This is a genomic window from Vibrio sp. CJQ_6 (assembly GCF_043106745.1).
GTDB classification, from domain to species: domain Bacteria; phylum Pseudomonadota; class Gammaproteobacteria; order Enterobacterales; family Vibrionaceae; genus Vibrio; species Vibrio furnissii.
The window spans coordinates 173015-288357 of record NZ_JBICMV010000021.1 but is presented as its reverse complement, the minus strand read 5'-3'; the positions used below and the strand labels follow the sequence as shown (position 1 = coordinate 288357).

103 protein-coding genes and 1 pseudogene (1 of these 104 cut by a window edge) are annotated in these 115343 nt (G+C 51.8%); 38 read left to right on the top strand and 66 right to left on the bottom strand.

The features are described 5' to 3' along the window. Positions 1-143: 143 nt before the first annotated feature. Entirely contained in the window at positions 144-596 is a 453-nt protein-coding gene (locus ACF8PK_RS12120; RefSeq protein WP_004727619.1) for an Lrp/AsnC family transcriptional regulator, read from the bottom strand. A 108-nt stretch (positions 597-704) separates the two neighbouring features. Between ACF8PK_RS12120 and rarD the strand changes: the two genes are divergently transcribed. Then, a complete protein-coding gene (gene rarD / locus ACF8PK_RS12115; RefSeq protein WP_392441533.1) occupies positions 705-1730 on the top strand; it encodes an EamA family transporter RarD in 1026 nt (341 codons plus the stop codon). Here rarD and ACF8PK_RS12110 read toward each other — a convergent pair. Further along, entirely contained in the window at positions 1719-2237 is a 519-nt protein-coding gene (locus ACF8PK_RS12110; protein WP_143680086.1) for a TetR/AcrR family transcriptional regulator, read from the bottom strand. The genes rarD and ACF8PK_RS12110 overlap by 12 nt on opposite strands. Positions 2238-2358: 121 nt before the next feature. Between ACF8PK_RS12110 and ACF8PK_RS12105 the strand changes: the two genes are divergently transcribed. Together ACF8PK_RS12105 and leuA are read left to right on the top strand one after the other, a co-directional pair. Then, positions 2359-2565 carry a hypothetical protein gene (locus ACF8PK_RS12105; RefSeq protein WP_014257689.1) on the top strand — a complete coding sequence of 69 codons (207 nt, stop codon included), beginning with the start codon at positions 2359-2361 and terminating at the stop codon, positions 2563-2565. A 193-nt stretch (positions 2566-2758) separates the two neighbouring features. Then, entirely contained in the window at positions 2759-4453 is a 1695-nt protein-coding gene (leuA, locus tag ACF8PK_RS12100) for a 2-isopropylmalate synthase (protein WP_392441531.1), read from the top strand. A gap of 58 nt (positions 4454-4511) precedes the next feature. Here the strand turns inward: leuA and ACF8PK_RS12095 are convergent, their stop codons facing one another. Then, positions 4512-5276, bottom strand: a complete 765-nt coding sequence (locus ACF8PK_RS12095; RefSeq protein WP_143679579.1) for a helix-turn-helix transcriptional regulator — start codon at positions 5274-5276, stop codon at positions 4512-4514. Positions 5277-5523: 247 nt separating this feature from the next. Between ACF8PK_RS12095 and ACF8PK_RS12090 the strand changes: the two genes are divergently transcribed. Next, positions 5524-6444, top strand: a complete 921-nt coding sequence (locus ACF8PK_RS12090) for a zinc dependent phospholipase C family protein (RefSeq protein WP_392441530.1) — start codon at positions 5524-5526, stop codon at positions 6442-6444. After that, on the top strand, positions 6441-6869 hold the full coding sequence (locus tag ACF8PK_RS12085) for a hypothetical protein (protein ID WP_275724840.1): 429 nt from the start codon (positions 6441-6443) through the stop codon (positions 6867-6869). The genes ACF8PK_RS12090 and ACF8PK_RS12085 overlap by 4 nt, the downstream gene beginning before the upstream one ends. A 125-nt stretch (positions 6870-6994) precedes the next feature. Here ACF8PK_RS12085 and ACF8PK_RS12080 read toward each other — a convergent pair whose 3' ends face one another. Further along, positions 6995-7711: a type 1 glutamine amidotransferase gene (locus ACF8PK_RS12080; protein WP_392441528.1), complete on the bottom strand. Its 717-nt coding sequence runs from the start codon at positions 7709-7711 to the stop codon at positions 6995-6997. A gap of 98 nt (positions 7712-7809) precedes the next feature. Here ACF8PK_RS12080 and ACF8PK_RS12075 point away from each other — a divergent pair, with 98 nt between their 5' ends. Then, positions 7810-8667 (top strand): AraC family transcriptional regulator, encoded by an 858-nt coding sequence (locus ACF8PK_RS12075; protein WP_392441526.1) that lies wholly within the window; start codon positions 7810-7812, stop codon positions 8665-8667. Positions 8668-8817: 150 nt separating this feature from the next. On the opposite strand, the gene ACF8PK_RS12070 is transcribed toward ACF8PK_RS12075, so the two are convergent. After that, positions 8818-10083 carry a RidA family protein gene (locus ACF8PK_RS12070; RefSeq protein WP_392441525.1) on the bottom strand — a complete coding sequence of 422 codons (1266 nt, stop codon included), beginning with the start codon at positions 10081-10083 and terminating at the stop codon, positions 8818-8820. Between the two features lie 1109 nt (positions 10084-11192). On the opposite strand from ACF8PK_RS12070, the gene avs2 reads away from it, so the two are divergent. Next, positions 11193-15668, top strand: coding sequence for an AVAST type 2 anti-phage system protein Avs2 (gene avs2 / locus ACF8PK_RS12065; RefSeq protein ID WP_392441523.1), 4476 nt, complete (start codon positions 11193-11195; stop codon positions 15666-15668). 628 nt (positions 15669-16296) lie between these two features. On the opposite strand, the gene ACF8PK_RS12060 is transcribed toward avs2, so the two are convergent. Further along, complete coding sequence (locus tag ACF8PK_RS12060; protein ID WP_158108910.1) at positions 16297-16776, bottom strand: DUF1456 family protein; 480 nt, start codon at positions 16774-16776, stop codon at positions 16297-16299. A 573-nt stretch (positions 16777-17349) separates the two neighbouring features. On the opposite strand from ACF8PK_RS12060, the gene ACF8PK_RS12055 reads away from it, so the two are divergent. Further along, positions 17350-18141: a hypothetical protein gene (locus ACF8PK_RS12055; RefSeq protein WP_392441520.1), complete on the top strand. Its 792-nt coding sequence runs from the start codon at positions 17350-17352 to the stop codon at positions 18139-18141. Between the two features lie 189 nt (positions 18142-18330). Here the strand turns inward: ACF8PK_RS12055 and ACF8PK_RS12050 are convergent, their stop codons facing one another. Continuing rightward, a complete protein-coding gene (locus ACF8PK_RS12050; RefSeq protein ID WP_283513544.1) occupies positions 18331-19014 on the bottom strand; it encodes a cold-shock protein in 684 nt (227 codons plus the stop codon). 452 nt (positions 19015-19466) lie between these two features. Between ACF8PK_RS12050 and ACF8PK_RS12045 the strand changes: the two genes are divergently transcribed. Further along, complete coding sequence (locus ACF8PK_RS12045) at positions 19467-19721, top strand: hypothetical protein (RefSeq protein WP_004727602.1); 255 nt, start codon at positions 19467-19469, stop codon at positions 19719-19721. 187 nt (positions 19722-19908) lie between these two features. Here ACF8PK_RS12045 and ppiC read toward each other — a convergent pair whose 3' ends face one another. After that, positions 19909-20187 (bottom strand): peptidylprolyl isomerase PpiC, encoded by a 279-nt coding sequence (gene ppiC, locus ACF8PK_RS12040; RefSeq protein WP_004727601.1) that lies wholly within the window; start codon positions 20185-20187, stop codon positions 19909-19911. A 260-nt stretch (positions 20188-20447) separates the two neighbouring features. On the opposite strand from ppiC, the gene ACF8PK_RS12035 reads away from it, so the two are divergent. Beyond that, positions 20448-21374, top strand: coding sequence for a chemotaxis protein (locus tag ACF8PK_RS12035; RefSeq protein WP_392441518.1), 927 nt, complete (start codon positions 20448-20450; stop codon positions 21372-21374). On the opposite strand, the gene ACF8PK_RS12030 is transcribed toward ACF8PK_RS12035, so the two are convergent. Together ACF8PK_RS12030 and ACF8PK_RS12025 are read right to left on the bottom strand one after the other, a co-directional pair. Continuing rightward, positions 21371-21751 (bottom strand): MmcQ/YjbR family DNA-binding protein, encoded by a 381-nt coding sequence (locus ACF8PK_RS12030; protein WP_014257708.1) that lies wholly within the window; start codon positions 21749-21751, stop codon positions 21371-21373. The genes ACF8PK_RS12035 and ACF8PK_RS12030 overlap by 4 nt on opposite strands. Positions 21752-21789: 38 nt before the next feature. After that, entirely contained in the window at positions 21790-22272 is a 483-nt protein-coding gene (locus ACF8PK_RS12025; RefSeq protein WP_014257709.1) for a MarR family winged helix-turn-helix transcriptional regulator, read from the bottom strand. A gap of 115 nt (positions 22273-22387) precedes the next feature. Between ACF8PK_RS12025 and ACF8PK_RS12020 the strand changes: the two genes are divergently transcribed. Then, a complete protein-coding gene (locus ACF8PK_RS12020) occupies positions 22388-23284 on the top strand; it encodes a DMT family transporter (protein ID WP_238795454.1) in 897 nt (298 codons plus the stop codon). A 201-nt stretch (positions 23285-23485) separates the two neighbouring features. Beyond that, complete coding sequence (locus ACF8PK_RS12015; RefSeq protein WP_038151845.1) at positions 23486-24502, top strand: GGDEF domain-containing protein; 1017 nt, start codon at positions 23486-23488, stop codon at positions 24500-24502. A 129-nt stretch (positions 24503-24631) separates the two neighbouring features. Here the strand turns inward: ACF8PK_RS12015 and ACF8PK_RS12010 are convergent, their stop codons facing one another. After that, a complete protein-coding gene (locus ACF8PK_RS12010; RefSeq protein ID WP_004727595.1) occupies positions 24632-25210 on the bottom strand; it encodes a malate synthase in 579 nt (192 codons plus the stop codon). 158 nt (positions 25211-25368) lie between these two features. Between ACF8PK_RS12010 and ACF8PK_RS12005 the strand changes: the two genes are divergently transcribed. Next, entirely contained in the window at positions 25369-26883 is a 1515-nt protein-coding gene (locus tag ACF8PK_RS12005; protein WP_143679606.1) for a DUF3612 domain-containing protein, read from the top strand. 271 nt (positions 26884-27154) lie between these two features. On the opposite strand, the gene ACF8PK_RS12000 is transcribed toward ACF8PK_RS12005, so the two are convergent. Both ACF8PK_RS12000 and ACF8PK_RS11995 read right to left on the bottom strand, forming a co-directional pair. After that, positions 27155-27589, bottom strand: a complete 435-nt coding sequence (locus ACF8PK_RS12000; RefSeq protein ID WP_014257711.1) for a DUF962 domain-containing protein — start codon at positions 27587-27589, stop codon at positions 27155-27157. Between the two features lie 33 nt (positions 27590-27622). Continuing rightward, positions 27623-28984: a diguanylate cyclase gene (locus ACF8PK_RS11995; protein WP_004727592.1), complete on the bottom strand. Its 1362-nt coding sequence runs from the start codon at positions 28982-28984 to the stop codon at positions 27623-27625. Positions 28985-29116: 132 nt separating this feature from the next. Here ACF8PK_RS11995 and ACF8PK_RS11990 point away from each other — a divergent pair, with 132 nt between their 5' ends. After that, the gene (locus ACF8PK_RS11990) at positions 29117-29731 is read left to right on the top strand and encodes an alpha-ketoglutarate-dependent dioxygenase AlkB (RefSeq protein WP_275724826.1); all 615 of its coding nucleotides are present in this window, start codon (positions 29117-29119) and stop codon (positions 29729-29731) included. Positions 29732-29837: 106 nt separating this feature from the next. Continuing rightward, positions 29838-30947: a DUF3541 domain-containing protein gene (locus ACF8PK_RS11985; protein WP_392441514.1), complete on the top strand. Its 1110-nt coding sequence runs from the start codon at positions 29838-29840 to the stop codon at positions 30945-30947. A 134-nt stretch (positions 30948-31081) separates the two neighbouring features. On the opposite strand, the gene ACF8PK_RS11980 is transcribed toward ACF8PK_RS11985, so the two are convergent. Further along, complete coding sequence (locus ACF8PK_RS11980; protein ID WP_158164662.1) at positions 31082-31999, bottom strand: DMT family transporter; 918 nt, start codon at positions 31997-31999, stop codon at positions 31082-31084. Between the two features lie 92 nt (positions 32000-32091). Between ACF8PK_RS11980 and ACF8PK_RS11975 the strand changes: the two genes are divergently transcribed. Continuing rightward, the gene (locus tag ACF8PK_RS11975) at positions 32092-32988 is read left to right on the top strand and encodes a LysR substrate-binding domain-containing protein (protein ID WP_392441512.1); all 897 of its coding nucleotides are present in this window, start codon (positions 32092-32094) and stop codon (positions 32986-32988) included. 116 nt (positions 32989-33104) lie between these two features. Then, positions 33105-34343 (top strand): diguanylate cyclase, encoded by a 1239-nt coding sequence (locus tag ACF8PK_RS11970; protein WP_392441511.1) that lies wholly within the window; start codon positions 33105-33107, stop codon positions 34341-34343. 28 nt (positions 34344-34371) lie between these two features. On the opposite strand, the gene ACF8PK_RS11965 is transcribed toward ACF8PK_RS11970, so the two are convergent. Next, positions 34372-34665 (bottom strand): hypothetical protein, encoded by a 294-nt coding sequence (locus tag ACF8PK_RS11965; protein ID WP_004727586.1) that lies wholly within the window; start codon positions 34663-34665, stop codon positions 34372-34374. A 221-nt stretch (positions 34666-34886) separates the two neighbouring features. Between ACF8PK_RS11965 and ACF8PK_RS11960 the strand changes: the two genes are divergently transcribed. After that, entirely contained in the window at positions 34887-35735 is an 849-nt protein-coding gene (locus ACF8PK_RS11960) for a pirin family protein (protein ID WP_392441508.1), read from the top strand. A gap of 158 nt (positions 35736-35893) precedes the next feature. Here ACF8PK_RS11960 and ACF8PK_RS11955 read toward each other — a convergent pair whose 3' ends face one another. The 26 genes from ACF8PK_RS11955 to ACF8PK_RS11830 all read right to left on the bottom strand — a co-directional run bounded on the left by ACF8PK_RS11955 (position 35894) and on the right by ACF8PK_RS11830 (position 67263). Next, positions 35894-36580, bottom strand: coding sequence for a response regulator (locus ACF8PK_RS11955; protein WP_004727584.1), 687 nt, complete (start codon positions 36578-36580; stop codon positions 35894-35896). 280 nt (positions 36581-36860) lie between these two features. Then, complete coding sequence (locus ACF8PK_RS11950; protein WP_392441506.1) at positions 36861-38261, bottom strand: ATP-binding protein; 1401 nt, start codon at positions 38259-38261, stop codon at positions 36861-36863. Continuing rightward, the gene (locus tag ACF8PK_RS11945) at positions 38255-39058 is read right to left on the bottom strand and encodes a protein kinase family protein (protein WP_392441504.1); all 804 of its coding nucleotides are present in this window, start codon (positions 39056-39058) and stop codon (positions 38255-38257) included. The genes ACF8PK_RS11950 and ACF8PK_RS11945 overlap by 7 nt, the downstream gene beginning before the upstream one ends. Beyond that, the gene (tssM, locus tag ACF8PK_RS11940; RefSeq protein ID WP_392441502.1) at positions 39055-42465 is read right to left on the bottom strand and encodes a type VI secretion system membrane subunit TssM; all 3411 of its coding nucleotides are present in this window, start codon (positions 42463-42465) and stop codon (positions 39055-39057) included. Before tssM ends, ACF8PK_RS11945 begins: the two co-directional genes overlap by 4 nt. Before the next feature lie 12 nt (positions 42466-42477). Further along, a complete protein-coding gene (gene icmH, locus ACF8PK_RS11935) occupies positions 42478-43695 on the bottom strand; it encodes a type IVB secretion system protein IcmH/DotU (protein ID WP_392441500.1) in 1218 nt (405 codons plus the stop codon). Positions 43696-43699: 4 nt separating this feature from the next. Further along, complete coding sequence (gene tssK, locus ACF8PK_RS11930; RefSeq protein WP_041943237.1) at positions 43700-45025, bottom strand: type VI secretion system baseplate subunit TssK; 1326 nt, start codon at positions 45023-45025, stop codon at positions 43700-43702. A gap of 10 nt (positions 45026-45035) precedes the next feature. Further along, positions 45036-45551: a type VI secretion system lipoprotein TssJ gene (gene tssJ / locus ACF8PK_RS11925; protein ID WP_392441497.1), complete on the bottom strand. Its 516-nt coding sequence runs from the start codon at positions 45549-45551 to the stop codon at positions 45036-45038. Then, entirely contained in the window at positions 45548-46537 is a 990-nt protein-coding gene (locus ACF8PK_RS11920) for a type VI secretion system-associated FHA domain protein (RefSeq protein ID WP_392441494.1), read from the bottom strand. Before ACF8PK_RS11920 ends, tssJ begins: the two co-directional genes overlap by 4 nt. A gap of 8 nt (positions 46538-46545) precedes the next feature. Continuing rightward, the gene (locus ACF8PK_RS11915; RefSeq protein WP_392441492.1) at positions 46546-47280 is read right to left on the bottom strand and encodes a hypothetical protein; all 735 of its coding nucleotides are present in this window, start codon (positions 47278-47280) and stop codon (positions 46546-46548) included. Continuing rightward, positions 47277-49895 carry a type VI secretion system ATPase TssH gene (gene tssH, locus ACF8PK_RS11910; RefSeq protein ID WP_392441490.1) on the bottom strand — a complete coding sequence of 873 codons (2619 nt, stop codon included), beginning with the start codon at positions 49893-49895 and terminating at the stop codon, positions 47277-47279. Before tssH ends, ACF8PK_RS11915 begins: the two co-directional genes overlap by 4 nt. Next, the gene (locus tag ACF8PK_RS11905; protein ID WP_392441487.1) at positions 49861-50886 is read right to left on the bottom strand and encodes a type VI secretion system baseplate subunit TssG; all 1026 of its coding nucleotides are present in this window, start codon (positions 50884-50886) and stop codon (positions 49861-49863) included. Before ACF8PK_RS11905 ends, tssH begins: the two co-directional genes overlap by 35 nt. Next, entirely contained in the window at positions 50877-52652 is a 1776-nt protein-coding gene (gene tssF, locus ACF8PK_RS11900; RefSeq protein ID WP_392441484.1) for a type VI secretion system baseplate subunit TssF, read from the bottom strand. The genes ACF8PK_RS11905 and tssF overlap by 10 nt, the downstream gene beginning before the upstream one ends. After that, positions 52645-53067, bottom strand: a complete 423-nt coding sequence (gene tssE, locus ACF8PK_RS11895; protein ID WP_392441481.1) for a type VI secretion system baseplate subunit TssE — start codon at positions 53065-53067, stop codon at positions 52645-52647. The genes tssF and tssE overlap by 8 nt, the downstream gene beginning before the upstream one ends. Beyond that, positions 53064-54488 (bottom strand): type VI secretion system contractile sheath domain-containing protein, encoded by a 1425-nt coding sequence (locus ACF8PK_RS11890; RefSeq protein WP_392441479.1) that lies wholly within the window; start codon positions 54486-54488, stop codon positions 53064-53066. Before ACF8PK_RS11890 ends, tssE begins: the two co-directional genes overlap by 4 nt. A 28-nt stretch (positions 54489-54516) precedes the next feature. Beyond that, positions 54517-55995 (bottom strand): type VI secretion system contractile sheath large subunit, encoded by a 1479-nt coding sequence (gene tssC / locus ACF8PK_RS11885; RefSeq protein ID WP_055465525.1) that lies wholly within the window; start codon positions 55993-55995, stop codon positions 54517-54519. Beyond that, positions 55992-56498, bottom strand: coding sequence for a type VI secretion system contractile sheath small subunit (gene tssB, locus ACF8PK_RS11880; RefSeq protein ID WP_004727570.1), 507 nt, complete (start codon positions 56496-56498; stop codon positions 55992-55994). Before tssB ends, tssC begins: the two co-directional genes overlap by 4 nt. Before the next feature lie 23 nt (positions 56499-56521). Beyond that, entirely contained in the window at positions 56522-57046 is a 525-nt protein-coding gene (locus ACF8PK_RS11875; protein WP_004727569.1) for a type VI secretion system tube protein Hcp, read from the bottom strand. Between the two features lie 150 nt (positions 57047-57196). Next, positions 57197-58537 carry an ImpA family type VI secretion system protein gene (locus ACF8PK_RS11870; protein ID WP_392441474.1) on the bottom strand — a complete coding sequence of 447 codons (1341 nt, stop codon included), beginning with the start codon at positions 58535-58537 and terminating at the stop codon, positions 57197-57199. 32 nt (positions 58538-58569) lie between these two features. After that, a complete protein-coding gene (locus ACF8PK_RS11865; RefSeq protein WP_392441472.1) occupies positions 58570-59649 on the bottom strand; it encodes a hypothetical protein in 1080 nt (359 codons plus the stop codon). Positions 59650-59701: 52 nt separating this feature from the next. Then, complete coding sequence (locus ACF8PK_RS11860; RefSeq protein WP_014257732.1) at positions 59702-59992, bottom strand: PAAR domain-containing protein; 291 nt, start codon at positions 59990-59992, stop codon at positions 59702-59704. Then, positions 59992-60573, bottom strand: coding sequence for a DUF6931 family protein (locus ACF8PK_RS11855; protein WP_392441470.1), 582 nt, complete (start codon positions 60571-60573; stop codon positions 59992-59994). The genes ACF8PK_RS11860 and ACF8PK_RS11855 overlap by 1 nt, the downstream gene beginning before the upstream one ends. A gap of 2 nt (positions 60574-60575) precedes the next feature. Continuing rightward, positions 60576-62639 carry a type VI secretion system Vgr family protein gene (locus tag ACF8PK_RS11850; RefSeq protein WP_392441468.1) on the bottom strand — a complete coding sequence of 688 codons (2064 nt, stop codon included), beginning with the start codon at positions 62637-62639 and terminating at the stop codon, positions 60576-60578. 39 nt (positions 62640-62678) lie between these two features. Further along, positions 62679-63686 (bottom strand): ABC transporter substrate-binding protein, encoded by a 1008-nt coding sequence (locus tag ACF8PK_RS11845; RefSeq protein WP_286212494.1) that lies wholly within the window; start codon positions 63684-63686, stop codon positions 62679-62681. Then, positions 63683-65794: an MFS transporter gene (locus tag ACF8PK_RS11840; protein WP_055465519.1), complete on the bottom strand. Its 2112-nt coding sequence runs from the start codon at positions 65792-65794 to the stop codon at positions 63683-63685. The genes ACF8PK_RS11845 and ACF8PK_RS11840 overlap by 4 nt, the downstream gene beginning before the upstream one ends. After that, positions 65791-66597, bottom strand: a complete 807-nt coding sequence (locus tag ACF8PK_RS11835) for a hypothetical protein (protein ID WP_154179533.1) — start codon at positions 66595-66597, stop codon at positions 65791-65793. Before ACF8PK_RS11835 ends, ACF8PK_RS11840 begins: the two co-directional genes overlap by 4 nt. A gap of 384 nt (positions 66598-66981) precedes the next feature. Further along, entirely contained in the window at positions 66982-67263 is a 282-nt protein-coding gene (locus ACF8PK_RS11830; RefSeq protein WP_004727560.1) for a pyrimidine/purine nucleoside phosphorylase, read from the bottom strand. Between the two features lie 438 nt (positions 67264-67701). On the opposite strand from ACF8PK_RS11830, the gene ACF8PK_RS11825 reads away from it, so the two are divergent. Beyond that, positions 67702-68196: a DUF2850 domain-containing protein gene (locus ACF8PK_RS11825; protein WP_014257738.1), complete on the top strand. Its 495-nt coding sequence runs from the start codon at positions 67702-67704 to the stop codon at positions 68194-68196. Between the two features lie 17 nt (positions 68197-68213). On the opposite strand, the gene ACF8PK_RS11820 is transcribed toward ACF8PK_RS11825, so the two are convergent. Then, complete coding sequence (locus tag ACF8PK_RS11820; protein WP_275724789.1) at positions 68214-69581, bottom strand: TrkH family potassium uptake protein; 1368 nt, start codon at positions 69579-69581, stop codon at positions 68214-68216. Then, positions 69578-70240 (bottom strand): TrkA family potassium uptake protein, encoded by a 663-nt coding sequence (locus ACF8PK_RS11815; protein WP_004727557.1) that lies wholly within the window; start codon positions 70238-70240, stop codon positions 69578-69580. Before ACF8PK_RS11815 ends, ACF8PK_RS11820 begins: the two co-directional genes overlap by 4 nt. A gap of 205 nt (positions 70241-70445) precedes the next feature. On the opposite strand from ACF8PK_RS11815, the gene ACF8PK_RS11810 reads away from it, so the two are divergent. After that, positions 70446-71546 carry a mechanosensitive ion channel family protein gene (locus ACF8PK_RS11810; protein ID WP_392441462.1) on the top strand — a complete coding sequence of 367 codons (1101 nt, stop codon included), beginning with the start codon at positions 70446-70448 and terminating at the stop codon, positions 71544-71546. Between the two features lie 62 nt (positions 71547-71608). Here ACF8PK_RS11810 and ACF8PK_RS11805 read toward each other — a convergent pair whose 3' ends face one another. From ACF8PK_RS11805 to ACF8PK_RS11795, 3 genes are all read right to left on the bottom strand, one after another. Further along, positions 71609-72853: an MDR family MFS transporter gene (locus ACF8PK_RS11805; protein ID WP_392441460.1), complete on the bottom strand. Its 1245-nt coding sequence runs from the start codon at positions 72851-72853 to the stop codon at positions 71609-71611. Positions 72854-73103: 250 nt separating this feature from the next. After that, positions 73104-74732, bottom strand: a complete 1629-nt coding sequence (locus ACF8PK_RS11800) for a methyl-accepting chemotaxis protein (protein WP_041943240.1) — start codon at positions 74730-74732, stop codon at positions 73104-73106. Positions 74733-74990: 258 nt separating this feature from the next. Then, positions 74991-77351 (bottom strand): Lon protease family protein, encoded by a 2361-nt coding sequence (locus tag ACF8PK_RS11795; protein ID WP_004727553.1) that lies wholly within the window; start codon positions 77349-77351, stop codon positions 74991-74993. 234 nt (positions 77352-77585) lie between these two features. Between ACF8PK_RS11795 and ACF8PK_RS11790 the strand changes: the two genes are divergently transcribed. Together ACF8PK_RS11790 and ACF8PK_RS11785 are read left to right on the top strand one after the other, a co-directional pair. Beyond that, positions 77586-78080, top strand: coding sequence for a hypothetical protein (locus ACF8PK_RS11790; RefSeq protein WP_238773505.1), 495 nt, complete (start codon positions 77586-77588; stop codon positions 78078-78080). Positions 78081-78092: 12 nt separating this feature from the next. Continuing rightward, complete coding sequence (locus ACF8PK_RS11785) at positions 78093-79712, top strand: ABC transporter ATP-binding protein (protein ID WP_158108933.1); 1620 nt, start codon at positions 78093-78095, stop codon at positions 79710-79712. Positions 79713-79875: 163 nt separating this feature from the next. On the opposite strand, the gene ACF8PK_RS11780 is transcribed toward ACF8PK_RS11785, so the two are convergent. Together ACF8PK_RS11780 and ACF8PK_RS11775 are read right to left on the bottom strand one after the other, a co-directional pair. Further along, on the bottom strand, positions 79876-80775 hold the full coding sequence (locus ACF8PK_RS11780; RefSeq protein WP_392441456.1) for a LysR family transcriptional regulator: 900 nt from the start codon (positions 80773-80775) through the stop codon (positions 79876-79878). 167 nt (positions 80776-80942) lie between these two features. Next, positions 80943-81020 (bottom strand): annotated as a pseudogene (locus ACF8PK_RS11775) (deoxyribodipyrimidine photolyase); the annotation flags it as partial. Position 81021: 1 nt separating this feature from the next. On the opposite strand from ACF8PK_RS11775, the gene ACF8PK_RS11770 reads away from it, so the two are divergent. From ACF8PK_RS11770 to ACF8PK_RS11760, 3 genes are all read left to right on the top strand, one after another. Continuing rightward, complete coding sequence (locus tag ACF8PK_RS11770) at positions 81022-82674, top strand: L-lactate permease (RefSeq protein WP_392441454.1); 1653 nt, start codon at positions 81022-81024, stop codon at positions 82672-82674. A gap of 114 nt (positions 82675-82788) precedes the next feature. Further along, a complete protein-coding gene (gene lldD, locus ACF8PK_RS11765; RefSeq protein ID WP_004727548.1) occupies positions 82789-83925 on the top strand; it encodes an FMN-dependent L-lactate dehydrogenase LldD in 1137 nt (378 codons plus the stop codon). 74 nt (positions 83926-83999) lie between these two features. Then, the gene (locus ACF8PK_RS11760) at positions 84000-86840 is read left to right on the top strand and encodes an FAD-binding and (Fe-S)-binding domain-containing protein (protein ID WP_392441452.1); all 2841 of its coding nucleotides are present in this window, start codon (positions 84000-84002) and stop codon (positions 86838-86840) included. A gap of 102 nt (positions 86841-86942) precedes the next feature. Here ACF8PK_RS11760 and ACF8PK_RS11755 read toward each other — a convergent pair whose 3' ends face one another. After that, on the bottom strand, positions 86943-87776 hold the full coding sequence (locus ACF8PK_RS11755) for a pyruvate, water dikinase regulatory protein (RefSeq protein ID WP_014257746.1): 834 nt from the start codon (positions 87774-87776) through the stop codon (positions 86943-86945). A gap of 155 nt (positions 87777-87931) precedes the next feature. On the opposite strand from ACF8PK_RS11755, the gene ppsA reads away from it, so the two are divergent. Beyond that, the gene (ppsA, locus tag ACF8PK_RS11750; RefSeq protein ID WP_032080910.1) at positions 87932-90322 is read left to right on the top strand and encodes a phosphoenolpyruvate synthase; all 2391 of its coding nucleotides are present in this window, start codon (positions 87932-87934) and stop codon (positions 90320-90322) included. 67 nt (positions 90323-90389) lie between these two features. Here ppsA and ACF8PK_RS11745 read toward each other — a convergent pair whose 3' ends face one another. After that, the gene (locus tag ACF8PK_RS11745) at positions 90390-91121 is read right to left on the bottom strand and encodes a helix-turn-helix domain-containing protein (protein ID WP_172562645.1); all 732 of its coding nucleotides are present in this window, start codon (positions 91119-91121) and stop codon (positions 90390-90392) included. A 21-nt stretch (positions 91122-91142) separates the two neighbouring features. Continuing rightward, complete coding sequence (locus tag ACF8PK_RS11740; RefSeq protein WP_172562646.1) at positions 91143-91604, bottom strand: carboxymuconolactone decarboxylase family protein; 462 nt, start codon at positions 91602-91604, stop codon at positions 91143-91145. A gap of 174 nt (positions 91605-91778) precedes the next feature. Here ACF8PK_RS11740 and dsdA point away from each other — a divergent pair, with 174 nt between their 5' ends. After that, positions 91779-93089, top strand: coding sequence for a D-serine ammonia-lyase (gene dsdA / locus ACF8PK_RS11735; RefSeq protein ID WP_392441448.1), 1311 nt, complete (start codon positions 91779-91781; stop codon positions 93087-93089). Here dsdA and ACF8PK_RS11730 read toward each other — a convergent pair. The 3 genes from ACF8PK_RS11730 to ACF8PK_RS11720 form a co-directional block, all read right to left on the bottom strand. Then, entirely contained in the window at positions 93086-93502 is a 417-nt protein-coding gene (locus tag ACF8PK_RS11730) for a PaaI family thioesterase (RefSeq protein WP_044366815.1), read from the bottom strand. The genes dsdA and ACF8PK_RS11730 overlap by 4 nt on opposite strands. Before the next feature lie 152 nt (positions 93503-93654). Then, the gene (locus ACF8PK_RS11725; RefSeq protein ID WP_392441446.1) at positions 93655-94236 is read right to left on the bottom strand and encodes a hypothetical protein; all 582 of its coding nucleotides are present in this window, start codon (positions 94234-94236) and stop codon (positions 93655-93657) included. A 13-nt stretch (positions 94237-94249) separates the two neighbouring features. Then, positions 94250-94591, bottom strand: a complete 342-nt coding sequence (locus ACF8PK_RS11720) for a DUF805 domain-containing protein (protein ID WP_392441444.1) — start codon at positions 94589-94591, stop codon at positions 94250-94252. Between the two features lie 235 nt (positions 94592-94826). Between ACF8PK_RS11720 and ACF8PK_RS11715 the strand changes: the two genes are divergently transcribed. From ACF8PK_RS11715 to ACF8PK_RS11695, 5 genes are all read left to right on the top strand, one after another. Continuing rightward, entirely contained in the window at positions 94827-95855 is a 1029-nt protein-coding gene (locus ACF8PK_RS11715) for a helix-turn-helix domain-containing protein (protein WP_392441441.1), read from the top strand. 210 nt (positions 95856-96065) lie between these two features. Next, positions 96066-96551, top strand: coding sequence for a VOC family protein (locus tag ACF8PK_RS11710; protein WP_014257755.1), 486 nt, complete (start codon positions 96066-96068; stop codon positions 96549-96551). Between the two features lie 230 nt (positions 96552-96781). Then, on the top strand, positions 96782-97126 hold the full coding sequence (locus ACF8PK_RS11705) for a YajD family HNH nuclease (protein ID WP_014257756.1): 345 nt from the start codon (positions 96782-96784) through the stop codon (positions 97124-97126). Positions 97127-97158: 32 nt separating this feature from the next. Continuing rightward, on the top strand, positions 97159-97653 hold the full coding sequence (locus ACF8PK_RS11700; protein WP_392441438.1) for a GNAT family N-acetyltransferase: 495 nt from the start codon (positions 97159-97161) through the stop codon (positions 97651-97653). A gap of 173 nt (positions 97654-97826) precedes the next feature. Next, entirely contained in the window at positions 97827-98258 is a 432-nt protein-coding gene (locus ACF8PK_RS11695) for a GNAT family N-acetyltransferase (RefSeq protein WP_158164689.1), read from the top strand. A 49-nt stretch (positions 98259-98307) separates the two neighbouring features. Here the strand turns inward: ACF8PK_RS11695 and map are convergent, their stop codons facing one another. From map to ACF8PK_RS11680, 3 genes are all read right to left on the bottom strand, one after another. Further along, a complete protein-coding gene (gene map / locus ACF8PK_RS11690; protein ID WP_055465504.1) occupies positions 98308-99093 on the bottom strand; it encodes a type I methionyl aminopeptidase in 786 nt (261 codons plus the stop codon). Continuing rightward, on the bottom strand, positions 99083-99325 hold the full coding sequence (locus ACF8PK_RS11685; protein ID WP_004727529.1) for a ParD-like family protein: 243 nt from the start codon (positions 99323-99325) through the stop codon (positions 99083-99085). The genes map and ACF8PK_RS11685 overlap by 11 nt, the downstream gene beginning before the upstream one ends. 141 nt (positions 99326-99466) lie before the next feature. Continuing rightward, positions 99467-100225, bottom strand: a complete 759-nt coding sequence (locus ACF8PK_RS11680) for an SDR family NAD(P)-dependent oxidoreductase (protein WP_004727528.1) — start codon at positions 100223-100225, stop codon at positions 99467-99469. A 118-nt stretch (positions 100226-100343) separates the two neighbouring features. Here ACF8PK_RS11680 and ACF8PK_RS11675 point away from each other — a divergent pair, with 118 nt between their 5' ends. Then, a complete protein-coding gene (locus ACF8PK_RS11675; protein ID WP_392441433.1) occupies positions 100344-101270 on the top strand; it encodes a LysR substrate-binding domain-containing protein in 927 nt (308 codons plus the stop codon). Positions 101271-101336: 66 nt separating this feature from the next. Here the strand turns inward: ACF8PK_RS11675 and ACF8PK_RS11670 are convergent, their stop codons facing one another. From ACF8PK_RS11670 to ACF8PK_RS11645, 6 genes are all read right to left on the bottom strand, one after another. Further along, a complete protein-coding gene (locus ACF8PK_RS11670; RefSeq protein WP_392441431.1) occupies positions 101337-102422 on the bottom strand; it encodes a phosphotransferase in 1086 nt (361 codons plus the stop codon). A gap of 193 nt (positions 102423-102615) precedes the next feature. Further along, entirely contained in the window at positions 102616-103383 is a 768-nt protein-coding gene (gene fecE, locus ACF8PK_RS11665) for a Fe(3+) dicitrate ABC transporter ATP-binding protein FecE (protein ID WP_392441428.1), read from the bottom strand. A 3-nt stretch (positions 103384-103386) separates the two neighbouring features. Next, positions 103387-104349 (bottom strand): Fe(3+) dicitrate ABC transporter permease subunit FecD, encoded by a 963-nt coding sequence (fecD, locus tag ACF8PK_RS11660; RefSeq protein ID WP_392441426.1) that lies wholly within the window; start codon positions 104347-104349, stop codon positions 103387-103389. Further along, positions 104346-105347 carry an iron chelate uptake ABC transporter family permease subunit gene (locus ACF8PK_RS11655; protein WP_283513505.1) on the bottom strand — a complete coding sequence of 334 codons (1002 nt, stop codon included), beginning with the start codon at positions 105345-105347 and terminating at the stop codon, positions 104346-104348. The genes fecD and ACF8PK_RS11655 overlap by 4 nt, the downstream gene beginning before the upstream one ends. Then, on the bottom strand, positions 105347-106246 hold the full coding sequence (locus tag ACF8PK_RS11650; RefSeq protein ID WP_392441424.1) for a Fe(3+) dicitrate ABC transporter substrate-binding protein: 900 nt from the start codon (positions 106244-106246) through the stop codon (positions 105347-105349). Before ACF8PK_RS11650 ends, ACF8PK_RS11655 begins: the two co-directional genes overlap by 1 nt. A gap of 184 nt (positions 106247-106430) precedes the next feature. Continuing rightward, a complete protein-coding gene (locus tag ACF8PK_RS11645) occupies positions 106431-108584 on the bottom strand; it encodes a TonB-dependent siderophore receptor (protein ID WP_238820676.1) in 2154 nt (717 codons plus the stop codon). Positions 108585-108847: 263 nt separating this feature from the next. Here ACF8PK_RS11645 and ACF8PK_RS11640 point away from each other — a divergent pair, with 263 nt between their 5' ends. Further along, positions 108848-109159, top strand: a complete 312-nt coding sequence (locus ACF8PK_RS11640) for a hypothetical protein (protein WP_004727520.1) — start codon at positions 108848-108850, stop codon at positions 109157-109159. Positions 109160-109337: 178 nt separating this feature from the next. Next, positions 109338-109961, top strand: a complete 624-nt coding sequence (locus tag ACF8PK_RS11635; RefSeq protein WP_014257769.1) for a triacylglycerol lipase — start codon at positions 109338-109340, stop codon at positions 109959-109961. A gap of 346 nt (positions 109962-110307) precedes the next feature. Here the strand turns inward: ACF8PK_RS11635 and ACF8PK_RS11630 are convergent, their stop codons facing one another. After that, positions 110308-111117 (bottom strand): DODA-type extradiol aromatic ring-opening family dioxygenase, encoded by an 810-nt coding sequence (locus ACF8PK_RS11630; RefSeq protein ID WP_392441420.1) that lies wholly within the window; start codon positions 111115-111117, stop codon positions 110308-110310. Positions 111118-111251: 134 nt separating this feature from the next. On the opposite strand from ACF8PK_RS11630, the gene ACF8PK_RS11625 reads away from it, so the two are divergent. Both ACF8PK_RS11625 and ACF8PK_RS11620 read left to right on the top strand, forming a co-directional pair. Next, positions 111252-112148 carry a LysR family transcriptional regulator gene (locus ACF8PK_RS11625; RefSeq protein WP_055465493.1) on the top strand — a complete coding sequence of 299 codons (897 nt, stop codon included), beginning with the start codon at positions 111252-111254 and terminating at the stop codon, positions 112146-112148. Positions 112149-112263: 115 nt separating this feature from the next. Next, complete coding sequence (locus ACF8PK_RS11620; RefSeq protein WP_014257772.1) at positions 112264-112875, top strand: outer membrane beta-barrel protein; 612 nt, start codon at positions 112264-112266, stop codon at positions 112873-112875. Here the strand turns inward: ACF8PK_RS11620 and ACF8PK_RS11615 are convergent. Together ACF8PK_RS11615 and ACF8PK_RS11610 are read right to left on the bottom strand one after the other, a co-directional pair. After that, positions 112872-113207 carry a DUF134 domain-containing protein gene (locus ACF8PK_RS11615; RefSeq protein WP_014257773.1) on the bottom strand — a complete coding sequence of 112 codons (336 nt, stop codon included), beginning with the start codon at positions 113205-113207 and terminating at the stop codon, positions 112872-112874. The genes ACF8PK_RS11620 and ACF8PK_RS11615 overlap by 4 nt on opposite strands. Positions 113208-113321: 114 nt before the next feature. Beyond that, the gene (locus tag ACF8PK_RS11610; RefSeq protein ID WP_392441416.1) at positions 113322-114209 is read right to left on the bottom strand and encodes a LysR substrate-binding domain-containing protein; all 888 of its coding nucleotides are present in this window, start codon (positions 114207-114209) and stop codon (positions 113322-113324) included. Positions 114210-114391: 182 nt separating this feature from the next. On the opposite strand from ACF8PK_RS11610, the gene hisC reads away from it, so the two are divergent. Further along, positions 114392-115343 carry the 5' portion of a histidinol-phosphate transaminase gene (hisC, locus tag ACF8PK_RS11605; protein ID WP_392441413.1) on the top strand. 122 nt of this gene lie beyond the right edge of the window, so only the first 952 of its 1074 coding nucleotides appear in the window; the start codon lies at positions 114392-114394; the stop codon falls past the right edge of the window.

Below are 115343 nucleotides of genomic sequence, written 5' to 3'. Positions count from 1 at the left end.
ACAGTTTTAATTATAATTGTCTATTAGCGAAGCTTAAATAACGACACAATTCACAAATATTGATGATCATATTAATCAATGAATAATTAACAGTTGTATTCGACCGGTGGATTCACGCCCCAACATCAGGGGGTCAGGGCGAACTAAAGTACATCGAGCGTTGCTTTGACCCGGTCTAATGCGACCATGGTTCGAAACCATTTCACATTAGGATTACTGTGGAACAATTTATCGCAAATCGCCTGAAAGCGTTGCATGTTGGGCACCACCAGCACCAAAACGAAATCCACATCGCCGGTCACGTAATAGCACTGTTGCACTTCTGGCCCCGAGAAGCTTTGCTTGAGCACGTCGAGGTCTAGCGCGTAGGTTTTGTCGGCCTGAACCTCCACCACAATCGTGATCACCTGATTGAGTTTGTCGGGGTCGAGCACGGCCACGTTGGCTTGAATGTAGCCTTGCTCTTTGAGCTTTTGAATGCGCCGCTGCACCGATGCGGTCGATAAGTAAACGGCGTCCGCCAACTCCCGCAGCGGAGTTTGGCAATTGCGCTGCAAGCATTCCAACAGCGCATAATCGTATTTATCCAATGACATCAGACTCGTCCAGTGAGAAATTTTCTCACTCACGTTATGAATTTCGAGCGCCTTTATCAAGGCCGACGCAATAAAATATCGCCATTCCCTCTGACTCGGTCGATAACAATGCCAAAAACCATGCACACGCCACTGGGTGTCACGCTCAATGTGATTGCCTCTGCCCTCTTCGCGCTGATGTTTGCCTACACCGCTTTATTGCGCGATCTGCAAGGCGAAGAAATTTACGGCTGGCGAATCCTGCTCACCTTTCCACTGCTCACCCTGTTCATTCTGCTCAGAGGTTACTGGCCCCAAGTCGCGACGCTGTTTCAGCGCCTGCGCACGGAACGTTATTTCTGGCTGACGCGCGTGGCATCATCGTTTTTGATTGGCATTCAGCTGTGGCTGTTTATGTGGGCACCGGTGAACGGATACGGGCTGTCGGTGTCTTTGGGGTACTTCATCATGCCCATCACCATGGTGGTGGTCGGGCGCGTGGTGTTTCACGATCGCATGTCGCGCTTTCAGCAATGGGCATGTTTGTTTGCGTTGCTTGGCGTGATCAATCAATTGGCCATTTCTCAAACCTTATCGTGGCCAACGCTAGTAGTATGTTTGGGGTATCCCATCTATTTTGGGCTGCGCTACAAAACCGACACCAATCACATCGGCGGGCTCTGGTTTGACATGCTGCTCAGCCTGCCTGTCAGCCTCTACTTTGTGGGTCACGGCGGCCATGTGTTGCAAGCTGTGAGCGCGAATCTGGATCTGCTGTGGTTGATTCTCGGTTTGGGCGCGATCAGCGCGTTGGCATTGGCGTTTCAATCGCTTTCGGCACCGCATCTGAACATCACGCTGTTTGGCTTGCTGGTTTACGTTGAGCCAGTGTTACTGCTGCTGGTTGCGCTGCTGCTTGGGGAAAACATTCACGCCAGCGAATGGCCCACTTACCTTGCCATTTGGCTGGCGGTGGTGGTGCTGATGCTCGAAGGAGGATTGAGTTTGTGGCGGGCGAAAGCCGCAAAGCGCGCACGGCGTCATCACCAGCAAGGTCTCAAGCAAAGCCACGAGCAAAGTGTCGAGCAGAGCGAAGAGTTCAGTCATGAGTCGAGTCTCGAACAAACAAATGACCCGATTCAATCAACGAAATAAGTGACGGTATTTGCTTTCCAACGCGTGAAGCGCGTGTTCAAGATTGGGTTCCGGCTTACTCAAATGGGTAATCAAGGTCATGAAATAGCAATCAAGCAACACGGGCATATTTTCACCCCACGCCGCCGGAAGATTGGCCGTCTCAAACAGGGTTTGATTGAACGATTGGTAGTAATCCATGTCCCACACCACTTCTTTGAGCAGCGCACGGCTCAAGTTTACATTGGCAAAATAGTAACCGTAGTAGGTACGGGCAAACTGCATCGCCAATTCAAACGCATCTTGCGAAGGGGCGTTGAATCCTTGTTGCGACAGTCGCTCAAGTTGATTCATCACGCCTTCGCGTAGGATGGCCAGTTTGGTCTCGAAATGGCTAAACACCGTGCCATCGGCCACGCCAGCCTGGCGCGCAATTTGGCGCGTTGAAGTTTCTTGATATCCCTGCGTTTCAAAGAGTTGCCATGCCGCAGCCAGTATTCGTTCTCTCGTTTGCTCTCGTTTACCCATCATCGACTCATCATTATGTCATGCCGTTGCATCATACCTTTCCCCTCTCGCATTGACAAACTGAGCGCGCTCATTTATAAAATTGAGCACGCTCAATTAAAATCATAACGAGGAGAAAGGAATGATACATCTGCTTAAAACCGGCATGCTGACACTTTGCCAATGGTTCATTTTCTTACCCGGCTTACTGTGCTTTTCATACCTGCTCAGGCCACTGTTGATTGTGGTCTTGGTGCCCGGCGGTCTGTTACTTTTGGCCGTGATTGGCGGGCAAGAAGTCCGCTCTGAAATGAAGAGCCTATTCAAAGGCTGGGTGACATCACGTTGATAGATGGCGCACAACATGCCCGCGTGCGGTCATCAAGCCCCGCAACGGACATAGCGATAAAACACGGCAATAGCGGCAAGCATCATCAGGCGTTGTCCAAATCACGACGATGCTTGTCCACTTCTGCGCAGATCGTTCAGCAAAGCCCATTTAGGATGAATGTTCGACTCACAGCTCCACGGACGAATTCATCATGTTAGAGAACCCAGCAAACAAATACCGACCGGCGCCGGTTATTCACTTCCCGCAACGCACTTGGCCTTCAAAAGTGCTGACACAAGCGCCGCGTTGGTGTTCCACAGATCTACGCGACGGCAATCAAGCGCTCGCGAATCCTATGAATCAAGCACGCAAGCTGAAATTCTTTCACCACTTGGTCGAATGCGGATTCAAAGAGATCGAAGTCGCGTTTCCTGCTGCCTCACAAACCGATTTCGATTTTGTGCGCTGCCTGATTGAAGAGCGCCGAATCCCCGACGACGTCACCATTCAGGTCATCACCCAATCGCGACCGGATTTGATTGAGCGCACCATCGCCGCACTCCACGGGGCGCCAAAGGCCATCATCCATTTATACAATGCGACCGCGCCGCTCTTTCGCGATGTGGTGTTCGAGCAAGATAAGCCAGCCACCATGGCTCTCGCCGTTAAGGGCGTAAAACAGATCAAAGCCTTGTGCGACCAGCACCCACACACGCAGTGGACGCTGGAATACTCGCCCGAAACGTTCAACTTTACCGAACCGGAATTTGCGTTGGAGATTTGCGAAGCCGTGGCCGCCGCTTGGCAGCCCAGCCAGCAGCGCCCGCTGATCTTAAACTTACCCACCACGGTGGAATGCAACACGCCGAATGTGTTCGCCGACCAAATCGAGCACTTTATTCGCTCGTTCTCGTGCTTGCAGTGTGTCACCCTTAGCGTGCATCCGCACAACGACCGCGGCACCGGCGTTGCAAGTGCGGAACTTGCCATGTTGGCGGGCGCCACACGCATTGAAGGCTGCTTGTTTGGCAATGGCGAGCGAACGGGCAATGCGGATGTGGTGACGATTGCACTCAATCTCTATTCGCAAGGTATCGACCCCAAACTGCGCTTTTCAGACATTCGACGCACGGTCGAAGTGGTTGAAGAGTGCAATGAACTGCCGGTGCATCCACGCCATCCCTATGGCGGCCGATTGGTGTTTACCGCGTTCTCCGGTTCGCATCAAGACGCGATTAAAAAAGGCTTTGCTCGTCATCATCACATGCCGCAACCGCTATGGTCGATCCCTTATTTGCCGCTCGATCCGATGGATCTGGGGTGCAATTATGAAGAGGTGATTCGGGTCAACAGCCAGTCGGGGAAAAGTGGCGCGGCATGGTTACTCCAAGAAAACCACGGCTTATCACTGCCCAAAACGCTGCAAGTGGATTTAAGTCAACGTGTGAAACGTCATACCGACCAAACTGGGCGCGAAATCTCAATCGCCGAATTGTGGCAGTTGTTCAGGCAAGCCTATGGATTGATGCCCTCGCCCGAGATGCGCCTGCTGAGTTATCAAAGCCAGCCAGCGGCAACAGGCCAACAGATTGAGAGCCGTGTGGGGTTCAACCAAGAAGAAATGGTGTGTTCGGGCATAGGAAACGGGTTACTCTCGGCAATGTTAAACGCACTGACCGAGCAGTTTGGGATCACGTGCAACATCGTTGATTATCACGAACACACGCTCGGCTCGAACACTCGCAGCAAAGCGGTGAGCTACGTTCAATTGCAATCGGCGACGTCAAATGTGACCCAGTTTGGTGTGGCGATTGATGAGGATGCCACCAAGGCTTCGCTGCAAGCTGTCATGAATGCCTACGCCAACATGCTCAAGACGCAGCCCCATTCGCGCTCCGTAGACTGACAGACCGTTAATCAGATTGCCGTGGAATCAGGTCACCGTTGACTAAAATGACATTGAATTAAAACAAGATGGACGCCGTGTATTCGCTCGGCGTCAATCCGATGCGGCTTTTGAACATGGCGCTGAACGCACTCGGGCTGTCATATCCAATCGCCAGCGCGCTGTCGAGCACACTGTGGCCGCTGGCTAATAATTCAAGCGCGTGAACCAAGCGTTTCTGACGCAGCCATTCGGTGAACGTCAGCCCCAGCTCTTGCTGAAATTTGCGCGACACGGTGCGTTCACTCTGCCCCAAATACTTCGCCGCATCAGTCGCCGTCCAAGGGTGAGCAATGCGATCCGAGACGTAATCACACAGCATGATTAACCCATCGGAGCTTGGGTTCGGCAGATAAAAATCGACCGGTTTGAGTCGGCGCAATTCATCCAAAATCAACTCGAAAATACGCTCTTCCCGCGTTCCAGCAATCCGTTCCTCGGGCAGCGATACGGCTTCAACAATGAGATGTTTCAGTAAAGATGGCACTTCCGACAGCACGCACGTGTTGGGCAGATCGGCTCGTGCCATCGCATCGACAAACAGCGTGCGCACTTTGACATGGCCCGTAATTCGCAGGCTATGCGAAACGCCGGCTGGAATCCACATGCCTTTATTTGCCGTCACCACCCATGTTCCGGCGGCGGTATCGACCCGAATCACCCCGTTTAACGCGTGCAAAAACTGCGCACACTGATGTTCGTGTGCGGCTTCAGTGTCCCCATGCATGTAATCGTGAGCATAGGCCAGCACGGGCGGCCCCAACGTTTCGTCGCAAAATTTCATGGTGTGTTCGCGAAAGCGAGCCTCATTGAACGTGGCAGTAGCATCATCAAAAAATCATACTAACGACACCACCGTGAGATGCAAGCGCGTCTCGTTTAGATAAAACTAGAATCTAACCACGTAAACATTAACAGTAAGCATTGTAGATTGCGTCCAGTAAGTATTCTTCTTAGTAAGACGCAAATCTCAAACAATAGACATTATACATAGTAAACTCCATATTCTAATTCAGTACATGGAGGTCATTATGCCTGGCGCTTTTGCTCATATTACAGCGGTCAACGAGGCTTCTTCTAACAATATTTTGAGTGGATTAAATATACCTAAGACTGCAAAAAAGGCTTTATCACAAAATAAGAAGTTCTTAGAACTAGGTTGCGTTAGCCCAGACTATCCCTACTTGGTAATTATGGATTCTGCGCAAAACAAATGGGCAGATAAAATGCACTACAACAACGTAGGAAACCTAATCTGCGCTCTTATTGAACAGGTAAAAAATTTAGATGAAGACGACTTAGGAAAAGGTTTTGCTTGGTTGTGTGGTTTTGTGGCTCATGTAGCAGCAGATATTACTATTCATCCGGTAGTTGAAAAAAAAGTCGGTCCCTACGAACAAAACGCGAAAGAACATAGAATCTGTGAAATGCACCAGGATTCTTATATCTGGTCTAAGAGAATGAATCTTGGAAATATTGGTCTAGCTGATCGAGTAAAGGAAAACATCGGGTCTTGTATCAATGATGATACCCAACTAGACTCTATTATTTTTAGTATCTGGTGTGCTGCACTTTCAAATGTCTATCCCCAATACACCGAAGAGTGTCAACCCGATATCAACGCTTGGCATAAAGGTTTTCAATCCGTTGTAGACCATGCTGAAGAATCCTACCGATTATTCGCATGGGCAAGACATGTTGCCACAAATCAAGGGCTAAGCTATCCGCTTCAAGAAGAAGTGAAGTTAGAATACATAGAGGCTTTAGATACACCTAATGGTCTGATGCACTACGATGACATCTTTGATAAAGCGATTCAAACTATTCAAATTTTTTGGGAAAAAGTCGCAGCATCTGTTTATAAAGACCAAAGCACTGATTTTTTCAAGAATTGGAATTTAGATACAGGTCGTTGCGAAGACGGACAGCTTACCGCTTGGGAGGTCCTATGAAATTATTCACCGTGATTGCTTTTATTATAACTTTGACTTCCTGCGCGACTCAGGCTAAGTACTCTGACGAAGTCATGTACGATATGGCATCTATCTTAAAAGATGTGACTCAGGCTATTGATGGCGAGCTTAAATTCGGAGACACCAGCGGACTAACAAATGAAAAGATTATAGAAAATGCGATGTCTACAAATCCCAATTTACTGACAAGGCTTTCAGATTTAGCAATTAAAGGTAAAGTCTCGGATTATCGTATCGTTTATGAGTACCAAGGAGATAATGCTGTATTGTTGATATGTGATGGAGATATTGCACTAATGGAAGATGTTGGTTGTAACGCAGCATTCGACAAAGTTTATTGGAATGATCCACAACCAAATACCTGTAAAATTACATTGAATGCATCTGCTATTTGTGTCAAATAAATTCGTATTTTCGAATATTAAAGTACAGCTACCACCAAAAAATAAAAGAATAAGATTATATCTCTGATCGTCACACATGCTATGAAGTTCGGCTTTCCCAAGCCGAACTTTGATCGCCCCAACGTTCAGCACCGCGCTTGGTAACAAGCAACCAACTGATCGAGAAACTGATACAGTGTTTGGTTCATGTCCTCGTAGTCATGCTGCATGAGGCGCTGTGGCGAATCCACGAACGGATGATGGCCAGACACCTCAACAGCATCATGTTCAATCAATAGCGCCACCACCTCTTTCGTCAGTTCCATATGGCATTGGAAGCCAAAAACGACATCACTGTAAGCGACAATCTGCCGTGGGCACCCGGCGCTAAAGGCAAGAACGTGCGCGTCGGGAGTCAACCCGGGCATATCATTGTGCCAATGCCCGACCGGTAACGTGGCACCAAAATGTGCCATCAGCGGATGGTGCAACCCCGCTGGCGTGAGTGTGATCGGAAACTTACCGATCTCGCGTTCCGGGCTCGGTGCGTAGCGCGCTCCCAGCGCTTCCCCAATAAGTTGCGCGCCCAAACAGACTCCAATCACCGCTTTTCCGGCACGAATCGCCGACAGAATGCAGGCCTGCTCCGCTTTCGCGTTAAAGTGAGCGCACTGCGCTTGCGTGGTCGCGGGATTTTGCGGCCCACCCATCACAATCAACAGATCGATCGCGTCAACATTCAATGGCAAAGGCTCGCCTTCGTACACGCGAGAGTAACCGATGTGAAAACCACGGCGAGTCGCCCAGATTTCATAAGCGCCTGGCGCTTCAAAATGTTCATGAATAATAAAGTGAATTCGCATAGTGCAGCCTTTCTCGTTGAGTAGGCCGTTGATGCTATATCAAGCGAAAGTGACGCGTTATATACTATCTGCCATTAAACATCGATAAATCGCCAATTATGCAAGCTAACCACCTCATTCAATCATCCCCTCATCAGGCGTTCATCACCAAAACCATCCACATGCGTGCGGGCTACATCGATGATTTTCACACGCACCCATGGCACCAAATCATCTTTCCGCTCAGTGGGTTATTGCAATCCTCGATTGAAAACAGATCGGTCATCGTCCCTCACAACGCCATGTTGTATATCCCCGCCGACACAGTGCACAAATCGGTATCGGTCACCGACACGCAATTTTTGGCGATGTACCTCAACCCCAAAAGCGGGGTGAATTACGGCGTTGAGGCGAAATCGTGTTTGGTGACGCCGTTTCTCAAGGCCTTGATCTTGCTGTTGTTTAATCGCTCGACTCAAGCACTGCCGCCCGAGAATCTCATCCATCTTTTAACGGTGTTACGCGATCAAATCGACACCGCCGGGCAGTATGCGATCCCATTACTGATCCCCCGCGACAAACGCCTCAAAGCCATTTTCGATCAATTGACGGCGCAACCCGATATGAAGTTCGGCTTAAACGAATGGGCGAAGCACGTTGGGGCGTCAGAACGCACGCTCTCTCGATTATGTGCCAAAGAGTTTAATCAATCGTTCTCGCTGTGGCGGCAAAATGTGCGACTCGTTTTGTCTCTGCAATTATTGAGCACCCCGAGAACCATTCAAGATATTGCGCTGGAGTTGGGCTACGCCTCCGATTCCGCATACATCTATGCCTTTAAGAAACTGTTTCATCACACCCCAAGTAAATACCGCCACAGCCTGTTAAACCACGGGCAGGATTTAACGCAGCTTGTTGCTGAGGGAAGGATTGATGAAGAGATGATTGATAAAGAAGTGCTTGATGAGGGCATTTAACAAAAGGATGTGACGAAGCGGTTTGATGCCTATGTAGCTCCCGTTCGTTCTCACGGGTTTATTGAAAGCTATTTTTTATTGAAAGGCTATTTTGAGGAAGGCCAAACTTACCTGATATGCTGAGGTTCAACATATCAGGCAGCAATACGATTATTCTGTTGGCGGCGTGCCTTCAGCATTTGAAACAACCGCATCGATTTGAACCAATGCGCCTGATAGGATCTTTTCAACGCCAATCACGGTTCTGGCTGGAAGTTTGCCATTGAAAAACGTCGTGTATACCTCATCAACCAGATGCAAGTCATCGATGTTGGTCAGTTGAATATTGACCTTCACCAAGTCATCCATGTCATGACCAATGCTTTCAACGATGGACTGAATGTGTGTGAGACACTGCTTCGCTTGCTCGCCCACATTGCCTGCGACCAGTTTCCCTGTCTGTGCATCCACAGGAAGCTGCGCCGAGATATGGTTGTAGTGAGAAAAAGCAACAGTTTGCGTTGAAAGCGCGCTCATCGGTGCCAACTCGGTATTGTTCGCCCAAATCACAAGCCCGTGTCTGTCTTCCACTGCTTGTGGGGGCGTGCCGTCGCCATGAGAGATAACCGCATCCATTTGAACCAATGCATTCATGGGCAGACCTGCCGCTTGGGTCACGGTACGTGCTGGAACATAAGCCACGCTGCGCGCAATGGCCGAATCAGGGAAGAACGTCATATACACTTCATTCACTTGCTCGATGTCGGCAAGATCGCTCACCTGAATGCCCACTTTGACAATGTCATCAAACGGCACATCAATACTTTCTAAGACGGTCTTGAGGTTACGTAAACACTGAGCCGCTTGCGCCTTGATTCCCCCTTCCACCAACACGCCGGTATTCGGATCAATGGGCAGTTGCGCGGAAAGGTTGTTGTAGTGTGAAAAAGCCACTGAATGAGTTGATGTCGCGCTCTGAGCCACGCGGTCACTGTTTCTCGCCAGCTTAATCAAAGCGCAAGGGGCTTGGGGCTGAGTCCCTTCACCGTTTGAGATCAAAGCGTCCACTTGAATCAGCGCATCACGATGAGGGAGTTCGGCCACGGCAGACACGGTTTTCGTTGGGAAGTATGTTGTAAAGAACGTCGCCATCACGTCGTTGACGGCGTCTGCATCGTCAATATTTTTCAGGAATACATTCACTTTCACCACGCCATCCATCACGTGTTCAATGCTCTCTACGATAGATTTGATGTTTTCAAAACATTGCTTCGCTTGCGCTTTGATGTCCCCGATCACCAACTCACCACTTTGAGGATCAATCGGCAGTTGCGCCGAAATATTGTTGTAATGAGAGAAAGCAACGCTTTGTGTAGAGAATGCATTGATTGGCGCTTGGCCTGTATTTCGAGATAGCTTGATGATCTTACCGCTCATGATGATAGGTATCCTTATCGGTTTGTAGGGGATTTTAATCGTGATGATTTAGGGCTTATCTTTCTAAGAGCGCTGATGGTAATTCAAGGCTATATTCATGAGTGTGATGGAATTCAAAATTAAATTTCGCTAGCAACCCGACACGCGGTGGATAATTAGTCAGCGCAAGATTAAATATCCACATCATTTAGAATAAATCGCATTCTATTTCTTCAACAAGCGTATTCATTCTCTGAAAATGAATATATAGCATTTAAAATATGTCGTTTATTTTATGTTAGATGTTCAAATATGATGACGGCTTCACAACATACTCTGTAAACGACCCGTCCGTGACTAAATTGAGTGATTTGATACCCGAATTTCATGAATAGATTTTTATTTGAAATATCAAAGATACAAAAAAGCAACCGTGCGGCGCACTTTTAAACAATTTATCTACATTTACTTTAGCGAATGAGCACCACTCTCCAAGATTCCACGGTTGGTGCAAGATCGTGTTTTAGGATTTGACCAGATACCCTTCGGGGAAGACCTTTATGGAGGAGGTTTCGATGAGTTGCTTTAACTCGGAATTGGACAGAACTTTGTTACAAGCTAGAAGCGATCTTTATCCTTCGAATAACATTTAGTAGCCTAACATACAGAACGGTACCGTTTGATCTGGTGCTATACGTATTAGAAAACGAACAGAAACGCTCAACCTCGAACTTTGGTGTCAGGTTTATTTTATGCAGCAACTTTTGCTAAACATACAAATCGCGATTTATCCTTGAAGTTCATCTATGCCATTGTGTTTCCCAGTAGTATTTTATCATGTCATACCGATATCGCTCAAAATATGACCTGCACTTTCTCATACATGTACTGTATAATAGATAAAAATCAATGTGTTGATGAATAGGGTTTCTTAGTCATGATGTCAGCGATAACTTGGTCGTTATTGACTTTTTCAGGTTTGATACCGTAAAAAAGTGAAGCGCAACATCTGGGTTCCCCCTGCTCCTATGTTAAGGATATCTGAGAGGCTCTATTAGCACGTTTTATAGTGAAACGTGGTGTTTTTTAAGGACATCAGTTTTTAATTAAAGATTGAGGATAGATTAGGCATGGAACCCGTATTAATGAGCGTGGCAACCTATGTAGCGACAAAGCTCGTTGACCAGTTTATCTCTGAAGAAGGTTATGGCTGGTTTAAGAAGACATTATTTCCGACAAAAACATATGTTGATCAGCTATATCAACTAATAGAAGAGACAGCAATTGAGTTTGAAAAAAGATACCCCGTAGAAACTAACAAGGTTCCATTTTATCAATCTCAACCATTGTTTGAAACATTGAATGAATACATTTTATTTAAAGAATTACCAAATAAAGAAGAGTTATTGCAAAAGTTTAATGAATACCCCAATATCGTCCCTCCAACTCAAGATCAACTTGAAACATTTTATGGAATTTTGTCGCTAAAAATAAATAGCTGCAAAACGTTAAAAAAGCTCCACATCGACGAATCTTATAAAGAAAAGATATTCGATATTAGTGATGAAATTATTCAGATCAAGCTGTTGTTGCAATCAATAGATATGAAAATAACCTTTCACTTGAGTGATGATTGGTTAAATAGGAAAAATAGAGAAGCTATAGCTGATTTGGGGGGGCGTTACACACCTGAATTAAATGTAAATCTTGAAATTTCAAAGGTATTTGAAGGGCTTGGAAGGACTAAAATATTTTCTGATATGTTTTACAAGCATATCGATGATTTTCTAATCAAAGGAAACAAACTTCGAAATTGTGATGAAATTTATGAAGAACTAACTTTGATCACTAAGTCTTTAACTGATATTAAAAAATTATACTTAGAAATTGATTTATCTACCTTGGGCCAGATTCAAGTTAGCAAATTTTGTGAATATATTTCTGATTGTCAAAATGCTATTTCTAAGTCTGAGTCGGTGCTATGGAAACTCAAGGAAGAGTCAAAAAATGATGGTAAGGAAGCAAGCTTTAGTGATAGGAACGCTCTTACTTTGAGAGAGTTAAGGGAGTTTGATTATGAGTGCGAAACTTTATGTGCATTCCTCAAGTCTATAACAGTGAAATTATCTAACAATCCTTTTCTGCTTCTTGAAGGTGAAGCAGGAATTGGTAAGTCTCACTTATTGGCAGATGTCATTGAATCAAGAATTGCAGCAGGATATCCATCCCTATTTTTATTGGGGCAGCAACTTACCACTGATGAATCCCCTTGGATACAGATTCTTAAAAGGCTACAACTAAATACCACATCAACAGAGTTTCTTGAAAAGCTAAACTTATATGGGCAAAAAAGGGGCAAAAGGTTTCTGATATGTATTGATGCCATCAATGAGGGAAATGGTAACAAGTTTTGGTCAGACAATATTAATAGTTTTGTTGATGAAATAAAAGCTTTTGAGTGGCTTGGCTTAATAATGTCAGTCAGAACAACGTATAAAGGTATTACAATATCAGATGAGCAAGTATCTCGTAATAATTTTGAGACTCATAAACATGTGGGTTTTAATAATGTGGAGATGGTAGCCGTTAACTTATTTTATGACTATTACAATATAGAAAGACCGTCATCGCCTAATTTAAATCCAGAGTTTAAAAATCCTCTATTTCTTAAGTTGTTGTGTGAAGGGCTTAAAAAAAGTGGTCTAACTAAAGTTCCTGTAGGGTTTAATGGAATCTCTAAAATCTTAAGTTTTTTTGTTGAAGGCGTAAACACATCATTAGCTTCTCCAAAAAAATACAAATACGACCCTAGCTTTCCATTAGTTAATGATGCTCTTAATGAGCTAATCAAGGTTAAACTCGCTAATGATGGCAATAATATTTCTCTTAAAGATGCTCACTCAGTTGTCCAATCTGTCGTTCAAGACTATGTCAGCGATAAAACTTTTCTTAGTGCATTGATAGATGAAGGATTGCTGACTAAAGGCATTGTTCGCAATGAAGACAACTCAATTGAAGAAGTTGTTTATATATCTTTTGAAAGATTTGACGATCATTTAACAGTTAAGTTCTTACTAGATGGTGTTGAACAAATTGAAAATGAGTTTAAAAATGGAGGCCGTCTTAAAAGTTACTTCAACGATGAATATGACTTTTATCGCAACCAAGGAATTGTTGAAGCTCTTTCTATTCAATTACCAGAAAAGTATGGAAAAGAGCTTTACGAACTACTTCCCGAGTTCAGCGAAAATCATAATTTAGTGGATGCTTTTATTGACAGCTTGGTTTGGAGAGATGTCACCGCAATAGACTTCGAAAAACTAAGAGATTTTATAAACGAGAAAGTTCTCCGTTATCGAAATACTTTTGACCATTTTTTGGAAAAGCTGATTTCTATTTCTGGTGTTGAGGGGCATCCCATGAATGCTACTTTTTTACATGAATGGCTATCAAAGCATCCTTTACCTGATCGGGATGCTTTCTGGACGACAGAGTTGAAGTACAAGCATGATGAAGATTCTACATTCAGGCAACTTATTGACTGGGCTTGGAGTGACACTGATAAAAGCTATATATCTGACGATTCAATAGAACTAGTCGCAACTACTCTATGCTGGTTCTTGACTTCAAGTAATAGGGAACTGAGAGATTGTTCTACTAAAGCTTTAGTCAATTTATTAGAAGATAGAGTTCCTATACTTATTAGGATAATAAACAAATTCGAGGGGATAGACGACCCGTATGTTTGGGAAAGAGTATTTGCAGTAGCACTAGGCTGTACATTACGAACAAAGAATCACGAAGAGCTAGCCAATTTGGCTGAAACGGTTTTTGATAAAGTGTTTCATACTAAATATGTATATCCCAATATTCTATTACGAGACTACGGCAGGGAGATTATCGAATTCGTATCATATCTTGGATTGTTACCAAAAGGTATCAACCTATCAAAAACTAAGCCTCCATACAAAAGTAAATGGCCAGAAAATATACCAACTGAAGCAGAGTTAAAATTGCTTTATGATAAGAGTAAATACTGGTCTCTTTGGTGTTCGATAATGGGTGGTGGCGATTTTTCTAGGTATATAATTGGAACGAATAGTAACCAATCAGATTGGTCGGGATGTAAATTTGGTGAAACCCCAACTGAACGTAAGCAGGTTTTTGAAAATTTCCAAACTAAATTAACTGATGAACAGAAAAAACTGTATGACTCCACAAACCCTCTTCTTTACAATGATAACGATGAAGAAATGTCGCTCGGGGAAATTACTATTAAATTGGGGATCGTAGTAGGTCGAAAGAGTGAGGAAGAAATATTTGCTAGCAAGGTTTCGTTCAAGAAATCATTGTCGGAAGACTTATTGACCGAGTTTGAAAGAGATATAGAACCGTATTTAGATCACAATAATAATATTCTCGAAACTGACAAGCACTTTGACCTGAGAATTGCCGAGCGCCTTATTTTCAAGCGTGTTATAGAGCTTGGATGGACTCCAGAAAAGCATGGAAACTTTGATAAGCAAATAGGTACAGGTCGAGGACGTAGAGATTCATTTCAAGAGCGGATCGGAAAAAAATATCAATGGATATCCTACTATGAATTCATGGCACTGCTTTCTGATAACTTTATTCGTTTTAAAGGATATGGAAAAGGACGTAAAGAAAGTCCTTATCAAGGGCCTTGGGATCCATATATAAGAGATATAGACCCTACTATTTTACTCAAGAATACAGGAACAAAAAGGCTAAGCCATAAAGAAATGTGGTGGGCTAATAAAGAAGTATTTGATTGGGATTGCACTTATGAAGAGTGGGTTAGCAATCCTTCTACGATAAATAATCCGTATGGCTTAATTGAAGTAAAAGATAACAATGGCACTGAGTGGTTGGTATTAGAAAGTTACCCGTCATGGAAAGAACCCAAAATTATAGGTAATGAAAAGTGGGGACATCCTCGAAAAGAAGTTTGGTGCCAGATCAGAGGGTATTTAATCAAATTAGAAGAATTTGACACTTTTAAAGCTTGGGCAGAAAATCAGCATTATATGGGCAGATGGATGCCAGAAAGAAGCGATAGGTACGAATTATTTAATAGAGAGTTCTATTGGTCTGAAGCATTTCAGTCTTTCAAATCAGACTACTATAGCGGTTCAGATTGGACAGAGGTAAGAGATCATGATTCTGGAACTAAGATAGCTGATGTTAGTGTCACTTCGATCAATTACTTATGGGAAGAAGAATTCGATAAATCCAAAGCTGACACTTTGAGCTTTCTTAAGCCTAGTTCATTAATCTTTGAGAAAATGGGGTTGAGCAGTAGTGAAACCGAGGGCAGTTACGAGGATAAAGATGGGAATATTGTTTGTTTCGCAGCTGAGGCTTTGACTGACTCTGAAACATATTTACTTATCAAGAAAGATCCATTTTTAAGAATGTTGAATGAGAATAACTTAGATATAGTGTGGACACTTCTAGGTGAAAAAGGTGTTATCGGTGGCTCCATAGGCTCAAACCACCGCTATGATCGTATAGAATTTAGTGGGGCATTTTATTTGGACAATGGTGAACTGAACGGAACGAGCAAGATATATTCAACTCGATAGTTTCTTTACATGAAACGGTAGCGTGAATAGAAATCTGTCTGCGCTACCAACTCTGTTCTTTAAGCCCATTTGCGTGATTTTACATCCAGTAGATGTGCATTATAGTGCAAGTACAAAGTATATGGAATAAACACCATTTATGGACTAACAAGATAACGAAGGTCAGGTCTTGCCTTTTGATAATCATTACTTTTCGTAGGGTGAACATATACTAACAAGGCGTTCATTAACGATATCGCTAACTTGAAATGGGGCAAATTCGTGTTACCAATGGCGTCCGTCGTGACTCTGCACGCATGACCAAAAGCATGGGAAAATGCTATATACGTGGACAGTTTTAGTTCATCACGACAAGATGTCTGGAACATCTTGACCAGAATAGTGGCTCCTAACTGGCTTCAGGTTTTAGCTTGGGTTTATCTTGGTAGGCTCATAGCGGGCGGTGTGTATCTTAATTCTAAAAGCCGACCAGATTTCAGCGTGGTTTGATAGGTATCGACTGAAGAAAAACAAGAGTAGACGTGATTGTGAAGCTCTCATATCGGTCTTTAGCATGAGAAAAGCGAGTAGCCAAATAAAATGGTTCTCGCTTTTTTAATCAATGACCACGTTCGATTCGAGATAAAAATTATCCAGTAAACTCTTCAGAATCGGGACGATTGGTAAACTGCACACCGTTTAAGAAGTCGCACAGCAGTTGGTCTTCACACTGTTTGTAGTTTTTGTTGTTTGGCTTGCGAAAATACGCACCAATTTCGTATTTACTTAAACTAATACCAACCACTTCTAATACGTCCAACACATCTTCTGCTTTCATGTCTAGCGCAATGCGCAGCTTCATAAGAATCATGTTGTTGGTCAACGAGACTTCTGGCTTAGGTTGCTCGCCGTCTTTTTTTCCTCGCTTGAGGTTAATAAAGCCATTTAAGAATACCGCTAACTCTTGATCCTTCATCTTCACGGAAGATTTGTCGCTTTCATCTTTTAACCAGTTTGCCACTTTATCGTGAGCCACAGTGACTTCGGCCTGCCCGAAAGCTTTCATGATCTGCGCGTTTTTCAGGTTTAACGCGTGTTGGATACGACGTAAAATTTCGTTGTTAGTCACTAGGGATTCCTAAAATGAGTTCTAAGGGTGAATAAAAATCCATCAATGACATGCGTTCTGTGAGTGTCTTTATTCAATAGCGTAGTTGACGGTGACTCTAACAGAGAACACGTTTCTTCGGTAGGTTAAAAAATAGAAATAAGACGGCCTATTCGAACTCGTTGGCTAAGTTGGTAAGCCCCCATTTTCATAGACTCGATGCTGATTAGAAGAAATCGGTCAAACCACCTCACTGTGATTTGTGAGGTAGAAGGTTACTGGCAAGAATGGGCACAACTAACTCAACACAGCTCCCCATCGACTCGAAGTAGATAAAACTCAGTGAGCATGTTCAACCCCATCTGCTCAATCAATACATTGAACCAATGCGCCGGGAAGGGAGAATGAATAACCGCCCAACGAAATAAAACAACACCACCCATTGACTCAGCAAATGAATCAAGTAAGGTCATGCTTTTGTCTATTTACTATAACATCATGAATAAATTAGGAATTCCTTTTATAGCGGCCGTGAGTTTTACTCTGTTCGGTTGTGCAGTAAAGCCGGTTGAATTACCCCAAGAACCTTATTCTTTGGATCCCACCCACTCTTATGCATTCCATTTATCACACGCCATGGGATTAAGTCGCGCGGTGGATTTGCCCAAAGGCGAAGCCGAAAAACTACTGAAAGCGCGAAAAGAATCCATGATGGAAGCCGGATTGAGTTCGTCGCTGTCGGGTTATCTGGTGTCGTTCACGCTGGCCAAATCTCTTGGCCTGCCACTGACAACGGCTCATGACCTTGCTTCAGATTCAGTCGAAAGCAGCTTTATCATGGGGGCTGGGACTGCAGAGAAAAAAACCATCACAGACTACGAAAACTTTGCCATCTATCTGCCCTATGAGTTCGCTCAAAATCAAGAAGATGCGCGCGCCTATGTGTTTAATTACTTTGTTCATGTGATGAAAAACAATGAGATGGCGCTAAAAGAGACGGATTCTGAATTTGAATACGGCACAGGCCATGAGTTCTCACACCCGCTCTGCAAAAAGCTAGACACGCAATGTCGTTACCAAATCAGAATTGAAGAACCGGTCATCGCATACGCACCAGAGGGACTCGGTGGATACAAATCGTGGGTTTGGAGCCCTAAATCTCGCAATGCGCCGATTGTACGCACCTATACGGTCGCGACTTGGGGTCAATTAGGGACATTCGATATGATCACCGTGAAGAACAACCAAATGGCCATTCAAGATACTTTCGAGAAGCCGCTGATGAAACACTACCCTGAGTGGCTTGTTAAGTTTGTTCCGGCGACTTATGACAAACCACCATTCGTGATATGGCATGGTCGTGAATATCAATTTGAACGCCCGTAGAAAGCCTTCCAACAACGCTCGAAAGAATAAACATCGGTTCAAATGAACGTTGATATCATCCCCGCAGCCAGTGAATTGATTGTGGGGATGGAACACTTTCTATAAACACTTTTTGTGAATAGAACGCTCGTTCATGGTAAACGAACAACCACGGCTTCACGCTTCGTAATCACGACGGGGTCTCGTACCTTAAATGAAGCGCTCTCCTATCCACTGATAAACCGAAATCAAGCATGCTGGTATCGCAATAATGGATATCATAAATAACGCGCATCCTTTATTAAGTTGGCGTGCACGCGCTTCACTTTCGATTCGGACGATTTCCTCAAACTTGTGGTTAAATAAAGTTTTTCGGCTTTTAATCCGCGCCAATGCGTCCCGAGCCTCACCTTCAAAAGTACACGGAATCTTTTCGGTCACTAATGCTAAATCAGCGGTAAAAGCGTGAACGGTGTACTTATAATTGCCATCGTTAAATGTGTCTTTCTCATGTTTTAGATTCAAGACAGCGTTTGCACCAACGCTCCCCGCTAAATCCTTGAGGTGGGCTTTGGCTTCGTCTAAATCTTTAAAGAATCGTGTGGCGATCGTCGCTTGATGCACAACATCCCCATACTTAGGCTTACTTGATTTCGTAATAAAAAAGTCCACCAGTTTGAGCTCAAATATTACCTCAGGAATGGATACTTTTTTTGTTGAAAGTCCTTTGGGAGTAGGAATCGGATCGAACTCAACCGTGACGCCTTTAATTAACTTTGATTCGTCGGATTTATCAACAAGACTCGATACATGTAAGAAATAGCTCTCGCCATCTTCTCCTTTGACGAAACCATATTTTTTAGTTTGGACATATGAAACCAACGTTCCTTTCAAAATGTGCCTCTATATATTCAAATAAATCAACAAACCAAATCACTATATAGAATAATTCTTCTGCATCAATCATTATTGGAATTGATAGTCAAATGAACGCTATTTACCACACGTAGTGGAGTGGCATCGTGACTAGAATAACCCCCATCTCCACAAATAATTTATCTGATCATTCAAATGAAGATGCGGCTCATATATCGTCTCGGTTCGAAAACAATGGATAATATTTAAACAAAATCTGATTCACGATAAAGCGACGAAACACAAACCCATCAACATATTTTAGAATTCAACCTGCCATCAATCGCCTCAAATATGGCCAAGAGGGTTGTCGGCCACGCATACGACCATTAGACTGCACGAATTAGAACATGTGATTTTGGGTGCGCACTCACCATGAATCATTGATGATGCGATGCCAAAATCAATATGAAATAGGATGGAGATAGAGAATGAACGGCAGTTGGGCGAACTTCTTTCCGTATTTTGCTGGAGCTTTTAAGCTGATTGTCTTAGGCATTGGCGCCTACTTAGCGATCAAATGGCATTTTGATGAAGACAGACGCGTCAAAGAAGCCGCGGGTGTGGTATTTGATGAACCCAGCGCAATGAGAAAGTGGGCGAGCATGCTTGCCATTCCAACCCTGCTTACACTGCTGGTGATTGTTGTCGTGTATGCGACGAACTGGTATCTCGACCTTCCCTAACGCGCTGGGTTGACCCATTCCATGTGGTGCTGTTGGATGCATGGGCGTGCGGTAAGAATACAACCTGAGAACATCGAGCCATCCACCCGCCACAAAAATGGGCCCACATAGGAGCCCATTTAAAATTCAGTACAAATGATTGACTCTGCCAATCGTCACGCAGTGTGATCAAAGCTGCCACCTGCCCTCACGTACGATACAGCACCTTAATCACGTGCCAACCGAATTTCGTTTTCACGAGTTGAGGCGTGAGGATTTCCCCTTTAAAGCAGGCTTTATCGAATTGTGGCACCATTTGTCCTTGGCGGAATTCACCCAAATCACCACCTTTTTTACCCGATGGGCACAGTGAATATTTCTTGGCTAGCGTTTGAAACTTGGCGCCTTTTTTGAGCTGCTGCATGATGTCATCAGCTTGTTCTTTATGCTTCACCAGAATATGAAGTGCGGCTGCGGTTCTTGCCATTTTCGACCCTCAAACAACGTCGTTCGGTTAAAAAAGTGGCCTAGTCTAGCGGAACTGAGCCTCGGTTGCACTGGGCATTGTGCGTTACTTTTTTGTATCGGCGTATCTTTTTCTGCTAGCGAGCGCAAAACGATTTGAAACAAAGGGGCGATGCTGATGACGTAAAGCCTCACTCATCGGCAAAATTCGGTTGATACCGTTGCTGATACGATATTTTCAGTTAGTATAGTGACCTAGGCGTTTAGATTAAGAATTTCGTTATGGCTAAAACCATCAGTAAGGCAAATCAGTCACAAGGCATGTTGATGTTCACGCTGAACATGCAAAAGCAGTTGTTTGCGATTGGTACTCTCAAAGTTCGAGAAATTGTTCCTTACCTCCCAATGACTCAAATTCCGTATTCACACCACCATGTGGTGGGTACCGTGACGATCCGTGATATGACGGTGCCGGTGATTGATATGGCCGCCGCAATTGGTTTTCGTCCGATTGCCCCGCAGGAATACAAACAGTGCTACCTGATTGTCACCGACTGCCTGCGAACCGTCGTGGCCTTTATGGTACGCGGGATTGAGAAAATCATTGAGTGTGATTGGCGAGCGATTGAATCGGCCCCGCCAACAACGGGCCACAACGTGTTTGTCACAGGCATCACCCGCTATCAAGAGCAGATTGTTCAGTTGCTGGATGTGGAGTTGCTGCTGTCGAAAATCTATCCGCAATACGAATCCACCAAAGTGCCGATGCTGACCGACATCGAACGCGAACGTTTGAAAGCGCTGAATATTCTGCTGGTCGACGACTCATCCATTGCGCGGAAGCAGCTCGCGGATGCGCTCGATCGGATCAACATTCCGTATCAAATCTGTAAAAACGGCTTAGAAGCCGCCGAACTAATGAAGCAGCGCGCCAATGAGAATCAAGCGATTGATATTTTGGTGAGTGATATTGAAATGCCAGGCTTGGATGGATACGAACTGGCCTTTGAAGTGCAAAACGATCCGAAACTCAGCCACGCGTACTGTATTTTGCACACCTCACTGTCGAGCGAAATCTGTGTCGATCGCGCGCATCAAGTGGGCGCACATGAGGCACTAGAGAAATTCAACGCCACCGAACTCATCGAAGCGATGCTGCGCGGTGCGAAAAAGCTCGAAGCTCAAAACACATCACAACACACCGCTTAACGAACGGCGCCTTGCAAGGTCAGGCTTTGCAAGGCTTCCCGGTCGGACTTTTTCAATTGGCTCACCACTAACTGATACGACCGCTGGCACAAATCTTCAATCATGCCCGCTTCCACATCACCATCTAGATCGACGGAAATCCAATGGCGTTTGTTCATGTGATAACCCGGTCGAATGGATGAAAACTGGCTGGTCAACACCTCTCCATCCTGCGGCGTGCATTTCAACGTCACAAACGTCGGCGCGCGATCTTGCGCAATGTACGCAAACATCTTGCCGCGAATTTTATACACCAAAAACTCTGGCCCGAACGGATAACAAGCCTCGGATTGAAGCAGCGTATCCAAATAATCAGTCAGTTGCGTTACGGTCATCATGATCGCGTCCTTATGCCACACGGCATTTACGGGGTGAGTTATTCGAAATTAGACAGCCACAGTTTCAGCAATTGAGTCAGTTGCTCCTGCTCAGCGCCGGATAAACCTTCAACCAATGCCTCTTGAATTTTGACGTGCTCGATCACCAGTTCATTGACCAAATCCAACCCGTCATCGCTAAGCTGCACTTCGATGCTGCGCCGGTCGGCGATGCTGTGCAAGCGATGCACTAGACCTTTTTGTTCCAGTTTGTCCAAACGGTTGGTCATCGCCCCCGATGTCAGCATCATGGAGCCAAGCAGCTCCGACGGCGTCAATCGATACGGCTCTCCTGAGCGCAGCAAGGTTGCCAACACATCAAACTCACCCATTTTGAGCCCGTAACGTTTATGCACCTCCGCCACGGCGACTTCTAAATGCTTGGAAAGGCGCATCATGCGTCCCATAATACCCATCGGTAACGTATTGAGTTGCGGTCGTTCGGTTTGCCACTGCGCTAACACGCGGTCAATCGCATCCATCAGTGTTGAATCTCCATTAATTCGCTGAAAAAATACTTTAACATAAAGATACTTTACAAAAAGCATTTATTGCTTTAGCTTTGCAATTAGATATCTCAACATAAAGATACTTTACATGAACATTTTACTTGCTATGATTCCTGCCTTCTTTTGGGGGACCACTTACGCGGTCACCAAATACACACTCGCCGACTGGCCGCCGCTGCTACTCGGCACCCTTCGCGCGCTGCCTGCCGGATTATTGCTGCTGGCGCTGCGCCCTCGCCTGCCAGAAAAATCAAGCTGGCGTCCACTGCTCACCATTGGTTTGGTCAATATCGCTGCCTTTTTCAGTCTCATTTTCGTGATGGCGTTGACCTTGCCTTCGGCCATTTCTGGGGTGGGAATGGTGTCGGTTCCCGTGTTTGCGATGTTTTACCACTGGCTGGTCAGTCGTCAACGCCCGTCATCGATGCAACTGCTCAGTGGCGCAGCCTTAATTGCGCTGGCATGGTTTCTGTTTGACCCGAAATCCTTAAACCTCAATCCGATTGGTTTGATGGCCTTATTTGCCGCTATTTTGTGCATTATTTTCGGCTCTACATTAACCAAATCACTGGGCGGTAAAACCCATTGGTGGAGCGTGTTGAGCTGGCAATTGATCATCGGCGGTGTGGCACTGGCGATCGCAACCTTGGTCCACGCGTATTTCGCCCCCCAAGCCTACCTCAATGCTCTCACGCACTTCAGCCTGCGCAATGGATTTGGCATTGCGTGGATTGTGTTGCTCAACACGGCGCTGGGTTACGGCCTGTACGTGTGGTTATTGCAACGCATGTCGGTGGTCGATTTTACCTTCGCAGGCGTTGCCAACCCGGTGGCGGGCATTGTGTGTGGTAGCGTGCTGCTCAATGAAGTGTTCCGCGCCGACCAATACGCACTGATGGCGGGTATGATCGTGATGTCCCTGCTGCCACAAGTGGTTTCACTGCTCCGCCAACGTCGCAAAGTCACGCTGGCATCGCCATCATAATGAGGATGGGCAAGTGTCATAAAGCGCTTGCCCGCCCCCTTTGCAGCACACAAGAATGCGTGCGATTGGTCACAGAGAGCAACGATAAACCTACAATCGTTCGAATTCCCCTCACTTTCCCTCGGTTTTTTTGCGGCGTTTAGAGGCGAGATCCGCTAATCTTAGCGTATTGAGTTTAGGTGCCTAACATTACGCCCCATAATGACTGACGACGACTTTAAGAAATCCACATCGAATCTAAAAAAGGCTGTTCCGCTGATGATGAAACATCATGTCGCGGCAACACCGGCTAACTACGCCCTTTGGTACACCTATGTCGATAACACCATTCCTCGCCTCAACCAGGAAATGGATGTTGTATTAGACAACTTCGGGCTGTGCCCGCCAGCATCTGGCGACTACCTTTACAAACAATTTATTGCCAGCAAAGCCGAAACCAGCGTGGGCGATCTGCGCGCCAATATTGAGCTGCTGGTGAGCGAAGTCGCCAGTTCCATGTCGGACACCATGACCGACACCACGGCGTTTGAAGCCATTATTGATAAAAGCTTTCGCGATCTGGAACGGGTTGAAAACGAGAACTTGTCGATTGAAGAAGTGATGACGCTGATCCGCCAACTGGTGAGTGAATCACGCGATATTCGCCACTCGACACGCTTTCTCAACAGTCAGTTAAAAAACGCCAGCGAAGAGATCACGCGCCTGAAAACCCAATTGGCCGAAGTGCAAAAAGATGCCCTGTTTGATGGCTTATCCGGATTGTACAACCGTCGCTCATTTGACGACGACTTGAGCGCCATGCTGCATGCGCAGCAATCCATCAGCATTGTGCTGCTTGATATTGACCACTTCAAAACCTACAACGACGATTTTGGCCACCTGTTTGGCGATACCGTCATTCGCGCACTGGCCAAACGCATTCAATCGAGCTGCCGTGAAGGCATTACGGCGTATCGTTTTGGCGGCGAAGAGTTTGCCTTGCTGGTGCCAAATCGTTCACTGCGCAGCGCGCGTCAGTTTGCGGATGCCCTGCGTCGTTCCATTGAAAAGTTGAGCGTGCGCGATCGCCGCACTGGGATGCAAGTCGGGAACATTACGGCGTCGTTTGGCGTAGCAGAAAGCGAACCCAATGACACGTTGGATATGCTCATCGATCGCGCCGACAAGATGCTCTACGAAGCAAAAAATCTTGGCCGTAACCGTGTGATGCCACTGTAGCTGCTCACAGTCAGCGCCACCGGTGCGACATCAGAAGCAGTAGAAATAGATAGATAGATAGATAGATATAGAAAATCCTCCCAGTTGGGAGGATTTTTTTATGGAGAGCATTTCATCAGGAAGAATGAATTACAGGTTGAAACAGTAGTTTAAGTAGTAATCTTCGCCGCTTTTCGCGGTGTATTCTTTGTCTTCACTGCAAGCCTGCGGTTTACCGCGTTCATCCCCTTTGATCAGACTGATCCAGTGACGCATCGCGGCGGTAGGCGTGGTGTCCTCGCTCATTTGTGTGAACGTGGTGCAGGTTTCCAATTGAATGTCGTCAATCTCCACCAACTCAACACACCCCGTGCCTTTCTGACACCCCAGCATCACTTCCACGTGGCAGCCGCTGCCGTCACGGAACAGAATCGAACATGGGTTATCTTTGCCACCGGTAAACGCAATGAAGTGTTTCGGATGCTTCAAGCCACTGTGGCGACCGTCTTTGAAATACGCCAAAACATGGTGGTAATCAATCACGTAGCTGGTAACGTCCTGGTGTGACCCTGTTTCCAACGGGAACAAACGGTCAAGCAATTGCTTCGCTTTCAGCTGTTTTTCACGTTGCTGGTTTGCGCTGATTGTCTCGACGGCGAAGACTGCTTCAGCGATAAAGGGTTTCTGTTGTTTTTGGATTTCTGTTTTATCGAAAGTCAGCATATTCATCGTCTTTCCCTCATGGATAACATTAGATTTCGTCCTAGAGCAAATATTCCAAACTTGCGTTTAATTTTCGGTCAAGTTTGTGACTTGCTTAATTTGTAGACTAGCGGATTTTTAACTACAATTTCACAACAAAAATTTTACAATGTGAATTTTACAAAATGGCCGTGTCAAAAAGCTTAGTTAGACAATCTCATTTTTTGGGAACAAAAGTGAGAAACTTAAGGAAACGCAACCACTTAACGATGGAAGACCTGTCGGCGCGTTGCATTCGCATCAATCCGGAGTACGCCCCTTCGGTTTCGTACCTGTCGATGATCGAACGCGGAAAACGCGTGCCCAGCGTCGAAATGTTGGAAGTGATCGCCGAAGTGTTCCAAAAAGATCCCGCATGGTTTCTGGACGATGAACCCGAGCAAGCCGACATCACCCCCGACAAAGGCAACCGCGGTGGCATCAGCGGTATGGCGTTGGAACCGAGCTTTCTGTTCTCCAACGACATTCTGCAAATTGCGATTCCCGAAATGCTGTCTCAAACCGGCATCACCGGGCGCCAGTTCGCTCACTTGCTGATTCGCGCGCACCAAGAAAGCTTGCAAAACCACTTTCCAGATCTGGAACGGGCGGCAGAAGACGTCGGTTTAAAGCGACTGAATTTAGCGGTGGAAGATCTGTTTGATATTGCGAAAAGCCTTGGCCTGACCATTCGCTGGGTACAACGCACGCCGCACGATGTGGTGGATGAATTGGGCGTGAGCGCGAAACAGTTGGTGACATCGTTCTTTGAACCACCGGGCACCATCTATCTCAATGAGATTTTGCGTCACTACCCCACGCGCCTCAAATACGATTTGGCGGTATACATCGGCCACAACGTACTGCACAGCAAAGATGGCCTCAAGAGCGTCCTTTCTGTCGGCCATACGCAAGGGTGGGAAGAGCAAGACGTACAACCGACCTCAGAACTCAACTCGCAAGATATTTTGCAAGCATGGCGCGACTTCGAATCGAGTTTCTTTGCTGGCGCTTTGCTGTGCCCTAAAGTGCCATTTCGTCAATTGCTTGACCGCAATGGCTATGAAATTGACGTTCACAAAAAGGCCGGCGTTTCACCGTCGGTGGCGATGCGCCGCATGACGGTGGTCTCGCCGTATCCGCATTGGCACTATTTCGACGCCTACGGCGAAGGCAAACTCAAAGCCGTGTATCGCGGTAATGGCATTCCTCTGCCTTGGGGTAACATGCGTAAAGTCAACGACCCCTGCCAGCACTGGGCAGTGTTCCGCCGTCTTTCTGAACCGCAAGATGTCAGCTCCGCGCAGATCTCCATTTTGAATGTTGGTGATGAGCCGCGAATTTACTGCTGTGAATCGGTCAACATGATTGATCCTGCGGGCAACAACCGCGTGCTGTGCGCGGGCATCGACCTGAACCCAGCCATTGCGGCGCAAGGCGGTGATGCGCGTTCAATCGCTGAAGAACTCAAAGCTTCTTGCGTGAGTCAAGGCGGCAGTACGGTGATCCCACGTCATATCAAAAAAGATCTGCTGACCATCGCCAAGATCTTGAACATCAACTGGATCGAACGCGGGATTGAAAATGATGCGCGATTGATTTGCTCGCGCGGCGCGGTGTGTCCGAGGAAGCCGAGTTGTTATGAGAAATGCGGTGGATGACAGGCATAAAAAAAGCCAATCGCAATAAGCGCGATTGGCCATATATATGTGTGAACAAGAAGGTTCACTAACAACGTCAGTTGGCTAGGTGACCCTCGGCTTAGAAGGGTCGATTTATATAAAGCACATAGCGTGCCAACTTTTAAACCCACGTAAATCGCGGGTTTTGGTTACTTTTTCACCGGTTTCATTACAACAGATATCATAATTGAATTGCAAATTGCGAATATATGCAGTTTGCAAATAGCATATGGGACTTTTTGCTTGCACTTTAATGCTTATAGAACACCCACAACGGGCCGATAAGCAGAAACTGTAGGTCGGCAAAAAAGGACGGTTTCTTGCCTTCAATCCGATGGCCAACAAATTGCGCGCCCCACAGCAGTACAAACAGCGCGAACGACAACGCCGCCAAGGGGAGCGCCATCGCCTCAACGCTCCACGCCAATCCGATGCACGCCAGCGTAAACCCCAGCATCATCAAACACACCGCCATCGAGAGTCGGGCGTAAAACCACAAGACCGGCACACTCACCAGCCAAATCCAGTGAATGTCCATCCCCAGCAGTGAGAGGGACGGTAACGACCAGATCAACCCCACGATGGATAAATAAATCCCCGGCACCGCGATATGGTGAATGGCTTGATTGGTGGGATGTTGGTGGCTGACGGCATACGCATCCAGCCACTGTTCGAGAGTTCGCATGATTCATCCTTGAATAACGAGAGTTCGACGGGGCTAATGGCGGCTTTGTCGCCGTTTGGCATGGTACATTCGCTCATCAGCCAGTTTGAGCAGCGCATCGGTACTGTCGATGTCATCTGTATACACAGCGTGGCCAATGCTGATATGTAAATCAATCAGATGCCCTTCATAAATTACCGGCGTGTGACAAAGCGCAGTGTCGACCATGCCCATCAAGGTTTTCACATCGTGTTCGACAATGCGTGGCAACAGCACCAAAAATTCGTCGCCGCCGATACGTGCAATCACATCCGACGCACGCAACACCGATTTGAGCCGTTCTGCACACGCAACCAACACTTTGTCCCCCGCGGCGTGGCCGTAGGTGTCATTGATGAGTTTAAATTTATCGAGGTCGATGTTGAGCAGCGCAAAGCTGTCGCCCCCCGCAGATTGACGCGCACGTTCAAAGAAGCTTTCCAGCGTAAACATAAAGTAGCGACGGTTCGGCAACCGTGTCAGTTCATCGTGCATCGCCCGTGTATTGGCCGTGCGATACAAACGATAAATGACCACAAACGCCATCGCCAGCAGCAGCGTCACGGGGTAGCCGATCAAACGCATCAAGTTCAACTGATACCAAGGAATGGTCAGCAACTGATCGTGCTTGTCTGCGGCGGCGATAACCCAACTGCCATAAGGGAAATGCACGGTTTCCGTGGCAAAGGCGTTGTCAAACGTACTTTGCAGGCCATAGAACACCTTCCCATCCATCCCCGAACTATCAATGCCGCGGATGGCGAAATCGTAGGAATAATTGAACGATTCAATCCCCGATGCCAAAAACAGTGATTCCCAATCCAGCACAATGCTGCACACGCCCCAATAGTTCTGGTTGGCGGGTGGATCGGTAAAAATCGGAATACGCACGATCAGCGCGCGGCCGCCTTGAACCAAATTCACAGGCCCGGCAATGAAGATCTGTTTCACGTCGCGCGCCTTCACGATCGACGCCCATTGGCTCGGCACCGTGCGATAATCAAGCCCCATGGCGGCCTTGTTGTCTTCGTAGGGAAAGATGTAGCGAATCACGTCATTGGGAGCAAGGCCAATCACCTTCAAATGTTTGCTTTCATGCAGGATGCGCGTGGCGAGTTTGTCCCAGTCCGGCATGCGGACATCGGGCCTGAGCGTGACTAAGGTCGAAAGGCTATTGGCCACGTAAATATCGGACAAAATCGACGCTTCCAGCCGAAATCGAATCAATGAGAGCTCTTCACGTGCATGCGACCGTAAACTGTCGCGAATGTACATGATCTGATGATTGTTGAGCAGCTCTATCAATCCAATACAGGAGAGAATAAACAGCAGAAACAGTGCTCGAAAAGACTTCCTTTTGCCTGAGATGTGACTCATGCAGCTCCTCGCTTTGCCCAGCTTTCATTGCGCCAGGTTCGATATCTATTATTAGCATAGCGGTTACTCGGCTAGAATAACCAAATCACGCCGCAAATCTATCACTAAACGACAATTTTATTGATATAAACTATGGAATCTAAAACCTTTAGTCTGTTTGCAGACGAACCTCAATGGCTCACGTTGCCCAATAGTCGCCTGTTGTGGGTCGAACATTTTCTCACGGAGCAAGAGGCTGATCATGCATATTCCGTACTCACTTCAGAATTGGATTGGCAGCAACAGGCGATCACCTTGTTTGGCAAGTCAGTGCTACAACCGCGCTTACAAGCTTGGTATGGCGAAAAAGCTTATACCTACTCAGGTTTGACCATGCAGCCGACGCCGTGGACTCCGTTGCTAGCAGCGTTGAAAGCGCGCTGTGAAGCCATGGCGGGGTGCGCGTTCAATTCCGTACTTGCCAATTTGTATCGAGATGGGCGCGATTCCATGGGCTGGCACCAAGACAACGAGCCTGAGCTCGGGCGCCAACCGGTTATCGCATCGCTCTCATTGGGGGAGTCGCGCCGTTTCGTGTTACGTCATCTGCACACCAAAGAGAAATTTGAGCTGACGTTAGGTCACGGCTCGCTGTTGGTGATGGCAGGCGACACCCAGCATGATTGGCAACATAGCCTGCCCAAAACCGCTCGCGCAAAAGCCCCACGCATTAATCTCACATTTCGTCATATTCGAGATGAGTGTTAACCCCACACTTCGGTGGTTTTTTACACAACGCTGACTCATTCCTCACGCGAATGTATTTTCACCGGCGTAACGTGTGACGTTATGTTCGGTTCACTCTCGGTTCACTATGTCGTTGCGTAAAACCAGTTTGGCGCTCCTGTTGAGCAGCGCTTTGTTGATTCCCTCGATTGGCGTACTAGCCCAAACGGTTCCTGCCACCGCAGGCACGCCGTACGCGCGCACCGCCGATCAAATCCGTCATACTTACGAAAGCCAATTGTTCACCTTGCCGGCCTTTAAAGAGGGGCATTATGGCCTGCGGATGTATCGTCAAACGCTTGATCACAAATACTCAGCCGCGGTGTGGAGCGACATGGCGCGGGTCGCGAGTCGTTTGAACTATTTTGCCGCTGAGGTGCACACACCTGAGCAAATTGCCCGTTATGCACAACAAGAATTGGCAGACTACCAAGACGAGACGGATGAGCGCTCCATGCTACGTTATCAGGTGTCTCAGAGTATGCCCGAATACCTGTACTTGGGCATCGACTTACTCGGTTCGATGGCCAGAGCCAACGAGTACGGTCTCAAGCACATCGACGATCAAAAGCTGCGAGACGTGATTCGCCGTTATGATTTTCGCAAGTACGCCACCAACGCCCCCATGATTGAAGCGTGGGCTGCGCAGCTCGCTAACCAAGTGTACTGGCTGCGTCAATTGGGTGAACAAGACGTGGTGGACGACTTCATTGAGGCGTTCCGCAACACCTATCCAGACCACAAAGACAGCGCGCTTTCAAGCCAGCAATACGGCAACAAACTCTATGGCATGACCCACATTATTTTTGCCGATTCGCAATACTATCAGCACACCGTGAGCGAAAAGCAGTATCAATGGATTTACGACTATTATCGCGCCAACATTGACACCATTTTGCAGCGCGCGAAAGAGGACATCATTGCAGAAGTCGGCATTTCCTTTCTGCTGGCAGGGTTAGATGACGATCCCGTGGTTGAGAAAACACGCCAAGCCATTCAACAGGCCGTCAACCAAGACGCAGGCATGGTGCCATCAACCGCCGGCAGCACCAATATCTCTGAAGGAGAACATCGCAATGTGTTGGCCATCATGCTGCTCGATTGGAAAGGGGTGCACGACGCACCAACCATTCAACATCAACCCGAGGTGTTCAGTAGCCTGCCTTACGGCTTAGTCGCCGATGACCGCGTGCACTGAGCCAGCCGAAACACCGTCACCCGCAATAAGCGGCCGATCAAAAAAAGGGGCGATTCGCCCCTTTTCTCTTGCTTCATCAATGACTTTTCTGTGCTTTTATTCGCTTGATTCTTTTCATGGCAAGCCCCACTGACTTAAGCAGAATGCAACTTGTGCGTCACCGCCGCTTTCCATAACTTGGGTAACACGCTGGTGCTCACCGTCGCCACGATAATCAGCGCCAATCCCAGCTTTTGTGCGGGCGTGTAAGTGACATTGAAAAACAGCAGTTGCAGCGCCGCCGTAAACAGCAAATTGGTAAAGATCAAGGGCGCAAGTTGCGAACCCGACGCTGCCAAGCGGTAGGCTTTGGCACGGAATACCTGCGTGTTGATCACCAGCAGCGACACCGCCACCATCGTGACAGCGATCAGTGCGAGGTGACGGTCGAACACCACCTGATGCGCATCGTGCCACGGCACCACGCTCAGCATCGGCAGCAGCAACACGGCCGCCATGGTAAAACTCCACACATTAATTTCCGCCGAACGCATACTGCTTTTCGAAGCGCGATACAAACTCAATTGAGACCCCGCATTAAACAGGCCTGCGAACAACCCCGCCATCAGCTCTGGTCGCCACTCAATTTGCGCGACATTGCCCGACAGCAGCAGCACACCGCAAAACGTTGCGACCAAACCCAACACTGTCGCCCAAGGCATGCGCACACCAAAGATGAGTTTTTCTAACAACGGAATGAACAAAGGCCCAGTGCTGAACAACACCACACTTTCCACCAGCGACAGATGCTGCAACGAATAAATAAAGCACAACTGACAGGTGGCAAGGCAAATCGCCCGCACCGCCAACGGCTTCCACATGGCGCGATTGGGGACATTCAAACGAGTCATTGAGAGCACTGCCCATAGAATCAAAGCGGGCACTGCAAAACGAAGAAAACTAAGCAGGCTCACGGGAATGGCCGTGGTGAGATATTTGGTCAGTAACCCCGTGACTGACAAGCTCGCGGTTGACGACAACATAAACACAACGGGCAAAAATTTGTTTGGCATATAAGACTCCTTAACCTGAGCGTCATGGTACGCCGATGACATCGCAAAGAATAACGAGTAATATTGACCAAACCTGTTAGGAAAACTTACATATGCGTAAACTGATCCCACTCAAATCGCTCTACACATTTGTGGCCGTCGCCGAAACCGGCAGCATGACGGAAGCCGCACAAGTGCTGAGTGTCAGCCACTCGGCGGTCAGTCAGGCCATCAAATCACTGGAAAGTCAGCTCAATCAGCCTCTATTTAATCGCGTCGGTCGCACCGTCACCTTGAACAATGCTGGGCAAAAGTACTATCGCAAAGTCGCCCCCGCGCTCGAACAAATCGTCGATGCGACCGAGTCCATGCTGGTCACGCACAACACCAATCGCTTGACGCTCAACATGATTAACTCACTGGCGCTGCACTGGTGGATTCCGAGGGTGCCCACCTTTCAAGCGTTCGCCCCGAACGTCGATATTCGGATTTCCACCTTAACCGGCGCGTTTTCGCTCGAAGTCGAGGGGGTGGATGTAGCGCTGATCCATGGTGTCGAACAAGAGTGGCAGAGCTATTATTGTGAAAAGCTGGCCGATGATGAATTGGTGTTGGTCTGCCACCCCGAATTGGTGGCGGCACAGCCGACGTCCGCCACAGCGCTGTTGCAACATTATCCGGCGATTGTGGCAGCGAACCCGCGACGCCAAAGTGATTGGGCCATTTGGTGCCAAGCCAACCAGTTGCCGCTCCCGCCACAACAGAAGAACCTGACCTTTTCCACATCGGCGCAGGCCGTGCAAGCGACCATGCGCAAACTGGGCGTGTTCGTCACCCACCGCCAATTTGTGCGCGAGGAGATTGAGCTTGGCTTACTGATTGAGATCGGCCACAGCACGCTGCATCCCGAACAAGGATTCTACTTTGCCTGTCCCAAAGACAAGCTCAAACTGGAGAGCGTGTTGTTGCTGCGCAAATGGTTAAAGCAGGAGTTTGCTCACGCCGAATAAAGAATCTTTTGAAAACATTGAATTAGGTCACACGCTTTTTTTCATACCTTGCTTCAGACATTCAATTCTTAACTAGACTGTACTTGACCGATTTTATATCAAGGATGAGACACGGAATGAAAAGTCTGGTAGGACGACAACTTAAAGAGATGGCCGAACTCGGTCGTCTGCGGAAACAGAAAGTCGTGCTGATCAGTTCCATCCTTGCTGCCACCGTCTTAAGCTTGAACGGCATTCTGCTCTACCTTGACGAGAAATTTCTCTACTGCCTGTTTAATGTGAGTTGCGCCGTGGTCGCCTTCGGCAACGTGATCTACTTGCGCCGCAAACGCTCCCGCCATGCTGACCTGATCCTAACCAGCTTGCTCTTGGCACAAGCGATGGTACTGCTGGTGCTCGGCGATATTGAAGGCAATAAGCTGTTTTGGATTTGTCCGATTGTCGCTGCCATCATCTTCATTAACCGCTTTCAAACCGGGCTGTTTTTGAGTGTCGGCTTTTGCTTGCTCTCTGCACTGTCGGTGCTCACCCACCATGCTGAGCAGCCACCCAACACGATTCTGGCATCCGACTACTTTATTCTCAGCCTGATCTCCCTCACCGCGATCTGCAACACCTCGGCGTATTTCTACTCCAAAGCCATGCGCTACATTCATTCACTGTATCGCGAAGGCATTGAGGAGCTGGCGTATACCGACCAGCTAACCGGGCTGGCAAACCGCTGGAGCTTTGAAAACTGGGCGACCAGCAAACTTGCCGAGCGCAAAGAGCCCCACAGCATCACCGCATTGGTGTTTCTCGATATCGATAATTTTAAAGCGATCAACGATAACTATGGTCACGATGTGGGCGACCGCGTGCTGAAACACTTTGCCCAACGATTGAGAAACAATGTGCGCCATCGCGACCGCCGCACCGAGCGCCACGATTATTCCATCGCGCGCTTTGCTGGCGATGAGTTTGTGTTGCTGCTGTATGATGTCAACACGCTGACCGATCTCGACAACATTCTGCATCGCATCAGTCATCTGTTCGAAGACCGTTATCAGGAAAGAGAGACGAAGTTGCTGAACCATTTAACGGTCAGCGCAGGCGCGGCATTGTTCCCGCAAGATGCCGATAATTTGGAAGAGTTGACCCGCTGCGCCGACAAAGCCATGTACGCGGCCAAGCATGGGGGCAAGAATCAGTACCGTTACTACCAAAGCGTGAGCGCGCAACACGATGGGCAAGCGGTGGAAGTGCCACGCGCCAATGCACCTCTCACTGATGCACCTCGCACCGATATGTCTCGCTCCGATGCACCGCGTCATGTCACGCCGCTGGCTCACGTCAAGTCGTCACGACACTCATAACGTTGACCCCCTCACCGATGCCGTATCACTAACCACTCATGTACATGATCCACAGGCAGGTGATGGCAAACACCACCAGCCAAATGGCATAGCGAGCTGCATTGGGTTTATTTTCTTTCGCTTTGATCACCGGCCGCATCGCCGCACGGCGCGCGCGTCGAGCAACTTCCACGATCGACGGCGCGTCATGCTCACGCTGCTCTTGACGTTTTTGCTGCGCGCTATTGGCCGCGCGAGTAAAACGCTGCAGTTGGTCCAGCGTCATGTCGTCATCAGGGTTGTAACGCGGATTCTGGTCGGTATGTTTGGGAAGCACAGCCATCGTGACCTCCTCGTAATCAATTCATCTGTTTAAATTATAGACTAACTCAATACATCGTGTCGCCGCTGGCTGGCCGCAGCCAATATCGCCCTCTTTACTCCTTTCGGCATGCAGATTGTGGATTGTTCGAATTTATCGAATGACTGCCTCGAATGCGCCCCCTCCTTCTTTGTCCCACACTGCACTACAATTCAAACAAGTTCCACCAACGGAGAAGAACCATGAGCAAAGTAAGAGATATTCGTCAGCTGATCCCCGCGCAGGCCACGTCTGACGGTGACGGCGTAAAAATCCGTCGTATCGCCGGATTCAATAACGCGAGCTTCTCACCGTTTCTGATGGTGGATGAACTGAAATCGGACGAACGTAAAGATTACGTCGGCGGCTTTCCTCCTCATCCACATCGAGGCATCGAAACTTTAACCTATATGCTGCAAGGGCACTTTCAGCACCGCGATCATATGGGCAATATCGGCGAACTGCGCAGCGGTGGCGCTCAGTGGATGGCTGCAGGGCGAGGTGTGATTCACAGCGAAATGCCGATCATGGAAAACGGCGATTTGCACGGTTTCCAAATTTGGATCAACCAACCGGCGCGCGACAAAATGATTCCGGCCAAGTACCACGATTTTCAGCCAGAAACCATCACTGAATATCGTACGCAGCAGCTGGGATTACTCCGCGTGATCGCAGGTGACATTCAGGCCAATGGCGAGGCGTTACAAGGCCCACTGACACAAACCGGTGTACCGGCAACCGTGGCAGATTGGCAAACTGGCCCTGGCGGTGAGTTAAACGTGGCAACCATCGAGTCACACACCATGATGGTGTATGTCTACAAAGGCAGCATCAAGGTCGGCAGTCGCGTGGTGATGCAAGGCGAGATGGCATTATTGTCACGCGGTGAACAGGCGACGTTATTTGCCAGTGATACCAGCGGCGCGCTGATTTTTATCGGCGAACCCATCAACGAACCGGTCGTGCATTACGGGCCATTTGTAATGAATAGCGTGCAAGAAATTGAAGAGGCGATTCACGATTACAACGCCGGTGTATTTGAAACGTATTGATGATTAATGGATGTTGGCGTCTGCATTGGGCGCCATGTCCACACACAAAGCAACCCATCCATTGCCGGCTTTTGTGTTGTTCTGCCACACTCGATGAGTGTGGCAGTTTTTTGTCTATCGACTAGCACGTTGAATGCAAGATAGGGAAGTGAAAAGGATCATTCAACCTTGTAGCCAACACCGTAAATGGTGTGGATGACCTCACCCGAACAATTGAGCTTTTTGCGTAAATTTCGCATGTGGCTGTCAATGGTTCGGTCATTGATGATGCGATCATCGGTGTAACACGTTTGCATCAGCACCTCGCGTGAAAAGATGCGGCTTGGCCGAATCATCATCGAATGCAGCAAACGAAACTCCACGGGCGTCAGGTCAACCCCTTTGCCATCCGCAATGCATACAAAGCGGTCCATATCGAGCGTAATCGTCCCATAACTGACTCTACGCTCATTGCTGTGTTCATCTCCACTGTTTTTCTGATTTTGCACTCGACGTAAGATGGCGCTGACCCTCGCAACCACTTCGTTGGGCAAAAACGGTTTACAGACATAATCGTCTGCCCCGATATTCAGACCGTTTAACCGATCCGCTTCATCCACTCGCGCGGTGAGGAGAATAATCGGTACTTCATTTCCCATGGCTCTCAGTTGACTACAAATCGTAAATCCACTGACTTCCGGTAGCATCACGTCAAGAATGACGACGTCTGGGTTCCCATTGGTGATTTCGGCCACCGCATTTTTTCCTGAACTGAGGATGCGGCATTCGTAATCATGTTTTGTCAGGTAATCTGACAGTATTTCTGCAATTTTTATTTCGTCTTCTACAACATAGACAAGCGCCATTCTTATTATTCCTGTTTAAGCAGTGAATGTTTTGTGGCGTCTTCAGAATCAATTTTTATGGTTTTTACCGATTCCGATCCGCAATGCAACTGGCGAGCTTAACACTGTTAACATTGTTAACAAAGCGTTGTGATGCAAGGGCTCGACGTACTTAAAAGCCTAATCCAAGTTGCATAGGAATCTATTTTCTTAATAAAAAATGGTGTCTGATCCGCAAAAAAGATCGCGATGTTTCTCGTTTCCATGCGCACTTTCCGACCCCTGCCACACAAACACCCCCTTAATGGCGGGGCAGTTCCACGACCACCTCTAAACCGCCGCAATCCGACGGGATGGCTTTGATGGTGCCTTGATGCGCATCGGCGATGTTTTTGCAGATCGCCAACCCAAGCCCTGCCCCGGTGTGGGCACGATTGCGCGAGCTGTCTTCACGATAGAGCGGATCAAACAAGTATTGGCAATTTGCCAATGAAACACTCGGCGCAGAGTCACTCACTTTAATCACCACATGCTGTTTGGTTTGATACAGCATCACTTGAATCACACCCGGCGCATCGGTGTAGTTCAGCGAGTTATTGAGCAGGTTCTTCATCAGTTGCAGTATGCGTGAGCGGTCGGCCGATGTGACGGCAGACTGACCAGCAAACGTCATCGTCAGCCCTTTCTCTTCCGCCTTCCATTGCATCGCATCCACGGCTTCACTGAGCACATCAAACAGGTCGACCCGCGCAAATTCATAGCGCAACCCGCCAATGTCCGACAGAGAAAGTTCGTAGATATCATCAGTAAACTTACGCAATTGGTCGACTTCTTGCTCGATTGACCGCAAACGATCCATATCGAACTGACGCACGCCATCTTTAATGGCCTGAATTTCCCCCGTGAGCACGGTCAGCGGTGTGCGCATGTCATGAGAAATGTTGGCCAACCACGTTTTACGCGACAACATCGAACTGTGTAGGATGTGCGCCAATTGGTTCACATCACGCATCAGTGTGCCCATTTCATCCTTGGAATCGTCCACCAAATGAATGTCGTAATCCCCGCTCGACATGCGATGAATCGCGCTGATCACCTCACGCGTGCGGCGCAGCAGAAAAATAGACAAGCCATAAGAGACCATAAAACTGATGATCAAGCTGATGCCCCCCAACCACAAGCTGCGTTCAAACTGCGTGCGGGAGACCTGCGTTTCCATCGTGTCTTTGAAATGACGCACCGGCAGGCTTTTCAGCCACGCCACCGTTTTTCCCTCAAATCGCAGGGGCACGCGCACCGCATTGGGCTGCTCGTTGCTTAAAATGGCTGCGCCGGCGATAAAGTGACCGTTGAGATCAAACAGCGCCGCACTTGGTGCTTTCACGCCAGGCAGCGGCTTGTTCGGAAAGCGGTTCAGATTTGGCCCTTCGGGATGCTTGGGAAAGCTGGCCAAAATGGCGCTGATCTCATTTTTCGGCATCGCACGAATGTTCTGCCCCGACAGCACATAGAGATCGACCAGCTGAGGAGACAACATCTCCAGTCGCGTTTGTTCCAGTGCATTGGTGTAATCAAAAAATCCCTGTTCATAGCTCCAGCGTGCCATCAGTAGCATCGCTGCGGTCAAGGTCAGCATCATGGTCATCAACACCAGCTTAAGCTTCTGCATGAGGTTGAGTCGCTGCCAGATTTTCTTCAACATGACGTCTCCGTGTCGCCAAACGATGTCAGTCCACAAGACCATTGCGGTGCTGTGTCTAATTTGGCGCCTAAATCCAATCGAATCGCTGAAATCCACTGTGCCAGTGTCTTTGCGACTTCATCCGATACGCCCCAATCCGAGGATTTCAACGCCACCAGCGTCAATACTGCACCGACCGTCGAACATGCTGCGAGCTGAGAGGGCGCAGCGAGCAAAGCCATGCAAATCAGCAGGGCGTAGAAGTCGTGTTCCACGCTCGCCACAGGGCTAGACGACGGGTAGTGAAAGCTGGGCGTAAACTGCACCATACCACGTTCTTTCCACGGGTCACCGATTCTTCGTGCATTGGCAAAGTCAACAAAGCAGGCCGCCATCGTCGGCAAACAGAGAATGTTGCTGGGCTTGATGTCCCCATGCACCACGCCCGATGCGTGCAACAATGCCAAACGGCCGAGCAACGTCGGAAGGCTGTGCGCAAACCATTGATGGACATGAGGAGCATCGTACCCCGGCCACACCAACGCGGCCGATTGGCCTTCCAAATACGTGGTCACCAGAACGGTCTTATCGGCCGTTTTGTGGAGTGATAACGTCCGGTGCAACGGCATGTCCAGATGACGCAAACGCATTAACCACAGCGCTTCCCGTTGTAGCACATAGGCATCTTCCACCGTTTCACCAAATTTCACCCGCCATGCCTGTTGTTCATCACGCACCAGCAGGCAGCGGCGCCCCAGTCGGATTCGCTCCCCGTCGGGGAGCAAACCTTCCAGCCATGTTGGTATCAGGCAACTCATAGTTCGATTGGAATGGTCAGGCCATCAAAGAAACGCGGGGCAAACGGCTGGGCCGCACTTTTCGACTTAATTTGCAGGCTGACTTCGTTGTTGGCTGACTGATAGCGCCAAGCCACATCATCACTGCCCACCACAGCGGCGCTCTGCATCTTGTCCGCAACGCGGAACCAGCTCCATTCACCGCTCAGTTTTTCGCGGGTTTCTGCCCCTTTGTCATCTTTGGTGATGATGGCGATGTCCTGCGTTTGGTTCGCCGGAATCGGCCAACTGAGCGCTTGCCACAATAACGGTCCATTGCGGTATTCAAACAGTTTGCTGCCTGATTCGAGCGTAAATCCTGTCAAGTCCGGCGACATCTTTTCCGCCCGCAGTAAAAACTCGACGCCGACACGGCCATCAATAAACAGGCCACTTTGCATGCGTTTGACCGCATCACTGAATGGTTGATATGCATCGGACAGTGGCAATGTCTGATTGGCGATAAAGCCTTTCAACTGAGTTTGACGCCCATGCGTCAGGTCAAAGTAGGCGGCGTATTTCTGCGCGAACTCATCAAACTGACCTCCGGATTGAAAGAAATCAGCAAAATCGGCCAACGAGGCATCAAACTCCGCCTGCTTATCGAAAGGATAACGGCCGGCAAAGTGACGCACATACCCGCCGTACAACACACTCCAGTCGTGGTTGATCACCGCTTTCATCGCACTTTGTGCCAATCGGTTGGTCGTTCGTGCCACGCCGCGCATCAACATCGGCAGAACGGGATCATTGTAATCTGCCGCCAGGGCATTGAGCTGCGCCAACGGGTTATTCGAATCGGTGTTTTGCAACTGCGCCAAGAAGTAGCTGCCGCGATCCTGTGTTTCTTTGGATTTCGCAATCCAATCACCGGTCTGTTGCAGTTGCGAAAGCGCAATGCTCAGTCGGCTTTGTCCCGCGTCGTTCACCGCCACCAGTTGATGCATCGCCTTAAACGGCGCAGCAATCGAGGCTCGCACCCGTTCGCTGGTATTGCTGATCGCAGTCACATTCGGCTCACCCGCCTCCGTCTGTTGCTCTTTGGCTTCACGGCTCTCTTTGGGCGCAGGTTCACCTTCTTTCTTCTGGCTCAGATTGGTATGCACCGCGACCAGATGGTAGAACTGACTGAGTGGCGAGTAGACCGGGTCGACCGTCATCTCAATCTGCTTGCTGACCTCGCCCCATCCCGACACGTCCACCCAACTGACGTTGGCCATTAACGCTTGCCAATATCGGACATAATCACCGATATAGCGTTCACGCAACTGACGGTTAATGCGGTTCATTTCAGCGTCACCGCTGATATTGCCCATCACGCCCTCGTAAGATTTGATCGCCTCTGACGCCAGCTGAAAGCCGGTTTCGTTGTACAGATCCTCAAAGCCTTCACGGGTAAACAGGTACGGAATCAAATAGCCGGTAAAACCCGGTTTGAACACGAACACGTTCTGATAAGACGGATTCAGCTTGGTGCGCATATCGACACGGCGTGAAAAATCCGGGTGTTGCAAAATGTGCTGATAAAGCAATTCACTGATGTCGTTGGCCGACAACGATTTGCGCACCAGCGCCAGTAACTCCGGTTCGGCGTCTGGTGGCGTGGCCCCGCTGCGCAGCAAATCTTCGGCCAATGCTGTGAAGCGTTCAAGCAGTGCGACATCGCCTTCCCCTTCCTCTTTGAGCGAGGTCAGGTAGTAATTGACCAGTGAATCGACATCATCGCGATGCTTGCTGTAGAGGATCTGATGATAGTTCAGCAGCTCCAGCATTTTCACTTTGTCATCCAGTGAGTTGTAGACAAACAGATCTTTGAGGATGTAGTCGCGCATCAGGGTCAGCAGTACGCTGCTCAGTTCTTCATAATAGGTTTGATGCACAAAACGTCTGATACTGGAATCTGGCAGCCAGTCACTGACATACCAAGGACGATGCTGTTTGTCGTACAGAGTATTGATGTCTCGCAGCTCCGACAAGCTGAATACCGGCGATGAGAGATCATCGGCAACCATTGTGTCCTGCTTCAGGTTCTCTTTGTATTGATTGAGTTTGATCAGCGCTTGATTGTCCAAGGCCTGCTGATAGTCGAAACTCGCCTTTAACATCCACAAAAATCCCCCAAACAGCAGCAATAAGCCACCGAAAACCGCAACTCGCGAAGCGCGGTAACGCCATTCACGTTGGCGGTATACCCCCACCAACGGCGCTTCTTTGACAATACAACTGCGAAACAGATTCTTGCCAAATAGGCTCGGGCTGGAGGCATGTTGCTGCGTTCCGGCCAGCGATTCAAAGCCAAGATCGGAGGCATGCATGTAGGTCAAAATGTCAGTGGATGCCCCTTCTCCGCCGACGTTGACGAAGAAGAAGCCACGAAAATGCAACGTAACTTCATCAAACGCATGCTGGCTGAAGGTGAGTGACAAGAAATCTTCAATGTCGTAGCGCAGCGCCGACAGTTGGAAAATGCCCGCCACCGATGCGGCGCGATAATCGGCATGTAATTGCTGCTTGAGCGATTCGCTGGCCGTGACCGCCAAGCGTCGCGTCAGGTCGTCAAACGATTCATCAAACCACGCTTTGTCATACCCTTTGCCTTCGTCAACCGGACGCAACACGCCAAAAGGTTGCTCGCGTGCGGCTTCATCCAAGGTCGAGAACAACTCACAAAAATCACGCACTGCGGCCATATTGGTCAACACGCAGTAGGTGGGTAGCGACAATCCGGTGCGTTGGTTTAAATCACTCAGCAGCGTTCGATACTGTTGGCTGAACTCACTGACCGCCATTTCGTTTTTCTGCAACAGGTGGTCGAGGTCCACCGTGCACAGCACGCCATTAAACGCCTGACGGTCGCGTTTTTTCATCACCAGTTCACACACCACATCCAAACTGGCTTGGCGTGTGGCGAGCGGAAAACTCATATCAACGGAGATCAGCACCGCACTGTCGGACACCCAAAAGCGCACCGCAATCAAATCATCTGGTACGGGTTCGATGGATTCGACACTTTCAAACCCCATTTGCTGCAACCAACGAACGTCAGAATTGACGTCTGCCGACACATGCACATACCAAGGCACATGATACGGGTTAGAAGTCACCTTGCTGTGCTTTTTCCAAATCAATGCAAAGCGGTTTTTGAGCACGCGCTTGCGCCACTCGTCGTGCAGCTTGAGGGTTTCATCCACTTTCGGACGACGCAAATAGGCGTACACTCCCCACCCCACCAGCGCCAGAATCAGCACCATCATCATCACTTGCAGCGCCACCGCCCACCACGGCGTCAGCCAGTAAGTCTCGGTCAGCCACAACACCACACTCGTCACGAGGCCAACCAGGCATGCCGCCAGCGTTGAAAAGAGAATGGCTTTTTTCTTATCCATCATGTTGTTTACAACCTAATTGGTATCAATGAGTAAAAAGGCATCGGAAATCCCGGCACTTTTGGCGGTAGAGAGCGTTTCAATCGCAGCCGATTTGGTCGTATAGCTTTCGCTCACCACGCGGTAACGTCCGTTCACCGTTTTGACCTGAGCACTCGGTACGCGAGGTTTGTAGCGAGCAATGAACTTGGCCGCATCACTCGGATTGTTAAAACTCGCCAGTTGCACCAACCACTGACGGTTGCCTGTGGGTTGTTTTGCCACTGCAGGGGTCGCCGGCTCGCGATCGGCGATGGTTTGCGGCGTGGGGTGCCACCCTTCCGATGCCATGTCCGACGAGGTACTTTCATACACGTACTCTTGGTCCTGCACGCTGCCCTTACTGTAATACGTTTGGGTAAACTGCGTCAGTTGGGTGAAAGGCAGTGCTTTTTGCGGCGAAGTCACGTCATACCAATAGCGTAATCCGCCCCACACCAAAGCCGACATCACCACAAACAGCGCCACCGAACGCCACACGCCGACCGGTTTTTTCGGCCGTTTGGCATGACGAGCGGCCACATCGTCGGCGGCCACGGGCGCCAGACGTTCAGCAGCCGAATACGCCACCGGTTTGGCAAACACCGCCTCTTCCAAACGTTTCATCAGCGCGGTCAGTTGATCCTTGCCTTTGGTGCGATAGCGACCACGAAAGCCCATCTTGAGCATGATGTAGATCAGCTCCAGCAGGTCGACCAACAACACCGGTTGCAGCAGCGCACGCTCGGCAATGATGTAAAACTGCTCACCGCCGTTCTTGATATTGAACAGTTCGCTGACCAGCGTTTGATTTTCCCACCCCGCTTCATCGCCCCACGATGAGTGCAGGATCTGTTCGTCGATCATCACGGCAAACAGAAAACAGGTTTTGTCCGCCACCGAAGGCGGATAGTCCAACGCGGCAATGCGATATTTAAGCTCGGTGATCGCGTGCTTGATGCCAGCGCGGAACGTGTAAAGATCGGTCGGGCATTGCATGCGTTTGACCGAGATAATCAGCGACAGCAAGTCCGAACTGACGCGCAGAATGCTGTTGTCAAACAGTTGCCCCTGCTGCTGAGCCATGCTGTAACGCGCATGGTTTTTGAGCATATTGGCGTGGCTCAGACGAACGGATTTTTCCGGCTGACTGGATGCAGGCGTCGGCTCATTGGCGGCGATCGTGACGGTATCTTCATCGAACAATTGATTCATTGCTTCAACCCAGGGCGTAGAGCTTAATGGAGAGATCCGGCACACGGCTGTCGACGTGCAGCGCGATCGGCTCTCGTTTGGTTTTCAGTTGTTGCCAGTACTCATGGGCGGTATCGATTTCGAAATACGCCACATCCGCCTGCGCTTTCAGTTCATTCGGGGCAACCGGCAGCACCTGAATCGGCACACCGGACTGACTGTTGCGCACCAAGTCGGCAATCTGGCTCAAACCACTCAGCGTGCACGCGCTCGGGAACACTTGCAGCAGCGCAGCGGTCCCAATCGACGCATGCACCGCCATCACAAAACGGCGGCCTTCAATCTGATTGAGGTTCGGAATCGACAAACGCAACAAGCGGCGACGCTCGAACAGGTTGGTATCCCAGCTGAATTCCGTCACGTTGTCGCTCTGGACCATCGACAGTTTCTCGCGCAGTTGGGCGAACACGCCCGCAAAACCCTGCTTGAGGTCATCACGTACCAGCGGCTCCGGCATGGCCGTCATCGCTGGTTTAAAGCTGTCGAGTTCAGCGGAAAAGCTCACTAGCCCTTCGTACAACGCGTCCACGCTGGTCTGTGGCTGTTCAAGCGTCAGATGCAGCCATGGCAGCCAGCGGTTTAACGTCTGTAACCACAGAAATTCGCGCATCAGGCTCAGGTCACTTTTGGTTTGCTGCCCCGCACCAATGCGTTGCACGACGCTGTTGGCGCGGGCTTGCGTCAGGATGAAAATCTCTTTCAAACGCTCTTTGAGCAGTTGCGAAGCGCCGTAGTGGAGACACGCCGGAATAAAGCTGCGATCAAGAATGACCTCCCCATTTTCCTGCCGTTCCAACACTTTCGCCACTGGCAGCAAGGCCAGCCCCGTCACGTCTTCCCCTTCGAGTACCAGACGGATATTCGGCTCGGCGAGCTCGGCTTCAATCGCGCTCTGCACCACATCACTGGCATCAAACAGATTGACCTGCGACACCACGTAACGACGCTTGTCTGCACGGCTGCCGTACTCATTTTCGCCTTCCACCGACAACGGCAACGCCAGATAGACACGTTGGTTGAGGGTACCTTCCGGAATATCCAGCAGCAGCTCTTTGACACAATCAAACAGCGTCCCTTCCGGGAAAATCCCTTGGCAATGTACCACGCCAAACTTACCGATTTTGAGGTAATGATGATCAAGCTCCAGCGCCGAAACACCAAAACCACTGCCCTGTGAAGACAGGGCAACATATTTCTGAATGTACTGATGCGTATGACGGTCCTGCTGCTGAAAATGCTGCGGGGCAATAAACATGCCCTCTCTCCATACGACTTTACTCTGGTGTTTCAAATGACACTCCTTAAAACACGTTCCACCACGACTTGCTGACCGGTTGAGTCAGCTCAACCTTCTGCTTGGTGATGTGGATATAAACTGGGTACTCTTCGGGTTCGCTCACCAGCGCCAGGTACGCTTTGGCGGTCGCGGTTTCGTAATGGGCAAATTCGACCAATACGGCGATAAATCGGCTTTGTTGCTGAACATCCAAGGTCAAGTTGCGCAGCTCTCCCGGCAGGACAGGCGCGAGTGTCTGCAAATCCACCAGCGAATCGGCCAGCACGCTCTGATCCGCGTTGTACAGGCTGATGAAATCGGCTTTCTGGAAATTGCCGGCATCCTGCAGCTGATACACGCGCACGACCACCGGTCGCGCTTGTTCATCATCAAACACATTGATGTCTTTACTCGCTTCAACCACCAGCGGCACTTTGAGTGTGGGGGCAAACGTGGTGGTTGAACTGCTTGAACTACAAGCACTCAGCACCAACGCGCAGCAGCCGATTACGGCCAGGTGAATCCTATTCAACCAGCTCATCGTTTCTCTCTCAGGGCTTCAAATAACAGGGAGGAGAACTGACGGGAAAACTCCCGACGCTCGGTTTTGCGCTGGAACTGTTTCTTATACAGCGCCCAATATTTTTTATCTTTGTTCCCCCAGCCAGAAAGATAGTCGTTGAACTCCTCTTCCAGATGGCTCGGGTTGAAATTGTCGAGGAATTTTTCCAGTGTCGACTCGATGCAGGTCATCAGACGTTCACGGTCAATGCCACCCGCCACGCTCAGTTGTTGCTGTTTAAGCATCGAATTCAGCTGTTCAATGCTGTTTTCCAGTGACTCTATCTGACGATGATCGCTGACCGTCACACTATGCTGGGGGGCATGATTGTTGTCATTGAACTGAGTCGCTTCGGGCATCAACACAATCTGTTCGGTGGTGTCTTCACTTTGGCTCTGTTCCAGCACCCAACGCTCATCGTCTTCAAACGGGTCGTAACCATACAGGTCATCACCCAGCACGTTCTCCGTCGAAAACGGCGTCTCGTCTTGCACCGCATCCTGAATCTCGTCCAGATGCGCAAAACCAAATGCGGTGTCCTGACTGTCATCCAAGACCGTGCTGGCCGCAAACGGTGAATCGGCAGCGCCCTTCAGGCTGGCCGTTTCGGTGTCGTCGCTCTGTTGTGGCGCGCGCGTCAACAACGCATCCATATCGCTGACCAATAAGGTGTAAGCCCCAATCACAATCCGGTCGCCATCGCTGAGGCGCTGCGATTCGCCTTTGCCCACCAGCACATCGTTGACAAATACGCCGTTGGTACTGCGGTCGATAATTTGGTAGCCGCCTTTTGGATGCGGTTGAATGTCAGCGTGGACCCGTGACAGGGTGCGCTGAAAATCCGGCAACTGAATGGTGCACTCAAACGAACGTCCTAACGTGCCGCCACTGACCGGCAGCGATACCTGACGGCTGCCGATTTGTTCATCTTCAGGAAGGTCGATTATCTGAAAACTGATCGTCATAATCCTGCCTATTTCGTCTCTATACATGCGTGCAGCGAGGTGTTAAATCGCGTCAAAAACCCGGGGTGATCGCTCAAAAACTGTTTGGAGAAATGCACCATCAAATCCTGTTTTTTCTCGCGAACCGTGTGGAAATAGTCGAGCGGTACGCCCGCTTTTTTCATCGCGTCCTGAAACACCAGTTCGTACTCATAAGCCACATCGAGATCGCCTTCGAGCAGCATCTGCAACAGTGCATCCGCATCGCGCGGTTTTTTAATCACGTTGTAGCCTTTGCGTTTCAAGCTCAGCCATTTGTTGGTGTTGAACTTGGCGCCAAAACGCAGGGTGTATTTGTTGCTGCCATCATCCAAGTCTGCGGTGATATTCGGCGCGCTAAACCAGGCAAGATATTCCGACACGACCGGAATCGACGCTTCGGCGTACGTCGCACGCTGTGAGTTCACCGAGCCAGAGAAGAAACCGTTCATCTGGTTCGATTCCACCAAGAGCTGCGCCTTATCCCAGCGCATCACACGAATCTCATAGGGCTGATCCATATCACCCAGCGCACACTTCACCCGGTCCACCGCCAACCCACCGATGCGCCCCTGTTCGTCCACCGTCTGGTACGGCGTCCAGATTTGCGTGGCCAGCAACAGTCGATCGGCGGCACTGGCTGAAACGCAGAAACCACCCATCAGCAGCGCGTACAACGCGCTGCGCAAATGGGAGCGTAATGCGAGTTTGCCCGGCCCGGTCATACGATATCCAGCAGCAAGGCACCGCCTTGATTGAGATCCGCACTGACCGAAACTTTCTGAATAGGCAGCCCTTCACTCAGGCGCTGAATGCACTCTTCCGCCAAACGTGGCATCAGAGAACGATTGATGATTTGCTCCACCGCACGACCACCCGTGGTTGGGTCCGTGTTGCGTCCAACGACAAAATCAACGAAGGCCTGATCCCAGATAAACTCGGCCTTGTACTGCTCGTGCAGCTTTTTCGCAATGCGGTTAAGGCTGATCGCGGTGATCTGGCTCAGCTCGTCCTGATTGAGCGGGTAATAAGGGACAATCGTGGTACGGCCGAGGAACGCAGGCTTAAAGTGACGCAGCAGCGCTGGACGGATTTGCTCCAGCAGATCGTCATTTTCCGGACGTTGTTCGTTGTCATCACACACATCGCAAATCGCCTGATCGGCCGCGTTAGAGGTCATGATAATGATGGTATTTTTGAAATCGACCGTACGGCCTTCGCTGTCTTTAATATGGCCTTTATCAAAGATTTGGTAGAACAGGTCATGCACACCCGGATGCGCTTTTTCCATCTCGTCCAGCAGCAGCACGGTGTACGGGTTGCGGCGAATCGCTTCAGTCAGCACGCCGCCTTCACCAAAACCGACATAACCGGCCGGTGAACCCAGTAGCATGGAAATTTTGTGCTCTTCTTTAAACTCCGTCATGTTAATCACGGTCATGTTGTTTTCACCGCCGAAGACTTCATCTGCCAGCGCCATCGCCGTTTCGGTTTTACCGACACCACTCGGGCCACACATCAGAAACACGCCGACAGGTTTACGGCTGTCGGTTAAGCCAGCTCGTGAAATACGGATACTTTTCGCCAGCTCGTTGATCGCGGTTTTTTGGCCAATCACGCGGCGGTGGAGCGAGTCTTCCAGCGACAGCAGTGACGCCACTTCTTCTTTGACCATGTTGCCGCTTGGAATGCCCGTCCAGCCGGAGATCACTTCCGCAATCACCTGTGCATCGACCATGGGGAACACCATGGGCTCTTCATCTTGCAGTTGAACCAACTCGTCCAGCTTGCCTTGCAATACTTGTTGGGTTTGTGGGTCCGCTGCTTCGCCAGCATGGAAGCGGGTCTCAATCTCGCCGGTCAGCTGTTTGATGTCTGCTACCAGCGCTTTTTCCTGCTCCCAACGTTCCGTCAGCGTGAGTAGTTCTGCTTGCTTGCGCGCCACGGTGTCTTTGATCGACTGACGATCAACCGCGCTGCCCACCAGCACGGTATCTTCATTCTCCAGCGCTTCAAGTTCGCTGTTGAGGTAGCGCAGTTGCTGCTCAAGCGATTCGATCTGCTCCGGTTTTGCGCCCTGCGTCAGCGCAATGCGCGCACAGGCCGTATCGAGCAGACTGATGGCTTTGTCGGGTAACTGACGAGAAGGCAGATAACGAATCGAGAGTTGTACCGCCGCATCCAGCGCGTCCTCACGAATGAACACACCGTGGTGACGACGCAGCGACTGTGCCACGCCGCGCAGCATTTGCAGCGCATCGTCGGCACTTGGCTCTTCCACTTTCACCACCTGAAAACGACGGGTCAATGCGGGATCTTTTTCAAAGTACTTCTTGTATTCCGCCCAAGTTGTCGCGGCCATGGAACGGAACTCGCCGCGAGCCAGCGCAGGTTTCAGCAGGTTCGCCGCATCGTTCTGACCCGCAGCTCCACCCGCCCCAATCAGCGTGTGTGCTTCATCGATAAAGACAATGATGGGCGTCGGTGAGTTTTTCACTTCGTTGATGACATCTTTCAGGCGGTTTTCAAACTCGCCTTTAATGCTCGCACCCGCCTGCAACAGACCCAGATCCAGCGTATGAATTTCCACGCCCTGAATCGCTGGCGGGACTTCACCACTGACGACGCGCAGCGCCAGACCTTCAACCACCGCAGTTTTACCCACACCCGGTTCACCGACCAAAATCGGGTTGTTCTGACGTTTACGACACAAGATGTCAATCGCCAGACGCACTTCGCTGTTACGACCCGAAATCGGATCAATTTTGCCCTCACGCGCCTGTTGCGTCAGGTTGACGGTGTATTTATCCAGCGCGCCACCGGCAACCGGACCACTGTAGCCACTGGCAGCAGGCGCAGAAGAAGAACCCGCCTGAACGGTTTGCAACTGCGCAATCTGAGCAGACAACGCTTCCTGAGACACATTGTTCAAACTCTCCAGCGCCAGTTTCTTCACGCCAAAACTGTCGGTTTGAGTCAGGACTAACAGCAGATGCAGGCTGCTGACCTGCCCCTGAGAGAAATTGACCGACGCCTGCAACCAAGCCTCTTCCAGCAGCGAGCTCAATGCACTGCTGATCGCAGGTTGGCTGGCAGAGCCTTTCGTCAGGCGTTCAATACGCGCAGTCAGCTCGGCCATCAGGCGGTTCGCATCGATGTGCTGTTGATTGATGAACGCCATCAGATGCGTTTCTTTGGACAACAGCAGTTGCACCAACCAGTGTTCAATTTCAATGGCGGCCACCGTTTGTGTCATCGCAGCACCGGCTGCTTCTTCCAGTGATGCTTTCAGCTCCGGGGCCAGTTTACTGACCAGGTTGCCCAGTTTTACCTGTGACATAGACGTTCTCCGATTGTAATAATATTTTCCGATAATCCGCAGCGCGACGCTGCGGGGAAAGACAGCTGGCTTCGCCTAGGCGAACGCCTCCAGCCACGGCCGATATCACCGGGGCGTTGATGTATTCACGTTTCACATACAGGTACAGGCGCGTTTCCAGACTTTCACGCAGGTAAGACTGCACCAGAGATTTCAGTGAACGGGCAAAATGACGATTGCGTTCTAAGCCAATAAATTCATTGCGGTTGCGCGGCGTGATCCAGATTTCCAGCGTCTGGTAGGCCTGATTGCCCTGACGGCCCATGACCATGCCACGGCCAAGACGGTGGTTCTGACCACGGTGACCGCCGATACGGGTTTGGTCCTGATTGCGAATGCGATAAACCGCCGAAGGCACCACTTTGGGGGTGATATCGAGGTCGAAATAGTCACACAGAAGACGCTTGAGTTGCGCCAGGTTGCGGTTGCGGGACGCGAGAGCCAGACCATAACGCAGCACACTCTGATCGACTTTCTGCCCGCGCTGCATGGGCAGCGAGAACATACAGGCCAACGCCTGCTTCTGAGTCAGGCGTGACAGCGCATAACGAGACGCCGCTTCGCGCTCCTCGCGCAGCATCAGGTTCGCAGCGCTTTCCACATAGGCTTTGAGTTCGTAATAACGCTGGTTAAACACATCCAGAAAGCGCTGTAGCGCGCGATCATCCTGATGCAGACTATGCAGCATTTCTGCATACAGATAATCGGGAATGACCCCTTTGCAACCGGACAATGCTTCCAAGCCAAGCTGAACACGTACTTCGTCATGCTCTTTTTCGATACGCGTGACTTCAGTCGGCGCGCCATGCGGCATCGGATCCGATTGCAAACGCACCGACAGCAGTTCTTGTTGGCTGATCGCCTGCAACAGACGAATCACCTGCACAAAATCAAATTCATGCGGGTGAGTCAGCAAATGCTGTTTGACCGTCTGGCGCGCGCTCAGAGACATAGCTGGCTCCCGTGCGTTTTGTCAAAATGAATCCCGGCCTCATCGCTCCCAAACCGCTCCACACTGACCTGAACGAAACGGTCAAAACTGCAATATTGGCGGAAATAGGCATTCAGCACTTCGCTGACCACGGCAAAGTTGCTGTCGAGCAGTTCATCATCGATCAGAATCATCACCTCAGTGCCGGACGCAAAAATGCTGCGGCCATTGATCGTCAGCGGCGCAACCACGTGGTTGTAGGCCACTTTTTTAATCGCATCCGCGACGGCGCACTGCGCACTGTTACTGCACAAACGCAGCACGTCCTGCAGCATTCGGGTCGGATCTTCGTTCTGAATCAGCCCGGAAAAGTTCGCGTTGAGCATGGCCACAAAACGCCAGCTCAGTTGATTGTCCAGTGGCGGGTACTGCGGCGCGGTCGGCGTTTTCAGCAGTTTGAGATCGCCCGGTAGATCAATCGCAGCCAGCGATTCCATCACCGCATTCGCCGGGATGAGGCACGGTAAACGGCCGTTACACACGTGCAGACGCAACGACAGCACCACCGACTCCTGAGCCGGTTGCAGCTCGGTATAGCTGACGGAAATGTCCATCTGACGACGGCCACGCTCGTCCCAGAACTGATGAATCTGCCAGCGCGGTGACTCATCATCGAGCCAGTATCCGCCTTCGTAGTTCGGACTCAGCGGCACTTCGCCCGTCGGCAGCACTTCGTTGACTTCGTCCACACTGACCACAGTCAGTTCGTTGTTGGCACGCGTGTCCGCGACAACCGGCATCGACAGGCGCGTGAAATCATAACGAATCGGATCGCCATACTGAGCGTAGAGATTGATCGCCGGCGCGGTGTTGAGCGCCAACACGTCACGACTGAACAGGCGCAGATATTCCGCCGGCAGTTGACGCACAAAGAAGTTGAGCGTGACGCGATTGGCGTCAAAACTCATCAGTTCTTTGCCAAGGTCAGCAATCCGCAAGTAGGCCGCTTTGTCCGGGTAAGCAAAGTAGTCGCGCAGCAGGTCAAAGCCACCCAAGTGGTTGCCATATTGCGGCAGCCAGAGAAAATCGGGATCGGCCACGCGCGATTTCAACCGCGTCGCATCGACGACACGCTGCTGACCCGACGCATCAAATACCGACAACACTTCGGTATTGAGCAGCAGCATGTCAACCAGACCACGGGCGCTGTTTTCAAACCCGCGCACATAGAAATCAAAATGTTGTAGCGATAACTGCGAAAACAACACGGAAGGATCGCTGCACGCCAGTTCAACCTGAATCACCGCTTCTGCGCGGCGCAGTCCGGCTGGCGTCGGAAAATTAAACGGCGCCGACTCGGCACGCAACGCCGCAATCACATACGGCTCAATCGCCAAGGCCTGCGCCAGCGTAAAGCGGCACTCGGCCTCGTTCACTTCCACCGCCACTTCCGAGCCTTGCGGCAACACCACCGCTTCGGTCACTGCGTTGTCTTCTAGGTTGAGCGACAGTGGCGCATAACTCGGCACAATTTGCAGATAGCCGGGATACAGGACGTGAAACAGATCCTGCAGGATCTCGGGGAACTGCTCATCCATGCGTTTTTCAGTTTTCGCGGTCAGCAGCGCCACCGCATCAATCAAGCGACTGATATTCGGGTCTTCCTGACTGCTCTGATTCAAACGCATTGACGAAGCGTGCTCGGGAAAGTCTTTGCCAAACCCATCCAGCGCACGACGAATGTAGGTGAGCTCGCGCTCGAAATAACTCAATAATTGATCAGACAACTTCTTGTCCCTCCATACGGGCGGTCTGGCTGGACAGACTGATATTGGAATCAAACAGGAACACGTGCTCGCCGTTGGCGGTTTTCACCTTGGCCATCAGCGAAAAACGCATCACGTTTTTGCCCGGCTGGCTCTCTTCGACAAAGACGCTCACTTCTGACAGGCGCGGCTCAAAGGTTCTGACCCACTTTTCCATCGAACGGGCAAACTGATCTTTGTTGATCTGGCTGCTGATGCTGTGTGCGCAGTCCAGACCGAAGCAAAAGTTGGAGGCTTCGACGGCCGAAAAGCCTTTTGGCAGCGCCATCATCGGCGCTTCAGAATTGAGCAGTGCCATCAGCTGGTAGCGTACCGAATCAAGCAGCTCATGATTGCTGCTGCCACTTTTATCGAGGAATGTGCGCCAGAAACTCATACCAGACCTCCGGCAAATCTTGGCTCGCTTTCCGGCCCGAGATCCGTCGACAGCAGCACTTCGCCGCACACGTTGTCGAACTGGTACTGAGGCTGAACGAACACGTCACAGGTATAGCGACCATGTTGACCATCGATTTCACGCACCTCAACCCGGCCTTTACTGAGTGGATACTTGGCCAGCGTCGCTTCATCGGCGTTAAACAGGTTGCTGGAATACTTATCCAACCAACGGTTGAGGTAGGTTTCACACTCTTCTGCGGTTTGGAAATTCCCGATCATGCTGCGGATCTGCACTTTGAGATAATGCGCAATGCGACAGATCATGAGCGTGGTTTGGATCTGACCCATCACCGATTCGGTATCGTCTTTCGCTTCACTCCAGATGGAGTTGTTGCCGCGAAAGAAATATTTGTCCGTGGTCAGGCTGTGACAGAGCGGAATGAAGCCTTCGTCGGCGTAAAACGTGCCCATCTCGGTGATCAAACGGATATCGGGTGTGGGTCTGAGTGTGGCACTGACGCCTGCGCCGCCCGGTGGCACATTGCCGAGCGAGCCGTAATATTTGTCCTGCCAGCGTGACTTCATAAAGCCAAACCAGTTGATGCGATTGAATTCACGAATCGCAACCGAGGCAAACAGATACGCCGCGCTGCCCCACAAACCGGCCGGATTCGCGCTGTATTCCCGAAATTGAATGGCGCTGCTGGCGCTGCGGCCATACGCTTCGCGCAGGCGAATCTTCGGCACCACCAAACCAATAAAACGGGCGGAAGACAAACGTCTCACCCGCTGCCAGGCCACAAATTCCGGACCGTGTAATATTTTCTTTACCCGTTCAATGTCTGAAAACCAATCGGCGCCTGATTCGCCAAAAAAGTCATCCGACGGAGAGAGAATAAACGGACAAAGACAAAGATCACCCAGTTGAGACAACAGCTCTAATGTGTAGAGGTCATCGTAGTCACCATCAAGACTCATCGACAACGCATGATCCACCACCACCAGACCAAACGGCTGACCACCGGAGGTATTGAGCTCGCGGTTACCAATCAGGTTATAGAGGGACGTGCGTCGCAATGAGACAGCGGTGTTAAGTTCCTGGGAGAGATCCTCCCAGGACATATTTCTGATTTTAATCTGCACTTTCTGGTAATTCACCGGCAGAGACACTAAGGCCTCGACCCCTTTCCAGGATGCTTCGAGACGAGAAAAATCAGGATGATGAATGATGGTTGACAGCTGACGCGACATGCGGTCGTCAATCTCTGCAATCAAACGCAGCAGTGATGCCAACAGCACCTCACGATTACTCAACATCTGTGGGTCGAGTTTCAACAGTTGCGCCAACGCCTGAGGCAGAAAATCTTCCGCCTCAGGGTTGAGCTGGCAAAACGCGTGTTGAAAATCAGCATCAAACATAGCATTCATCTCAGCAGTCAATCTGGCCTTAGCCTGGAATCTTAGTAACCATACGTACAGACGTGGTTAGCTCTTCCAGTTGTAGCCATGGACGCAGATGCGCCACTGCTGAATAAGCGCCCGGACGACCCGGTTGCTCCACCACTTGAATGCGAGATTCACACAGCGGCGTTTTAGAACGTTCTGCATTGCCCACCGCACCTGAGTTGGTGTACTGATCGATCCAGGTTTGCAGGTCTTTCTGCACGTCCGCCGCTTCCAGGTTTGAACCCAGCATGTCGCGGCCCATCACTTTCAGGTAATGTGCGATACGGCTACTGGCCATGATGTAAGGCAGACGTGCAGAAATTGCCGCGTTACCCGTTGCATCAGGGTCGGTATACGTTTTTGGTTTCTGCGCAGTTTGGCTGCCAATAAACACGCCGTAGTTGGTGTTCTTGTAGTGCACCAGAGGCAGGAAGCCCAGATCGCTTAGCTCTTTTTCACGCTCGTCGGTCAGGTTGACTTCAATCGGACACTGCTGCATCAAATCGCCCGCTTCTGACTTGTAAGTCAGGTTTGGCAGGTTCTCGACTTTACCACCGTTGTCCAGACCGCGAATTGCGGTACACCAGCCGAACTGAGTGTGCGCCTGAGTCATTTTCAGACCCAGTTCGTAAGCTGCGTTTGACCACACCAGTTGCGCATTGTTTTTTGGCTTTGGATTGCCATCCGCGTCGGTTGCCAATTCTTCGTATGCGAACGATTTGGTGCCCAGACCTTTGTCGCCGTATGGCAGACGTGCCAGCGTCTGAGGCAGCGTCAGCACCACGTAGCGTGAATCATCGCTTTCACGGAAGGCATTCCATGATGCGTAGGCTGGTGAGTCAAAACCAGACGCAACGGGTTTCCCCTCGTTGAAGGTTTCAAACGAGTCAAACTCAAACATTTCTGGGTTCGCCGCCGCGATAAATGGTGCGTGGCTTGCCGCTGCGGTTTCGCCCATGTAACGCATCAGCGCCACATCTTCATCTTTGTGCGAGAAGGTGTAGTCGCCAATCAGCGCGCCGTATGGTTCACCACCCGCCGTGCCGAATTCTTTCTGATACAGCGCATCAAACAGCGGGCTGCGATCAACCGCAGGTGCGTCTTCAAATTGCTCAATCAGTTCATCTTTGGTGAAGTCCACCAGCTTGATCTTGAGCGACTGACCCGTTTCACTTTCAGTGACGAGCTTGTTCAGACCACGCCATGAACCTTCCAGACGACGGAACTCATCCTGCTGCATGATCGCAGACAGCTGACGAGACATCTGCTTGTCGATTTCCGCGATCGCATTTTCGATGGTTTTGGTTAGGTTTTTATCCCAAGTCACGGTGCCGCTCAGCGCTTGTTCAGCCAGAACGGAAAACAGTTCCTTGGTTTGATCAGCCGGCGTCTGGTTGGTCGCGGCAATCGCGCGATCCAGCAGGCTGAGTGACTCGGTACCCGCTTCAGGGCTTACCTGATTCTCTAACTCAGTACTCATGACTCTTCTCCTTTCGTCTCAAGGCCCAGTTCGCTGGACAGCGCGTTGATCTGGTCTGCGCTTTGCAAGACTTCTTTGAGCAGTTTTTCCAGATCACGTGAACGGTCAGCCTTGGACAGCAAGGTTTTCAGTTGCTGGCGTGTTTCAGCCAGTTTCTTCAGTGGGTCAACTTGCTCGATCAGCGCATCAGGCTGAAAATCCTTCATTGAGGAGAAAGACAACGCAGCCTCAAATTGGCTGCCGTCTTCAACCAGCGTATTGTCCACTTTTAGCTTGAGTTCTGGACCGATGCGGTTCAGAACGGCGTCAAAGTTGTCTTTATCGATTTGGTAGAACGTGCGATCTTCCAACTCTTCCCTGTCTTCTTTGTGCGCCGAAAAATCCCCGATCACACCGACGACAAACGGAAGTTCTTTGGTTTCAACGGCACCATTCGTTTCAACGTCGTAAGTAATACTGACCCGGTTTTTGCTGACACGTTTATGCTGAGAATTTAAAGCCACGTTGTGTCTCCTTCCTTGCTAAATTAAGCTGCTTTTGACTCTAATTTGCCTGTCGTACAGTCAAACTTCACCGTATCGCCTTTCTCGATCTTGCCGCCTGCGCTTTCTTGGTAGTAAACCTTAGTCAGCGTGGTGTACGTCATGGCAAAGTCTTCCACTGGCAGGTTGCCGTCTGAACCGTGGATGTTGTAGCTCGCGATACGTGCCTTCTCCAGAGTCAGCACCATGTATGGCTCAGAACCTGCGCCGTCACGAGATGGTTTGGTCAGCAGAATCTCAACCGTTTTACCTTCTGCACCGGGTGCAAACAGGAACGTCGTCAGGTGTGGTGAAGCGCCGTCAGAGTTACGCGTAACCGACACTGCATCCAGAGAGACCATGCCTTTGTCTGCGTTGTTTGCGTTACCCACATCCACGCTCACACCACGGTTTGCACCCCAGTTCATGGTGTCAATCGCAAAGAAACCTTTCTTGCCGCCAATGTCGCCGATCGTCGCTGCACCTTTGATATTGTCCAGTCCGTCAATTCGCATGTAGATAGATGCCATAGTTATTCCTCTTTCGTTTTCCGTTTGTCATAGGTGTTATGACGGTTGAGTACCGTTACGAGTAAGTAACAAATACCGTTTAAGTAACGACGACTTCGTCGGATTACTCATTGTTATTCGGTTCCCCACCCCATTGAGAGTGAGTGAACACTACCATTCAATCGCTGACAGACCGCTGTCGCTGCCGTTTGTCGTCGATGAAGTCGGAGATACCGAAGGCGCAATCTCCGGCATCGTAATTTGTGGTGTAGTGGCAACGGGCGCCGCCGCTCGGCTTGCCTGATGCTGCGCGCTTTCCAGACCGGCCAATTGTTCAATGCGTTGCTGCACCGCGTTGTTGTCGCCCACCAGCTCTTCCAACAGTTCAGGCAGAGACATCCCCCCCCAACGAATCGCGCGTTTCAGCAACAGATAGATCGGGCTGTGGGGTTCGGTGGCGAGAAAGTAGTCCGCAATGCGTTGCAGTTCGGCAAATGCCTGTTCACGTGACGCCAGCGCCTCCTGAGACGCCACAGGCACTGCCATCGGCGCCGCAGTTTGCGCCATGACGGGCACTGTTTGTGACTGACCCTGCGTTGGCTGATGAGCAAATTCAGTTGGCGAAAATTCAGTGGATTGAGAGTCAACAGCGGCTATGGTTTGCTCCGGCGCGGCTTGTGGCGTTTCAGCGTCAGCCATCGCCGCGTCCAGAGGCCAACGGGCAAATTGATCGCCCACCAGAAAATGAATCGCATTGATCAGGCGTTCGACCGCCTCTTTCACAAAGCGAAAATTAATCGACTGGGTACCGGCCGCCGCACATTTCTGCTGCAGGGTGGTTTCCAGCGAATGCAACGCATCTTTACTTGCACCGAGTGCCAGAATGCGCGCTTCCACGTCCGCTTTCTCACGCGCAAAATCCGCCAGCGCGGCCGCTTTCAACTGCGGCAACGAACCCGATTTTTCTGCCGCAAAGAAACGGCCATAATCAATGTCGCCGACCAGAGGCAGCATTTGCAGCGGCATGTATAGCAAGCCACTTTCAGCGGAATCGCCAACCAGTTGCAGCAGCGGCTTCACGCGGTGTTCCGCCACTTCTTTGCGCTGTTCGGCGTCGCCGTCTGCTTTGCGTTTGTTCTCCGGCAGTGTGGGCTGGAGTGAGTCCCAGAAATGCTCAATCATCTGCTCCAGCGTATGGAGCGCCTGCGCCAAGGATTCGAGAGGCGAGGCAGAAAAGAGCTGCGCCATGGTGAACCAAGAGTAGATTTCGACATCTTTGGACTGCTCAGTCAGACAGCTTTCACACAATTTGGCCAAGGCATCCCAGTTCTCCGCGTTGGTGTGGACCACCACCGCGTCCTGCATTGCATCCGGTGTTTCTACCAGTTGGCGAAACGAGGATTGTGCAACGTTGAATGCATTCCGATAGGTACGATACAAGGTGCGATTATCTTTGAGATATTCGCCACTCGGGTGGTCGTCAGATATCGGGTTGAGCAGATGTTCAAACATATCGGTTCCTAATCTTTTCTATCGTCTGCGGATCAACGCTTGGCGTGAATATTGGACGCCAACCCCGTCACCCCGGGCAGGTTTTGGAACTTGGTGAACTTGCTCCAGATGAAGCTCGACAGATACGCGATAGCCCAGGCTTGCGCGCCCTGCAAACTGATGTCGGGCCGGCCATTTTTTAGCGACAGCGCGAAGGCCTGACCACCACGGATCACCAGAGGTTGCGTACCATTGGCAAACACATTGTGCTCGGTGACGGTTTTCATGCGATTGGTCTTTGAATCGAGCTTTTGCGTTTCGCGCGTACTGAGAAGACGCAGCTTGAGGGTCAAAAATTTGGACAGAATTTCGCAAGCCAGCAGCACATTTTGATCGCCTTCGGCCATGCTGCGACAGTGGGTAATCGACGTGCGTAATTTGTCACCGATTTTGCCTTTGATGTCGCCGCCAACTCGAATGATGCAGTCGTCGTCGTCCCAAACAAAACGTTGCTCGCCTTCGATATAAGCCAAACGCGTCAGGTTATAAAATGCATGACCGTAGGCTTTGCCGCGTGACATTTGTGACACGTTCAATTGCAGCTCAACGATGTGTGGAATGGTTCGGCCTTTGAAATCGATATCCATCGCCAGAAAGAACTTCACATCTTTGTACACATCTTCAATGTTCTTGGCCCACAGATCCTTAACCGCCGGAGAGCGATCAAACTGAGGCTTTTTCAGCGCGGTAAATTCATCCGTGGTGTAGATGAAATCGCGAAACGCCAACATCTGCGCAATGGTGCTGAACACAATCGTGGCGCGTGCGATGTCTTTGACTTCCAGCGGGGTTTTCACCCCGGCACCGGTGATGTCTGTCGTCGTGTCATCCCAGTTTGTGATGCCACATTTCTCGGCGATACGTTGACGGGTTTTCAGCGGGCCTCGCGAGTACGTAATGCGTTTGCCAGACTCGTTATTGACCTTTTGGGTCAAGCCTTGCATGAACAAATGCAGCTTGTTGTTGGCCAGTTTGGCTTGCTCGACCAGTTCTTCAATCTGACCACGCTTGTCATACGTGCTGGTGAATGTCGTCTGAGAGATACGATCTCCCCAGGTATAAGTACTTGGCATAACGATTCCTATTTTTCTTGTCGCCTTTTCAGGCCGTCCGAGTTCCGATGGATTAACCGATCAATACGGTTGCCGCTCCGGCCACAATGGCACCGCCGTGGCTGGTGCTGTCGCCCAGCCGTGCCGCAGGGGTACTGTTGATCAGCACCGTGGTACTGCCCGCCGCAATGGTGTCGGGTGTACCGACACAGGTAATTGAATCACCCACCACCGCAGCAGGCAGGCTGCATATCAGTACGGTTGCCGCGCCCGGTCCGAGAATCGGCCCGCCGACGTGGGGCACACTCCCTGTCGCCATCGGACAGGTATGCATATCGGTTAATCTGGCTGCGCACATGCCCATTACAATGGTTCTCCGTTTGCTGAACCGTTCCCGCCCTCGGCTAAGTCACGGGCCATCCGAAAGACATTGTGGTAAAAGGTTTTATTGCCTTTCCACTCGGGCACCACGGCAGCGGTGTTGATTGCCCCGGCGACCGCTTTGGCATACAAAAACTCCGCCGGCATCACCATCGGGTTACCCAATGGTGCGATACTGCCCGTTCCGCTCCAGAACACCGCTTGCCCCAACCAGCGCGGCGCGCGATCATTGGCCAGCGACTTGATGTCACTTTCAATCCGGCGACGCAGCGCTTCATTGGGTTCCATCACCCAGCGCATGCAGTCATCAATCAGTGTTTGCTCTTTCGGCTGCCACGCTTCTTGGCGCGCTTTTAACGCCAACGCCGTCCACCAGATCGCTTCTCGCATCGGTAGGGCATGAGCCAGAAAATGCGTCAGGTCAACGTTAAGCCCCGCCTCTTCCAACGCGGTCATGGCTGCTTGTGGCGTATCCTGCAGTTCAATTAAATCCATCGCATCGCCAGATAACTTGGTGCGTTTCACGACACTGGACGCTGCCGGATAAGGAATCTTTTTCATCATGTTTAGTTCACCATCACCAATGTGCCGCTGATAGACGCCTGACCATCAGAACTCAGTTCCGCCGTCGCACTGCCCGACACGGTCGCGGTGACATCTGCGCTCAGTGTCGCGTTGAGGCCAGACACGGTGGCCGAACTGCTGGCGGACGCGGTAAAGCTGCTGCCCGCACTCAGAGACATCGAACTGCCCGACGACGCGCTCAAAGACCCATCGGAATCGAGACTGATCGAATCACCCGATTGGCTGATGTCGCCACCCGACAGAGAAATGGCAGAATCTGCGGTTAACGCGATGGTGCTGCTGGAAATCTCAATCTTGTCGCTGCTCATCACAATGCTGCTGTCACCCACTTTTAAGGTCAGTGAATCACTGCCCGTGAGGGTGATGTCTTTGCCGTCTTGCGTGATCGACTCAGTCACCGTCAGCGCATACGATTTTTCCGTCGTCAGCGTGATGCCCTCTTTGGCAGACAAGCTGTGTGATTGCTCAATGGTTTCCGTCAGGTTCTTGGTGACCGCCAAGGTCATTTCTCCACCGACGGTTTCGCTATGATCGTTCACGACTTCACTGGTGAAATCCTTGGCGGCGTGCAGATACAGCAGCTCGTTGTCTTTCTTGTCGTCGAAACGCAGCTCGTTTGACTCGCCCGCCAGCTTAGTTTTCACACCACTTTCAGTGGTGTTTTCCGTTGGGTATGGCGGTGTGTTGGTCGAGTTATAGACGCTCGCCACCACCACGGGCTGATCCGGGTCGCCGTTGATAAAACTCACCAGCACTTCCTGACCCGCGCGTGGCAGAAATTGCATGCCGTAGCCGCTACCGGCCATGCCTTGGGCAACGCGAACCCAGCAACTGGTTTTGTCGCCGGTTTCGTCATCCCAATGGAATTTGATCCGCACGCGACCCGACGTATCACTGGCAGGTTCACTCTCGGTACTGCCCGCCACAACCGCAGATTGCAGGCCGTGTAATACGGGCCGAGCTTTCGCGGGCGGATAGAACACCTGATCTTCTGGCACGCACACCAACTCAGCCTGAGCGCTGAACGCGTTGCCTTTTTGGTTTTCAAACTGGTAATGCAGCTCGGTCACCAGATAGTTGCCTTCTTCAGCACTGTCTGAATGCGCCGCCAGTTTCAAATACTGACCGACACACAAATCTGCCGATGGTGTCTTGGCGTGAACGCGGTCATAGCCAGAATCGAGCTGACCACGCTGCAGCGTGCCAAGGGTTGAGGTCAGGCTACTGAAATCATTGGTGATCGATGCCGTCGGATAACGGTACTCTTTGAGTTTGGTGTTGCCAGAAACAGCATAGCTCGACGCCTTGGCGCCACTCGTCACCACTTTCGATTGTGAGTAGTCGTAACCAGCAATTTCCAGTGAGGCGCTGTGAAACGCATACTCACGCTGCCACGTCTCCAACACGTCGTAATCACCCGATGGCGCAGCGGCGTAATCCAGCGTCGCCATGTCGCTTTGTTCAAACGACATCTGCGCTTCCTGCAGATAGAGTTTTGCCGCATTGGCATCTTTGCCGAAGTAAAAATGCACGCCATCTTCAGCAAGTAAGCGCGTGACAAACTCAAAATCCGACTCACCGAACTGCACGCAATATTCACGACTGGTCGATGGCATGCTGTTGACGGTGTACTGACCGCTAAAGCCCAGCTCATCGAAAATGGACGTCACGATGTCTTGCGCGGTTTGCTCCTGAAATACGCGGCACTGGCGTGAATGCTTGAGCAGGAACAGCCATGGCTGAACGGTCAATTTGATGCCGTAGTAACTGGAATCAATCCGTTGCGACTGAGCCTGCGCTTTCACCACATAGCCTTGGTACTGACGCAGGCTGGTACGCGAATCGCCAATCACGTTGTAGACCGAGCAGCTGACTTCAGTGCCAATCCAATCCGCGGGCGAAGAATCCGACACGATGATGTCGGCTTGCCACTCATAGTGCTGGTTGATCTGCTCAGTCACACTCAGGGTTGAAGCCACAAACTCATTGCCGTTGGCGTCCTGAACCACCAGATAGCTGCCTTGCGCATCAATCAATTCATTCATCGGCGACGCCTCTTAATGCCGTGTCTTTGCGGTCAGTCATCATTGCGCCTGCTCCTGCTGCACATTGACCAGATCGGCAAATCGCAGTAGCTGAATGGGCGGAAACAGTGACATCTTGCGGGCAACATCCATATTGATGGTGATGGCGTAGTTGCTCAGTTCAGCAATCGGTAAATCACCGGGCTTGGCATCATCAAACAAAATCTTGCTCGCTTGGTTGGCGGCCAACTGCCCCACACGGTAATACTTGTTGGACACCGAAATCAGCGCCGACGAATTGGTCACCATCGAGTCATAAGCGCTCGCGACGGGCAAACCGTATTTCATCGCGGCTTGTGTAAAACGGTCGCTGTTCGCCAAGTTGTACGAGCTGGATCCGACGTACACAACGTCGACACCCTGCTCGGCAAGGTGCTGCATTTTCTCGTCAAACTGATTCGGTAGTGGCTTGCCCGCTTTATCGAGCGCATAAGTCTCGGTATACACCGCAAAGCCCATCGATTCTGACAGTTGCTTGAGCTCCTGCGTGTTCAGTACAGAGTTCAGCTCCGCCGTCGAATAGACCACGCCGACTTTGGTCACCGGGAAATATTCACGCATGGCGCGAATCTGAGTGTCTTCGCTGATGCGGTTGCGAATGCCCGCTACCGTTGGGCGACCCGTTTTATCGGCGGCGGCACTGATGTCTGCGCCGACCGGGTCAGCGACGACCATGAACATCACTGGAATATCGCCCAGCTTGGTTTGTTCGCCGAGTTCAGCACGCGTGCCGATCATGGCTTTGCTCACGCTAGTGCCCCAAGTCACCACTAAATCCGGCGACATGGCTTTGGCTTCATCCAGAAAGCCCGCCAGTTTGCTGGTGTCGCGCTGCGCATCGCGCACAATGACATCCACCGGCAAGCCATTATTTTTTAGGTAATCCTGAAAGCCCTGACACGACTCTTCGCATCCGCGCCACACCGTCATCAGTACCGTTTTGTGTTCTTCAGCCGCCAGCGTTTGTGCAGAAACCAACAGCAACAGACCCGAAAGAATGGATTTCATAGTTCGGCCTCCATGCCACGGCGGCGAGCAGGCATATTGAGGAAAAGAATCATCATCACACCGCAGAAAATAATGCCGCACCCCACAATCGCCATCGCAGCGCCGAAGTCATACACCGCCAGCAGCGAAGCGACGATCACCGGGCCAAGCACGCTGCCGATACGTTCCGCGGTGCGCAGCACGCCCAGCACTTCCGTGCGGCCAACTTCCGGTGTGTCTTCCGACGCTTCCAGCGCACACGCGATGAGGGGGGCTTTCAAAATGGAGTGTGCAATCCCCATCAGTGTCACCGCCATCAGCATTTTGATGATGGACGCTTCGCCATAGAGCGACACCAGAATGCCACCCGACAAAATGGTGCCGAGCACGATCAGTTCACGCATCTTCTTGGTACGGTCAGCAATGCCAGACGCAATCGGGCTGAGCGGAATGATCACCAAAGAGTAAATCATCATGATGCGGCCAATCTCAGACTGGCTGGCATCGAGTGACACCAGATACAGCGGCACGGTGAAGTAAAGGAAACCGGTCAGGACAATTTTGGCGGGAATCGCGCAGCACACGGTCACTGCCACAAAGCGGGCGTTTTTGGCCAACAGTTTGATGCTGCCTTTCTTTGCGCCCTGCTTTTTGCCATCGTTGACGCTGCCCGAGAACATACGCCACGCCAGCAGACCAGCAAACGCGGCCAGCGCAGCAGAAATCAGGAACACCGGTTGATAACCAATGCGGTCCGCAATGATGCCGCCCAGCGCCGTGCCACACATGGTGGCCGTCATCAGCACGCCGACAAAGATAGACATGCCTTTGGCGCGGTTTTCTGAGGTGACCACCGCAGCGATGTAGCTCTGACAACTGATGGTGATCACCGCGTAACCGAACGCGGTCACGCCGCGCGCCATCACGATGTCCATACTGTTGGTCGCAAAGGCGCAGCCAAAGTAGCCGCCAATCGCCGGGATCAACCCCAACAGGAACAGGCGTTTCTGGCCCCAACGATCCACCCACTTCGCGGCGAAAGGCGTACACGCAGCGATCACCAGCATGAAGACCGAAATCGGCAGGCCCAGCATCACATCTTTGGAGATCCAAGAAGAAGGCTCATAGAATTCTTCCACGAACAGCGGCATGAATGATTTTTGCAGCTCTTCGGCAAACGAGAACACAAACAGCGGAATCCGCGCATCGACAATGTCGCCTTTGCGCATGCCCAGTCGGCTTTGCAGGCGAAAACGTTCCGCAATCGATTTAAGACGGTTTTGCAGCTCTAGCGCACTTTCGCTGTTGAGCAACCCAAACAGGCGGCTGAAGCGGCTTTGCAGTTCACGTGAATCCTGATTGAGGCGGTCAGCAAATGTGCCGATGGTGCCGTGAGTCGCCACATTCTCATTGACGGAGAAGTCGCCTTTCACTTGGCGCTTGAGGATCGATTCGGACTCTTCCAGCGGGCCGGAGATGTAGAACATCACCACCACCATGACGACTTCGAAACAGACCAGCAGCACGGCCACCAGCACAATGGCAATATCAAAGAAAATATCCGTCAGTTGCGACTGCACGTAAGTCGCACTCAGGCCGACATACACGCGGCCAGCGGTTTGACCCGACGTATCGATATCGAGGCGAAACACATCACTTTGCGGTGAGTTGCCCAGAAACGACGATTCAAACAGCAGTGGCAGCTCTTTCACCACCACGCTCAAACGATCGAGTAGTGACGCGCCGAGATACTGAGTCGATGATTTTTCAAACGTCTTGTCATCGGCCAGATCCAAATTGGACACTTCGCCCGCTTTGTACAGCACGGTGTCGCCCTGAGTCACGGCGACAAACGTCAGCTCCGGGTACTTATCCAATGAATCTTTCAGGTAGGCATCCATCCCGCGAATCTGATCAAACGGCACGCCCGCATCCACCGCCGTGGTCAGATCATCATGCACGCTCTGCGCAATGGCATTGGCTTTTTTCAGCAGCTCAGGTTTCACCGAAAAGTTGAATTCCACCAGCGTGTAAACCGCGCTCAGTCCCGAGGCAATAAAGGCGCTCAGAATCGTAATCAGAATCAGACGGCGGTTAATAAAACTGGCCATACTTTTGGCTTTGTTCATGAACGCACCTCAGTGTTTTGCGTCGATGGCTGACTACCCGTCAGGTCCTGAAGTTTTTCCAGCTCTTCCGACACCAGTGACTTCATCTTTTCGCTTTGCTTAATTTGTTCGGCCAGACTTTGGGTCATCTGACCTTGCGGGATGTGGTCGAGGCGTTGTTGATCGCCGGTTGAATAGCCGTGAATCAACTTGATGACGTTGGTGACATCCCCAAAGCCAAGACGAATGATGAAAAACACCAGCAACGACGCGAGCAGGAAAATCACCACGGTGGCTTCTAGCAGATGCAAACGCACCAACGCATACACGCCAAACAGCGCAGATTTGTCGTACACGATGACGATACTGCCAGCGAACGTGCCAAAGCTGTCGTAAATTTGCAGGCCACTGTAGAGCTCGGAATCATCGCTCAGCGTCCACCTTGGTTCACTGGATTTGAGGGCGCGACGAACCACATCTTCTGGTAGGGTCTGCACCGGGCTATTGTCAGCGTAAGATTGCACCAAGGGTTGACCGTGCTGATCAATCAAGGCCACCGCGACCACATTCGGTTCGCGAATTCGGGCCTGGTCGATTTGTTGTTTGAGGTTTTTGGCGGATTGATAAGGAATGCCGAGGCGTTCGACCCGTTCCACCGAATTGGCGAGTGAGGAGGAGATCACTTCCAGTTTTGAAGACACCACGTGCGACATCAGGCTGTCGAACTTCATGTAGTTCATCAAGTACAGCAAACTGAGTACGGACAGCAAGATCACCCAAACGGTAATCACCAACCGCAGATGCACTTCAAAGAAAGCTCTCATAAATACAGTTACCCAACCAATACTTTATGTTCGAATGATTCACATGCGAGATACTAGATTGGGAATTTGCATAAATTGTGCAGCTTGTGATTTTTCTCACCTAGAGTGAACTCAGATCACAAAAATATATTTATTTTGCTGATTTATTAATCGTTAATTAGCATATTCTTATTCAGATAAATCTAAATCGATTAAATTTAACTAGCTCATATATAAGGGAATTTTAATATAGAAAGGTCATTTGACTGTTCAAGGGAAATAACGCCATCACGAGACAAAAAATGAATGATTTATTGGGCCTGTTCGCCACCCCCGCGCAATAAAAAAGGCCACACCTGCGTGTGACCTTTTCATTCATCCGTCGACGAAGCGCCAACGCAATACTTAAAGATATTCGCACAAGTACGCGGTCGAGACCGCCACTTGGAGATCAAACGACGAGTTGCCTTCCACTTCAAATGCTTCGCCTGAGTTGAACGTCACCCAATCGGCGTCTGTTGTACGTTTGATGGTGAGCGCGCCTTTCACGACCGTCATGCGCTCTGCTGCGCCCGTACCGAAGGTGTATTCACCCGGCGCCATCACGCCAACCGTGATGTCATTATTATTCTGCTGAAAACCCAAAGACTTCACGTTGCCTTCGAAATAGCTGTTCTCTTTAATCATTGTTCTTCCTTGTTGAATTGAATGCATGCCGTGCGCAGCCAGCGCACGGATGCTCTGTTTTTAACTCAAGAACGTCGTCGACACAAGGTTTAGCTGCCGCTTTCTTTGACTCTTTTCATTGAGGGCGTCACGCGCCATCTTGACCTATATTTTGTGGCACGGACATCACCCGAGGCATCCATTGATAGAAAGCTCAATTCTTGAAGCAAGATCATACTTTGCTGACCACGAATTGCGTTCTGTTTGCGCCGACGCCAAGCTATTTCACGCTTATTTTGCGATAATTTTTCGGCAGAGCAGCGCATGTGGCTTAACGTGATTCCCCGGCTGAACATTGATTCGGGGCACCCCGCCCAAACGATGTACGTGCACGGGACGATGCTTTCAATTCAACCTCCCCATCGACAGGAGGAGAGCCGGGAACAGGAGTAAACCAAGGTGGCGACAGGGAAGAAACGAACGCGAACGGATGCCGACAGCACCCGACCGCCCATCGTCTCGAAAGAGACCGTATTCAAGACCGTGTTTTGGAGCGGTTTAACGCTACTCGCCTGTGGCTTTGGCGCGCTGCTCCTGTTCAGCTACAAGGATTACGTCGACCCCAAACATGTGCATGGTTCATGGATTGAAATTGGCGCGCCCAGCTACCAGACCGAAGTGCTGACGTTCGATGAACGCGGCGTGTTTCGCAACAACCGCTTGGTGAGCACTAATTTTGATTACAACGGCAAAAATATCGAAGTCGAGACCGGCCTGGGCATCACCATTTACCAAGTCACCGGCACCATGAAATCGCCGCAACTGAAACGCATCGAGCCCAGCAGCCCCATTCAACGCTTTGTCAAACAGGGCTATGAAGACACCATCACCGACAGCGAGGGCAACGCCGGGCAAACGCGCCGAGCGGCACTCTCAGCGCATTTCAACGATTGAGACGAAGCGCCTCAGATTTAGCCCGTCAGCACATTATCTTCCGGATATTTCAGCAGCGTCGCTTGTGGCCTTGCCAACATGTACGCCAAGGTCAGCGGCCCAATCCGTCCAATGATCATCACCACAATCATGATGTATTTACCCGGCTCTGACAGCTGCGCGCTAAGGCCCGCCGTCAGTCCCACGGTAGCAAACGCCGAAATGGTTTCAAACAGCACCGCTTCAAAACTGGCTTGTTCCGTCAACATCAACAGGAACATCGCGATGGTCAACAGCGCGCCACTGACCACGATAATCGCCAGCGCTTTAGTGACGGTCGGCCAGTTGATGGTGCGCTTAAACATCACCACGTGTTTCTTCTGACGCAAGAAGGTCCAAGTCGCCAAAAACGCCACGGTAAACGTCGAGACTTTGATCCCGCCCCCGGTTGATGTCGAACCCGCACCAATCAGCATCAGAATAATCATGATCAGCAGCGCCGGTTGGCTCATCTGCGCAATGTCGATGCTGTTAAACCCAGCCGTTCGCGCTGTGGCCGATTGGAAGAAAGCCGACAACCATTGCTGCCACAGCGGCAAAGGTTGCATGGTGTGCGGATTATTGTGTTCTAAGCACCAGAAGAACAAGGTGCCGATCAGCAACAGCACCGGCGTCGCCACCAACATCAACTTGGTATGCAAGCTGAAATAGCGCCAGCCCGAGCGCCAATGTGCCCACACATCACCCACCACCGTAAAACCGAGGCCGCCGAAGATAAATAGCCCGGCGAGGGTCAACAGAATGGTTGGATCATCGGCATAGCTGATCATGCTGTCAGAGAACAACGAGAAGCCCGCGTTATTGAATGCAGAAACCGCATGGAACAGTGCACTAAACAGCCCCTGCGACCAGCCCAATTCCGGTACCCACCGAAACGACAGAATCGCCCAGCCGATGCCTTCGGCAATCAGCGCAAAAATGATGATGCGTTTGACCAACTTTTGCAGGTTGACCGCGCGGTCTTGCCCCAAAGCATCTTTGGCGATCGCTTGTTGTTTGAGGCTCAAACGCACCCCAAACATGTAGAGCAGCACCGCCGACAAGGTCATTTGGCCAAGGCCACCGATTTGCATCAACAGCAGCAACAAAATCTGACCGTGAATGGTGAAATGGGTGCCAGTGTCGACCACGCCCAAGCCCGTCACACTGATGGCAGAGGTTGCGGTAAATAAGGCATCGGTAAAGCTGAGTCCGGATTTTGAAAATACGGGCAGGGTCAGCAGCACAGCCGCCGGCAGCAACACCGACAAAAAGCTGACCAGAATGATCTTGGGTTCTGAACCGTTGTTGCTGTTTTTGTCTTTATCCAGCGCGTAGAAAATACCGCTGCGTTCAAGCGGGTTCATAAGGTTTTCAACTGCTTAGTCAGCGTTTGTTGCGGGCCGACAACAATCAACATATCACCAATTTCAAGCACGGTATCAAGCGACGGTGCTTTGGTGACTTCCGGGCCACGTTTAAAGCCCAGCACTTGCACGCCCGCTTCCTGACAAATGGGCATTTCGGCAATTTGTTTACCCATCATGCGCGAGCCGATCACCACTTCCGTTAACGCCAAGCCGCTACCCAGTTCAATGAATTCCAGCACGCGGCGATCGAGCATTTTACGCGCCACGCGAATCCCCATGTCCCGTTCCGGCATGATGACGTGGTCGGCGCCGACCTTGTGCAGAATCTTGACGTGGAACTTATCGTTGGCCTTCACCCACACCGATTTCGCGCCCGACTCTTTCACCACCAAAGTGGCGAGAATCGATGAGTTGATGTCTTCGCCAATCGCGACCATCACCATGTCGTAATCTTTCAGTTTCAGCTCAAACACCGTTTCTTCAATGGTGCAGTTGGCCACAATCGCTTGCGTGGCGTAGTTCATCGCCGCTTTGACTTTCTCTTCATCGACATCCACCGCGAGCACTTGCGCCCCCGCTTCCGTCAACTCCTGACACACGGACAAACCAAAACGACCTAAACCAATGACTGCGAACTGCTTATCACGAATTTTCATTACGTTGCCTTTATTACCCTACTGACAATAACAATACTGAGCCTTGCAGCGTTCAAGCGCTGCGTGTGCAAATCATGTGCTCTCCATTTTATATACCAAACGCGTATGGGATGGAAACGTCACAGTGACGCCATCTATAGAGAATCCCTGCATTTTCTGGTAGTTTGGGCAACAAAATTCACCGACTGAATAGTGCAACCATCCGATGAGCATTGACGATTTAATTCTTCGCTTTCAGGCATCGCCTTATTTAAAAGACTGGGACAACAGTGTGCTGTTTATCACCCTTGCCAGCTTTGTGGCTTGGGGCGTATGGCGACTGGCTTACCGCTATTTGTTTAACCTGACCGAAAAGACCTCATTCCATTGGGATGACGTGGTCCTGCACGCCCTCAAAACGCCCATCAGTACCTTGATCTGGTGTTGGCCGGGCACCATTTCTCTGGGCTTGCTGCTCGATGATCACTTCCAAACCAAATTTAACTGGCTGCAAAACACCAAGAAATTGATGTTGATTGCCATCTTCGTGTGGATTCTGCTGCGCCTGGTGGGTGAAATTGAGCACTACATCCTCAGGCAGCGCAAACGCGATGAGACCACCGTGCAGGCCGTCTCCAAAGTGACACGCATGTTGATCATCATCACCGCAATTTTGTCGGTGATGCAGGCATTCGGACTCAGTTTAAAAGGGTTGCTGACCTTTGGTGGGGTCGGTGGTCTGGTGGTCGGTTTGGCCGCCAAAGATCTGCTGTCGAACTTCTTTGGTGGCTTGATGATCTACTTCGATCGCCCGTTTAAAGTCGGTGATTGGATTCGTTCACCGGATCGCCAGATTGAAGGCACCGTTGAACGCATCGGCTGGCGCATGACCATCATTCGAACGTTTGATAAACGCCCGCTGTATGTCCCGAACTCGGTATTCAGTAACATCGTGGTAGAAAACCCATCGCGCATGCAAAACCGCCGCATTCACGAAACCATTGGCCTGCGTTATCAAGATGCAAATAAGATGGAAACCGTGATCAACGAAGTACGCGAGATGTTGAAAAATCACCCAGACATCGATGCACATCAAACCCTGATCGTGAACTTTAACGCGTTTGGGCCATCGTCACTGGATTTCTTCATCTATACCTTCACCAAAACCGTGAACTGGATTCGTTACCACGAAGTGAAGCAAGATGTGCTGTTGCAAATCATGACCATCATTCAAAACAATGGCGCAGATGTCGCGTTCCCAACCCGCACCTTGATTATCGATCCAGCCAGCGCCGGTGATGTGCCGGAGCCATCGGTGCAGCCTTAATCCCGCGCGTCCACCGACAAAAAAACCGCCCACGTGGCGGTTTTTTATCGAGTAATTTGCGGTTAGTTTTGCACCGCCACGTCGCGCTGCACGGGATCGTCTTGATGTTCGGCCAGCCAGTAGAGCCAGATCATCACCAAACACAAGCCAATGCACACGCCAAATAACCAATTCGGATTGAGCGATTCAATCACCACACCGCCAATCAGCGGTGCAATGGCAAAGCCCAGCGAATACAGCGCAGCAGCACCAAAATAGGAACCCCGCAGATGCGCGGGCGCCATGCGGTCGATTTGCACATTGAGGGTCGGAAACGCAATCACTTCACCCATGCTCAGCACAAATCCGGCAATGTACCAGCCATACGGCCAGTCAGACGGTGTCAGCAAAAAGCCGACCTGAGCCAACATCATCAGCACCATGCCGATACGCGTGCGCACAAACAGCGGCACATGTTCCAGCCACTTGAGGGTTGGGAACTGAAAGATGATGATGGTCAGCGTATTCACCAACACCAAACTGGCGACCAATTGCGCGGCATCGGACACGCTGGAGCGTACGATCACCTGCGGAATGGACGACTCCATCTGCGCGTAGACAAACATCATGATGAAGTTGGCAATCATCATTTTGACGAAAATGCTGTCTTTGCCAATCACGCGCAGCGTGCGGCCAAAGTTCGGCAACAGCGAGGAATCGGGTTTGACATGGTGACCTTTGCGTTCAATCGCCATCAGTAGCCACACCGCGTAAATCAGGTAGGTAATCCCCGTGGCGATAAACAGCACCTGCGGGTGGGCTAGGCCCAGCGTGATCCCAATCAGCGGGCCAATCGCGCCGCCAAGGTTGAGCAGGAAGTAACGCACATTCATCGCCAATTCGCGATCTTTGAGGTTACTCAGGTTATCGCCCAGCACCGCTTTTGCTGGTGCCTCAATCATCGGCCGCATCAAACCGGCCAAAATCACCAAGACGTAAAAGTGCCAAATCTGATTCGCGACACCGATGCCGGTATAGGCCAAAGAAGCAATCAACGCCCCCGCCACCATCACCCATTTGCGACCAAACTTATCCGACAGATAACCGGAATAAAGCCCGGTGATCGCACCGACGACGGCTGAACTGGCAAGCATGGTGCCCACTTCCACCGCCGTCGCACCATAATCCTGATAGAGAAACACAATCAAAAACGGCCACGCCATAAAAAAACTGGTGCGCGCAAACAGGGTGCCGGCCAAGACGGTCCAGACTGAAAAATTAAAGCGTTGTATCCTCTGCCACTCAAACAAACTCTCTGGTTTTTCCATGCATTCTCCTCGATCCCACTGACGTTATTTTTGCGCGACAATTGTCACACTTTTCGCTGTTTTATCGCCAATATAGTGAGGAAATGTAAAGAAAGATAGTGATATGTGACATTGAATTAATAACAAAACGGAATAAGAAGAATGGTTCATAAAACCTAATTGATACAGCTAGTTAGATCCTCTTCGGTGCAAATAAAAAGCCGCACAATACAAGGTATTGCACGGCTTCGCTTGTTGATTTCCAGAATATTTACAGTGTAAAGAAGGAAAGCTGCTCTTTTTGCTTTTCGGCCAAACGGGACAGCTCGGTACTCGCGCTGGCACTCTGGCTGATCCCGGTGACATTTTGCTGCACCAGCTCCGACATATTGACCACGTTGCGGTTGATGTCTTGCGTCACTTGCGATTGTTCTTCAGCAGCAGTGGCCACTTGCGCGTTGGTGTCATTGATGGCCGAGACAGATTCAGTAATGCCAACCAGTGCATCGTTGGCTCGCAGCGCCAGTTCATTGTTACGATTGAGCATCGCCAAGCTGGTTTGCATGCTTTCGTTGGCGAGCACCGATTGACCTTGCAGTTCCTCAATGATGGCTTGAATCTCTTCCGTCGATGCCTGCGTGCGCGCGGCCAGCATGCGCACTTCATCGGCGACCACCGCAAATCCACGGCCAGATTCGCCTGCGCGCGCCGCTTCGATTGCCGCATTGAGCGCCAACAGGTTGGTTTGGTCAGACACGCCGCGAATCACTTCAATCACGTTGCTGATTTGTTCCGACTGCTCTTTCAAACGCTGCACCACTTGCGCCGCATCGTTAAGTGCCACCGACATCTGCTCGCTGGCTTGACCACTTTCCAAAAAGATCGACAAGCCCGATTGCGCCAAGCCATCCGCTTCGCGCGCCGTTGCATCGGCAGAGGTCGCGTTGTCGCTGACGTTGTTGGCGGTGCTCGCCAGTTCGTTCACCGCCGAAGCCACTTGCTCGATTTCCATCAGCTCTTGCTGCGCGTTGCTTTCGGCCTGCGTCATGACAGCCGCCAGTTCCGTCGCCGCCGAGGCCACGTCTTCACTGATGCGCGTCAGTTGATCGACCGTGGCATGCAACTGCGCTGCGGTTTGGTTGACGTCTTTGTTTAAACGCGCAATTTCGTTGTTGCCGCTCGCATCAGCACGCACCGACAAATCGCCTTGCGCCAGTTTGCGCATCACCGTTTGCAAACGCTGAATCGGTGCCACAATCGCTCCCGACAGCAACCAAGCGGCGCCCAGCGACACCACCAAGACCGACAACACACTCCACATCGCGTTTTGCATGACGACATCACTGTCTTTCGCGCTTTGTTGCATGGATTGAGTCGCGTAGTGATTGACCTTTTGTGACAAGTTATTAATGGCTTCCACCATGCGGTTTCCCACCACGCGGTATTCTGCGATGAATTGGCGGTACTCCTGTTCGCTGACTAAACCAGCATCACGACGGGTAAAAAACGCCACCGCACGCTGCGACATTTCTACATAATCGACGATACGCTGCTGCACGCGTTCAATTTCTTCATCATATAGCTTTTGTTTTTGCATCGCTTCCAGGGTGTCGTCTACCGTTTTCAAGCCGCTGGTGAGCTCTTGCAGAAACACGTCACGACGAGCGGGGTCGTAAATCGCATACACCGCACTAATGCGCAGCGGGTAAATGGTGTCATCCACTTGCGCCAGCGTGTCTTTGTACTGCACTAAGGTCTGCGTGTTCGCCTCGACGGATTCTTGTTCTTGAACCAAGTTCGATTTGGTGATCCAGAGTGCGATGAGCAACACCACCGTGAGAAAAGCCACGGGTAATAAAATCTGAACGCGTATTGATATGTTTTTCAATGAAACCTGCATGGTACAACCTCACAATAAAAAGTATGCGTCCATGCAGCGGGCGTTCGCCCAAAAGAGTGTATTCGGCGCGGAGAGTAGGCAAAGATGATATTCATGTCCAGTATTAATTTGCACACGAATCATACTGTTAACAAGGTAAACGTTTGGCCTATGACAACGCTGACAATGATGAAACAATCGTGACAATTTATGAAAGAATGTATAAAAAAAGGCCACCCCTTGGGGTGGCCGTTTCAGCAGGTGATGGCAATCATCCGTTTACTTGCGCAGTGCGTTCAGTTTCGCTTGCGCCAACCCAAAGATGGTATCGACTGGGTAGCTGCCGTCATCCGTTGCCACCCCTGCCGATTTACCGGTCAGGATTTCAATCGCTTCGGTGACATGATCAATCGTCCAAATGTGGAACTCTCCTTTTTCCACCGCTTTCACCACATCCGCCCGCAGCATCAAGTTGTGGCGGTTGGAGCGCGGAATGATCACCCCTTGGGTATTGTGGCGACCTTTGATGCCACACACATCGAAGAAGCCTTCAATCTTCTCGTTCACCCCGCCGATCGGCTGAGATTCGCCAAACTGGTTCATGGAGCCAGTGATGGCGATGTCTTGGCGGTTAGGCTGTTTGGAGAATGCCGACACAATGGCGCAGAATTCAGCCATGCTGGCACTGTCGCCGTCCACGCCGCCGTACGATTGCTCAAACGTGATGGTCGTGGTCAGAGGCACGCGTGCGGTGCGACCAAACACTGAACTCAGATACGCCGACAGGATCATCACCCCTTTGGAGTGAATGCTGCCGCCCAGATCCACGCTGCGTTCGATATCGATGATGTCACCGTCGCCGTACGATGTGGTGGCAGTGATTCGGTTGGGCACCCCAAAAGCGTGATCGCTGGTCGCCAGTACCGACAATGCGTTCACTTGACCAATCGCCATGCCTTCGGTTTCCATCAACGTGGTGCCGTTGACGAAGCTTTCCATCACGCCTTCTTGCAGGCGATTGACGCGCATTTCTTGATTCTGCAACGCTTCATCGACGTGGTTCTGACGAATCATGTTGGAATTCGCCTGACGCGCCACGTAGTTGGATTCGCGCAGCAAGTTGGCGATGTGCGCCGAGTGCAGTGACAGCTTGTTCTGATCGCCAGTGATGCGTGAGCTGTGTTCGATGATGCGCGCGATCGCTTTGCGGTCACAATGCAACATGCTGTTGTCGTGCACAATGCTGGAGATAAAGCGCGCGTAATGCAGCTCGGTATCTGGTGTACGCTTCATTTCATCTTCGAAATCGGCGGTCACGCGGAACAGCTCCCCAAACTCTGGATCGTAATGCGTCAGCAGCTCGTAGGTGCGGTAATCGCCAAACAGGATGATTTTCACATCAAGTGGGATCGGTTCTGGGTCGAGCGACACGGTGCCCGTCAACGTCACTTCTTTTTCCAACGAAGTGAAGCTGAGCTGGCGCGAACGCAGGGCGCGTTTCAGGCCATCCCACACATAGGGTTGTTCCAGCACTTTGACCGCGTCCATCAGCAGCACGCCGCCGTTGGCTTTGTGCAAACTACCGGCACGAATCAGTGAGAAATCCGTAAACACGGTACCTTTGTAAGTGGCGGTTTCGATGTAACCAAACAGCGAGTGGTAGTTCGGGTTCTCTTCCACCACAATCGGAAAATCTTCTTTGGTGCGACTCACCAGTACGTTCACTTTGTAACGGCGTGGCAGCTTTTTATCCAACGCCGCACTGGCCAATTCACCTTGCTCACCGGTTTCATCCAAAAAGATTTCGACGTTTTCGACGATGTCTTTTTGCAGATCGGTCAGATAGGTTTTGACCTCCGCGTACTTGGAGTAATCCTGCTTTAACTGTTTGATAAAGTGGCCGATCACATCCAGCGTCACGTCGTCATTCAGCTTTTTAATCTTTTCGCTGTATGACTCTTCCCACTCCGTCAACTGACGCACCATATTGCGCAGTGCCACTTCCAACTCATCGATGGTTTGGCTGAACTGCTCTTGCTCTTTTTTGCTCAGTGCATCAAAGGTTTCTTCGGTGTGCAGTTCTTCCCCGTTCATGGCAACAAACTGGTAATCGCCTTGGGTGGTGATCGTCAGGCTGATGCTGCGCTCTTTGGCTTTGCGGGTAATCTCTTCCAGCTCATCTTGCTGTTTTTGAGCCAGTTGATTTTTCAGCTTTTCAGCGCGAGAGAAGTAGAGCTCATTGTCAAACGCCAGTGGAATCGCGTTCATCAATTTGACCATCAGTTTTTCAATGTCCTGACGGAACGCTTGCCCGACGCCACACGGCAGCTTCAGCACGCGTGGCACACGAATGTCATCAAAATTCGCCACATAGCACCAATCGAACAAATCGATGGGGCCGTGTTTGTGACGACTGAGGTAACGCAAAATCATGGTGCGTTTCCCCAAGCCATTCCGCCCGATGGCGTAAATGTTGTAACCTTTTTCCTTGATGGACATGGCGAACTCGACCGCTTTTTGCGCGCGTTCCTGGCCAACGATTTCATCAATGGGAGCCAATTCTTTGGTCGACTTACACGGCAGTTGCTCAAGCTCTGCGACGTGGTAGAGCTGCGCTGCGTTCAATTGTTGAATCGTCATACTCCCCTCCTTCGGTGTTTATACTTCTTGTTTTGTAGCCTAAGTGTAGATGTAAAGCATTGACTTTTTAGTGACTTAGACTGGATTCGCGCTCAATCGAACAAATAACAATCAATTTCACCGCCAAACGAGCGTTCCTCGCCAATCACTCGCCTCAATTTAAAAATGACAATCATTTGCAATTGATAGTCATTTGCATTTAAATAATCTCCATCATTGCACAGGAGGCGGACGATGAATCTGCAACAATGTTGGACCACCTATCTTCAGGCGGGAAAATTGCTCGAACAGGGCCATTGGCCACAGGCTCACTATCTGTTTGAGGATGTGCTGCATCATCTGCCGCACCACATTCAGCATGCGACGCACGACGAAAACACCAAACCGTGTCAAATGAGCTGCCTGATCGCCGGATTGCGCGACGCCGCCGTCGCACAGTCGGAAATTCTCAACAACATGGGGCAATATCAGCGCGCGTTTGAGGTGCTCAATCAAGCCTATGCGTTGCTGCAATTCATGTCGATTGAAGAGTTGGATTTGGTGGCCGCCGTCTCTCCCGTGCTGGAAAAACACAGTCATGATTTGCTGCGTCACATTGGCGCGTTCTGCCTCGCGCAGCGCAATGCGTCGTGGCAATTGGAATATGAACAGGTGGAAAAAGCGCACCACTATTTCACCCAGCTAAAATCGTATCGCGAGCTGCAAAGCCGCGTGCCCGTGATCAATTGATAAGGATGCACAATGTCACACTCCCCTCTGTTGCAGGTTCGACACCTGTCGGTCAGCTTTCAAACCAACGATGGCGTGGTTGAAGCGGTCAAAAACGTCAACTTTGAGCTGAATGTCGGCGAAACACTGGCGATTGTTGGCGAGTCCGGGAGCGGTAAGTCAGTCTCCACCAACGCATTGATGCAACTGCTGCCCAACAACGCGCGTCTCGATCCGCAATCCAGCATTCGCTTTGAAGGCGAAGAGCTGTTGGAAAAAAGCGAAGCGCACATGCAGCGCATTCGCGGCGATCGGATTGGGATGATTTTTCAAGAGCCGATGACCTCGCTCAATCCTTACCTGCGCGTGGGCATTCAAGTGGCAGAGGCGATGAGGTGCCACCGCAACGTGTCGATGGCTCAGGCCAAACAGCGCGTGTTGGAACTATTTGAACTGGTGCATTTACCCAATCCGCAGCAGGCGTACAGCAAGTATCCGCACGAATTTTCTGGCGGCCAATTGCAACGCATCATGATTGCGATGGCGCTGATCAACGAACCCGACATTCTGATTGCCGACGAGCCGACCACTGCACTGGACGTGACGGTGCAGGCCGAAGTACTCAAGCTCATCAAAGAAATTCAAGCCAAAATGGGCATGGCGATTTTGTTCATTACCCATGATTTGGGCGTGGTGCGTTATGTCGCCGACCGCGTACTGGTGATGTGTAAAGGCGATGTGGTCGAAGAAGGTGATACCCAAGAGCTGTTTACCAACGCCAAGCACGACTACACCCGCATGCTGATTAACGCCATTCCCAAAGGCAGCAAAGATCCGGTGAGCGCGGATGCGCCCGCGCTGCTCAAAGCAAGCGACATTCGGGTCAAATTCCTCATCAAACCGCATTTTATTGCCAGCCGGAATCAATACTTTGAAGCGGTGAAAGGCATTTCACTCGAACTCAAACAGGGTGAAACGCTCGGCATTGTCGGCGAGTCCGGCAGCGGGAAATCGACACTGGGCCGCGCGCTGATCGGCCTATTGCCGTCCACAGGCGAGATTGAATTTAAAGGCATGGACTATCGCAAGCTGAGCGACGTGCAGCGATTGGCGCTGAAAAAAGACATTCAGATGGTGTTTCAGGACCCTTACGGGTCGCTGTCACCGCGCATGACGGTTGGCGAAATCATCACCGAAGGATTGCTGGTGCATCAACCGCACATCAGCAAAGCGGAACGTCTGCAACGGGCGCGCAAAGCACTGGAAGAAGTGCGTCTGGATGCCAGCGCGATTAACCGCTACCCGCACGAGTTTTCTGGCGGTCAGCGTCAACGGATTGCGATCGCACGCGCGCTGATCCTCGAACCGTCCTTCATTTTGCTCGACGAACCGACCTCGGCCCTCGACCGTTCAGTGCAGCTCACCGTGATTGACTTGCTCAAAGACATTCAACAGCGCCGCAACATCGGTTTTCTGTTCATCAGCCACGACCTCAGCGTGGTGAAAGCGCTGTCGGATCGCGTGATGGTGATGCAAAAAGGCGAAGTGATGGAACAAGGCAGCGCCGAAGACATTTTCCATCGTCCACAGCACGACTACACCAAGAAATTGATTGCCGCCTCGTTTGATGTGGATGAGGGGGTCGCCGCGTAATCAAACTGTCATCGACCCTTGCCATACTGGCGGAGTCAATCTCAGTGACATCGGTTTGGCCGCCGATCGAACATGCCGCACGGATGCGGCATTTTTCTTTTCTGGAACGAGCGCTCACAACGAACCGATCGCAACGGATAATCACGAAAAGAGAACAAAAAGCTCAGAAATAGTGGGAAATGGCCAAGTAACGGGCGCGAATGTGCTCAATCAGCAAACGGACTTTGTTCGGCGGCTGGCGGGTAAACGGATACACCGCGTAGATGCCGAGTTTCTTGCCGACTTGCTCCGGGAAAATGTCCACCAGCTCACCATTGCGAAAATCGTGATACACCAAGCAGCGCGGCACGTAAGCAATGCCGTGACCACCCAGTGCCGCTTTGCGCAGCGCCGTGGCGTTGTCCGTCGTGAAGGTGCCAGACACGCGCACAATGTAGTTACCTTTGGCGCTTTTGAACTCCCAATCGGTCGCCCCCGTCGTTTGGTAGGCGTATTGCAGGCAGTTATGATTGACCAAATCTTCCGGCTTTATCGGTTTACCGTTACGCGCAATGTAAGAAGGCGACGCGCACACCACCCATTGTGAATCGAGAATATGGCGCGCAATCAGGCTGGAATCTTCGAGATAACCGGTGCGGATCACCAAATCAAAGCCGCCTTCCACCAAGTCAACGAAGCGGTTGTCGAGCGACATTTCCACCGTCAGCCCCGGATGCAGGTTACAAAATTCCGCCACCGCATCCGCCAGAATCAAATCCCCCGAGATGCTGGGCACCGACATGCGAATGTGGCCGCTGACATTTTCGCCAAACCCCGCCACCGCATCCATCGCCTCCTGAGTGGCTTGCTTCACATTTTTCGCACTCGCCAGCAACGCCTTGCCCGCTTCGGTCAGGGTCAATTTACGCGTTGTTCGATATAATAGCTGAACGCCCAATTCCTCTTCCAATCGCGCGATTCTTTTACTAACTACCGAATTCGTAAGGTTATTTTGTTCAGCTACCTTACTAAAACTGCCCAGCTCTACCACCTGAGAAAACAGAATTAAGTCGTCTGCACGCATTCGATTATGCCAATTTTGGAACTAATTATTTTCATTATTTCCCTATATCGCAAAAAAATAAAGGGGTACATTCACGCCGAATTAACAAACCCATCACAACTATAAAAATTTGTAACACCGAGCTCTAACGTCTTAACCCGTATCCTACATCACGTGTTAAGCCATCATTGATGGATGGAGAGTTCAAGGACGAGGAAGTATTCCATGAGCGACACTGTATTAGCATTGGTTGCGTTTTCACCGATTGTGGTGGCAGCCATTCTTCTGGTTGGCCTGAACTGGCCAGCGAAAAAAGCCATGCCGGTCGCGTTTGCGCTGACCGTGGCGATTGCTTTGACATTTTGGGACATGACGGCCAACCGCGTGTTGGCGTCCGTACTGCAAGGATTGGGGATCACCGTCACCGTACTGTGGATCGTGTTTGGGGCGATTTTCCTGCTCAACACACTGAAATACACCGGCGCGATTACCGTGATTCGCAATGGGTTTACCAACATTTCACCTGACCGCCGCATTCAAGCCATCATCATCGCTTGGTGTTTTGGCTCATTCATCGAAGGCGCTTCCGGTTTCGGTACGCCCGCAGCCATTGCAGCGCCTCTGCTGGTTGCCATCGGTTTTCCTGCGCTGGCAGCGGTGCTGATGGGCATGATGATTCAGTCCACGCCAGTTTCATTTGGCGCGGTGGGCACCCCGATTCTGGTCGGTGTGAATAAAGGGCTGGATACACACAACATCACCGAAGCGCTGGTGGCGCACGGCTCTAACTGGGACGCGTACCTGCAGCAGATCACCGCCAGTGTGGCGCTCATCCACGCCAGCGTCGGCACCTTGATGCCCGTGTTGATGGCGATGATGCTGACCCGTTTCTTTGGTAAAAACCGCAGCTGGACCGAAGGTTTGAGCATTCTGCCATTTGCGCTGTTTGCCGGCCTCGCGTTCACCATTCCTTACGCACTGACGGGCGTGCTACTGGGCCCTGAATTCCCCTCACTGGTAGGTGGTTTGTTCGGCCTGACGATTGTGGTCACCGCAGCGAAAAAAGGCTTTTTGGTGCCAAAACAGAACTGGGATTTCCGCCCAGAAAGCGAATGGCCAGCGGAATGGCTCGGCTCGCTAAAAATGGATCTCGATGACATCAAAGGCAAACCGATGGGCCTCGCGCTGGCGTGGCTACCGTATGTGCTGCTGGCGGTCATTCTGGTGCTGAGCCGCGTGAGTGCGGATTTCAAAGGCCTGCTGCTGAGCGTGAATTTGGCGTTCAACAACATTCTCGGCGAAGTGGGTGTGAGCGCCTCGATTGCGCCGCTCTATTTGCCGGGTGGGATTTTGGTCTTCGCCGCCCTGCTGGCCGTCTTGCTGCAAGCACGCAGTCTCAAACCGATGGGGCAAGCGCTGGGCGAATCGACCAAAACCCTGATTGGCGCAGGTTTCGTGTTGGTGTTCACCATTCCCATGGTGCGTATCTTCATCAACTCAGGGGTGAATATGTCGGATCTGGCAAGCATGCCGGTGACGACTGCGAACTTTGCCGCAGGATTGGTGGGCGATGCCTTCCCCGCACTGAGCGCAACCGTTGGGGCCTTGGGCGCCTTCATCGCAGGCTCCAACACCATTTCAAACATGATGTTCAGTCAGTTCCAATTTGAAGTGGCGCAAACCTTGGGCGTATCGAGTGTCATCGTCATCGCACTGCAAGCGGTAGGCGCGGCAGCCGGCAACATGATTGCCATTCACAACGTGGTGGCGGCGTCGGCCACGGTCGGCCTGTTGGGTCGTGAAGGTGCGACACTGCGCAAAACCATCATTCCAACTTTCTACTACCTTGTAGTAACAGGATTAATTGGTCTGGCCGTGATCTACGGTTTCCACATGACCGACGCGTTAATGAACGTTTAAGTCAACGATACCCCGCCAACCTGACGCTGCGCAGTCAGCCTTCATCAGCAGCGTTTCGGTTCACGGGCATAAGCAGGCATCTGACCTGCACGAGCTAACATTAGGAATGTATCTATGATTATTTCGGCATCCACCGATTACCGCGCTGCGGCGAAAGCCAAACTGCCTCCGTTTCTGTTTCACTACATCGATGGCGGCTCCTACAGTGAACATACGTTGCGCCGCAATACCGACGACCTGTCCGACATCGCGCTGCGCCAACGTGTGCTCAACGACATGTCACAGCTTGATCTGTCGACTGAACTGTTTGGTGAATCGCTGGCGATGCCGATTGCCCTCGCACCGGTTGGTCTGACCGGCATGTACGCTCGCCGCGGTGAAGTGCAGGCCGCCACCGCTGCCAGCAACAAAGGCATTCCGTTTACGCTTTCTACCGTCTCGGTGTGTCCGATTGAAGAAGTGGCACCGGCGATTGACCGCCCGATGTGGTTTCAGCTCTACGTACTCAAAGATCGCGGCTTTATGAAAAACGTACTGGAACGCGCTAAAGCCGCTGGCGTGACCACGTTGGTGTTTACGGTGGATATGCCAGTGCCGGGCGCACGCTATCGCGACATGCATTCTGGCATGAGTGGCCCGAACGCGGCCGCGCGCCGCGTGATGCAAGCCATGACGCACCCAAGCTGGGCGTGGGATGTGGGTCTGCTGGGCAAACCGCACGATCTGGGCAACATCTCCACCTATCGCGGCACACCCACCAAACTGGAAGATTACATCGGCTGGCTGGGCACGAACTTCGACCCATCGATTTCATGGAAAGATCTGGAATGGATTCGTGATTTCTGGGACGGCCCGATGGTGATCAAAGGCATTCTGGATACCGAAGATGCCAAAGATGCGGTACGTTTTGGTGCTGATGGAATCGTGGTCTCGAACCACGGCGGCCGTCAGCTCGACGGTGTCCTGTCGACTGCACGAGCGCTGCCAGACATCGCGGATGCGGTGAAAGGCGACCTGAAGATTCTGGTCGACTCCGGCATCCGCACGGGCCTCGATGTGGTGCGCATGCTGGCACTGGGCGCCGACTGCACGCTCCTCGGCCGCGCCTTTGTTTACGCACTGGCCGCCCAAGGACAGGCCGGCGTAGAAAACCTGCTCGACTTGTTTGAAAAAGAGATGCGAGTCGCCATGACGCTGACCGGCGCCAAAACCATTCAAGACCTGTCGCGTGAATCGCTGGTCAACGGATAACCCCCAAGAAGGCTTCGAAATTCCATTTTGAAGCCTTCTTTCCTAACACTGAAAGCATGACACTGGAAGCTATGATGAATCAGTCACCTACTGCCGAACATTATCGTCAATTAGAACAGAAACTGAGCAGAAAAATCGACCCGGAACGTATCGTGACTCAGGAGGCCAAGCGCCTCGCCTACGGCACCGACGCCAGTTTTTATCGTTTAGTTCCCAAAATCGTACTGCGCTTGAAATCACTCGACGAAGTGATTTTTGCCATTGAATGCTGCGGCGAACTCGGTATTCACTTCACCTTTCGCGCCGCAGGCACCAGCCTGTCGGGTCAGGCGGTGTCCGATTCGGTGCTGATCACCCTGACCGACGATTGGCGTGGTCACCAGATCCTCGAAAATGGCGACAAAATTCTTCTCCAACCGGGCGTGATTGGCGCCGATGCCAATAAATACCTGGCACCATTTCAGCGCAAAATTGGCCCAGATCCGGCGTCGATCAATACCTGTAAAATCGGCGGCATCGCGGCCAATAACGCCAGCGGCATGTGCTGTGGGACGGCGCAGAACTCCTATCGCACCGTCGACAGTATGAAAATCGTCTTCGCCGACGGGTTTGTGTTGGATACCCAAGACGCCGCCAGCGTTGAACACTTCAAGCAGCACAAAGCGCATCTGGTCGCGGGCCTTGAAGCGCTGTGCGCTGAAACGCTCGCCAATCAAGCATTAACCGAACGCATTCGTCACAAATACCGCCTGAAAAACACCACCGGCTACGCGCTCAATGCGCTGGTCGATTTCAGCGATCCGATTGAGGTGCTTGAGCACCTGATGATCGGCTCAGAAGGCACACTCGGCTTTATCGCCGAGATCACCTACAACACCGTCATTGAACACGCGCACAAAGCGTCGGCGCTGTTGGTGTTTGCCGATATTGAACAAGCCAGTCAAGCCGTGACCACGCTGTCAAAATCACCGGTCGCGGCGGTTGAAATGATGGATGGCCGCGCGATGCGCTCGGTGGCCGATAAAAAAGGCATGCCTGCGTTTATCGCCACATTGGATCTCGAAGCAGCCGCGCTGCTGATTGAATCCCACGCTAGCGATCAAGCCACGCTGGATACGCAGTGCGACGCGATCATGCGCGCGCTCAGCGACTATCACATTCTTGAATCCGTGCCCTTTACCACCGACAGCCGCATGGTGGCAACATTATGGGGCATTCGCAAAGGCATGTTCCCGGCCGTGGGCGCGGTGCGCGAAGTCGGCACCACCGTTATCATTGAAGACGTGGCGTTTCCGGTTGACGATCTCGCCGCTGGCGTGCGTGACCTTCAGGCACTGTTCGACAAATACGCCTACAGCGAAGCGATCATTTTCGGCCATGCGCTGGAAGGCAACCTGCACTTTGTGTTCACGCAGGGTTTTGATAGCCAGCAAGAGATCGACCGTTACGGCGCCTTTATGGACGATGTTGCCGAACTGGTGGCGGTGAAATATCAAGGCTCGCTGAAAGCGGAGCACGGCACCGGACGCAACATGGCGCCGTATGTAGAGCTGGAATGGGGCAAAGACGGCTACGCGTTGATGCAGAAAATCAAAGCGCTGTTTGACCCGCGCGGCCTGCTCAACCCGGGCGTCATCATCAACACCGATCCCCATTCGCACATCAGCAATCTCAAACCGATGCCGGCAGCCGATGATTTGGTCAACCGCTGCATCGAGTGTGGCTTCTGTGAGCCTGTGTGTCCGTCGCGCACCTTAACGCTCTCTCCGCGTCAGCGCATTGTGCTGTTCCGTGAATTGCAGCGCCGCATTGCCGCAGGTGAAAACGTGCAGGCAAGCGAACTTGAGCAAGTGTTCGAGTATCAGGGGCTAGATACCTGCGCCGCGACCGGATTGTGTGCCGAGCGCTGCCCCGTGGGCATCAACACCGGCGATCTGGTGAAGAAACTGCGCACCGCTAAATATCAGAAATTCACCCCGATTGCGCGCTGGACGGCCGAGCACTTCTCCACCACCACCGCCATTGCGCGCAGCGGACTGAAAGCGAACCAACTGGCAACCAAGGTGCTGGGTGAGAAAACCGTCGGCAACCTGACCAACGGCCTGCGCAATCTGACCCAAGGCAAAACGCCCCTGTGGATGCCGGAAATGCCACAGGCCAACACCCATCAACTTGAACTCGCCGCCGAGAATTTGCCGCGCCGTGAGAAAAAAGTGGTCTATTTGCCGTCGTGTGCCAGCCGCAATATGGGCCAGCAAAGCGACGCGCAGGATCAGCGCCCACTGACCGAGGTGACTTTATCGCTGCTCAATAAAGCGGGCTTTGAGGTGATTCTGCCGAGCGAACTCAGCAGCCAATGCTGCGGCATGCCTTACGACAGTAAAGGCATGACCGAACTGGCGCAAAGCAAAGCCCAGCAACTGGAAGAAGCGCTATGGGAAGCGAGCCATCACGGCGACTATCCGGTGCTGATGGACACCAGCCCGTGCGCCAAACGCAGCATGGAGCAGTTCACCAAACCGCTGGAAATTCTCGAACCAACGGGTTTTGTCAGTAAGTATCTGTTGGATCATCTGGCAATCACGCCGAAACAGGAAACCGTGATGCTGCACATCACCTGTAGTTCGCGTCGCATGGGGCTGGAAAGCGAGATGCTCAAACTGGCGCAGGCGTGCGTGACCGACGTGGTGGTGCCAGAGCACATTCAGTGCTGCGGTTGGGCGGGCGACAAAGGCTTTACCACCCCAGAGCTGAACGCGGCGGCGGTACATCCATTGAAAGAGCAAGTGCCGTCAGCCTGTTCGCGCGGCTTTAGTAACAGCCGCACGTGTGAAATTGGCCTGTCGCATCACAGCGGCATTCCGTACCAGTCGATTCTGTATCTGGTGGATGAAGTGGCGCGCCCGGTTAATTAAAGTGGTTGCCGAATACCACTTGGTTGAGCGCTGAAAAAACAGAGCGCTGAAAAAACAGGGAACCGAGGCGCCCTGTTGATGGCTTGAAATGGGGCGTTAACGTCAGAATAAGCGCCGTTTCAGCCCGGCTTTTTCGAGAATACGGGTGGAGATCTCTTCCACCGACAACGATGAAGTGTTGATGTACGGAATCGCTTCGCGGCGAAACAGCGCTTCGACTGTGGCGAGCTCCGTCTGGCACTGCTCGGTGCTGGCATAGTCACTGCCCGATAAGCGGTTTTCGCGGATTTCGGTCAAGCGCTCCGGGTCAATGGTGAGGCCAAACAGCTTGTGACGGTGAATTTCAAATTCCGGCAGCAGTTTGAGCGCGCGAATGTCGTCAGCAATAAACGGATAGTTCACCACGCGCAGGCCAAACTGCATCGCCATGTACAAACTGGTTGGGGTTTTGCCACTGCGCGACACGCCAAGCAGAATCACATCAGCCTGATCGAGGCCTTTGGTGGAGATGCCATCATCGTGCGCTAGGGTGTATTCAATCGCGGCGATACGGTCAAAGTAGGTGTTGGAATCTTTGCCGACACTGCGCGAACGTTGCAGTTTGGGCGTCGGCTCCATCTGAATATCATCTTTGACGCGCTGAACAATGCTTTCCAGCACGTCGTAGCAGTGCGCGGGCGCATTCAGCAGACGCGTGCGAAACTCAGGAATGACGATGGAGAAGAACACCAACGGGCGAACGCCGTTGCGCTGAAATGAGTGCTCGATCTGTTTGATGAGGTCGCTCAGTTTGTCGTCGGTTTCGACAAACGGGAAGGTCTTTTCGTTCGGCACAAAAGAAAACTGGCCGAGAACGACGTGACCTAATGTTTCACATGTAATCGCGGTTCCATCCGAAACGTAGAATACATCACGGCTTTGACAATCTATTTCCATTTTCGTTTAAACATTCAAATAAATTTTATTACGATGGTTTACATAATACCGATAATAAAACCCGGCATGCCATTACGGCCCCCACAGCTTTGAAAAATTCCTCGGAATTTTTTTCAGTTGCCACGTAATCGATTGCCCTCCCCTACAACGCTGCAATGTTTCTGGAGAAAGACATGCAAAAGAACACCCTCTGGTTCAATAGCCTATCCATGGAAGATGTCGATAAAGTCGGCGGTAAAAACGCATCACTTGGCGAAATGGTATCTAACCTCGCCAACGCCGGTGTGTCCGTACCCAACGGTTTTGCGACAACCTCTTACGCGTTCAACCAATTCCTTGATTTTGAGGGCTTGGACGACCGCATTCATACCCTGCTCGACGAACTGGACGTTGACGATGTAGAAGCCCTGCGCAAGACAGGTGCCACCATCCGTCAATGGGTATTAGACGCCCCATTCCCTGCGGATTTAGAGCAGGACATTCGAGACAACTACGACACCCTGATTGAAGGCAACCCCGAGCTTTCGGTCGCGGTGCGCTCTTCGGCTACTGCTGAAGACCTGCCAGACGCTTCGTTTGCGGGCCAGCAAGAAACCTTCCTGAACGTGAAAGGCATCGATGCGGTGCTGGAAGCGACCAAACACGTATACGCGTCGCTGTTTAACGACCGCGCGATCTCGTACCGCGTGCACCAAGGCTTTGACCACCGCGGCATCTCGCTGTCGGCGGGTATCCAGCGCATGGTGCGTTCAGACAAAGCGGCATCGGGCGTGATGTTCACCCTCGATACCGAATCTGGTTTCGACCAAGTCGTCTTCATTACCTCGGCTTGGGGTCTGGGCGAAATGGTGGTGCAAGGCGCAGTGAACCCGGATGAGTTCTACGTGCACAAACCGTTGCTGGAAGCAGGCCAAGCACCGATCGTGAAGAAAACCTTCGGTTCGAAGCTGGTGAAAATGATCTACGCCAACAGCCAAGTGATCGGCAAACAGGTTGAAATCATCGACACCACAGATGCAGAACGTAATCAGTTCTCTCTGAGCGATGACGAGATCAAAGAGCTGGCAAAACAAGCGATGATCATCGAGAAGCACTACCAGCGTCCAATGGACATCGAGTGGGCGAAAGACGGCATCGACGGCAAGCTGTACATCGTACAAGCGCGTCCAGAAACCGTATGTTCACAAAGCGAACAGAACGTCATTGAGCGTTACGAGCTGAACAACAAAGCCGACATCCTGATTGAAGGCCGTGCGATCGGTCAACGCATCGGCAGCGGCACCGTTCGTCTGGTCGATTCGCTGGATCAAATGTCACTGGTCAAAGAAGGCGATGTGCTGGTCACCGACATGACCGACCCAGACTGGGAACCGGTAATGAAGAAAGCCGCTGCGATCGTCACTAACCGTGGTGGCCGTACCTGTCACGCGGCGATCATCGCGCGTGAACTGGGCATTCCGGCGATCGTCGGTTGTGGGAACGCCACCAGCACATTGACAGACGGCGCAACTGTGACCGTTTCGTGTGCGGAAGGGGAAACCGGCTACGTGTACCAAGGCCTGCTGGACTTTGAAGTGCGCCGCTCATCGGTTGATGAACTGCCACTGCTGCCCACCAAAGTGATGATGAACGTGGGTAACCCGGATCGTGCCTTCGATTTTGCACAAATCCCGAACGAAGGGGTGGGTCTGGCGCGTCTGGAATTCATCATCAACAAGATGATCGGCATTCACCCGAAAGCGCTGCTGAACTTCGACGCGCAAACCGATGAACTGAAAGCTGAAATCACCAACCGCATTCGTGGTTACAAAGATCCAATCGATTTCTACGTCAGCAAACTGACTGAAGGTATCGCGACCATCGCTGCGGCATTCTGGCCAAAACGCGTGATCGTGCGTATGTCAGACTTCAAATCGAATGAGTACAGCAACTTGGTGGGTGGCAAGCACTACGAACCGCACGAAGAGAACCCAATGCTGGGCTTCCGCGGTGCGTCTCGCTACATCTCACCGGTGTTTGAAGACTGTTTCGAACTGGAAACGCTGGCGGTGAAACGCGTGCGTAACGAAATGGGGCTGAAAAACGTCGAAATCATGATTCCATTCGTGCGTACACCAAGCGAAGCGGCATCGGTCATCGACCTGCTGGCGAAGTTTGACCTGCGCCGTGGCGAGCAAGGACTGAAAGTGATCATGATGTGCGAACTGCCATCCAACGCGGTACTGGCAGATGAGTTCCTCAAGTACTTCGATGGGTTCTCTATCGGCTCAAACGACATGACTCAGTTGACCCTTGGCCTTGACCGTGACTCCGGTGACGTCGCGCACCTGTTTGACGAGCGTAACCCTGCGGTGAAAGTGATGCTGAAGATGGCGATTGATGCAGCCACCAAAGCGGGCAAATACGTCGGCATTTGTGGTCAGGGCCCATCCGACCACGAAGATCTGGCGGAATGGCTGATGGAACAAGGCATCAGTTCGGTCTCGCTCAACCCGGATACCGTGATTGATACGTGGATCAAACTGGGTGAAGTGGCTGCGAAATAATTCGCTCACCGCTCCATCGAAAAAGCGCCGTCTTGCGGCGCTTTTTTTATGCCTGCTGGCCAGCCCATCAGGACTTGCGCTGGCGGACAAATTGTTTGGGCGTGATGCGGGCGATCTGTTTGCACTCACGCGTCATGTGAGCCTGATCGGCAAAGCCCTGTTCGAGCGCTAAATCGGCAAGCGATACATTGGGCTGCACGCGCAGTTGCTCCAAGGTCTGTTTCACCCGCACGATGCGTTGATACTGTTTCGGCGTGATCCCCAGCCATTTCTGAAACTGGCGTTCGCGCTGACGCTGGCTGAGTGTCTCGGGCTGGCGATGAATGATATGCCCCACATCTTGCGGCTCATACTGCGCGATCAACGCGTGGCACCAGCGATATAACGTGGTGATTCTGGCAGCCGGAGAAGACGCGCTTTGCAGCGCAAAAAAAGCGGTCTGTGCCGACGCGGCAAGTGGGTGGTCGCCTGCAATGCGCAGCGGCGTCTCCAGCCGCTCACCAAACAGCTGATAGCCTACCGCTGGGTGAAAACGCACCCCCGCCACCACAGCTCCCGGTGGCAAGCCAACCTGATGAGCCAAAGTGCTGACCGGCAGCAACACCACGCCCGGCGACTGCCATTCGTCGTCCATTTGCACCTGCTGTTGCAAAATAAAGGTCACGCCCGTGCCTGCATCGCTGAGGAGTTGCCTGCGCACGGTTTGCTTGGTTTCAGGCGCAACAGAAACCGACCAGATTGCCTGAATCTGGCCGGCTAATAACCCCTGCGGTTTGAAGATCTCAAAATCTAAATCCAAACGGATGTTCCCACATTGCGATTAGTTGGGTTGATACAGTCCCACCTGCGGCTGAAACACTTTCACTATCCGGTTCCAACTGTTGATGGCATTCACCGCCACCGTCAGGTTCACCATAGCTTTATCACCAAAGGTATTCAAGGTGAGCTGATAGGCATCATCGTCCACAGGTAGACCTGCCGTCAGCAGTTCTGCCCACGCCAACGCCACGCGTTCAGCCTCGCTATAAAGTGGCATGTCTTTCCAGGCACTCAGCCCCCAAATTCGCTCGGGCTGCTCACCCATTTTGAGCGCGTCTTTGCTGTGCATGTCGATACAGAAAGCGCACTGATTCATTTGCGACACACGCAACTTTACCAGCTCCCAGATGGTCATATTTAGGGTGTCCGACTGACGAAACTGTTCATGGAAGTACGCTTCTTGGGTGTACAAAATTTCCATGGCTTGCGGCGCGATGTGGATGTAGTTGATGCGTTTTGACATGGTCTTTCTCCTCTGTTTTTCACAGCATAGGGAAACGGAAACATCAGGGATTGAAGATTTTCGACATCCACTCAGCCAAGGTGACGCATCGGTTCAGACTTTGATTGCCCCGCCCTAGGCAAACCGACACAAATCGTTATGATGACAAGCTAAAACCCGATGAGAAGGTGCCCCATGACCGAAGCCCTTATTGAACGATTTCCATTGATCAAACAGCTCATTGCGCTGCAAGAAACGCAATGGTTCAACCCCAACATCACCACGCTGGCAGAAGGCCTGCCCCATGTTGGCCTCAGTGAGCAAGACGTGCAGGATGCGGCTGCAAGGCTGCGCCGCTTCGCGCCGTATATTGAACACGTGTTTCCTGAAACCGCCGTCAACCAGGGCATCATTGAATCGCCGCTGGTGACCATCGATCACATGCGCCGCGCGCTGCAATCTCACTACCAAACCGACATGCCGGGCAAGCTGCTGCTCAAACTCGACAGCCACCTGCCGATTTCGGGCTCGATCAAAGCGCGAGGCGGGATTTACGAAGTATTGGCTCACGCCGAACAACTCGCGCAGCAAGCGGGTTTACTTCACCTTGAAGACGATTACCGCACCCTAGCGAGCGATGAACTGCGCCACTTTTTCTCGCAGCATCAGATTGCCGTCGGATCCACCGGAAATCTCGGCCTATCGATTGGCATCATGAGCGCCAAGCTCGGCTTTCGCGTCACAGTGCACATGTCGGCCGATGCCCGTGAATGGAAAAAAGCCAAACTGCGCTCACATGGCGTCACCGTGGTGGAATACGACAGCGACTACGGCGTCGCCGTTGAACAAGGGCGCGCGCAGGCGCAAAACGATCCGAGCTGCTTTTTCATCGACGATGAAAACTCCCGCACGCTGTTTCTGGGCTACGCGGTGGCCGGTGAGCGCCTCAAAGCGCAATTGGCACAGCGCGAAATTCGCGTCGACGTCGATCACCCGCTGTTTGTTTACCTGCCGTGCGGCGTGGGCGGTGGTCCGGGCGGTGTCGCCTTTGGCCTCAAACTCGCGTTTGGCGATCACGTGCACTGCCTGTTTGCCGAACCGACTCACTCGCCGTGCATGCTGCTTGGGGTGCACACCGGTTTGCACGATGCCATCAGCGTGCAGGATTTGGGCATCGATAACCTCACCGCAGCTGATGGTCTCGCGGTCGGGCGTGCATCGGGTTTTGTCGGCCGCGCCATGGAACGCCTGCTCGATGGCTATTACACCGTCAGCGACGAAACGTTATTTACGCTGCTGAAAATGCTCAGCGATTATGAACAGATTCAGCTCGAACCGTCAGCCTTGGCGGGCATGAAAGGGCCGGTGGTCGCACAGCGCGATCACGGCTATCTCGCTCAGCATGGCTTCAGTGACGCCCAGCTCAGCCGCGCCACGCACTTGGTGTGGGCAACCGGGGGCGGCATGGTGCCGAAAGATGAAATGGACAAATACCTGCGCAGCTAGCTCGTTCTCACTTTCTCTTGGAGAAACTTGCCGCTGGCACTGACCCGTAGCTCACCGTCAACGTGCAGCTGCGCGGTCAGCAGGTAAATCCCTCGGCGCACCGTATCGCAATGCGCCGAAATCACCACCTGTTCCCCCACCACAATCGGGTGATGAAAACGCACGTCCAACTGCGCCGTTAACGCTTCGATGCCTTGGTGTAACAAACAGTGCGTCATCGCGGCATCCAGCAGCGAACTGGCGATTCCGCCATGCAGCTTTCCCCGATACCCCTGATGACGCGAGCAGACGGTAAAGTGGCCACTCACTTGCCCGCGCTCGTCGCACCCCAAAGCCACGCCCAATGAATAAGGATTGTGCTCGGCTGGCGAGCACACCGCGCACATTGCGTGCGATTCTAACGCCTTGGTCATCATCCACCTCACTGTCAAAAATAAAATTAGCATATGCCAATAACAAATCGAATGCTGAGATGGAATCAATGTTTGCAGCGAATCAATGTTTGCAGCGAACCCATGCACCTGATCGCGATTCATGAACCGAGTCACGATTCACGAACCAGACGCTAATATTGACGTGTGTAGAGCTGCTTGAGTTGTGCCTCGGTCGCGGTTTGACAGCGCGCAGCTGACCATTCGCCATTGAGCCACGAGGTCCACTTGCGGCGCGGGTTCAAAATAAAATGCACTTGGCTACCGATGCCACTTTCGACCGCCACATCACCAGGTTCATGGTTGAGCCCTTGCGTTACGTGTAAGTGCTCACTCGTGACCTGATCGCCGTTTTTCAGCGCTTGCGACACTTCGCTGCTGTAAATGCGCAGCGTCACCGGGCCGGTTTCTTTGACCACAATGCCGCCTTGCTCAAAGTTACCCGCCACGATGTGCAGCGGCGCCACAATACACAATTCACCATCCTCATTGCGACTCAGGTACGCGCCTTTGCCAGCGATTCCATGCAGATAAACCAGATGCCCTTCTGCCACGGTGGGCACGATGACCAGACCTTGCACATCACTGGGGAGCCATGCCGCCGTTGTGTCTTGTCCATGTTCGCCCACCCGCGGGTTTTCCGTTGCCTGCGCCACGCTTGATAGGCCAAATGCCCATACGAGTGCCAACCAAGCCGCAGTTTGAATTCGTCTCATCTTCCGTTCCTCCCTATTGCGCGACATCAAAGCGATTGCGGTGCGGCTCGCTGCGCTGCGCCATCAGCACCAACAGCACGACCACGCCAATCACCGGAATAAAGCACACCAAACTCCACCAGCCAGAGCGTCCGGTGTCGTGCAAACGGCGCACCGTCACCGCCACCAGCGGTAAAAAGCTGAGTATGCTGTACGCCACTTCCACCCACGGCGGCGAACCGGTGTTGATCTCCAGCGCCACCAAAACAAGGCTGACCAGCAGATTGACCAAAAAGAACATCCAGTACGCCTGACGCGTCGCTCGCCCGGAAAAACTCAGCCCAAGTTGCCACGCCTGCCAATACCAATTCATCATCGCGCTCCTTTTTCTCGCCCATGACCTCTGTCGTTAAAAATGATGTTCGACATGTGTACCCAAGCATGACGCCGAACAGGGTCACTTTGGCGCAATGCCTTGGCGGGCGCGTCCTCGATCCGGTTCGAGGACTTCCTCAATCCGGTTTGAGGACCGCAATCGCTTCACGTGACGCGGAGAAATCGGTAGGCTTAGCACGTTGGATAATGAAACGTTGCCCATGTAAGGAAACCCGATGATCGCCATTCCCCTACCCTTTGTTGTCTCATTGCTGCTGTTGATGTTAGCGATCGTGTTGTGGGTCAAATCCGATGCGGCGACCAAACCCGCCAGCTGGTTTACCGCGCTCTGCGCCTTAACCACGGCAATTGTCGGCCTGCGCTGGACACTGGATATCGCGCTGTTTCGCATGTTGCAGCCGGTGTGTGCCGCGCTGGTGCCGATGGCCGCCTGGCACTGTTTTCGCCGCGCCCACCAACCTGGACGGCTTACGCGCCTACATTGGCTCGGGCCACTGGTGATTGCCGTGGGGTCGCTGAGCTATCCGTATTGGCATGCGCCACTGGATTTGATGCTGACGGCGTTGTATATCGGCTACGGCATCGCGCTGCTGCTGGCGTCGCGCAATGAAGCGCCACAAGTTCGGTTGTCCGATATGGACTGGGTGCGCTACGCCGAGCGCATCGCCGGTTGTATGCTGCTGTTTTCTGCCTGCATTGATGGCGCGCTAACACTTGATTTCGCGCTGTATGAGGGCCGACACGCGATGTATGTGCTGGCGGTCGGCTACACCCTGTTGTTGCCAACCTTAGCGTTAGCGGTGGTGATGGTGGCGCAAAGTACTTTGCACGTAACTGAAGAAGCGCCGCAAGCGAGCGCGCCGGACTCTGCCGTTGAGCAAAGCGACAACAATGCGATGAGTGATGAACACGCGCAGGCGATTCTGACGCGACTCGATACGCTGATGAAAGAAAAGCAGGCATTTCTCGACCCGGATTTAACCTTGGATCGTCTGGCGCGCAAACTGACGATTCCCGCGCGGCAGATTTCAATGGCGGTCAATCAGATTCACGGCCGCAACATCTCAAAAATACTCAATGAGTATCGCATCGAGTACGCCAAGCAGCGTTTGCTACGCAGCGATGAGAGCATTACGCAGGTCTATCTGAATTCCGGTTTTCAAACCAAATCCAACTTCAATCGTGAATTCAGCCGCGTGACCGGACTGACGCCCAGCGGCTTTCGTCAACGTGAAACCCAATAAGCGATGCTATCAGGCTCTATAAACCCCGCGATGGTGTTCGACGAGCCACGTCATCGGCGGTGTCGCGACGTCTTGAACGGGTAGAAAACAATAACAAAACATTATTATTTTTATAAATATTGATAATTTTTTAATTCAATCGCAGTTCCCTATACTTCTCTCCATCGACACAAACAGCGAAACAAACAACTCAATTTTTTGGAGAATCGTATGAAAATGAATCACGTGGGCATCATGGTTGGCGACATGAACAAAGCCGTCGAGTTCTACACAAAAGCCTTGGGGCTGAGCATTGTGATGGACAATACCCAAGTGACCGAAGAACGCGAAACCGCAATTGGCCGCATGTGTATCGCAGTCTTTGGGGAAGGGTTTAAAGGCTTTAACATCGCGCATCTGCTAACCAATGATGGCATCGGTTTCGAGCTGTTCGAAATGAAAGAACGCCAAGAACGTCACCAAGTCGACTTCTCTCGCATCGGCATCTTCCACTTCTGTCTGCAAACCGATGATTTCGAAGGCACCATTCAACGCGTGGAAGCGTTTGGCGGTAAAGTGCGAATGGACATCATGCGCTACCACCCAGAAGACGACAACAAACAAGCAAAAATGGTGTATCTGGAAGACCCGTTCGGCAACCTGTTCGAACTCTACTCACACACTTACGCAGAAACATACGCGTCTGATTACGAGTAATCAGACCTTCCCAAGCTCGCAAGGATTGGTCGCTCGGCCAATCCTTTTTTCTCTTCCCGAACATCCAAATGAATGCGCATCGCCCGCCCCCACGGCATGACCTGCGCGCAAACCCGCTTTAGATTTGTGCACTGAAATCACGCACGCCGCCCCCACTGAATCTGGGTCACTGTTTCCGGCCTCGTTGTCGTGATAGCATCGGCGCATACTCTATTTTGTGGAAGACAACCATGTCATCAGATCATTACGGCACCAGTGCCAATTACGCTCGTAAAGAAGCCGGTTATCGCGAAAAAGCACTCAAACTCTACCCTTGGGTATGCGGCCGATGTGCACGAGAATTTGTTTATTCCAACCTGCGTGAATTGACGGTTCACCACAAAGATCACGACCACACCAACAATCCTGAAGATGGCAGCAACTGGGAACTGTTGTGTCTGTATTGCCATGATCATGAGCACAGCAAATACCTCGAGCATGATTTGTACGGCAGCGAAATCAAGCCCGGCGAAGATGAACATCAAGGCGCGACGTACAACCCGTTTGCTGACTTAGCCAAGATGATGAAAAAGTAATGGCTCTCGAGCCTGCGCTTTTGGACTCAAGCGTGCAGAAGCCTCGCGTGACACGCGAAGCAACGGTGAACGATCTGCGCGCCTTGGTGGCGCTCTTTGTGGCGGAGAACCAACACAACGCCACGTTGGCGCCAGAGACCGTACGCGTCACCAACGATGTGCTGACAGCACCAGAGTTGCAAGCGATCATCGATGATGCCGGGCAGCAGCTTCTCGTGGCCGAACGCGAAGGCCTCGTGGTCGGCGCGTTACTTGGTCAGATCACCCGGACGCGAGAACACCGATGGGTACAATCGCGCTGCACGGGCTATGTCGACGAGCTGATTGTGTCGCCGCACGCCCGTCGACAAGGCGTCGCCGATGATCTGTTGGCAGCATTTGAAAGCTGGGCAGCCGCGCAAGGTGCGACAGCCCTGGAATTGCACGTGTGGTCAAACAACGATGGCGCCATCCGTTTCTACGCACAATCCGGCTTTGCCGAAAAACAGCACCTGCTGACCAAGCCACTGCGGTGCGAAACACCCTGACCTGCGTAAAACAACCTGATCTGCGTAAAACGTAGCGAATGATATCGCCGTAAATGGAGATCACCTTAAATGGATCGCACGATGGTGTTGAACAACGCCCCTCATACCAGAAGAACGCACCAGAAGAATACACCAACAAAATGTACGAAAAGAATGCACCAAGAGATTGCCCCATGATCATCGAAACCGCAGGGCCTGAACACTACCCGCAACTGTTAGCGGTATGGGAAAATTCCGTTCGCGCCACACACGACTTCATCACAGAAGATGACATCGCGTTCTTTAAGCCGCTGATTCTTGAACACGCCTTTTCGGCGGTCGCGCTGCGCTACATCAGAAACGCGGCAGGCGCTATTGTCGGCTTTATTGGCGTACACGAGGGCAAGATTGAAATGCTGTTTGTGTTGAATGAAGCACGTGGCCAAGGTATCGGCAAACAGTTGTTACTGCACGCCATGGAGCACATGGCTGCAAACGCCGTCGATGTGAATGAACAAAACCCCGCTGCCACGGGGTTTTATCAGCATATGGGCTTTCATGTGGTCTCCCGATCGCCCTTAGACGACCTCGGCAAACCGTTCCCGATTCTGCACATGGCGCGGTAACGGTCGATACACCGTGCCCAGCCCCAAATTTGGCATGGCCTGACGCCCTTTAGGCCTCAGGCAATTGTTCCTCATCGCGTAGCGTCAACACTTCATAGCCCGTACGAGTCACTAAAATCGTGTGTTCTGACTGCGCCGAGAGCTTTTTATCGCGCGTGATCACCGTCCACCCATCGTTCTTGGTTTTGATCTTGGCGGTGCCTTGGTTAATCATCGGTTCGATCGTGAAGGTCATTCCTTCTTTCAACGTCAGCCCTCGATTGGGCAAACCGTAATGCAGCACTTGCGGTTCTTCATGCATTTCTCGCCCAATACCATGGCCGCAGTATTCGCGCACAACGCTATAACCGCGAGATTCAGCATAGTGCTGAATGGCGTGGCCGATATCACCCAATTTTGCGCCCGGTTTCACCAACTTAATCCCTTCCCACATGGCGTTGTAGGTGGTGTCCACCAGCTTTTTGGCCAGCGGTGAGGCATCTGGCATCACGTACATTTTGCTCGAATCGGCGATGAAACCATTTTTCTCCAGCGTGATATCGAGGTTGACGATGTCGCCGCGTTTGAGAAATTGCGTCACCTTCGGCACGCCGTGGCACACCACTTCGTTGATCGATGAATTGAGCACAAACTCATAGCCGTATTGGCCTTTGCTGGCTGGGCGCGCGTTCAGTTCTTGTTCAATAAACGCTTCCACCGTGTTGTTGATGTCCATGGTCGACACGCCCGGTTGAACGTAGGTGTCCAACATCTTGAACACCTGCGCCAGTAATCTGCCCGACTCGCGCATCAATGCAATGTCATCTTCCGATTTGATGTGAATGTCATGATTCATGATTTGCCTCTGCGGTCACCGCAATGTGGGTGGCAGACACATTCACCGATTGCATTAAGTTCGCCACGATTTCATTGAAAGAGAGTTGCGGATGCAATTCCGCCAACATGCCCATTTTGATCCAGAATTCTGCTTGAGAGTTGATTGAGCGTGACATCACCGAACTTGCTTTGCGCAGTTCTTCATGCAGCTCATCGGAGATTTTTACGATGCCCATGATGATACGATACATATATAAAACGTACATGCATTGTATTGAGAATGTTTCATGAGTCAAGCGGCAGAGCTGCGACGTGTCGTCATGCCTGCTGCCCGGCGCAAACAAAACGCCCCGAGCCAACGGCCCGGGGCATTTCAATACGCTCGATAAAACTTATAAGAACATGCCGCCAGACGCTTCGATGCGCTGACCTTGGATCCATCCGGTGTCGCCGACCAGCAGTGAAGCCATCACGCCGCCGATGTCATCCGGCAGCCCCGCACGGCCCAACGCGGTGTTGGCCGACACATGCGCATTGATCGCCTCCACATCACGCACCGCGCCACCGCCAAAATCGGTTTCAATCGCCCCTGGCGCGAGAACGTTAACACGAATCCCCCGGCTGCCCAGCTCTTTGGCCAGATAACGGGTATAGACTTCAATCGCTCCTTTCATCGCGGCATACACCCCTTTGCCCGGCATGGCAAAACGGGTCAGGCCGGATGAAACATTAAGAATACGACCACCATCACGTAGCAAAGGAGCCAGCGCCTGCGTCAAGAAAAACACGCCTTTGAAATGAATATTGCACAGGCGATCAAACAGCGCTTCGCTGGCGTCGGTCAGGCTGGCATCCATACCAATGCCGGCATTGTTGACCAGAAAATCGAAATCGTCCCGCTGCCAATGTGTGGCTAAAACCTGCTTCACTTCGGCCACAAACGGCTCAAATTCGCTGATGTTGCCGGTATCGAGCTGAATCGCCACGGCTTTGCGGCCGAGCGCTTCAATCTCTGCCACCACTTGCTGCGCCTGCTCGGCCTGACTGTGGTAGGTGAGAATAATATCCACGCCCTGCTTGGCCAGTTTCAGCGCGCCATTTTGGCCCAGCCCACGGCTGGCACCGGTGATCAAAGCAATTCGAGAATCCATTGGAGTTTCCTTTTTGGTGTTGGGTTACAGTCAATACAGCTTATTAGCCAACAGAATCAGGATAAATAGCGATAAGTTGATTACACTATTCATTATTCACGAACAATAGGAGCCATCCATGGATCGCCTGACTGCCATGCACACCTTTGTGCGCGTTGCGGAGCTTGCCAGCTTCAGCCGCGCCGCCGAAGAGTTAGGATTGCCGAAAGCCAGCGTCTCGAATCACATCCAACTGCTTGAAACGCAGGCAGGCGCGCGCCTTTTACAGCGCACGACACGTAAAGTGTCGTTAACGCCTGACGGGCGCACCTACTATGAACGTTGCCTCGATCTGCTGGCTGAATTTGAAGAACTCGATACCTTATTCGTCCAAACAGAGCAGCAGCTCAGCGGGCGCATTCGGGTCGACATGCCAACGGGGATGGCAAAAGGCGTAGTTGTGCCGCATCTGGCCGAATTTCTGCAGCAGCATCCGGGCGTTCAGCTGGAACTGAGCAGCACCGATCGCCGCGTGGATGTGGTGCGGGAAGGGTTTGATTTTGTGGTTCGTGCCGGGCAGTTGAGTGATTCAGCGCTAATCGCACGTAAGGTGTGTGACATGGCGGTACGTACCTATGCTAGCCCCGACTATCTGGCGCGCCTTGGCGAGCCGAAAACGCCGGACGACTTATCGCACCATCAATTGGTGCACTACGCGCAAAATCTCGGCGGTCAGCCGGACGGTTGGGAATACTGGGATGGCGAACGGTTGCGCACCATTGAGATGGCGGGCGCGCTGACGGTCAACAATGCCGAGTCTTACACCGCGGCGTGTTTGGCGGGCATCGGGCTGATTCAAACGCCAGAATCGGGCGTGCGTAAGCTGGTCGCCAGCGAGCAATTGGTTGAAGTGCTGGCAAACTTCACTTGTCAGCCGCTGCCCGTGTACCTGCTCTATCCACATCGCCGACATCTGGCCAAGCGGGTCCGCGTTTTGATGGACTGGATGACGGCGTTGATTCAGCACAAATTGCAGTCCGTTCATGATGAGCCCCGCCATGATTAGTCAACGGACTGCGCGGCGCAAACGGCGCTCTGAACCAACCCATCGCCAAGTTGACGAATTGCTGGGCTAACGAATCTGATATTGCTGCGCCAGCTCGCGCTTGCGTTGATAATCATCCGTCAGTTGCGTGGCTGATTTGCCGTGATTGGCATAAAACAGGCCGCCATGTTGCGCGATATTGGGGTAATCGTTCGCAATCACATCCAACACGTAATCGATGCGTTTCAGGGTCAGCGGCGTGCACGACTGGCCGTGCAGATCGTCTTCGATATCGAGCACGTGAGAGCGAAACGCCTCCAGTTGAAACAGATGAACGAACGCGTGTTCACTGCTCAGCGCCGTTTGCCAACGCGCTATGATTTGGCGGTAATGCGCCAGCACGGGTGAAGTCGCCTGCTGGGTGTGTAGCCAATGCACTTTGCGCTGATAGCTCGCCACAGCCCGCTGTTTCAGTTGGCGAAACAGGGTCAGTTGCTGCGTCTCGGTCAGTGCGCTGGACAGCAACCAGCCAAAGAAGAATCGGGTTTCAAAACGTTCCACCGCATGAAATATCGGGTCTTGTGTGCCGTTGCTGTTGAACTCGCGCAGCGGATCAAACGGGTACATGTAACCAAAGTCAAACAGCCACAGCTGATTGTCGCTGTCCACCAACATATTCCCGCTGCACAAATCCCACTCCATCAGTCCATGCGCTTCGCATGCCTCCAGCGTCACCAACAGTTGCTCCATCAAATCCGGCGTCAGCGTTTGAATGTGTTGTCCGTCAATCCATGGCGAAAGCAGAATGCCCAACCGATAATCCGCATAGAGCGTGGGCACAATATGGACAAAGCGCGGCGCGGTGTCCGGATTTGCTTTAAGGGCTTCAAAATCTCGCCTGCGCTGCACTTCGTTGAGAAACGAATATTGCCCGTCCAGATTGGCAACTTTGGCCGTCTGGCGGCGTTTTTTCAGATTGTAATCCTGCCCGTTCACCCGCAGGTGAAACACCTCCGCAGTCAGACCAGAACCAATCACCTCAACCACGTATGGCGAATCGGCGTTTAATGTCGCCAGTTGCTCCGGCGGCAACGGGCAGTAGCTCACGTCACCGACGATCAGCGGTGCGTCACTTTGATCAAAGTGTTGTTGGGCTTGTTGTCTTGCGTTCATGTTCACCTCGTTGATGTCACGCTGCCATTGCAGCGCGATCGGGTGAAAAAAGCATCCTCCCCCCAGCGAAAACCTTGAGCGCAGAATGAAAGAGGGAGAACGATCATCGGGGCGTAGACAAGAAAAAGGTTCCCGTTTGAGGGAGGTTCAGAGCCTCAATCTCAAGCGGGAAGTACTGGGGAGTGCACGCAGATCAGCGAACAATGCACATTGGCGTGCCAGCAATCGGGTCGCGGTGAATTTCCGCATCCAGTTCAAACACGCTGGCGAGCAGTTGCGGCGTCATCACGTCGCCAGGTGCCCCTTCGCCAACAATACGTCCGCGCTGCATCACGATCAGGTGGTCGCAGTAGCGGCACGCTTGATTGATGTCGTGCAGCACGGTGACAATGGTTTTGCCCTGCTGATTGAGCAGGCGCATCAGCTTCATCAGTTCGACCTGATGGTTGATATCAAGGTAAGTCGTCGGTTCGTCAAGCAGCACAAAATCGGTATCTTGCGCCAAAGTCAGAGCCAGCCACACGCGCTGACGCTGACCGCCGGACAGATCCGACACCGCGCGCTCGGCAAATTCCGCCACACCGGTCGCCTGCATCGCCTGATCGACAATGCGCTTGTCCTCGCGAGACAGCTGCCCCCAGAATCCGGTGTACGGGCTGCGACCATACGCCACAGCTTCGCGCACACTCACCCCTTCCGGCGGCTCCTGCGATTGCGGCAACAGCGCCAGTTGTTGCGCCAACAAACGCGACGGCACCTGCGCGATCGGCTTGCCCTGCCACAGCACCTGTCCGCTTTCGGCATGGAGAATACGTGACAAGGTTTTCAGCAACGTGGATTTGCCACAGCCGTTGGGGCCGAGCAACGCGGTAATTTTGCCTTCCGGAATGACGACATCCACACCGTTCACGATCGGCCCTTTGCCGTAGCCGACAATCAGATTTTCAGTGGTTAAACGCATGGCTTATCTCATTCTCATTAACAGATATAAAAAGTACGGCGCGCCGATGATTGCAGTCAGGATCCCTGCGGGCAGTTCCAAAGGCGGATGGATGATACGCGCGATCAGATCGGCCACCAGCAGCAATAGAGCGCCAACCAGCATCGCCGTCGGCAGCAGCTGTTGGTGGCGTCCGCCCACCAGTTGCCGCGCCAGATGCGGCGCAACCAAGCCGAGGAAACTGAGTGGCCCACACACCGCAACCGCTGCTGAGGTCCAGATGACGGCCACCAGCAGTGCGCCAGCGCGGACCCAAGCGACCGAAATGCCGAGGCTTGTCGCGCGTTCATCGCCCAGCGTGAGCAAATTCAGCGCATGGCTGAGCCACAGCACCACAGGGAGCAGCACCCACCACGGCCAAAGCAGCGTCAGCTGCGACCAGCCGCGCCCCCACAAACTGCCAGTCAGCCACAACAACGCATTGTTGATTTCTAGCGGCTGCGTGAGGATCAAAAAGTCAATCGCACTGCCGTATAATGCCGCGAGCGCCACGCCGGTAATCGCCAGTTTGACCGGCGCAGTTTGACCACCGCACACCAACGCCAGCACCAACGCCGAGGCCATCCCGCCCGCCAGCGCCGCCGCCGGTAACCAATAGACGGAGAGGGTCGGCCACAGCGTCATCAGCGCGACCGCCGCAAGCCCTGCGCCATGGCTAACGCCAAGAATGTCTGGTGAGGCGAGCGGGTTGCGAACCACGCCTTGAATCAGCACGCCCGCGGTGGCGAGCATCGCCCCCACCAGCAGTGCAATCCACACGCGGGGCAGGCGATAGTCGTGAATGGTGAAATAGTGTTCGCTGCCTTGAAATAGGCCATCCCACACCTGCGCCATGCTGAGATTGACCGCACCCAAACTCAGATTGGCTAGAGCTGCCACCACTAGCAGGCACAACAGAATCAGTTGCGTTTTACGGATCGGATTCATTGTTTTTTCCTCACCAGATAGAGGAAACACGGCGCGCCAATCAGCGCCAACACCGCCCCTGCTGGCGTTTCGGTGGGAAACACCACCGCGCGGCTGATGATATCGGCGCCAAGCGTAAGAATAGCGCCCAACAGCATCACCACCGGCAGCAAAATTCGGTGATCGTAGCCCACCAGAAGGCGAGCCATGTGCGGCACAATCAACCCCACAAATGCAATCGCGCCGACCGTGCTGACACTAATGCCAACCAGCACCAACACTGCTAGCCCCACCAACACGCGCAGCAGCGTTAGGTTCACGCCCAGACTTTTCACCCGCTCATCCCCCATCGCCAGCACATTCACTTTCGGAGCCAGCAACATACTGAGCACCAGCGCCAGCGACAGCGGCGGCCAACTCATGTGCCAAGTGCGCCATTCCACATGGGCAAACGAGCCCGCCAGCCATGCCATCACGCTGGCGGCCTGATCTTCCACCAAAATCACGCTGGCTTTGGTCAAGGCACTACACAAGGCGGAGATGGCAATCCCCGCCAGCACCAGTTGCCCACGCTCGGCCCCCATTTTCCACGCGCCGCCGAGCATCATCACCAAGCACCACGCGCTCAGCCCGCCGATCATCGCAGCCAGCGGGCTGCTGAGTGACGATGAAGCGGCAAACACTGTGGTCACCAGCGCCATGCCGAGCGCCGCACCTGCGTTCACACCAAACAAACTGGGTGATGCCAGCGGGTTGCGAGTCAGTCCCTGCATCAACGTGCCGGCCGCCGCCAGACTGGCGCCAACCAAAGCCGCATCGAGCACCCGCGGCAGGCGAATATCGCGCACAATCACATGCGCAATGACCTGCTCATTCGGCGCCCACAGTGCCGTCAGCGCATCCGCCGCAGACACCGGCACCGCCGAGTAAGCAAACAACGCGCCCCAAGCAACAATCAGCAGAAAGACAACGAGCGTGATCACCACGCCCGTTCGTTGAATCGATGGCGTCAACCGCATCAGGATTGAACCAGTTTCGCCAGATCCGCCGCCATGTATTCCGCGGCCAGAATGCCTCGGCAGCGCGCCCACATGTTGCCATCCACATGCAGTACCTGCTTGGCTCGCACCGCATTCAGCACGTTCCACAACGGCTGTTTCTGCCAACGGCTGACAATGCTCTGTTCGGTGTAATCGCCGACCACCAGGTAGTTCGGGTTGAGGGCCAACAGTTGCTCTAAACTGATTTGGCGCGACGCATTTTCATTGTTCAGCCCAGTGGGCGCAGCCAGTCCCAGCGCATGAATTACGCCCCCCGCATACGATTCCGCCGCGTGCGCATAAAAGCCATTTTCACGCGCAACACCAAATTGCACCGTCTGATGGTTCAGACCAGACAACTGCGCCGCGTAGTGGTCCATCAACTGATGGTGCTGCGCTAAGCGCTGCTGCATTTCGGCATCTTTACCGATCACTTTGCCGATGATCGCCGCCGATTTGAGGTTATCTTCATAAGTTTCGCGACGCGAAGGCAGTAAGAGCGTCGGCGCAATTTTCGACAAATCGCGATACACCGCAGAGTGGCGATCAACATCTGCGATGATCAGATCCGGTTTCAACGACGCAATCACTTCCAGACTCGGTTGAGAGCGCGTGCCGACCGACCGCCATTGGCCGAGCTTGGCACTCACCGCAGGCAATAATCGACTTGGGTCGTTGTCATCCGCAATGCCTACTGGGCTGACATCCACCGCAGCCAACGCATCCACAAAAGAAAATTCCAGCGCAACAATGCGCTGTGGCACCTGATTCAAGGTGAATTCACCGTGACTGTCCGTCACAGTTACAGCCGAGGCCATCAAGCTCAGACAGCCACTAATGAGCACAACGCTGCGCGCAATCCATCGACACCATTTCATTGTTCTTTACCTAATTGATTGAGATTTAACATTCATCGGCAGCATCGCCATCGGTGATTGTAATGATTTAGCTCACAAAATGAATGCAAATTTTATTGAGAATTATTCATATTCCATAACTCAACAGACTGAGCTAGGCTCAAAACGAAACAGGCCCAGCGGATGCCGGACCTGATCGTCACACTTAAAAATCGTAGCTCGCCGTGAGGTAGAGACGACGCTGCTCACCCGGGAAGGAACCGGTTCGGTCGATGAAGCCACTCACCGCGTACTTCTTATCAAACAGGTTCTTCACGTTGAGCTGGAACTGCCACTGTTGCCAGCGGGTCTGCCATGACGCATCAAACACGGTGAAGGCTTTCACCGTCTGGCCGCTCTGGTTGTACTGTTCACTGACATGATCGGCACCAAAGCCAACAGACGAGTCAATGGCGGTGATGTCATAGCGCGTCCACACGCCCAACTGGTGATGCGGCGCGTTGGCAAATCGAGTCCCCACCGTTCCGCTGATGCCGTCGTATGCTTCTTTCACGCGCGTGTCGTTGTAGGCGTAGCTCAGGTTGGCGCTCCAGTTGTCGGTCAAATCCGCCAGCATGTCGACTTCAACGCCTTGGCTGCGCACTTTGCCGTAGGCCACTGAGCGCGTGTCATCGTCCGGATCCGTTTGCAGAATGTTCTCTTTGATGATGTGGTATAGCGCCACATTGACGTTCAGCGCATTATCCAGCCAGTAGGTGCGCACACCCGTTTCGTACATCAGGCTCTCTTCCGGATCAAACGGGCCACCGTTCGACTCCGCTTGATCAGACACATCCTGCGGCACAAAACCTGTCGCCACGACGGCATACGGATGCCATTGATCGTTGATGCGATACGTAGACCCCAAGCGGTAAGACATGCCAGAGCCGGTATAATCGCTCTCGCTGCCCGCTTTGATGTCGTTGATTGTGTCTTTGTAACCGTCGATGCGCAGGCCCGACAGTACGTTCCAGCGCTCAGTCACCGCCCACTGATCCTGCACATACGCGCCATAACGCTGCGAACGCGAATCGGTTTGCTTGGCAAGCGTCAGCGTGTAGCTAGAGGTATCCGCGCCATATTCCGGATCAGTCAGACTGATGCCGTCCACATTGGCACGGTAATAAACATAATCTTCGTCGAGACGGTAGTAATCACCGCCGATAAGCACGGTATGATCGCCCAATTCCGCCACCAAGTTTGCCGTCACCGACCCCGCTTTGTTGTGACGCACCTGATCGCGGTATTGGCGCTTACTCCAATCCACCACGCCGTCGCCATCGGTATCCACCAAGCCATTGGGTTCGTGATACTTCTGCGTTTCTGTGTTTTCGTAATACCGCAGCGTCACATCACCGCTCAACCAGTCGTTGAAACTGTGGTCAACGCGCATCTGGTACACCTGTGCTTCCAAGTCTTGATAGTCCGACGCTTCGTTAGCGTTCCAGTCGATATCGGCCAAGAAGTTGCCGTCATCATCGGTGGGAATACCACGCAGGCGAGCGCCGCCGTAATGCTGAATGATGTCGGTAAATTGCGCCGTCACCGTGGTGGCATCGGTCATGTCCCACGCGTAGCCCAAATCGATGATTCGGTTGCGCACATCGGTGTTGTTGCGTGACGGGTTTTCGTGGTCTTGATAAATCGCAACGCGATAGCGCTGGCTTTTATCGTCGGTTACTGGCCCTGACAGCTCCACACTGCCGCTGACAAAATCCTGATTGCCGCCCGTCACTGACACGCGGCGTTTGGTGTCGTAGGTCGGCTTTTTGGTCACATAGTTGATCACGCCGCCCGGTTCCCCGCTGCCCATCACCGCCGAAGACGGGCCTTTCAGCACTTCGACCTGCTCAATGTTGAACAGCTGCGGAATGGCGAAACCGTTGAACGGGTCGCCGCGCACGCCATCATAAAGAATCTGATCTTGGCGAAAACCGCGAAACGTTACGCCGGAGTAGGAATACTGGCTCACGCCACTGATCGAGCGATACAAGTCAGTCACCTGACGCGCGCCTTGGTCTTCAATCAATTGTTGCGTCAGCACCTGAATCGACTGCGGTGTATCGTCAATCGCCGTGGGAGTTTTGGTGGCTAAGCTCGTTTCTTGCGCGCGGTAGAGCGACAGTGCGCGGCCGTAAACGGTCACGGTATCGTTGCTAGCGGGCGCGGTGCTCGAGGCGGCCGTATTGGTGTCGACTGTATTCGTGGGAACGGTATTGCTAGAAATGGTGTTGGTTTGCGAAACGTCATCGGCTGCAACAGCCTGCGCGGATAAACCGGCAAGCACAGCCAGAACAAGAGGATGAATGTTAGCCTTCATTAATATTTCTTATAGATGTTGTGTAAACGACAAGGCTCAAGAATCTAACTGAGTTTAATTCTCATTACAATTGATTTTGTGATCCCCGTCGCCATCAACCGCATCAATATCATGAGAACTACTCATCAAGCTGATCATTATTTGTTCGATTTATTTGAACATGATCAGCCAATCTATCCTATCGAACGAAGTGTGACTTAAATCTACTATTAATCCCAAGCACTGAGGTGCGATACAAACACAAATCGAATGAGGAAACTAACATGACTAAACTCGCTTCTATTCTTGCTGCAACCGTAATTTCAACCACGTTTGCGGCTGGCGCCATGGCATCTGATCTGCAAATGAGCGTGTCCGCTCGTGATAATCAAGCCACTGCGTATGTGACGCAACACGGTCAAGCACTGGGTAGTTATCCGGTTGATGTTCAAGGCCAGCACTACGTGACCGACCAAAACGGTGCCGTGACTTACAAAAACCACGCAAGCAACGCGAAAACCGTGAAATTCGCCACCAAAGATTCAGCAGGCAACCTGGTGGAAAAAACCACGTTTGTTGGCCGTGACAATGACTAATTCACGAAAAATCAGGGATTAACATTCAATGGATTTGAATATAATTGTGCTTGAACGCGGCAGCTTGTGATTTCACTCTGCCGCGTTTTTGTTTTGGCGCATTGCAGCCAGCTTTTCATTTCGCCCGCAGTTGAGTAGATTAGCAGTCAGAGCCTTACGCTAATCATTCAGGAGCTTCATGAAAATTATCATCCTCCATGGTTTGTATATGCATGGTTTCGTCATGCATCCCCTTGGCCAACGTTTGAATAAACTGGGTTACACGACCGAAGTGCTCAGTTACAACACCGTGGCCATTCAAGATGAAAAAGTGTTTCGCACCATCGACCAAGCGCTGGATCCAGACCAGCCGAATGTATTGGTCGGCCATAGTCTTGGCGGCCTGATGATTAAACATTACTTGGCGTCACGCCGTCCGAGTGTCACGCAGATCTCGCATGTGGTGACCATTGGCTCGCCGCTCAAAGGTGCGTCGATCGTGGGGAAAATTCAGCAAATGGGCTTGGGGGCAATCCTCGGAAATTCCACCCATTTTGGCTTAGAAACACACGAGGACGAATGGCAGTTTGAGCAGAAACTGGGCAGCATTGCTGGCACAGTCGCCTTTGGCATGCGCCGGGTGTTGATGGGCAACCAATTGATGTCGGATGGCACAGTGACGGTCGATGAAACCAAAATCACCGGCATGACCGATCATCTGGAAACGCGCGCCACCCACACCAGCATGATCTACAGCACCTACGTCGCCCGCCAGATTGATTACTTCATTCGCCACGATCAATTCGAGCATCAGGCCGCCTAAAGCCAGACATGAAAAAGCCCGAGTCAGCGCGCATGGAAGCAGGGAACGCTCACTCGGGAACCAGGTGAATCATGGAATAACCCGCCGAGACTGGCCTCATCTGATGCTGACTTTGATCGTCTGTTTGCTGTGACTGGACATGAGCTTTGCCAGCCGAGTCATCGCAAACCAACGCATCACCAGATCCAAGGGCATTCAGCCATACCGGTCATTTGAGGGGCAACTCTACCCCACACCACTCATTCACGCAGGTTGCTTCTTCCTATTTGATTAATAGATAAAAACAATAACGCCCACGATTTTAAGTCGCGGGCGTTATATCAAGGTGTCACGAATCGACGAGCAATTACGCGGCGGCCATGCCAAAGCCGTAGGCATCCAAGGCGAGGATTTCTAGGTCGATGGCGCGATGTAATACTTCGCCAATCTCGTCCTCATAGCTGGTACCCAGCACACTTGGCAGTGGCAGATAATGATCCGGCGTTGGGTGATTGAAACGCGCATGCGGCCCTTGGTCGAGATAATCCAGCAACGCATCAACATTGCCTTGCGCCAGTTGCTCACTCACCCACGTGGTGAACTGATTCACTTTGCTGACGCGGTTTGGATCCGGCATGGGCGAGAAAATTTCACGCAGGTTGTGGCTGATGCCACCCGAACCGACAAACAACACTCCTTCTTCACGCAGCGGACGCAGCCAGCGGCCAATTTCAAAGTGCGCCACCGCATCCATCGCGCTGTTGATGGAGACCTGAATGATCGGCACATCGATATTCGGATACAGATACAGCATCGGAATCCACGCGCCGTGGTCTAACCCTTGTTCACTGTCCAATTGAACTGGGATCCCGGCATCTTTGAGCATTTTTTCCGCTTTTAACGCCAATTTCGGCGCACCTTGCGCTGGGTATTCAATGTCGTACAACGGCTGTGGAAAGCCGTAGAAATCGTGAATCGTGCCTAACGTATGGCCGGAGGTGATCACCACAGGGCCGCGACGGTCAAAGTGCGCAGAAAAAATCACAATCGCTTTCGGTTTGGGTAATTTCGCCCCCAGTTGTTGAAAGAACTCGGTCGTTTCTGAATGTTCAATCGCCATCATCGGCGAACCGTGGGATAAGAACAAAGCAGGCATGCGGGGGGTTGGGTTCATCATGGCAATCTCTCCAAAAAAATCGTTTCAATCGCCAGTGCCCTCACTGGCTCGTTGCGATATAGACAATATACCTATCCACTAAACTATGATAAAACCCGTTATCATTGCGTCATTATCAACGGAGTGTTGTTAATATGGATAAGATCAGCGCCATGCGTGCATTTACCACGGTGGTCAGCGAAGGCAACTTTGTCAAAGCCGCCGAACGGTTGGATTTGTCGCCACAGCTGGTGAGCAAATACGTCGCACAACTTGAAGATGCGCTCAAAGTGCGGCTACTCAATCGCACCACGCGTCGCGTGAATCTGACCGAAGCCGGTCAAGCCTATTTCGAGCGCTGCCAGCAGGTGTTGCAAGACATTGACGACATGGAAAATGCGTTGTCGAACTTGCAGAGTCAGGTGTCGGGCACGCTACGCGTCAGCGCGCCGATGTCGTTTGGGGTGCACCATTTATCCAAACCGGTCGCCCTATTTCAGGATCGCTATCCCGACGTGAAGGTGGAGTTGCTGCTCACCGATCGCAAAGTGGATTTGCTCGATGAAGGAGTCGATATTGCGCTGCGCATTGGGCACCTCAAAGACTCCGCGCTAGTCGCCAAAAAAATCACGCCGATTCATTTGTCGATCTGCGCCGCGCCGCACTACTGGCAACAGCATGGCCGCCCCACGCAGTTTGAAGCGCTGAGCCAACTCAACTATTTACGCTTTACCTATTCAGACCCGCGCGCTTGGTTTCGTGACTGGCCCAAACACGTCTCGATTCATGATTTTGCCAGTGATTTTTCCAGCAATAACGGCGATGTGATCGTCAATGCGGCGCTTCTGGGGCGCGGCTACGCCATTCAACCGACGTTTTTGACGGGCGCCGCCATCAAGCGCGGTGACTTGGAAGTACTCTCTTCATTCGCGCTCGAACCCCTTGGGTTGTACGCCCTCTATAGCCATCGCGAGTTTCTCGCCTCCAAAGTGCGCCACTTTATTGATTTTCTCTCACATTATTATGGCGACGTGCCGTATTGGGATCGATAGTGGCGCCATTGACACCGTGACGCGGCTGCAGTTGCCGATCAATAGCTAGGAATGATTTGAAATCAGCGGGTTCAAGGATTATAACAGAGCAAAACCATGAGCCATGAACCCTCTTATGAGAAAGTCTTCCATCATCACCTTGATCGCCAGCGCCGGATTGCTGCTGCCGAATGTCGCCTCAGCCTACGGAATGGGCCCTCGCGGCGGCCCCATGGGCACGCCATTGATGCTGTATGGCCGCCCTTATGTGGGCATGAGCTTTAACTTTGCGAATGTGGATATTGAGGTCGAAAACAGCAGCGGCAACCGCCAATCGTTCAACGTCGATAACAACAGTTTGGCTGGGGCAATCTTTGGCTTGCGCGTCACACCAAACGTCGCGTTTGAACTGCGCGCGTATGGCAATGCCTCGGAAGGGGATTATCAAGGCCAACGCGTATCCATCGACTATTACTACGGCGCATTTACGAAATTTATCGTGCCATTTAACCCGATGTTTGAAGCGTATGCGCTGATGGGCTTTGGCAACCAAAAACTGACGGTCTTGGATTACAGTGACAGCGATACCGATATGGCCTATGGCCTTGGTGCGTCACTGAGTTTAGGCGCGCCCATTGAAGTGCAGTTGGAATGGATGAAAACCATGAACGACAATTTTCAGCAGGGCGACTACCGCGTCGATGTCGACGAAACCAACATTCACCTGAACTTGGTGTTCAGCTTCTAATCCTTCAGTCGTCGCTGTTCAACCGGCGACGACGCATTCGCCTCGGGCGCTGCACTGGCCTCGCTCATCACCAGCGCCTTACCATGAAGCAAGCAATCCGACACTTTGCGCCGCGCAGCTTTGACTAAATTTGCCAACGTTTGGCGAGACACCCCCATTTCCACCGCAGCCACCTGCTGCTGCATGCCTTGGTAATCCACCAGCCGCAGCGCTTCAAATTCATCCGCCTGCAAGGTGATGGTGTCGAGTTGAGACATCGGAATGCCATTGGGTTTAAAGCAGCTTTGCGCGGGCGTCCCACAGATTTGTCGAGGAATTTTAGGCCGAGCCATGCAGGTTCCTTTCGTGCCGTTCAGATAACAAGTCGCCCTATTGTGGCGCAATTTGTTGGAAACGCAACGCCGCCGCGTGGCTGGCGACCCGCGACCCGTTCACCGAATCCGCATTTAGTCGACGCGCTGCGCCTGATACCCCGCGACCAACCAGTGCTGCAATCGGTCCAACATCGGATTGTCGCTTTGCTTGGGAAACAGAAAATAGTAGCTCTGCCCTGAGAGCACAGTGTCGTCAAACGGCATGACCAAGCGTTTCATCGCCAAATCTTGCTCGGCCAACGTCACATCACCGACGGCAATACCAAAGCCTTGCTGTGCGGCGTTCATCGCCTGATCGAGCGTAGAAAAATGTTGGTTGAGTTTGCTAGTTAATCCGCGCTCGCCATGATGAGTCAGCCACAATTTCCAGTCACTCTGTTCGGCATTGGCGTGCAGCCAAGTCAGTTGTGTCAGTTGCTTCACCGATAAGTCACCGCCGTGACTTTGCAGCAGTTCCGGTCGACAAATGGGCGTTAACCGCTCTTCAAACAGCAGATGACTCACCACCGACGGCAGCTTGGGCACTTTCCCGTAGCTGATCACCGCATCGAACACATCGAAGTTGGGATCTGGGTGGTGCTTGATGGTTGAAGTGAGTTCGACATCAATATCTGGATGCGCGTCCTGAAACGCCATCAATCGCGGCAGCAGCCAAGCGGTCACGCAGCTGGGTGCATTGAGTTTAATGGTGGACGGCGTGCTGGAGACGTCATCAATGGCCAAGCGCAAACGGTGCAAAATGTCTTCGGCATGTGGCACAAACTTGACGCCTTGTTGCGTCAGCGACAACCCGCGAGCATGACGAAAAAACAGCTTCACCCCCAACAACTCTTCTAACGCCAGAATCTGACGACTGATCGCCCCTTGCGTCAGGTTTAACGCGTCGGCAGCGCGCGTGAAATTAAGGTGTTCTGCGGTGGCGAGAAACGCCTGCAACGTTTTGGTGGAAGGAAGATGCATCGCGGCCCTTAGCTATGAATTTTTATCATGGCTAGTATGTGTTTATTTCGATTCTTTTTACAAACGCTTTTTGCTTGAATGAATCCATTGCTGATGAAATTGAAAATAAACGCAACACAAGTGCAATTATCAGCATAAAAAATCATTTACTGCGACTAAATAACAGCAGAACGAGGTCACACATGTCTTCCATTGCATCGACACTGGCACCTGAGGCCATAAAAAAATTAATACCTTACCAATCGGCACGCCGCATTGGTGGAGCCGGCCGCGTGTGGCTGAATGCCAACGAACTCGAGAGCGCCATTCACTACGGTCGCCACGAACAAAACTACAACCGCTACCCCGATTTTCTGCCGCACGATGTGGCCAGCGCCTATCAGCGCTATTGCCAAGTGACCACCCCCGTGATGGCGGTGCGCGGCGCGGATGAAGCGATTGATTTGCTGATCCGCACTTTCTGTCAGCCGGGCAAAGATAAAATTGTCGTCTGCTCGCCAACATACGCCATGTATGAATTTTGCGCCGACGCGCTGGCGATTGAAACGCTGCATGTGCCACTGATGGGAGATGACTTCGCGCTCGATACGCACGGGGTAATTACCGCGGCCAAAGATGCCAATGTGGTGTTCCTTTGCTCACCCAATAATCCAACCGGCAACCCGCTGGCTACCGACGCGATCATTGAGGTGCTTGAGGGCACCCGCCACGACGCGTTGGTGGTGGTCGATGAAGCCTACATTGAATTTGAACTCGATCAGAGCGTGGCCTCGTTGATTGCCACGTACCCCAATTTGGTGGTGATTCGTACCCTGTCCAAAGCCTTTGGTCTTGCCGCCGTGCGCTGCGGGTTTATCCTCGCCGATGCCAGCGTAATGGAGTACGTCGCCAAGCTGATCCCGCCGTACCCGATGCCCGATTCCAGCGCCACGATTGTTTTGGAGGCGTTATCAGAAGCCGGATTAAACCAAGTTCGCCACATGACGCAGCAGCTCATCGAGACTCGTCAATGGTTTATCGGCGAACTGCAAACGCTGGATTTCATCCACAAGATTTACCCCTCGTCCACCAACTTCGTGCTATTGCGCGCGCACCCCAATGACGATCTGTTTGCGTATCTGCTGCAGCACGGTA

What these genes read in the sequence shown, in the direction of transcription:
- ACF8PK_RS11860 (WP_014257732.1), bottom strand. Translation starts at nt 59,992, where the DNA reads ATGGGCATGTGCGCAGCCAGATTAACCGATATGCATACCTGTCCGATG.
- ACF8PK_RS11920 (WP_392441494.1), bottom strand. Translation starts at nt 46,537, where the DNA reads ATGACGATCAGTTTTCAGATAATCGACCTTCCTGAAGATGAACAAATC.
- ACF8PK_RS11840 (WP_055465519.1), bottom strand. Translation starts at nt 65,794, where the DNA reads ATGAACAAAGCCAAAAGTATGGCCAGTTTTATTAACCGCCGTCTGATT.
- ACF8PK_RS11620 (WP_014257772.1), top strand. Translation starts at nt 112,264, where the DNA reads ATGAGAAAGTCTTCCATCATCACCTTGATCGCCAGCGCCGGATTGCTG.
- map (WP_055465504.1), bottom strand. Translation starts at nt 99,093, where the DNA reads ATGAATCATGACATTCACATCAAATCGGAAGATGACATTGCATTGATG.
- ACF8PK_RS11970 (WP_392441511.1), top strand. Translation starts at nt 33,105, where the DNA reads ATGAAAAGTCTGGTAGGACGACAACTTAAAGAGATGGCCGAACTCGGT.
- ACF8PK_RS11855 (WP_392441470.1), bottom strand. Translation starts at nt 60,573, where the DNA reads ATGATGAAAAAGATTCCTTATCCGGCAGCGTCCAGTGTCGTGAAACGC.
- tssE (WP_392441481.1), bottom strand. Translation starts at nt 53,067, where the DNA reads ATGAGTTTCTGGCGCACATTCCTCGATAAAAGTGGCAGCAGCAATCAT.
- tssJ (WP_392441497.1), bottom strand. Translation starts at nt 45,551, where the DNA reads ATGAGCTGGTTGAATAGGATTCACCTGGCCGTAATCGGCTGCTGCGCG.
- ACF8PK_RS11865 (WP_392441472.1), bottom strand. Translation starts at nt 59,649, where the DNA reads ATGCCAAGTACTTATACCTGGGGAGATCGTATCTCTCAGACGACATTC.
- ACF8PK_RS11680 (WP_004727528.1), bottom strand. Translation starts at nt 100,225, where the DNA reads ATGGATTCTCGAATTGCTTTGATCACCGGTGCCAGCCGTGGGCTGGGC.
- ACF8PK_RS12120 (WP_004727619.1), bottom strand. Translation starts at nt 596, where the DNA reads ATGTCATTGGATAAATACGATTATGCGCTGTTGGAATGCTTGCAGCGC.
- ACF8PK_RS11945 (WP_392441504.1), bottom strand. Translation starts at nt 39,058, where the DNA reads ATGAGTTGCCTGATACCAACATGGCTGGAAGGTTTGCTCCCCGACGGG.
- ACF8PK_RS11650 (WP_392441424.1), bottom strand. Translation starts at nt 106,246, where the DNA reads ATGAAATGGTGTCGATGGATTGCGCGCAGCGTTGTGCTCATTAGTGGC.
- ACF8PK_RS12095 (WP_143679579.1), bottom strand. Translation starts at nt 5,276, where the DNA reads ATGAAATTTTGCGACGAAACGTTGGGGCCGCCCGTGCTGGCCTATGCT.
- ACF8PK_RS12030 (WP_014257708.1), bottom strand. Translation starts at nt 21,751, where the DNA reads ATGATGACCGTAACGCAACTGACTGATTATTTGGATACGCTGCTTCAA.
- ACF8PK_RS11715 (WP_392441441.1), top strand. Translation starts at nt 94,827, where the DNA reads ATGATCGCCATTCCCCTACCCTTTGTTGTCTCATTGCTGCTGTTGATG.
- ACF8PK_RS11780 (WP_392441456.1), bottom strand. Translation starts at nt 80,775, where the DNA reads ATGCGTGCAGACGACTTAATTCTGTTTTCTCAGGTGGTAGAGCTGGGC.
- ACF8PK_RS12035 (WP_392441518.1), top strand. Translation starts at nt 20,448, where the DNA reads ATGGCTAAAACCATCAGTAAGGCAAATCAGTCACAAGGCATGTTGATG.
- ACF8PK_RS11980 (WP_158164662.1), bottom strand. Translation starts at nt 31,999, where the DNA reads ATGCCAAACAAATTTTTGCCCGTTGTGTTTATGTTGTCGTCAACCGCG.
- ACF8PK_RS11950 (WP_392441506.1), bottom strand. Translation starts at nt 38,261, where the DNA reads ATGTTGAAGAAAATCTGGCAGCGACTCAACCTCATGCAGAAGCTTAAG.
- ACF8PK_RS11615 (WP_014257773.1), bottom strand. Translation starts at nt 113,207, where the DNA reads ATGGCTCGGCCTAAAATTCCTCGACAAATCTGTGGGACGCCCGCGCAA.
- ACF8PK_RS11810 (WP_392441462.1), top strand. Translation starts at nt 70,446, where the DNA reads ATGAGCATTGACGATTTAATTCTTCGCTTTCAGGCATCGCCTTATTTA.
- ppiC (WP_004727601.1), bottom strand. Translation starts at nt 20,187, where the DNA reads ATGGCAAGAACCGCAGCCGCACTTCATATTCTGGTGAAGCATAAAGAA.
- ACF8PK_RS11995 (WP_004727592.1), bottom strand. Translation starts at nt 28,984, where the DNA reads ATGAGTCACATCTCAGGCAAAAGGAAGTCTTTTCGAGCACTGTTTCTG.
- ACF8PK_RS12105 (WP_014257689.1), top strand. Translation starts at nt 2,359, where the DNA reads ATGATACATCTGCTTAAAACCGGCATGCTGACACTTTGCCAATGGTTC.
- ACF8PK_RS12075 (WP_392441526.1), top strand. Translation starts at nt 7,810, where the DNA reads ATGCAAGCTAACCACCTCATTCAATCATCCCCTCATCAGGCGTTCATC.
- ACF8PK_RS11975 (WP_392441512.1), top strand. Translation starts at nt 32,092, where the DNA reads ATGCGTAAACTGATCCCACTCAAATCGCTCTACACATTTGTGGCCGTC.
- ACF8PK_RS11725 (WP_392441446.1), bottom strand. Translation starts at nt 94,236, where the DNA reads ATGAGACGAATTCAAACTGCGGCTTGGTTGGCACTCGTATGGGCATTT.
- fecD (WP_392441426.1), bottom strand. Translation starts at nt 104,349, where the DNA reads ATGAATCCGATCCGTAAAACGCAACTGATTCTGTTGTGCCTGCTAGTG.
- ACF8PK_RS11625 (WP_055465493.1), top strand. Translation starts at nt 111,252, where the DNA reads ATGGATAAGATCAGCGCCATGCGTGCATTTACCACGGTGGTCAGCGAA.
- icmH (WP_392441500.1), bottom strand. Translation starts at nt 43,695, where the DNA reads ATGAATCAATTGTTCGATGAAGATACCGTCACGATCGCCGCCAATGAG.
- tssM (WP_392441502.1), bottom strand. Translation starts at nt 42,465, where the DNA reads ATGATGGATAAGAAAAAAGCCATTCTCTTTTCAACGCTGGCGGCATGC.
- ACF8PK_RS12000 (WP_014257711.1), bottom strand. Translation starts at nt 27,589, where the DNA reads ATGCGAACTCTCGAACAGTGGCTGGATGCGTATGCCGTCAGCCACCAA.
- ACF8PK_RS11955 (WP_004727584.1), bottom strand. Translation starts at nt 36,580, where the DNA reads ATGGCGCTTGTCTATGTTGTAGAAGACGAAATAAAAATTGCAGAAATA.
- ACF8PK_RS11850 (WP_392441468.1), bottom strand. Translation starts at nt 62,639, where the DNA reads ATGAATGAATTGATTGATGCGCAAGGCAGCTATCTGGTGGTTCAGGAC.
- ACF8PK_RS11635 (WP_014257769.1), top strand. Translation starts at nt 109,338, where the DNA reads ATGAAAATTATCATCCTCCATGGTTTGTATATGCATGGTTTCGTCATG.
- ACF8PK_RS12110 (WP_143680086.1), bottom strand. Translation starts at nt 2,237, where the DNA reads ATGGGTAAACGAGAGCAAACGAGAGAACGAATACTGGCTGCGGCATGG.
- ACF8PK_RS11870 (WP_392441474.1), bottom strand. Translation starts at nt 58,537, where the DNA reads ATGTTTGAACATCTGCTCAACCCGATATCTGACGACCACCCGAGTGGC.
- ACF8PK_RS11990 (WP_275724826.1), top strand. Translation starts at nt 29,117, where the DNA reads ATGGAATCTAAAACCTTTAGTCTGTTTGCAGACGAACCTCAATGGCTC.
- ACF8PK_RS11630 (WP_392441420.1), bottom strand. Translation starts at nt 111,117, where the DNA reads ATGATGAACCCAACCCCCCGCATGCCTGCTTTGTTCTTATCCCACGGT.
- ACF8PK_RS11730 (WP_044366815.1), bottom strand. Translation starts at nt 93,502, where the DNA reads ATGACCAAGGCGTTAGAATCGCACGCAATGTGCGCGGTGTGCTCGCCA.
- ACF8PK_RS11890 (WP_392441479.1), bottom strand. Translation starts at nt 54,488, where the DNA reads ATGTTTGATGCTGATTTTCAACACGCGTTTTGCCAGCTCAACCCTGAG.
- ACF8PK_RS11800 (WP_041943240.1), bottom strand. Translation starts at nt 74,732, where the DNA reads ATGCAGGTTTCATTGAAAAACATATCAATACGCGTTCAGATTTTATTA.
- ACF8PK_RS11985 (WP_392441514.1), top strand. Translation starts at nt 29,838, where the DNA reads ATGTCGTTGCGTAAAACCAGTTTGGCGCTCCTGTTGAGCAGCGCTTTG.
- ACF8PK_RS12025 (WP_014257709.1), bottom strand. Translation starts at nt 22,272, where the DNA reads ATGGATGCGATTGACCGCGTGTTAGCGCAGTGGCAAACCGAACGACCG.
- ACF8PK_RS11875 (WP_004727569.1), bottom strand. Translation starts at nt 57,046, where the DNA reads ATGGCATCTATCTACATGCGAATTGACGGACTGGACAATATCAAAGGT.
- ACF8PK_RS12015 (WP_038151845.1), top strand. Translation starts at nt 23,486, where the DNA reads ATGACTGACGACGACTTTAAGAAATCCACATCGAATCTAAAAAAGGCT.
- ACF8PK_RS11705 (WP_014257756.1), top strand. Translation starts at nt 96,782, where the DNA reads ATGTCATCAGATCATTACGGCACCAGTGCCAATTACGCTCGTAAAGAA.
- ACF8PK_RS12080 (WP_392441528.1), bottom strand. Translation starts at nt 7,711, where the DNA reads ATGCGAATTCACTTTATTATTCATGAACATTTTGAAGCGCCAGGCGCT.
- ACF8PK_RS11795 (WP_004727553.1), bottom strand. Translation starts at nt 77,351, where the DNA reads ATGACGATTCAACAATTGAACGCAGCGCAGCTCTACCACGTCGCAGAG.
- ACF8PK_RS11740 (WP_172562646.1), bottom strand. Translation starts at nt 91,604, where the DNA reads ATGTCAAAACGCATCAACTACATCCACATCGCGCCGCAAGCCATGGAA.
- dsdA (WP_392441448.1), top strand. Translation starts at nt 91,779, where the DNA reads ATGACCGAAGCCCTTATTGAACGATTTCCATTGATCAAACAGCTCATT.
- ACF8PK_RS11815 (WP_004727557.1), bottom strand. Translation starts at nt 70,240, where the DNA reads ATGAAAATTCGTGATAAGCAGTTCGCAGTCATTGGTTTAGGTCGTTTT.
- ACF8PK_RS11645 (WP_238820676.1), bottom strand. Translation starts at nt 108,584, where the DNA reads ATGAAGGCTAACATTCATCCTCTTGTTCTGGCTGTGCTTGCCGGTTTA.
- ACF8PK_RS11805 (WP_392441460.1), bottom strand. Translation starts at nt 72,853, where the DNA reads ATGGAAAAACCAGAGAGTTTGTTTGAGTGGCAGAGGATACAACGCTTT.
- lldD (WP_004727548.1), top strand. Translation starts at nt 82,789, where the DNA reads ATGATTATTTCGGCATCCACCGATTACCGCGCTGCGGCGAAAGCCAAA.
- ppsA (WP_032080910.1), top strand. Translation starts at nt 87,932, where the DNA reads ATGTTTCTGGAGAAAGACATGCAAAAGAACACCCTCTGGTTCAATAGC.
- tssC (WP_055465525.1), bottom strand. Translation starts at nt 55,995, where the DNA reads ATGAGTACTGAGTTAGAGAATCAGGTAAGCCCTGAAGCGGGTACCGAG.
- ACF8PK_RS11695 (WP_158164689.1), top strand. Translation starts at nt 97,827, where the DNA reads ATGATCATCGAAACCGCAGGGCCTGAACACTACCCGCAACTGTTAGCG.
- ACF8PK_RS11965 (WP_004727586.1), bottom strand. Translation starts at nt 34,665, where the DNA reads ATGGCTGTGCTTCCCAAACATACCGACCAGAATCCGCGTTACAACCCT.
- ACF8PK_RS12005 (WP_143679606.1), top strand. Translation starts at nt 25,369, where the DNA reads ATGGCCGTGTCAAAAAGCTTAGTTAGACAATCTCATTTTTTGGGAACA.
- ACF8PK_RS11610 (WP_392441416.1), bottom strand. Translation starts at nt 114,209, where the DNA reads ATGCATCTTCCTTCCACCAAAACGTTGCAGGCGTTTCTCGCCACCGCA.
- ACF8PK_RS12045 (WP_004727602.1), top strand. Translation starts at nt 19,467, where the DNA reads ATGAACGGCAGTTGGGCGAACTTCTTTCCGTATTTTGCTGGAGCTTTT.
- ACF8PK_RS11790 (WP_238773505.1), top strand. Translation starts at nt 77,586, where the DNA reads ATGAATCTGCAACAATGTTGGACCACCTATCTTCAGGCGGGAAAATTG.
- ACF8PK_RS11915 (WP_392441492.1), bottom strand. Translation starts at nt 47,280, where the DNA reads ATGACCGGGCCGGGCAAACTCGCATTACGCTCCCATTTGCGCAGCGCG.
- fecE (WP_392441428.1), bottom strand. Translation starts at nt 103,383, where the DNA reads ATGCGTTTAACCACTGAAAATCTGATTGTCGGCTACGGCAAAGGGCCG.
- tssH (WP_392441490.1), bottom strand. Translation starts at nt 49,895, where the DNA reads ATGTCACAGGTAAAACTGGGCAACCTGGTCAGTAAACTGGCCCCGGAG.
- ACF8PK_RS11685 (WP_004727529.1), bottom strand. Translation starts at nt 99,325, where the DNA reads ATGTATCGTATCATCATGGGCATCGTAAAAATCTCCGATGAGCTGCAT.
- rarD (WP_392441533.1), top strand. Translation starts at nt 705, where the DNA reads ATGCCAAAAACCATGCACACGCCACTGGGTGTCACGCTCAATGTGATT.
- ACF8PK_RS11675 (WP_392441433.1), top strand. Translation starts at nt 100,344, where the DNA reads ATGGATCGCCTGACTGCCATGCACACCTTTGTGCGCGTTGCGGAGCTT.
- ACF8PK_RS11755 (WP_014257746.1), bottom strand. Translation starts at nt 87,776, where the DNA reads ATGGAAATAGATTGTCAAAGCCGTGATGTATTCTACGTTTCGGATGGA.
- ACF8PK_RS11760 (WP_392441452.1), top strand. Translation starts at nt 84,000, where the DNA reads ATGAATCAGTCACCTACTGCCGAACATTATCGTCAATTAGAACAGAAA.
- ACF8PK_RS11830 (WP_004727560.1), bottom strand. Translation starts at nt 67,263, where the DNA reads ATGATTAAAGAGAACAGCTATTTCGAAGGCAACGTGAAGTCTTTGGGT.
- ACF8PK_RS11960 (WP_392441508.1), top strand. Translation starts at nt 34,887, where the DNA reads ATGAGCAAAGTAAGAGATATTCGTCAGCTGATCCCCGCGCAGGCCACG.
- ACF8PK_RS11710 (WP_014257755.1), top strand. Translation starts at nt 96,066, where the DNA reads ATGAAAATGAATCACGTGGGCATCATGGTTGGCGACATGAACAAAGCC.
- ACF8PK_RS11845 (WP_286212494.1), bottom strand. Translation starts at nt 63,686, where the DNA reads ATGAAATCCATTCTTTCGGGTCTGTTGCTGTTGGTTTCTGCACAAACG.
- ACF8PK_RS11835 (WP_154179533.1), bottom strand. Translation starts at nt 66,597, where the DNA reads ATGAGAGCTTTCTTTGAAGTGCATCTGCGGTTGGTGATTACCGTTTGG.
- ACF8PK_RS11820 (WP_275724789.1), bottom strand. Translation starts at nt 69,581, where the DNA reads ATGAACCCGCTTGAACGCAGCGGTATTTTCTACGCGCTGGATAAAGAC.
- ACF8PK_RS12010 (WP_004727595.1), bottom strand. Translation starts at nt 25,210, where the DNA reads ATGAATATGCTGACTTTCGATAAAACAGAAATCCAAAAACAACAGAAA.
- ACF8PK_RS11905 (WP_392441487.1), bottom strand. Translation starts at nt 50,886, where the DNA reads ATGTCTCTGAGCGCGCGCCAGACGGTCAAACAGCATTTGCTGACTCAC.
- avs2 (WP_392441523.1), top strand. Translation starts at nt 11,193, where the DNA reads ATGGAACCCGTATTAATGAGCGTGGCAACCTATGTAGCGACAAAGCTC.
- ACF8PK_RS11655 (WP_283513505.1), bottom strand. Translation starts at nt 105,347, where the DNA reads ATGCGGTTGACGCCATCGATTCAACGAACGGGCGTGGTGATCACGCTC.
- ACF8PK_RS12020 (WP_238795454.1), top strand. Translation starts at nt 22,388, where the DNA reads ATGAACATTTTACTTGCTATGATTCCTGCCTTCTTTTGGGGGACCACT.
- ACF8PK_RS12085 (WP_275724840.1), top strand. Translation starts at nt 6,441, where the DNA reads ATGAAATTATTCACCGTGATTGCTTTTATTATAACTTTGACTTCCTGC.
- ACF8PK_RS11785 (WP_158108933.1), top strand. Translation starts at nt 78,093, where the DNA reads ATGTCACACTCCCCTCTGTTGCAGGTTCGACACCTGTCGGTCAGCTTT.
- ACF8PK_RS11640 (WP_004727520.1), top strand. Translation starts at nt 108,848, where the DNA reads ATGACTAAACTCGCTTCTATTCTTGCTGCAACCGTAATTTCAACCACG.
- leuA (WP_392441531.1), top strand. Translation starts at nt 2,759, where the DNA reads ATGTTAGAGAACCCAGCAAACAAATACCGACCGGCGCCGGTTATTCAC.
- ACF8PK_RS11720 (WP_392441444.1), bottom strand. Translation starts at nt 94,591, where the DNA reads ATGATGAATTGGTATTGGCAGGCGTGGCAACTTGGGCTGAGTTTTTCC.
- ACF8PK_RS12090 (WP_392441530.1), top strand. Translation starts at nt 5,524, where the DNA reads ATGCCTGGCGCTTTTGCTCATATTACAGCGGTCAACGAGGCTTCTTCT.
- ACF8PK_RS12070 (WP_392441525.1), bottom strand. Translation starts at nt 10,083, where the DNA reads ATGAGCGGTAAGATCATCAAGCTATCTCGAAATACAGGCCAAGCGCCA.
- ACF8PK_RS11670 (WP_392441431.1), bottom strand. Translation starts at nt 102,422, where the DNA reads ATGAACGCAAGACAACAAGCCCAACAACACTTTGATCAAAGTGACGCA.